This window comes from Pseudoalteromonas sp. HL-AS1, from assembly GCF_031198785.1.
GTDB classification, from domain to species: domain Bacteria; phylum Pseudomonadota; class Gammaproteobacteria; order Enterobacterales; family Alteromonadaceae; genus Pseudoalteromonas; species Pseudoalteromonas distincta.
Genome location: NZ_CP133569.1, coordinates 2,998,915 through 3,114,257, shown reverse-complemented (window position 1 = coordinate 3,114,257; position 115,343 = coordinate 2,998,915). Strand labels below are relative to the sequence as shown.

Here is a 115,343-nt window from a genome sequence, read left to right as displayed (position 1 = left end):
GCTATTCGTAACTTAATTCGTGAAGATAAAATTGCACAAATGTATTCATCTATTCAAACCGGCGCGTCTGTAGGCATGCAAACAATGGATCAGTGCTTAACTAATTTAGTTAATCGCGGGATCATCACTACTGCAGCAGCGAAAGAAAAAGCGCAAGACAAAACACAATTTGGTGGGTAAGAAACTATTATGGCTTTATCTTTAAACGACTTTTTACTCATCATGATTGAGAAAAAGGGTTCTGACCTATTTGTATCGAGTCAGTTACCTGTAAGTGCAAAAATAAACGGCGAGCTAATAGCTCTCAGTGACGATAGACTTACTGATGAACAATCGCTTGAGTTAGTAGAATCTGCAATGAGCGAAAAGCAAAAAGCAGAGTTTCATACAACGAAAGAATGTAACTTTGCGATTGCTACCGACGAAGGGCGTTTTCGTATTTCTGCATTTTGGCAGCGCGATAGAGCAGGCATGGTTATTCGCCGTATTGTGACGCAAATTCCTGATGTAAGTGATTTAGGTCTGCCATCTACGCTGACAGATGTAATTATGTCTAAACGCGGTCTTGTCTTGTTTGTAGGTGGTACAGGTACGGGTAAGTCGACCTCACTAGCTGCACTTATTGGTTATCGAAACCGTAACCAACGAGGTCATATACTGACCATTGAAGATCCGATTGAGTTTGTTCATGAGCATCGTAAAAGTATTATTACTCAGCGCGAAGTAGGGCTTGATACAGAAAGCTTTGAGTCGGCACTTAAAAGCTCATTACGCCAAGCGCCAGATGTTATTTTGATTGGTGAAATTCGCTCGCAAGAAACCATGGAATACGCACTAAGCTTTGCCGAAACCGGGCACCTATGTGTTGCAACACTACATGCTAATAACGCCAACCAAGCAATAGACCGTATCATGCATTTAGTTCCAAAAGAAAAACACGATAAGCTTAAATATGACTTAGCACTTAACTTACGCGCCATTGTTGCCCAGCAATTAGTACCGACTGCTGATGGTGAAAGCCGTGTTGCAGCTATTGAAATATTGCTTAACTCACCAATGGTCGCTGAACTGATAAAAAATGGTGATATTGGCGGAATTAAAGAGGCAATGGCTAAGTCGAAAGAAATGGGCATGCAAACCTTTGACCAAGCGTTATTTGAGTTGTACAGACAGCAGCGAATTAACTACGCTGATGCACTGCACCATGCTGACTCGCCAAATGATTTACGCTTAATGATAAAACTGCGCAATAACGAACAACAAGGTGCGGGCTTTTTACAGGGCGTTACTATTGATGGCCTTGATGATAAAAATAGGGATCAATAATTTAAAAGTAATCAATAAAAAAGCGCCAATTGGCTAATGCCAGTCAGTTAAGCTGACTGGCATTTTTCTTTTTATGGGGATACTTAGATGGTTTTGGCTTAACCCATCGGGGATATCTTCTATCCTCTCGTCTAGCTGGAAGCTTAAATAAGACCAGTGTATTGAGTAAGTGCTGCCAGTGTATTGGAATGTTTCCTGGACTCATTATAGATACTGACGAGAAATACTGAATGACAGCCATCGAACTGCTAGAGAAACTAAGCTGGTTAGGCCATATCCCTGTAACTGTCGCCGCCATCGTCATTATTCTTCGTATTAAATTATAGGCGAGTAACACGCCCCATAGCTCCTGACGCACCATGTCTGGACGCTTGCTTCTTAAATGGTATGCGCTATCAAGCATGGTTTGTTTGATTTCTCTAAACCCAAGTTCTATCTCCCAACGATGACAATATAATTCAACAATTTCATTACCTGGATAACGCAATCTATCCGTCATCGAGGTTAATATACGGTAGCTTTTGCCCTTTATTGTTTTGCTGATTAATCTCGCTTTAATCGTTTCAGGAACATCGGGAAAGTTTTTTTGTGCATGCTTTGTGGTTTTCAATTCAATGATATGGTCATTTTTACCCGCGCTGGAGATGATTTCATACTGTAAGTCGGGCCTTGCTGGTATCAGCCAGTGCCTCATCTCCCCAGTTTGGTGCCAACGGTTTAACAGGCCTAAAGAATAATATCCTTTATCAAACATAGTCAGTGAATTATCTGGTGTACGTTCAATTAAACGCTCAGCTAATTTCATCTCGTTGGTTTTATAGTTATCAAACTCGCTACTGAGAAGTTGATGGCTGGTCAATTCCATATGACAAACCATGCGTATTTGAGGAAAGGCTGTATCACCGTATTGGTTGCTACCTGAAGAGAAGGCTTTACGATTATCAGGCGTGTCGGCTGTTCGCCACACAACACCGTCAACAGCTAATAGGTTCAAACCATTCCATGTTTCGAATGACTGTTGCTTATACATTGATTGAGCAGATTTATTGAAAACGTGTTTAACGGAATCATCACCTAACCTTTGTCTCGCCTGTACCATCGCACTTGGAGCAACGAGTTGGTTCTTGCCAGGTAACATGATATCTAGCTTATTAGCGATATTCCAAACTGATTCTTTTCGAAACAATGCCATGCCAATAACTGACCACAAAACGGCTTCAAGCGGTAACCTTCGCTTACGAACGGTTGCAATCCCAGCTTGTTGAAAACCTTGTTCAATGATTTCAGGGTCAAGAATTTCTGATAATTTTTCAAAGGTATGGTATCGGCTGCTTTCTTCAAGTGTTGCTTGCAGTGCTTGTTCTATATTCACAAAAAAATCCGTAGTTAGTTTCCTAACTACGGATTTTGCATGATCGTTTGGATCGGTCAACCGGTCATTTTCTTAACTGATCGGCATTAGCCAATTGGCGCTTTTTTTATTTGTATAAAGGGTTATTTATATAGCCAGTTTATTCACCGTAACTAGATTCAAAAAAGCTTTCTAAAATAATAACCGCAGACATATTATCTACGTTACCTTTACCTAAGTTTTTATAGCCGCCACTTTCAAAAAGTCGCGCTTTAGCGTCCGCTGTCGTTAAGCGCTCATCCTGTGTTTGCACAGGAATGCCATAATGATTATGCAATCTGTTGGCAAACTTTTTTGCTTTAAAGGTAACCTCTTGTGATGTTCCATCCATATTTAGTGGTAAACCAACAACCATTAAGTCAGGCTGCCACTCGGCTACTTGTACGGCGATATGGTCCCAATTAGGAATACCATCTTGTGCTTTTACAGCCTTAAGGCTAGACGCACTGCCGGTTAACTCTTGCCCAATAGCAATACCAATACTTTTGGTGCCAAAGTCAAAGCCCATTACAGTGCGTTCGCCTTGCGGCTTAAGCGATTTTTTTGTCATGTGTATCTTGTTTAAGTTTGCTAAGGGTTAGTTACTATTATGCGTGACCAGCTTCAGGGCTGAGTTGGCTAATATCAAAGCCCAACATTGAAACTGCTTTTTCCCATCGTTTTTCAACGGGGGTATCAAAAATGATCTTCGGATCGGCTTCTATGATCAACCAGCTGTTATCAAGTAACTCTTGTTCGAGTTGTCCTTGCTCCCACCCTGAATAACCAAGTGTAATAATAAACTGCTCTGGTGCTTGTGCAGTGGTTAAGTTTGCTAGAACGTCTTTTGAGGTAGTGATCATAATATCGCTACTGAGTTTTTGACTTGCTGAATAACCCGATTGGGGAGAGTGCAGTACAAAACCACGGTCAGTTTTAACGGGTCCACCTGCAAACACAGTTACTTTTGCTGCGTTTTGCGTTTTGTCGTTATCAATTTCTATTTTATCTAAAAGTTCGCCAACAGTAACATCAATAGGTTGGTTTATTACCAAGCCCATAGCCCCATCTTCATTGTGCTCACAAATATAGGTAACAGCACGTTTAAAAAAAGGGTCTTGCATTGACGGCATCGCGATTAAAAAATGATTTTCTAATGACTGCATAGATTTCACCCTTTTTAGTTAATGAACTTTGAGTATGGCACATACCTTTGTTTTTAAAACTAAAAAAGCACTTTCATACGGTTTAAAAATTAATAATCAACAATTATATTAAGATTTATAACACGAAAGCGCTTTTTAATAACGACAGGTAGGTGCCTATTTAGCTAACTTTCTTTCAATGGCATCAAACAAAATACCTGTGATAGAAATGTCATAAGCCGCTTCAATTTCGCGTACGCACGTTGGTGCTGTTACGTTAATCTCCGTTAATTTATCGCCAATGATATCTAAACCTACAAATATTAAGCCTTTTTCTTTAAGTGTTGGTGCAACAGCTTGCGCTATTTTTAAATCTGATTCGCTAAGCGGACGCGCTTCGCCTCGACCGCCTGCAGCCAAATTACCGCGTGTTTCACCATTTTGTGGAATACGTGCTAAACAATACGGAATCACTTCGCCATCAATAACCAATACGCGCTTATCGCCTTGTTTGATCTCTGGGATGTAATTTTGCACCATAGCAAAGCGACTGCCATGCTCAGTTAGTGTTTCACAAATTACACCAATGTTGGCATCGTCTTCTCTAAGGCGAAAAATAGATGCGCCACCCATGCCATCAAGCGGCTTTAAAATAATGTCTTTATGCTGTGCTAAAAATTCACGAATTTGTTTTTGGCTACGTGTAACAAGTGTGTCTGGCGTATGCTCGCTAAACCATGCTGTAAACAGCTTTTCGTTAGCATCGCGAAGGCTTTGTGGCTTGTTAATTATTAACGTACCTTCTTGTTCAGCACGCTCTAAAATATACGTCGCGTAAATGTATTCAGTATCAAAAGGAGGGTCTTTACGCATTAAAATTACGTCAAGATCGGCAAGGGCTATAGTGGCTTTTTCTTCAAGCTCATACCATTTTTCTGCATTATTAAACACTTGCGCTTTAGACGCTGTAGCGTACGACTTGCCTTTACGAAGAGATAAATCGTCCATCTCCATATAATGAATTTCGTAGCCACGTTCTTGCGCTTGCATCATCATTGCAAAACCGGTGTCTTTTTTGATGTTAAATCCACTAATAGGATCTGAAATAATACCTAACTTAATTGCCATGCGCTGTGCCTTACTATAAATGTTACTGTTTATATGAGGGTGCTTTTAGTTATTTCAATTAGCTAAATCGCCAAATTGAAGTTGTAATGCACTTAAGACCGTTAAAGCGGCTGTTTCCGTTCGTAAAACGCGCGGGCCTAAGCGAATATCTACAAACTCTAGTTGTTTGGTTAGTGCCATTTCATCGTCGGTAAAGCCACCTTCGGGGCCTACTAAAAAGCGTACGCCATCTTTAGGTACCGTAATGGTTTTAATGCTGTGCTCAGCACGAGGGTGAAGAGTGAGCTTAATTGCATCGGTTTGTTGTGCAAGCCATTGTTTTAAATCTATAGGTGGGTGAATAATTGGCACAAAATTACGCCCTGACTGCTCAGCCGCAGCAATTGCAATTTTTTGCCATTGTTGGTGTTTTTTCTCAAGACGATCGCCCATTAGTTTCACACCACAGCGTTGACTAAAAATAGGGGTGATTTCGGTAATACCTAGTTCAACTGACTTTTGAATTGTAAAATCCATTTTATCACCACGGGATACACACTGACCTAAATGAATTTTAAGTGGAGATTCTACATCGTGAGGGTTAAGTTCTAATGGCATTACGACGACTGTTTTTTTTGTTACCTCAATTATTTCACTAAGGTATTCGCCACCTTCGCCATTAAAAATAGATACATGCTCGCTTACTTTCATGCGCAGCACTCTGCCAATATGCCCTGCAGCATCGTCATCTAAAGTTACAGGGGTGTTTAGGGCAATACTCGATGTTTGATAAATATGAGGAACTCGCATAGAGCGTCACTTACTACATAGCGTAAAATATATATTGCTATGGTAAGTAAGCTGGGGGCTGTGCGCAATTATTTTTTTTATTAAGTTGTTCGGCGAGATCTATTAAATCTTGTGGGGTATGCGCTATATCGTGATGATTTTGCGAAGGTTCCGTTAACGTCTCATCGGTAACCCGGCTTAGTGTATAGTCTGTATCATCAAGATTTATTAAAAAGCGTTCTTTATGCAATGAGTTATAAATAAAGCGTTGCTTATCACTTGCGAGTAAATAATCGGTGCTATTGAAAGGGACCCCGTGTAAATCGTGATGATCTTTTAAGTAATTAATTAACTCAGAAACGCTTATTTCGTTTTCAAGATCGCAATAACTATAGTCTTTAATAAGCTCGTCAAACATCATTTTTACTAATTGGCGGGTATTACTCCCTGCAGCAATAAGTGTACTCGCTTTTGTTATGCCATTACTATTTACATAGTATTCGGCAAATGCGCGGCTAAATTCGTTGTCTATGTCAATTAACAAATAGTTCGTTATTTCAGGCGGCATAGAGCTAGGACCTTGTTGCATCTAAGTAATTACCATTATTACTTAAATGCAGACGTTTTAATTGCTGTATTTTCAGTAAAAAAGATCTAAAGAGAAAACATACTAATAAGTAAATAACCTATAGCACAAAAAACAGCAAATTCTATGCATGCTACCCCAATATTATCTTGATGGTCTATTTCAAGAGCCGTATCAATATTTGGTAAAGAGATAACTTTTATCACATACGTTAAGCCGTAAAGTAGTATCCACATTACACCGCAATGCATTACAAGTGTAAATATGTTTTCAACCATTTTACCGTTTTGAAATGCTGCGCTAGATAAACCAGCATATACAGCCAACGCTAAGCCAATTGATTTTCCAGCATATCTTATACCAATAGATGTATTTTCTAGGTTAAAGTTACTTTGTAGTGACGCACCTTGGTTTGCTTTTGCAAAACGGTGTTCTCGTATTTTGCTATCAAGTGCAAACATCCCCTGAAGTGTAAAAAAGCTAACGCAAGCAATAAGTAAGTTGCTAAACCCTTGGGTGTGCGTCCACGTGTACAAGCCCAGAGCAATAATACAGTTAGCGATTAACATTCCTGAGTCTACCAATGCAGCACATACATTTTGTTTTAGTATGGCAGCTTCTTCATTAAATCTGTGGAGTATCCATTTTCTGTGAATTAAATGGCCCACTTTTATAAAAGTGAATAAGAGAACAATAATAATTAACACTTTTAACGGGTTTGACTGTGCAGTGCTTACGCTTATTTCGTCAAATAAAAAGGCTATAGTGGCTATAACAACCGATATTTCAGATGCAAAACTAATACCCATGGCAAAGTTGTCGTGTTGCGCTAACTCATCTTTAAGTGCTTGTTTTGCTTTGATTTGAGTGACAACTCGTAAACAAAAAATAGTTATGCAAATAACCGCAAAACTAATGGCAATCGCAATAAAACTAGTGTTAGATAAAGACAAATATGACATGGTGATCCTAATTAAGTTAACCTTTCTAGGTTTTAATCATTCTAGTACGGTTATTGATGATATAAAAGAGAGGATTGATGAGTAACGTAAAGCAACTTCCTATTCAATTACAAAAACTTGGCTTGATGCGCTTTGAACAGTTATACCCGCAGCAAAGTAAACAAAGTGAAGTTGTAAGGTTATTAGCATTAAGCGACTTTGCTTGGCGCAGTTTAGAGTCACAACCTGATTTAAATACCTGGCTATTATGCAAAGACGAAATACAAAATAGAGTAATAGATTCTCCTTTTAAAAACCTGAATTTAGCTGACCTTGATGAAGCACAGTGTCATAAAGTACTTCGTCAATATCGTGAAAAGTACTGGCTTAAAGTCGCCTTTTTAGATTTATGCTGTAATAACCCCATTGCCGATAGTATTAATTATATAAGCCAACTGGCTGACATGCTAATTAATAGCGCCAACCAATGGGCGCATGCACAGGTGGCAAAAGTAAATGGTGAACCGCTTGATGAGCAAAACCAAGCAATGCCGCTAATGGTATTGGGGATGGGGAAGCTTGGCGGACAGGAGCTAAATTATTCCTCTGATATTGATCTTATTTTTGCGTATCCGCGCAGCACAAAAACCCAAGGTGGCCGCAGAAGCCTTGAGGCCCAAGTGTTTTATACCAAAGTTGCACAAAAACTGATTGCAGCACTTAACCAAGCCACCGGTGATGGGCAAGTATTTAGAGTAGACATGCGGTTGCGTCCGTTTGGCGAAAGCGGCCCTTTGGTTATGAGCTTTAATGCCATTGAAGATTACTACCAAGAACAAGGGCGCGACTGGGAACGCTTCGCCATGTTAAAAGGGCGCTTAATTGGCACGCCTAATAAATATTGGGATGAATTTATTAAGCTTTTAAAGCCGTTTGTTTACCGCCGATATATTGATTTTTCGGTGATTGAATCCTTGCGTAAAATGAAGTTAATGATTGCACAAGAAGTGCGCCGTAAACGCTTAACTAATAATATAAAGCTCGGTGCAGGTGGTATTCGTGAAGTTGAATTTATAGTGCAAGCCCTGCAAATGGTTCGAGGTGGGCGAGAGGCTAATTTACAAACCCAATCTTTACTCAAAGCATTAAATGAGTTGGCACTTAACCAAGTTATAGATGAGCAAGAAGCAAGCGAGCTTAAGCGCAATTACCTTTATTTGCGAAAAGTTGAGCAGTACCTTCAAATATTTGACGATCAGCAAACGCAAACACTCCCTGATGATGAATTGAATCAGCAGCGCTTAAATTTATTATTAGAACAAGCTGATTTCTCTGCCACTTTAAACACTATAGAAAAGGTGATGAAGCAGGTTAACGGTGAGTTTGCACTTGTGATTGGCGAGGAAACTGCGCCACTTGATACCTGTGAAGGCGCATTTATTAGTGCTTGGGATCATGGTGATGTGAGCTTTTTAAAAGAGGCCAGAGATGAATGGCAAGCACCCCTTAACGATTTTAAATTAAGGCTGTCTAAGGTAAATATAGGTAACCGAGGGCGTGACACTCTTGATAAGTTAATGCCTGTTTTACTAAATCAATTAAATGACTTTAATGCCAGTGCAGCAGCTTTCACAATGGTTTGCCAAATTTTTAATAAGATAATTTCGCGTACTGCCTATTTAGAATTGCTTTACGAAAACCAAGGTGCATTAAAGCAACTTGTTTTACTGTGTTGTCATAGCAAATGGATAGGGGAGCATATTTCTCGCTACCCCATATTACTTGATGAACTAATAGACCCCGCAGTTCTTTATAAGCCGACCCCGCTCACAGCGTATAAAGATGAAATAAGACAGTATTTTTTACGAATAGAGCATGACGATTTAGAACTGCAAATGGAGTCGCTTAGGCAATTTAAGCAAACTCATCAATTACGAATTGCTGCCGCCGATGCAACCGGTGTTCTTGATGTAATGAAAGTAAGCGATCATTTAACCGTACTGGCAGAGGCGATTGTTGACCAAGCCGTTAATATTGCATGGCATAACACTGTTAAGCGCTTTGGGATGCCCCCTGGCACAGATGATGAGAATAAAGGTTTTGCTGTTATTGCATATGGTAAAACAGGTGGTTTAGAAGTCGGGTACGACTCAGATCTAGATTTGGTGTTTGTGCATAATCATGATGGCTCAAGCCTAACTAATGGTGAAAAACAGATAGATTCTCGTCAGTTTTATTTAAAGCTCGCTCAGCGCCTAATGCATTTATTTAATACTCGTACTGCTTCAGGTATTTTGTATGAGCTTGATACACGACTTCGCCCTGAAGGTGCATCGGGTTTACTGGCTATCAATTTAGAGAGCTTTAATCACTATCAGCAAACTCAAGCATGGACGTGGGAGCATCAAGCACTTGTTCGGGCTCGATTAATTTTAGGTCAAAACGATCTGATAGATCGTTTTTCACAAATTCGTAAAAATATACTTTGCCAGCAGCGCGATGATACCGTGCTAAAAGCTGATGTAATAAAAATGCGCGAAAAAATGCGCGACCATCTAGCGAAGGGAAATATTGATCAATTTGATTTAAAACAAGATGTTGGTGGCATGGCTGATATTGAGTTTATTACGCAATATTTAGTACTTAAACACGCAAACGAGTTTGAACAGCTTACAGTTTACTCAGACAACGTAAGAATATTAACGGATGCGGCAAATATAGGTTGTATTACTAAAGAGCAAAAGCAGCAGTTGATAAAAGCGTATATTGATTACCGCTCGTGTTATCACGTATTGAGCTTGGAGCAAAAAGGCAAATTGATCCCGCGAGAAACGTTTTTACAAGATATTACTAACGTAACTAATATTTGGAATAGTATTTTTGAATTGAATTGAATTGAATTGAATTGAATTGAATTGAATTGAAAAACCCAAGCGCTTGCTTGGGTTTTTGTATGTGTAAACCCTTAAACCTTTAGTTTTAAACAGTTTGTACGTACAAATTCTGATGGTAACTCGGTAATAACCGCTGCTCTTTGTTTATGGCAAAAGTAAGTATAAACCTCATGCTCAAAGTCATCATTTATAGCGCGTCCAATTTGGTACAGTGCTGAAGTAAAGTTACTGTCTACTCTAAAATGATCTTTAACTACGTAATCTTTACTTAAGTACCAGTAGAGCTCAATTCCCTCGTTTTTAGCATATTGATTAAGTACATCTTTAAGGGTTGTGCCATTTTCAAAGCGCCTAGGTTCAACCTCTCCAGTCCAAGTGGTCGGCATTGGATCTACTGTTCGCGCACGTTCAGCCAATACTCTATCCAAGGTTTGTTCTGGTGTTTTAAGTTTTAAAACAAATTGATCTCGTTCTTTATTACTTTTTACTTGGTTACGAATGGAGGAGTAAAAGCGTGATAGTCCTTCGGCGGCTGCATTTTTAGATTTTTTAATATCAAATACAGAACCATCACCCACTAAAAAGTATACGGCGAGTGCTATTAGCACGGCTGCAAATGATAAATGTCTAATCCAAAACCACATGATTATTACCCACCTTATTTGTTCCTATTATTGTTATACCATTACTTTTTGTAAAAAGAAGGGGTATTCTTATCCGGTCGAGTTTTAAAGCGACGGTGTAGCCACATGTATTGTTCAGGAGCTGCATTTATACATAGCTCTACGCGTTGATTAACGCGTGTTACATCAGCTTTATCATCACCACTTGGGAAGTTTTCAAGCTCAGGCACTACCTCTAAATGATACTTACCATTTTCGTCACGGCGCGAGATTAAGCTCATAGTTTCGCAGTTTTTACTGCCAGCAAACATAAGAGTACCTGTTGTCGTTGCTGTGTCAGGGACTGCGTAAAATGGCACAAACTCACAGCGGTTACGGCCGTAATCTTGGTCAGGTAAGTAATAGCATACTTTTTTATTTTTTAATGATTTTAGTAAGCCTTTTACATCTTTCCTGCCAATTAAGTATTCGTTAGAACGAAGGCGGCCATTAGTTGTAAAGTATTCCATTAGAGCGTTGTTATGAGGGCGATAAAAGCCTAAACCTTGGCATTTTAATCCCATTACACGACTTGCCATTTCAAGATGCAAAATGTGGGGAACAAGTAATAAAACACCTTTACCAGATGCCTGTACGCGCTCAAAATGCTCCAAACCTTTGATTGAGCCATATACACTTTTTACTCGCCACTGCGGCCACCACCAAGCCATGCCTGTTTCAACCATTGCAATGCCGGTGTTTTCCATATTTTTTAGTACAAGTTTTTTTTGATCTGCTTCGCTCATATCAGGAAAACACAGTTTAATGTTTACTTCTGCAATATGGCGGCGGCGTTTCATAAATTTATGGACTAAGCGGCCAAGTTGTTTACCCATTGCCAGCTGTAGTTTTTGTGGCAACCAAGAAATCAAATATAGAAATAAAACGCCAACCCACGTTAACCAGTATCGAGGGCCTAAAAAAGATGCTTTAAAAGGAGATGAAGTGACCACAAAAATCTCTCTGAGAATAAAAACGATAGTTTAACGCTAAGCGCTATAAAATACAAAAAGCCAGCTACATGCTGGCTTTGAATAAATCTATATTATGTTTAGCTGTAAAAGTTAAGCTGATTTTAAACCTTGGTTTATAGCAACTAAATCTTCACTTGTTAGTGTACCCGCAGCTTGTTTTAAGCGAAGGGTAGATAACACATAACGGTAGCGCACATCAGCAAGGTTACGTTTTGCATCGTATAAATTTTGCGTACTCACTAGTACGTCAACAATGGTACGAGTACCTACTTCAAAACCGGCTTCAGTTGCTTTAAGGGCACTTTGAGCTGAAACAACCGCTTGCTCTAGCGCTTTGTAAGTCGCAATATCTGAAACAACTTGGTTGTAAGAAGTAATGACAGTACGTGTAACTGCACGGTAGTTTGTTTCGTAATCTTGGCTAGCACCTACGTAAAACGCACGGGCCTGATTTGTTGCAGCAACTGTTGCACCACCTGAATACAAAGGCACGCTAAAGTTAAGCCCAACAGAGCTTGAGTCTGAACGTGGTTGATCATCAAAATTAGCGCCATTTATTTGAGTGTCTGTAAGAGAGTCACCATAATTTGCACTTAGAGTTAGTTTTGGATAATGGCCTGCTTTTGCTAATTCAATTTGATCTTTTGCAATATCAACCGTTACTTTAGACACCTGCAGGTTGATATTTTTATCTTCAGCTACTTTAACAAAGTCGCTTGAGCGCTTAGTTGGTTTAGTTGTTGAGAAAGTATCTGTATTTAAAAAATCTAATTTTTCGTGGTATTTACCTGTAATCTCACGAAGCTGCTCGCGTGCTGTTTCTACAGCATTACCTGCAATAATTTCTTGAGCTACCGAGTTATCAAACTGAGCTTGCGCTTCGTGTACGTCTGTAATAGCTGTTAAGCCTACCGCATAACGTTGTTTTGTTTGCTCAAGCTGACGTTCAATTGCACGTTTTTCAGCTTCGACAAATTCAAGGTTATCGCTGGCACTTAATACGTTAAAATAACCCTCAGCAACGCGTACAATTAAGTTTTGTTTAGCTGCATCGTATAGGCCGCTTGCTTGAAGTGCTTGCTTGTCGGCAATATCTAACGTATTCCAGGCACCTAAATCAAATAATGTTTGGCTTAAACTTACACCACGAGAGAATTGGTCTGTGTCACTTTCAACTTTTACTTGGTTAGATAAGTCGCCAACGCTTTGGTACGACGTTGCATCGCTTTTTGTATAACCCATGGTTAAACCAATTTGAGGTAGTAGTGCACTCATCGCCAAATCGCTTTGGTAAGACTGTGCATCAGCTTGGGCTTTGGCTTTTAAAACAGTAGGATCGTTAGCTGTCGCTATTTCAAAAACTTGTAGTAAATCTTCAGCTTTCACTGCTGTTGCACCTAGTGCGCATGATAAACTAACTAGCGCCGCAAGAATGTTCTTTTTCATGTGGGGTTCGGTCCTTAGACAATTTTTGTACTAAAAGCATGTTAACCTGTTTTACTCCATAACAAAAAAAATAATTAGTAAAACAGTATGTTCAAGTGTAACAGAATATATTAACGCATTTTAAAGCTTTAGATAAGTAGGAGGTAGGTACGTGGTTGATAAAAAGCTCGTTCAGTTTACACATAAAGATGTAAATCTAAAGCCAATAAAAAACCTTTATAAAGGTTTTTTTCAGGTTGATTTATACCAGTTTGAACATGCTCTTTTTGCGGGTGGAAAATCAGAGCTAATTAGCCGAGAAATATTAGAACGTGGCGATGCAATTGCAGTACTGCCTTACGACCCAATATCAGATACTGTTCTTTTAATTGAGCAAATACGTATTGGCGCTATTAAAAGTAAGCATTCGCCGTGGCTACTAGAATGTATAGCCGGAATGACTGACGGCAGTACGGATTACGAATCAGTTGTAAAAAAAGAAGCGTATGAAGAAGCAGGGCTTGAATTAACCGAGCTTGAATTTATGCTCTCATACCTATCAAGCCCAGGTGGAACAACTGAGCGCTTACACTTATATTTAGCACGTGCTGATTTAAGCCAAGTAGAATCAGGTGTATATGGTCTTGAAACTGAAGGCGAGGATATAAAAACTCATATTTTATCGGTTGATGATGCGCTAATGCGCCTCAATAACGGTGAAATGGATAATGCGGCAACGGTTATTTGTATGCAGTGGCTTGCGCTAAATCGCGAAAAAATGGCAAGCAAATGGGCATAAACTCTTACTAATATTATGGCGGAACTTTGACAGCACAATTAGCAACAAATCGATATATTCAAAGCCTCCCAAAGTATTTAACACTTTGTGAGCATAACTATGTGCGACTATTAAAGTTGTTACCGAGCGAGCGCAATATAGGAAGCATTCGTGAAGTAAAACTTGGCAACAGTGAATTTGCTACAAAAATTGATGGCAGCGCAAAATACACTATGGATATTTCAATTAAGCAGCTAACAGGAATGGTTAAAGGGATAGCGCCGCTGTATTTAACGGCTCGCTTGTATCACGATGCGAAAGTAGCTGAAATTATTCATCACGATTATCATCAACGCATAAAACCATCGTACGGATACCCCAACCCTAAAATGCATCAAAAAGATGAAAAGTATCAACTTAATGCTTTTTTATACGACTGGTTAGTGGCCTGTGTAGAGCACGGGCAAGCAACATTAAATTGGGATGTAAATAATGGCTTGGTTTGATGATGCATATACATTTGATAAATCATCTTTGTGCATTGCGCATATTACCGACAGCCATTTATTTGCAGATAAAAATGGTGAATATTTTAATGTAAATACTGCAGCCCATTTTGAACAAGCTTTGGCACACATCGCTGAGCAGCCTGTAGATTGCGTAATTTTTGGTGGTGATTTAACACAAGACCATAGTTTCGAATCGTACTTATTATTTAGTGAACTTGTAAATGCTAGTGACATCACTTGCCCTGTATTTTGGGTGCCAGGTAATCATGATGAACTAGCAATGCTTAGCCGAATAAGTGGCGGGCAAATAAATTCGGCTAAACATATTATTGCTAACGGGGTTGAGCTACTTCTTATTAATTCTAAAGGGCCTACACCCGCAGGATGGGTTACTGGCGCGCATTTAGATGAAATAACTGATGCTTTAGTCAACTCGAATAATAGTAAAGTTATCTTTTGTCATCATAATCCACTGCCAATAAATGGCTATCTTGATAAGCACTTATTAGAAAATGGTCCACAGCTTTTAAATATTTTAGTTAATAGTAATAATGTATCTGCGCTTTTTCATGGTCATGTACACTACGACTATGAACAAAATTTTAGAGGCTTGCCTATATATGCAAGTCCTGCCAGTTCAGTACAGTTTGTAAAATACACTCCAAAGTGGGAGCAAAAAAATGCGGGGCCTGCTTACAGAATGCTAAATCTAAAGAGTACAAAAGATAAAGTTGAAGTAAAAACGGAAGTGGTATGGCTAAGCGCGTAATTTATATTCACGGCTTTAATAGTTCACAAAAATCATATAAAGCTGTGCGCTTTGGTGAGCTTATGGCAAACTATGACGTTGATTATTGTGTACCGAACTTAAACCACGAGCCCCTACAAGCTATAATTGAGCTTGAGCAATTGCTAACGCCAGATACCGTTTTATTAGGTAGCTCGTTAGGTGGTTTTTTTGCCACGTATTTATCGCAGCGTTATCAAATTCCTGCAGTGGTTATTAATCCCGCGGTCGCACCCTATAATTTATTACAGTCGTTACTTGGGCCTAATTATAATCCGTATCAAGATTATCATTACGATTTAAATAACAGTCATATTGAGGCGCTGAAATTACTCACTGTAGATAAATTAGCACATCCTGAGTTACTGTATTTATTACAGCAAACAGGCGATGAAGTGTTGAACTTTCAACACGCAGTAAAATATTATTCGCAATGCAAGCAATTGATAGAGTTTGGTGGCGATCATAGCTACGTTAAATTTGAACGCACCTTTGCAAGTATTGTAGATTTTCTTAAAATCACGTAAAACTAGTTAGCCTGAACTGAGGTTAGTTACTATATTAACGCTTTAGCGCATATAACAATAAAACTAGTAAACGTATTAGAGCCTTAGCGGATATAAAGACAAAAACTATGAGTGATCAAAATTATAACGCCGAAGCCATTGAAGTACTTAATGGATTAGATCCGGTAAAACGACGCCCAGGGATGTACACCGATACCGTACGCCCAAACCATTTAGGCCAAGAGGTTATCGATAACAGTGTCGATGAAGCTATGGCGGGTCATGCCACTCGTATCGACGTAATACTCCACGAAGATAACTCGCTCGAAGTGAGCGATGACGGACGTGGTATGCCTATTGATATTCACCCAGAGGAAGGTATCCCAGGGGTTGAACTAATCTTCACTAAGTTACACGCCGGTGGTAAGTTTTCTAATAAAAACTACCAATTTTCGGGTGGTTTACACGGTGTAGGTATTTCTGTAGTAAATGCGTTATCTACACGTGTAGAAGTAACGGTAAGGCGCGACGCTCAACAATTTAGAATGGCCTTTGAAAACGGCGACAAGGTAGAAGACTTGAGCGTAATTGGTACTGTTGGTAAGCGCAATACAGGTACCACCGTTCGTTTTTGGGCTGACGTTAGCTATTTTGATTCTCCAAACTACTCAATTACCAAGCTTAATCATTTATTAAAAGCCAAAGCGGTTTTATGCCCAGGACTGCGTATTAAGTTTGTTAATAAGCAAACGAAAGAAACCAAAGAATGGTTTTACGAAACTGGCTTAAAAGATTACCTAATTGAAGCCGTTAAAGGGTTTGAAACATTACCGCAAGACCCATTTGTAGGTGAATTTAAAAGCTCAATTGAAGGCGCTGATTGGGCTGTTGTATGGCTACCTGAAGGTGGCGAATCAATAGCGGAAAGCTACGTAAACTTAATTCCTACCGCGCAAGGTGGTACACATGTAAATGGTCTGCGCCAAGGCTTGCTTGAAGCAATGCGAGAGTTTTGTGAGTTTAGAAATTTACTACCTCGTGGCGTAAAGCTAACACCAGATGATATTTGGGAGCGTTGTAGTTACGTATTGTCGGTTAAAATGCAAGACCCACAATTTGCAGGGCAAACCAAAGAAAAACTTTCATCGCGCTCATGTGCCGCATTTGTATCGGGAGTTGTAAAAGATTCGTTTAGTTTATGGCTAAATGAGCATACCGATACCGCAGAATTATTAGCTGAACTATGCATTTCAAACGCGCAAAGCCGGTTGCGCGCAGCTAAAAAAGTCGTACGTAAACGAGTTACTGCAGGTCCTGCATTACCAGGTAAATTGACCGATTGTAGTGCTGCCGATAATGACCGAACCGAGCTGTTCTTAGTGGAAGGTGATTCTGCTGGTGGTTCTGCTAAACAAGCGCGAGACCGTGAATTTCAGGCAATTATGCCGCTACGTGGTAAAATTTTAAATACTTGGGAAGTAGAGTCGGGGCAAATACTAGCATCACAAGAAGTACACGATATTTCAGTGGCACTGGGTATTGACCCAGAATCAACAGATATGTCGGGACTGCGTTACAATAAGATTTGTATACTGGCCGATGCTGACTCGGATGGATTACACATTGCAACATTGTTATGTGCACTGTTTGTTCGTCATTTTCCAGAGTTAGTAAAAACAGGGCATGTGTATGTTGCAATGCCGCCATTATTTAGAATAGATATTGGCAAAGAAGTTTATTATGCCCTAGATGAAGAAGAGAAAACCGCTATTTTAGCGCGCATAGAAGCCGAGAAAAAACGCGGAAAAGTAAACGTACAACGATTCAAAGGTCTGGGTGAAATGAATCCGTTACAGCTTCGTGAAACCACGATGGATCCTAATACACGACGCTTAGTGCAGCTTACGCTTGATGAAGAAGTAGAAACCATGGAAATGATGGATATGCTACTTGCTAAAAAACGATCGCCTGATCGTCGTCAATGGTTAGAAGATCATGGTAACAAGGCGCTCGTTTAATTGCTTGTGCCTAACACTAGGAGAGACGAATGAAAAAATTACTAGGAAGTTTGCTGTTACTTGGGCTGACTAGCGCTCCTGCAATGGCTAAAAATATACTTGATAAGCTCACCGTAGCACCTGGGTTTGAAATTAGTTTATTTGCAAATGATGTAGAAAATGCACGTCAAATAGCTGTTTCAAAAAAAGGTATTGTGTATGTTGGCTCTCGTAAAGCAGGCAACGTATATGCGCTTATTGATCACAATAGCGACGGCGTAGCAGATAAAAAAATTGTTGTGGCTAAAGGCTTAAACATGCCCTCTGGCATAGCAATTAAAGATGGCGATTTATATGTAGGCGAAGTGCATCGTATTATTCGCTTTAAAAATATTGATACCCAATTAAAAGATCCAAAGTTTGATGTGGTCTATAACAAACTACCGAGTAAGCGTCATCATGGTTGGAAATTTTTACGTTTTGCACCAACGGGAGAATTAATCATTCCGGTGGGTGTACCGTGTAATATTTGTGCTGAGGATGAACGTTTTGGTCGTATTTTTGCCCTTAATGTAGAAACAAAACAAATAAAAACAATAGCTAAAGGCGTTAGAAACACAGTGGGTTTTGATTTTCATCCTGCTACTCAAGCTTTATGGTTTAGTGATAACGGTCGCGACATGATGGGCGATGATATTCCGCCTGATGAGTTAAACCGTGCAACGCAAGAAGGTGAGCATTTTGGTTTTCCGTATGTTCATGCCGGCGCAATTATTGACCCTGAGTTTGGGGAAGGTAAAAACATTGCCGATTACACATCGCCAGCACTTGCACTTCCAGCGCACGTAGCGCCACTAGGTATTCATTTTTATAACGGTAAGCAATTTCCAGCAAGTTATAAGCAACAATTATTTGTTGCTGAACATGGCTCATGGAACCGTTCTAAAAAGTCAGGCTATAAAGTAGGCCTTGCAACAATCGAAGTAGGTCGCGTAACTAAATATACGCCATTTATTACTGGCTTTATGAAAGACGAAACAACATTTGGACGCCCTGTTGCATTTGCAGAATTAGGTGACGGCAGTCTGTTAGTAAGCGATGATTACGCCAATGTAATCTACCGTGTAAGCTATAAGAAAAACTAGGTAAGCTTTAATGAGTGATACAGATACCTTGCTAATGCAAGGAATTGAGCAACAAACAATGGGGCGTTTTACCGAAGACGCCTATTTAAATTATTCCATGTACGTAATCATGGATCGTGCCCTACCGCATGTAGGTGATGGCTTAAAACCAGTGCAGCGTCGTATTATTTATGCGATGAGCGAATTGGGCTTGTCGGCTAACGCTAAGTACAAAAAATCAGCCCGTACAGTGGGTGACGTACTCGGTAAGTACCATCCACACGGCGACAGTGCCTGTTACGAAGCGATGGTATTAATGGCGCAGCCGTTTTCTTATCGCTACCCTTTGGTAGATGGACAAGGAAACTGGGGTGCGGCAGATGACCCTAAATCGTTTGCAGCAATGCGTTATACTGAAGCGCGTTTATCTAAGTTTTCAGAAGTACTGCTCAAAGAGCTTGGCCAAGGCACTGTTGATTGGACACCAAACTTTGATGGCACCATGGATGAACCTGTAGTATTGCCTTCACGTTTACCGCATATTTTACTCAATGGTATAACGGGTATCGCCGTAGGTATGGCAACAGATATTCCGCCACATAACGTACGTGAAGTGGCTAGCGCATGTTGTTTATTACTTGATAAACCAAAAACAGAGCTTGAAGAATTACTTGAGCTTGTACATGCACCAGATTACCCAACAGATGCTGAAATAATTACCCCAAAAGCCGATATTCATAAAATATATAAAACCGGTCGTGGGTCTATCAAAATGCGTGCGGTTTACACCGAAGAGCATGGCGATATTGTTATTACAGCGCTGCCGCATCAATGTTCAGGTGGTAAAGTACTTGAGCAAATTGCAGCGCAAATGAACGCTAAAAAATTACCTATGATTGCTGATTTACGTGACGAGTCAGATCACGAAAATCCAACGCGTATTGTAATTATTCCGCGCTCAAACCGCATTAAAGCTGAGCCATTAATGGCGCACTTATTTGCTACCACCGATCTTGAAAAAAATTACCGCGTAAACTTAAACATGCTAGGCCTAGATGGTCGCCCGCAAGTTAAAGACTTGCGCTGTATTTTAAGTGAGTGGCTAACATTTAGACGCGAAACAGTGCGTCGTCGTTTGCAGTATCGTTTAGATAAAGTATTAGCACGTTTGCATATTTTAGAAGGTTTATTAGCCGCCTTTTTAAATATCGATGAAGTGATTGAAATCATCCGCAGCGAAGACAAACCAAAGCCTGTATTAATGGAGCGCTTTGATTTAACTGATACGCAAGCAGAAGCTATTTTAGAATTAAAACTTCGTCATTTAGCAAAACTTGAAGAGTTTAAAATTCGCGGTGAGCAAGATGAACTAGCCAAAGAGCGTGATAAATTAGCGCAAATTTTGGGCTCAGAACGTCGTATGTCGACACTGCTTAAAAAAGAAATTCAAGAAGCCGCTGAAATGTACGGTGACGATCGTCGCTCGCCAGTGATTGAGCGCTCAGAAGCGAAAGCACTTAACGAAAAAGATTTAATTCCATCAGAGTCAGTCACTGTTGTGCTATCTGATAAAGGCTGGGCACGCGTTGGTAAAGGCCATGATTTAGATGTACAAGGCTTAAATTACCGTTCAGGTGATGGCTTTAGAGCCTCGGCTCGGGGTAAGAGCAATCAACCTGCTGTATTTTTAGATTCAGCAGGGCGGGCATTTGCAACCGATGCGCACAGTCTGCCTTCGGCGCGTAGCCAAGGTGAACCAATGACAGGTCGTTTTAACTTAACACCAGGTGCTAATTTTGAGCACGTGGTAATGAGTGAAGACGAGCAAGTATTGCTTATGGCGTCAGATGCAGGTTACGGCTTTATTACTGACTTTAAAGACTTAGTGAGTAAAAATAAAAATGGTAAAGCGCTGGTAAGTGTCCCTAAGGGTGGAATATTACTTTCTCCTATTAGGGTGAACGATGTTGCTAGTGATTACTGTATGGCTATTTCTAACGAAGGTCGCATGCTTTTATTCCCGCTACGTGACTTACCAAAACTTAGCAAAGGTAAAGGGAATAAGATTATCTCTATTCCTGGAGCTAAAGTACAAGCCCGTGAAGAGTTTGTAAAAGTGCTTGCTGTTGTGCCACAAGGAAGCAGTGTTACGCTTCATGCTGGTAAGCGTAAACTAACGCTTAAACCATCTGATTTAGAGCATTATCATGGTGAGCGAGGGCGTAGGGGTAATAAACTACCGCGCGGCTTACAGCGTGTTGACGAAGCCGTTGTTGAGCTAACCCCACAAGATGATGAACCAATAGAAGCCATTAACGAAGAGTAACCAATTACTTTTTTGTATAAATAAAAACGGTCTGCATTTGCAGGCCGTTTTTGTTTTAAAGTAAAGAGCTGCACATTTCAGCGTACACTTGTGCGCTATTGACTCGTCTGTGTCACAAAATAACGCTATAATAATCATAATTGATCTTTGGAGAAACTCATTTGCTAGCTGTTATACGCGTTTTTATTATGCTGATGTTTATATTATTCAGTTGTATTTTTGGTTTATTACTTTCGATTGTAAGACCATTTCATCCCAATAATGTACATATAATAGCGGGCTGGTTTGGCTCAATGGCTAAAATGATTGGCGTTAAATTAGTTTTAATACGTCATAAAGATGCAATTGATGCAGGCCCTGCAGTTTATGTTGCTAATCATCAAAATAGCTACGACTTATTTACAGTGCCTGCAATGGTGCCTAAAAACTGCGTAAGTTTGGGGAAAAAGAGCTTAAAGTGGATCCCATTTTTCGGTCAGCTTTATTGGTTGTCGGGTAATATATTAATAGACAGATCGAATCGCTCCAAAGCAGCGGGAACTATCTCCAAAGCAGCCGAAAAAATTAAAAATAATGGCTTATCTGTATGGATGTTTCCAGAAGGCACACGAAGCTATGGAAGAGGGTTGCTACCGTTCAAAACAGGTGCTTTTCACACCGCAATGAGCGCAGATGTACCCATAATTCCGGTATGTATGAATACAACACATAAAACCATTAAGCTAAATCGTTGGGATAATGGTACAATTTACATCGAAATGTTAGCGCCTATACCGCTTGATAAAGAAATTAGCGCGCGTGAGCATGCTAAAAGCGTGCATAGCATTATGGCTGCTAAAATAACTGAATTAGATGCTCAAGTGAGAGAAAAATAATGGAAAACTGGCGTGAAATAAGTGAAGACATCGTAAGTTCACTACTAGAAGATGGATCAGATCCTGAAATACTTTATGAAGTAGAACACCATTTTGTGTGTGAAGACTTCCCTAAACTAGAGCAAGCTGCATTGGCTGCTTTTAAATTAGGCTACGATGTTGAAGAGCCAGCAGAGCTTGAGCTTGAAGATGGCAGTAAAATTTGGAGCTTTGACATTGTAGTTGAAGCTGAGCTAGACGTAGACGTTATTATGGAAGACGTTGATAAGCTAGCGCAACTAGCCGTTGAGTGCGATGTTGAATACGACGGTTGGGGTACTTACTTTCAAGAGTAATTAATTATCCAGCATTAGAAAAATAGTAAAGGCGAGCATTTAACAATGCTCGCCTTTTTTAGTTTTACCCCCTGTTTAAGCTTTAAATACACTCACTAGCCTTTATATAAATCAAAAATGTACATTACCAATTTAAATCTGGTTGTTACCAATTTAAGATTGGCCTTTAATTTATCTCTATTTTTATTTTTTATTCATACTAAATTAATATTGTCCATAATTATTGGTAAGCAGTGTTATTTATTTTTTAATACTTATGTCTGAAATTAAAATTTATTTTTAAAAATTAATTCGTTACTTAATAAAATATAATGTGTTGATTAAATTGAAAATTAAATTTGTTTTTAAGTAGTAATAAAGGTGTAAGTAATACTTATTTGCTGTACCACACTGTGTTGACATATTGGTAACAATAAATATAACCTTTATCCGCCTTCTGGTATGCTTTTTTGGTAATGTTAGTTGGTAAGTTTTATTTGCCATTTAAATTACCATTACTATTCATACACAATTAAAAACCTGTATAGCGGTAAGATCTAAGTGTTAGTGAATTTCACTAACCTAAGTAGTTAGGTTGTTTTTATGTTCAGGTTTAAAGGAATAAAGATAATGATTAACCACGAGAAATTGTTTATTTGCACTGCAATTACTGCAACCTCAGCGTTATCTCACGCTGCAACTATTAATAACCCTGGCTTTGAAAGCGGTTTTAGTAGTTGGAACGAAACTGAGCCAGCGGCTATTTCATCTGATGCATATAGCGGATCTAAATCGTTAAAAATTCAGGGAAGTCCTGCACGTGTTTATCAATTAGTAAATATTCAGCCAAACACTGAATATACGTTAAGTGCTTATGTACTTGGTAAAGGGCAGATTGGGGTTAACGACTTAAACGGTTTATTTAAAAACAAAACCTTTGATGTATCGTCTTGGACTAAGGTAACTAAAACGTTTACTTCAGCGAATACCAATTCACTGCAAGTATTTGCTAAGCATTACAATAGCTCAAGTGATGTACGCTTTGATAATTTTACATTAGTTGAGGGCAGTAATAATGGTGGTGGCACTGATGATGGTGAAGGATCTGGAGACGGTACAACGATTCCAAGCAGCATTACAAGTGGTAGTGTTTTTGATTTAGAAGGGGATAGCCCTAACCCGTTAGTTAACGATAGTACGTTAGTGTTTGTACCTTTGGAGGCACAGCATATTACGCCTAATGGGAATGGCTGGCGTCATGAGTACAAGGTAAAAGAAAGCTTGCGTGTTGCCATGACACAGTCTTACGAAGTATTTGAAGCAACTGTAAAAGTTGAAATGTCTGATGGCGGTAAAACAATTATTTCACAGCACCACGCCAGCGATACTGGGACTATTTCTAAAGTGTATGTTTCAGATACTGATGAATCAGGTTTTAACGACAGCGTAGCGGGTAATGGCATTTTTGATGTCTATGTTCGTTTGCGTAATACCAGTGGCAATGAAGAAAAATTTGCGCTAGGTACTATTACAAGCGGTGAGTCATTTAACTTGCGAGTGATAAATAATTACGGCGATGTAGATGTAAGTGCACTAGGTAATTCGTTTGGTATTCCTGTAGAAGATGATTCTGAATCTTACTTTAAGTTTGGTAACTACTTACAGTCTCAAGATCCAAATACTCTAGATAAATGCGGTGAAGCAGGTAACTCTAATTCATTCAAAAATTGCTTTGAAGATTTAGGTATTACTCAATCAAAAGTAACAATGACTAATGTTACTTATACCCGTCAAACAAACTAAGTAGTCACTTAATTATGGCCACTCAATTGAGTGGCCATAATAAATATGCGTTTTAATTTACAGCCATTTTTTATTTTTAAAATACACACCAATACTGCCAGTGAGCACAATTAAAAATATGACAAAAGCACTAAACGCATAAGGGCTCTCTGTACCAGGAATGCCTCCTACGTTTACACCTAAAAGCCCCGTTAAAAAGCCCAGTGGTAAAAAAAGTGCTGCCACTACAGACATAACATACATTCGCTGGTTTAACTGCTCAGAAACTTGGTTAGTGATTGTTTGCTGAATAATTTGCGCACGCTCAATCGAACTATCTAGCTCTTCAAGATAACGAATTAATAAGTTGGTGGTTTCATTAAGTTTTGCTTTATCGTCATCTAATAACCATAGGTAGTGGTTATTTACCATTGAGCTAAGGGCTTCTTTTTGCGGTTTTAAATAACGTTTTAAGGCAATAGTTTGGCGTCGCAATTGTGATAAGCCTTGGTTGTCAAACTTTTTACTTGGTTCATCTATTTCTTCTTCAAACTCGTCGAGTGTTTCATCTAGTGAGTCAATAACGCTTTGCATACGTGAGGTTAATTTTTGTGTAATAGAGCACACTAATTCAGAAATGTTGCATGGGCCTTTATTTTCATTTAAACAGGCGAGCGTATCTTGCACCGATAATAAACGGCGCTTACGGGTAGTAATAAGAATGTCTTCGCTAATAAATAAACGAATTGAAACCATGTCTTCAGGGCTTTGTGCTGGATTTAAATTTACACCACGTAAAAATAACATATGTCCGTTAGTCGTTGATGTAATACGCGGGCGTGTTTCATCAGCAATTAAGGACTCTAATTCGTAGTCGTTTAAATGAGGTTGTGCCTTGAGCCATTCAACAGCCTCGCTTTGGCTATAGTCCATGTGCACCCAAAGTTTTCCGTGGCTTGGTTGCCAGCTATTTAGCTCATTAGTGCTTTCAATAGGGCGAGCGCCGCCTTGTCCATCAAGTACAAGTGCATGTAGTAAACCATTAATCATAATTATTTCTCATAATAGTGTATTTTTAATACCGTTAACTATAGTGTATCTACTTAAGTATTTTAAACTTACCTTTATTTTTAATAAGTTAAGCTTAAATAGCAAAATATATGCAGAGCCTTTGGGCTGAGTAAAGTGGCATAAAGTACTATTCAGCAAGGCGTGCATTGTGTGACCAGTTGTTTAAAAAGATCAATTTAATTTACTAATCGACTAGATAAATTTATTTCGTTGGTGTTTTTTTACCTGTAGCGTATAAGTCACTTTTTTATTAAGGGCACATTTATGACAGCAAAGATCACAGTTGGTTGGCGTGAGTGGTTAAGTTTACCTGGGCTTGGTATTAACGAGATAAAAGCAAAAATTGATACTGGCGCTCGCACTTCATGTATTCATGCAATTAACATTGAAGAATACGAAGTTGACTCAGAAAAATGGGTTAAATTTACGGCCCAGCCACTGCAAGATGATGAGCAAACGCAAGTCACTTGCAATGCAAAAGTTAAAAAAATGAAGTACGTAACCAGCTCAAGTGGGCAAAAAGAACTACGTTACTTTATAGAAACTACATTGCATGCAGGCGAGCATAGCTGGCCTATCGAGCTTACTTTAACAAGCCGTGCAACAATGAAGTTTAGAATGTTATTAGGGCGTACAGCCATGGAAAATCGTATAGTCGTTGACCCGGCTTTATCTCAACTATTAGGTCGTAAGGTTTAACTATGAAAATCGGTATTTTATCTCGCAACAGAAAATTATATTCAACGCGTCGCTTAATTGAGGCGGCAGAGGCACGCGGTCACGAAGTTAAAGTGATTGATGCATTGCGCTGTTATATGAATATAAACTCTGAGCAACCAGAAATTCACTATCGCGGTGAAAACTTAAAAGAATTTGACGCAATCGTCCCGCGTATTGGTGCATCGGTTACATTTTATGGCTGTTCGGTACTTCGTCAGTTTGAAATGATGGGTGTTTACCCTGTAAATGAATCAGTCGCTATTTCTCGTTCGCGCGATAAATTACGCTCTCTTCAGTTACTTTCGCGCAAAGGCGTTGGTATGCCAGTAACAGGTTTTGCTAGCAAACCAGATGATGTAAAAGACTTACTAGAAATGGTAGGCGGTGCACCTGTTGTAATTAAATTACTTGAAGGCACACAAGGCATTGGTGTTGTACTTGCTGAAACACGCAAAGCGGCAGAAAGCGTTATTGAAGCATTTATGGGCTTAAAAGCTAATATTATGGTTCAGGAATACATTAAAGAAGCGGGTGGTGCCGATATACGTTGTTTCGTATTAGGCGATAAAGTAATAGCAGCAATGAAGCGCCAAGCACAAGAAGGTGAGTTCCGCTCTAATCTTCACCGTGGCGGTAGTGCTACATTAGTTCGTATTACTCCAGAAGAACGTAAAACGGCAGTAGCGGCGGCTAAATCAATGGGCTTGAACGTAGCGGGAGTTGATTTACTTCGCTCATCTCGTGGACCACTTGTGATGGAAGTGAACTCATCACCAGGTTTAGAGGGCATTGAAATAGCAACAGGTAAAGACATTGCAGGCATGGTGATTGATTTCATCGAAAAAAATGCTTCAAGTAAAGGAACAGCAACACGTGGCAAAGGTTAAAATTAACCGTCCTTTTTCCTTATTAGGAGAGAGTGTAGGCGTAGGCGAGCGTAAAACGCTTGCCTTAGAAGCAGCTAAGCTTTACACCCATTCACCACTTAATATTCCTATTGAAGTGGTTAATGGTGTAATGGAAGGCCCTGTGCTTATGGTGTGTGCGGCTATTCATGGTGATGAGCTAAATGGTGTAGAAGTTGTGCGTCAGTTACTTGCTAAAATAGATCCAAGCCAACTGCGTGGAACAATAATCGCTGTGCCTATTGTGAATGTGTTTGGCTTTATTCACAAATCGCGTTATTTACCAGATAGACGCGATATGAATCGCAGCTTCCCAGGTTCTGAACGTGGTTCATTAGCTGGGCGTATGGCTTATATGTTTTTTAATCAAGTGGCAGTACATTGTACTCACATTATTGATTTGCATACTGGCGCTATTCATCGTACTAATTTGCCGCAAATTCGCGCTAATTTAGAAGATGAAGCAACCGCTGAAATGGCTAAAGCATTTGGTACGCCGGCGGTTATAAATGCATCCCTTCGTAATGGTTCATTACGCAGTGAAGCCGCAAATTTAGGTATACCTGTTATTACTTATGAAGCAGGCGAAGCGCTACGCTTTGACCCTATCGCTATTGCGGCAGGTGTGCAGGGCGTTGATTATGTTATGCGCCATTTAAAAATGATCCGTGGCAAGCGCCCTAAAAAGTTACCAGATCCTATTATTGCAGGTTCGACTAGTTGGATACGTGCAGAGGTTGATGGCATTGTGCGTGCACAAGTATCACTAGGGGAGCATGTAACTAAAGGGCAAGTGCTTGCATATATAAGTAGCCCTCTAGGGGATTCTGAGCTTGAGCTTTTAGCGCCTAAAGGCGGTATTGTTATTGGTCAGCAAACGATGCCATTGGTAAATGAAGGTGATGCGGTATTCCACCTTGCTTACTTTGCAAATGACAATAGTTTAGTAGAGCAGCAACTAGAGAACTTTATTGATGAGATAAATGATTTAGATGACGAGCTTAAAACAGCTGAACTAAATAACTAATAGCTAAACTAAATTGTGGTTAGTTAAGCATTAAAAAGCCGCAGTAGGTATTTTGACTACTGCGGCTTTTTTGTGAATATGATTTTTTAAACTATGTTTTTTTAGGACCAATAATACGCTTTATAACAGGGGGTTTAGTTGGCTTTGGTTCTTTATTTAAAACCATGACAGGACGGGTCACAAATAAATTGTTAGGGTAAATTACACGGTGCCCATCAATATGTTCAAGTACTACATTCATTAAGCCCATTTCAACAATGCGCCCTTCAACATGATTTGCACCATCAATAATTCGTACCCAATAACCAACGCGGCAATCGTTTTGAATAAACATCAGTAAAAATGCGGTGAGGTTACTCAATAATGACCAGGCGGCAAAAAGTGCTACCCCTAACATGGCAAATAAAGAAGAGCCTAAAACCAATAAGCCACGCAGCTCTATACCCCAAAATACTAAAACTAAACACAGCACGACAAAGGCGAGTATAATTTTTAGTAAGAGCTCTGCACGATATTTTCGGTGTAAATCTACTTTGCCTTTAATTGCTTTTTCGAGTAATTTTTTGGTTATTTTTAATAGAAGAGGGAAAACCAAAATAGCGATTATAGTTACAACTAACTTATATTGTGATGCAAACAATTCTAAAACTTCTATTATTTCCACATTAGGTCCTGAACTTTCATAACAATTTAATGCAATTGGTATTAGTTTAACGTGTTTGTATTATTTAAAAAGTGTTTTTAACGCTTACTAGCCACTGGACTGAGTCTACATCGTCGTAGCTATCAACAGGGGCGGCAATATCAATGTGGATCATGGTTCCTGAGTTTGCGCGACTCGGTGCCAAACGCAGACCAACGCCTACATTTTTCAATACATGTGCATTTTCACCGTTATCTTCATCGTTAAACCATGCTCTGCCTACATCTACAAAAGCTGCGCCACCCACTTTAAATAGTTGTAGTAAATCGTACTCCCAGTAATAGCGCTTTTCTAGATTAACTAAAAAGCTGCGATCGCCATGTTGATAATCCATCGGGTAACCACGCAGGCCTGTTTCGCCACCTAAAGTAAGCTGTTGATCAGCAGTCAGGTTTTTGGCGTATTGCACGCGGGCTTTAACATACCAAGATTGGTCTTCACTGGTATTTAAATAGTATTGTACTTGGCTGGTGGCCATAAAGTTTTCGAGTTTTTTCTGTTCTTTATTCCAATAGCCATCAATATCAGCACTAAAACGCCATAAGGTATTATCGTTAGTAAAGTGGGCTTTTTTAAAGTTAAAAGAATACACCGCGCGGCTGTCGTCATTACTTAATGACTCATCTGAATAGCCAATTAAGCTTTTAATATTCCAACCTAAATTTAAATCCTCAGTGCGAGATATACTGTCAAAATTGCGTACTTTTATGTAGTTATCTTCAAACCAATGGCCGCTTATAAAGGGGTAACTTAAACTTCTGTCATCGGCAAGTGGTGCAAATGTGGTGTCTATAGCTTCAAAGGTATGCTGCTCGTCGGTATAGCCTAACGTTAGTCGCTGGGTCCAATTATTATTAAGCGCTTTAGAGTGTCCTATAAATACACGGTTTAAATCGGTAGTTTGATCAAATTCGCTAAACTCTTCGCCGCGTTTATATAGTGACTCTTCGCGCTGCTCAGAATAGCTTAAAATACCGTAACTAAAGGGGGTGTCAATTGCGTAAAATGGATAGGTTAGCTCAAGCAAATGGCGCTTGCCGTCGCTGTTATCGGCGTACTCTAAACGGCCTCGGTAGCGAGTAGATAAAATATTAGGATCGTCGTAAACAAATAAGTAACCGCTGCGATCGCTGTCAGTGGTGCGCGAAAAAGAAAGGCGCTTACCCCACCCAAGCAGGTTTGATTCTCTAAAACCTATACTCGATTTGTTTTCTCCACCGCTCCGACTAAAGTTCACTTCAGGTAAAAGTGTCCATAAATCACGGGTAACCACTTCTACATTAACGTCGCCGTCGCAGTTTTCGGTAGCACTAATTTGTGCATCATATAAGTAGCTCTCTTTACGAAGTAAACGCTCAGATTCTGCGAGCTTTTTAGCGTCGTACTTGTCACCTGGGGAGAATAATAAAAGGTTATTAATGACATCAGGCTCTGTTTGGATGTGAGCGCGATTAGCAAAACGGAATAGGGCAATATTTTCCTCTTCAAGCTCAGTATTAAATACATTAAGTTGCTTGAGCTTTATTGAGGCTATTTTAGCGTTACTATTACTGTGCGTGAGGGTTGTTTTGTCTTGAACTTCTCGGCGTAGGTTTTTATTTGTGCTTAAATCTGTCTGTTCTACAAGGCAGTTATCAGTTTTCATTGAAGATTGTTGTGCGAACGTATTAGGCACATAAAAGCTTAAAACCGTTAAACTAATACAACATTGTGCTATCCATTTCTTGCTCACCATTAAACCTCTTACTGCTACGTAGCAAATGACTATCGTAATATCAGCTTACATCATTGTTATTATAATGTAAGTAAAAGGTATGGATTTTGAAATTAATTAATTATTACCCATATTCACTTTTGTTAATAGCCAGCTGGTTTGCAGCGACCTATGCGCTAGGCATTAAAAGCTAGCTTAAATAAAATGCTAAAGCGGCGAGTAAGTGTTCAGCTTCATGACCTTCGGCATTAATCCAGATGCTTTGGCTGTAATGCTCATAGTTTAAATTAAAGGTTTGATGATTATAGGTAAAGCGAACTTGATGGCGATCGGCGCCTGCAGAATATTCGTTGAGTGTTACTTCGTCTGAGTGTAAAAATAATGTACTCCACAGCTCAAAGTCTTCATCGTTTGGTAGCTCAATGGGATTAATCAAAATACATTTGTGTGTATGGTCATATTCTATTTGGGTCATAATGCTCTTAATTAGTAGCTAGGTAATGTCGAATTGCCGTTAAAAATTCGCCGCCATACTTATTTAACTTAGTAAAACCAACACCTGAGACCTTTAAAAATTCACTGTCGTTTGTTGGCATAAGCTGCGCCATTTCGGCTAACGTTTTATCATTAAATACTACATAAGGTGGCACATCGTCGGCATCAGCAAGTTCTTTACGAAGTGCGCGCAGGCGAGCAAAGAGTTTTTTGTCGTAATTAAATTGCGCTAACTTATCTTGATAAACGTGTTTGGCTTGCAGGCGTGGCTCGGCTAATTGCAGTGCGTATTCACCTTTTAAAATTACACGCGCGGCTTCTGTTAATCTAAGTGACGCACCTTGTGTTATATCTTGGCTAAGTAAGCCTTGATGAATAAGTTGGCGTAAAATACTGAGCCAAAACTCACTGCTTTTATCTTTACCTATGCCGTAGGTACTTAACTCATGATGATTATTATCGCGGATGCGGCTCGTGTTTGCACCGCGAAGTAATTCAACAATATAACCAAGTCCAAAACGTTGTCCCGCTCTGTACACACACGAAAGTGCTTGCTGAGCGACTAACGTACCATCAAAGCTTTTTGGCGGATTTAAGCAAATATCGCAGTTGCCACAAGGTTCGCGTTGATATTCACTAAAGTAGTTAAGTAATATTTGACGACGACATGTTTGCGCTTCGGCAAAGCTTGCCATTGCGTTAAAGCGTTGTTCTTCTACGCGGCGGCGTTGCTCGTCGTCTATGTCTTCAAAAAAGCGCCTTACGCGACCAATATCTGCTGGGTCAAAATACATTATAGCTTCTGCGGCAAGTCCATCTCGCCCAGCTCGACCTGTTTCTTGATAGTACGACTCTATACTTTTTGGAATATCGTAATGCAGCACAAAACGCACATTAGGCTTGTTTATGCCCATGCCAAAAGCAACGGTTGCGACCACTATTTGTATATCGTCACGGGCAAACCCGGTTTGTACAAATTGACGTTGCTCGTTACTCATACCAGCATGATAAGCGGCAGCGTTTAGTCCTGCATCTGCAAGCTTTTCAGCAATGTCGTCTACGCGTTTACGGCTGGTGCAATAAATAATACCGCTTTGGCTTTTTTGCTCCTTTAGGTAGCGAAGCAATTGCACCATAGGTTTAAATTTTTCTTCTATGGTGTAACGAATATTAGGGCGATCAAAGCTGCCAGTATGAATATAAGGCTGTTGTAGTTTTAATTGCTCAACTATATCAAACCGTGTGGCTTTATCGGCGGTGGCGGTTAATGCCATCATTGGGACATGTGCAAAACGTTGCTTTAATTCGTTTAAGCGAAAGTAATGAGGTCTAAAGTCATGACCCCAATGCGACACACAGTGCGCTTCGTCAATGGCAAATAAACTCACATTTAAATGCGATAAACGCTCTAAAAATTCGTGTTGTAATACTTTTTCAGGCGCCACATATAAGAGCTTAATTTGCCCCTGATGAAGCTGTTGATACACCAATTGCTGTTCTTCTCGTGCTAAGCTGTTATTAACGTAAGCGGCTTTTACCCCAAGAGCTTGCAGTTGCGTTACCTGATCTTGCATTAGCGATATAAGCGGAGATATAACAATAGTTACGCCTTCGAGTACTAAAGCAGGGATTTGGTAGCACACCGATTTTCCGCCGCCAGTAGGAAGTAATACAAGCGAATCTTGGCCGTTAATAGCGGCATCAATAACTGCTTTTTGACCGTCGCGAAATTCACTGTAGCCAAACACTTGTTTGAGGACAGTTTCGGGTTTACGCACAAGGGTGCTAGAAGGTGGAGTTGATGTATTCATTGGCGGGTATTTTAGTGGTTTTTTAGTGAGATGTCTTTAGCTGAGTTACTTGATAAATTATTTAAGTGGAGTCTCGTAGTTTTACACTATGTATGTTTTACTCATCTTACCTGTTTTGACATAGAGAATAATAATGAATAAAGAAATGTTAATTGAACAAGTGGGCGCGTTATTTGTAAATGGCATGCCGTTTAACCAGTTTTTACAAATATCGGTTGAGTCGTTAAGCCCTGAACAGGCCAAAATTACGTTCCCGTGGCAGGATGTACTAATTGGTAACCCTGCGCAAAAAATACTCCATGGTGGTGTTATTTCAGCCGTACTTGATAATGTAGGCGGTATGCTCGCTGCAGCAAGTGTAATTGATAAACTCACCGATTTAGATATTACAAGCGTGCAAACAAAATTAGCCACGCTTGGGACTATCGACTTACGTACTGATTATTTGCGCCCTGGTAAAGGAGAGAGCTTTACTGCCAGCGCAACACTTATTCGTTCAGGTAATAAAGTATGTGTATGCAGAATGGAATTACATAACGAACAGTCTGTTCAAATTGCTTTTGGAACCGGCACGTATTTAGTTGGATAAAACGCGTATGGCAAGTAAACTAGCGGCCTTTTAAATCACTAAGTGTTTATTATGTCGATTGATACTGAGCAGCGTAAAGGTGCTATTTTTGCTTGTCTTGCTTTTTTAATGTGGGGCCTTGCGCCAATATACTTTAAGTTAATTCAGCATGTTTCTGCTTTTGAAATTTTAATGCATCGGGTTATTTGGTCGGTTGTGTTTTTAGTATTGGTAGTAAGTGTTTTACGGTATTGGGGTAAAATTAAACGCATTATCGTTCAACCTAAGCTTTTGCTTATGCTTGTTATAACCTCTGCACTGCTTGGGTTTAATTGGGGTTTATTTATATGGGCTATAAATAATAACCACATGCTTGATGCAAGCTTGGGCTATTACATAAATCCTCTTTTAAATGTATTACTGGGTATGCTTTTTTTAGGCGAACGCCTGCGTAAATTCCAAGGCGTAGCAGTAGCCCTTGCCTTTAGCGGTGTAGTGCTGCAGCTAATTAGTTTTGGCTCGTTTCCGGTAGTTGCCTTTTCACTGGCTATATCATTTGCACTTTATGGTTTATTACGTAAAAAGTTACCGGTTGAAGCCTTGCCTGGCATTTTACTCGAAGCACTTATATTACTGCCTGTCGCACTTATTTACTGGTGGTTAATGGTGCCTACAGCAACATCAAGCCTGCCAGCTAATGATTGGCATACTAATGTACTACTGATTAGTGCAGGTATTGTAACTACATTACCACTGCTGTGTTTTACCGGTGCAGCTAAGCGTTTGCAATATACTACACTTGGCTTTTTTCAATACATTGGGCCAAGCTTAATGTTTATACTAGCTGTGGTGTTTTATGGTGAAGTGTTTGATGCAGAGCGTGTAGTAACATTTGCATGTATTTGGAGTGCACTGGCTATTTTTAGTTGGGACTCTTACCATCAATCACGCAAACGTAAAAAAGCGGCTATTACGGCCGCAGAAGTATAATTAACTAATAAAATGGTTAACTAACTACTTTATTACGACCAGATTCTTTAGCGTCGTAAAGCTTTAAGTCGGCCTGTTTTAAAAGTTCATCAATTTGATAAACAGGCCCGTTTGCAAAGCCAATAGAAATGGTGAATTTTATTTTAGCTTTACTAAACTCTTGGCTATTCATTTCTATAAAATACCTAAAGCCTTCAAGGCGTTTAAGGGCTTCTTGTTTATCTACATCTATAAAATAAACTGCAAACTCTTCACCACCTAAGCGCGCTACTAAGTGCTTTTTAAAGTATTTACTGAAGCAAATAGAGAGCCCTTTTAATACTTCGTCGCCAACATCGTGTCCGTATGTATCGTTAATTGATTTAAAGTGATCAATATCAAGCATCGCTAAAGCACCATCACCTTTAGCATGTTTTATTTGCTTTAATGACTTTTCAGCTTCTTCAAAAAAGTAGCGACGATTTGGTAAATTAGTCAAATAATCCGTGTTAGCTTGTCGCCTTATCGTGGCTATAAGTTCTAACATATCGACGTTTTGGCTAAGCCTGCAGTAAAACTCTTCGCTATTAAAAGGTTTGTGCAAATAATCGTTTGCGCCATTTTTTAAAAATAAGCTAGAAAGCCCTACAGAGTCAGAACCCGAAATGCCAATAATAGCTTTTTCATCATTGCTATATAAGCGGCGGATCTCGCTACATAGTTCATCGCCATTCATGTTGGGCATTTCATTATCAGTAATAATAACTGAAATATCAGGTGAAGCTTCAAGTAGGTTTAACGCTTCTTGTCCGTCTTGCGCTTCAATAATTTGATACTTATGGCGCACTAATAAACTACAAATGTATCGTCGGGTCGATTTAGAGTCGTAAACAACGAGTACTTTTACATTTTCGTTGCGAGGCAGGCGATGTAACTGTTTTTCGAGGTACTGATAAGCTTGTTTATTTTCTTTAATGATGTAATCGATGATTGGGTATTTTTCTACAGTGTCGCGAGTTTTTTTATCAATATTGCCCGTCATTACAATAGTTGGAATGTCTGCATTAATAGTACAAGGTACAGCCTCACCAGATGGGGCATCAGGTAATATGAAGTCAACTACAGCGCAAAAATAGCTATTTTTACTTATAAGCTCTTTTGTTTGCGCTAATGACTCAGCTATATCAACTTCATAACCAGCCTTAAGCGCGATGTGCTTTTGCACTCGCGCCATGGCAGGTGTATCTTCAACTATTAGTATTTTTCGCGTCACGGAACAACCCTATATATATTTTGCAAAAATATTTGCTTATACAAGTTGTAACTGTTAAAACGCAAAAAAGCAAATAACTTAAGTACTTACAGATTATCCGCTTCTGAATAATACTCTTGGCTAATCGGTGCCGGGCTCGACATTTTTGAACGGCCAAATAAAGTATGAAACTTAGTTTTGCAGGTCGTTAGTTTTAAGTATTTTACCCAAGCTCGTTCGATTGGGTTGGTAGGTTCTTGTGAGCCAGTTACGACTGCTACAAACTGTTCCTGGTGTTCGTTTTGCGGCTCAATTGTTTTACTGTATAAGCCTTTTAAAACAACTCCGTGTTGTTCAAGTATGCTGGCTTCTAATAAGGTGAAGTTTCCGCTGCGGCTAAAGCCTCGTGGAAAGTTTTGATCATCATAAAATTGACGTTGGCTAACAAATGCTTGGCGTAGTAATGAAATGTTATTGCTCATAGCTTTATCCTCATACCTTAGTAATTAGCTGGAGTATGATGCAAGTTTGGCAATTTATTAAACAAATTATTTTTATCGTGAGGATAAAAAATTGGATATCGATTTATTAAAAACATTCGTTGAGGTAGTACGTACGCGTCACTTTGGTAAAGCGGCCGAAAACCTTTATATTACGCAGTCTGCAGTGAGCTTTAGAATTCGCCAATTAGAGCAAGGGCTTGGTGTTAATTTGTTTATTCGCCAGCGTAATAACATTCAACTTACAGCACCTGGCGAGCGCTTATTACCCCATGCACAAATGATTATTACGGGCATGCAACGCGCCAAAGTGGATGTTGCGCTTGCCGATAATATGCATAAGCAAATTAGCTTAGCAGGAACGCCTAATATTTGGGATGCTTTTTTACAGTTTGGTATAACAAATATTGTATCGGCGATGCCGGGCGTGTCATTAGTCGCAGAAGTTAAAGCACAACAAGAAAGCACTCGGCTGTTATTAGAACGCACGCTTGATTTGGCAATATTGTTTGATCCACCAAAAGTAGACGAGCTAGTGGTAGAGCGAATCTGTGAGTTGCCAATCATTCCCGTAAGCGGATACGACACTGCAACGAACGAAAACTTTTTTGATAATCAGTATGTATATGTTGATTGGGGAACTACTTTCTCACTTTGGCATGCGCGTCAGTTTACCGGTAAAACACCGCCTTATTTTAGAACCAGCACAGGACGTATTGCACTTGATTTAATACTGCAATGTGGCGGCAGTGCATTTATACCTCAAGTATTGGTAGAAGGGCATTTAGAAAAAGGTGAACTGTTTCATGTTAAAGATGTAGAAAATACCTCGCGAGACGTGTTTATAGCGTATCACAGAGACAACGAGCAAAAAGAGTTAATAGAAACCTTAGTTAATTTACTATCGCAAATGACCCCAAGCTTGTCATTAAAGAAAAGTAAGTAAGTTCGGCCGTTTATTAGGCTTTCATGTTATTTTGATTTCAAATTTAATGCATTTTTATTAATAAAAAAAGACATTAATATTTCCATTGTAATATTACTGTCATTTAGCGGTGACAAAATGCAGCAGTTTTAAAAATTAGTCTTTTGTGATTATCCAAGGAAATAACATGAAATTTGTAAAATCGAGCTTATGCTTAGCACTATTAAGTGGTTTATCTTTTAATGCACTTGCCGATGTAGACATTTACGGTAAAGCGAATGTAACAGTGCAATCATCTGATGACGGCGAAGGATCTTTTACTGAGATAAAAAGTAATGCATCTCGTCTTGGTGTTAAAGGTTCTGAAAAAATAAATGATAGTTTAGAAGCGGTATATAAGTTTGAGTTTCAAGTTGATGTGTCTGATGCTGATTCAAAAGGCGATAACGACGACAATATTTCTGCGCGTAACCAATACGTTGGTTTAAAAGGTGCGTTTGGCCAAGTGGTTATTGGTCGTAACGATACTGCGCTTAAACAATCTCAAGGTAAGTTAGACTTGTTTAACGACCTTGAAGGCGATATTAAAAATGTATTTAAAGGTGAAAACCGTTTAGGGAATACTGTTAGTTATTCATCAAACTCATACGAAGGTTTTAAAGTACTTGCTACTTTTGTAGCTGAAGATGATGTAGACGCTGATAACGGTTACTCAATGGCGGTTACTTACGGTGACGTGGCACTTAAAAAGAGCGCAGTATATGCCTCTATCGCAGCCGATAGTGAAGTAAATGGCTACGATGTAGTACGCGCGTCAATCCAAGGTAAAGTTGAAAACTTTAAGTTAGGTGCAATGTACCAAACACAAGAAAAAGTTGACGGCAGCGCAGAAGCGGATGGTTATCTATTAAATGCAGCTTACAGCATGGGTAACAACACATTTAAAGTACAATACCAAGACATGGACTTTGACGACAGCGACGATAAGTCAGCAATATCAGTTGGTCTTGATCACAAATTAAATAAAAACATTAAAGTATTTGGCTTTTACTCAAGCTTCGACATGGACAACAACGTTGACCAAGACTACGTAGGCTTAGGTATGGAATACAAGTTTTAACTATTCGCTAAATTAGTTAAAACACTCCCTTTTAATCGCGCTCTTTTGAGTGCGGTTTTTTTTGCTTTAAATTATTTACTTAGCCGCCCATAATAGAGCTTCATTTGGAATGAGGTGCGAGTCCTCGACTGTTCCCGCAACTGTAATTAGCGCAAAGCTTTAAGTCAGATACAAATGGTATAATACCAATTTTATTAAAAACATGATCTTTCTAGCGAATTATATAACTTACTAACTTCGTTAAAAATTATTTATATAGAAAAAGTATATGTCATAATTTCCGCCTTGTTATTAAGCTATTTATTTGTCGCTATAATAAATCACTAATTTAATACAATTGGTATGAATTCTTTTAACGAGCGGGTTTACTCATTTTTTCTTGTAGTGCATTAGTATTTTTATCGCATTTTTAGTGAGTTTAACCTAGGGTCTGTTGAACTTTGCGGATTAAAATTTGTTCAAACTAGGGGCTATTTAATCGCGGCGCGAGGTTTGTAACCTAGTGGGCTCGATAACTGCTCCTGCGTTATTCTAATGGCTTACATCCATGTAAGAATAAGTAAAAACCGAGCAACAAAGAGTAAATAGCCCCTAGGAAGAACCCTTTGGGCAGCGCCTGTTTGGCATTAATGCTACGTTATCGCCCATTTATGGGGAATAACCACACTACATAGGCTCTGCCTTGCCTAAATACCAAACAGACTGTTGCAAATTTAACCTTGAAAGATCAACAGACCCTATCTAGGACTGACTATTGTACACTCAAACGCCATTAAATATACCATTACTAAACGTTAAAAACGTATCGTGGGGTATTGGCAATAAAACGATCCTCAAAAAAATAAACCTTAAAATAACCACAGGTAAATTTGTTGGCTTAATTGGACCTAATGGCGCAGGTAAATCGAGCTTATTGCGTTGTTTATATCGTTTTAATAAACCCAGTAATGGCGTTGTAGAGTTTAACAACACCGATATTTGGCAGCTAAAAAGCGATGAGTACGCAAAAAAAGTAGCGGTTGTTTTACAAGAAACCCCGTCGCAATTTAACTTAAGCGTATTTGATGTTATTGCACTTGGGCTAACGCCTCATAAATCGCTATTTAGCTCAGTAACTAACATTGATAAACACAAAATTACCCAAGCTATCAACACTGTAGGGTTGGCAGATCATAGCGATCAAAGCTTTGAGTCACTTTCGGGTGGAGAAAAGCAACGTGCCTTGATAGCCCGCGCCATAGTTCAGCAACCTCAGTTGTTAATAATGGACGAACCAACTAGCCATTTAGATGTTAAATACCAAATACAGGTAATGGAGCTTGCTAAATCGTTGGGTGTAACGGTGTTTGCATCGTTTCACGATTTAAACTTAGCTTCTGCAATGTGCGATGAACTAGTGGTTATTAAAAATGGTGAAATTACACATACAGGCACGCCAAGTGAGGTATTAACCGAAAACATGCTAGGCGACGTTTTTGGTGTCTGCGCTCAAGTAAATAACCACCCGCAAATATCGGAGTCGGGAAATAGCATCCCTCATATCACTTACTTTTATGGTTACGAATAATATGAGCGCAGTTAATACTCGCCAATCACTTGCGCTATTTATCAGTGCTGCAGCTGCTTTATTTAGCTTATTTGCAGCACTTAGTTTTGGCGCAGCAGAGACCTCACTTCAAGATGTATTTAATAGCTTTTTACTCTCAAATGATGCGTCTTTTAATTCGCGTATTATTTTTGAACTAAGAATGCCACGCACATTACTCGCCTTTTTAGCCGGCTCTGGCTTAGCAATTGCGGGGCTTATTTTACAAACGGTAACGCGCAACCCTTTAGCCGATCCTTACTTATTTGGTATATCGTCGGGTGCTTCATTTGGGGTGGTGTTACTTATGGCATTAGCAGGTATTAGCGCAGGTTTTATGTTATCGGCAGCAGCATTGCTGGGTAGCTTACTCGCCATGAGTTTATTAATACTTATTGCAGGTAGGCAGCAAAGTGCACAGGTAGAATCAATGTTATTAGCTGGTGTTGCTCTGTCGTTTTTATTTAGTGCATTTACCAGCTTGCTGCTTTATTGGAGCGACCCTCAGGCGGTAGCCGCTATTTTATTTTGGACACTGGGCAGCTTTTCGCGTGCGCAGTGGGTTACGCTTTGGTTGCCTTTATTGGTAATTACATTGTGTACGTTTGTAATGCTGAGCTTTAGAAGGCAGCTAAATGCTATGTTACTGGGCGATGAAAGCGCAATTACATTAGGTGTGAGGGTTCAGCGCTTTAGAATACTTATGCTGGTTTTAAGCTCATTAATTACCGCTGTGCTGGTGGCTATGTGTGGTGGTATTGGGTTTGTAGGATTAATGGTGCCGCATATTGTGCGCTTTTTTATATCCCAAGGCACCATCGCTGGCTTACTGGTAACCAGCTTGGTGGGCGGTACATTTATGGTGTGGGTTGATGTACTTTCGCGCTCATTGCTGAAAAACCAAGAACTGCCCGTAGGTGTTATTACTGCAGCTATTGGTAGCGTGTTCTTTTTGAGTTTATTGTTTTTTAGAAAGCGAGGGGTGTAATTCCATGAAAACCTTAATGGTGCAAGGCACTACATCAGATGCTGGTAAAAGCACTTTAGTTGCTGCCCTTTGCAGGGTGTTTGCTAAGCGAGGGGTAAAGGTTGCGCCTTTTAAACCACAAAATATGGCACTTAATAGCGCAGTAACAAAAGATGGCGGCGAAATTGGTCGTGCGCAAGCTTTGCAAGCAATAGCAGCTAAAGTAGAGTCCGAAATAGACTTTAATCCTATTTTACTTAAACCTAATAGCGATACTGGCGCACAAGTGATTATTCACGGAAGAGCCATTAGTAATATGGAAGCGGGCAAATATCACGACTATAAAAAAGTGGCGATGGATGCAGTAATTACCTCACATAACCGCTTAGCTAAACGCTTTGATTTACTCCTCGTTGAAGGGGCAGGTAGCCCTGCTGAAATAAACCTGCGTGAAAACGATATTGCCAATATGGGTTACGCCGAAGAGGTAGATTGCCCAGTAATTATAATTGCTGATATTGATAAAGGTGGTGTGTTTGCACATTTGGTAGGTACGCTTGCGTTGTTAAGCGAGTCAGAACAGGCGCGCGTAAAAGGCTTTGTTATAAACCGCTTTAGAGGCGATATAGGTTTGCTGCAAGGCGGGCTTGATTGGCTTGAAGAATACACAAACAAACCCGTACTTGGCGTATTACCTTATTTACACGACCTTGCGCTTGATGCTGAAGACGCCGTCGCAATTGATAATAACGTAACCAACGCCTCAATTAATATTGCAGTGCTACTTGTTCCCCACATTAGTAACCACACCGATTTTGATGCACTGCGTTTGCACCCAAACATTAATATAAATTACGTGCGCCATACGCAAACGATCCCAGACGTTGATCTGATAATTCTCCCAGGCAGTAAAAACGTGCTGGGCGATTTAACCTTTTTGAAAAATGAAGGCTGGGACACTCAAATTAAACGCCACTTACGCTATGGTGGTAAAGTACTTGGCATTTGTGGCGGCATGCAAATGCTGGGCAATACGCTCAACGATCCCGAGGGTATTGAGTCATCATTAAAGCAAGTAAATGGGCTTGCTCTGTGCGATTTTGAAACCACGCTAACAACACAAAAAGTATTAACTAAAATAACCGCTACACTGCTTTTAAATAACCAATCAACACCCTGTAGTGGTTACGAAATACATGCAGGGATTAGCCAAGGTGCAGCGCTTAATAAGCCATTTTTAACCTTTGATAAAAGCCACCCACATGGTTTTATTTTCGATGGCTTTATTAGCGATGATAACGCCATTGCGGGCACTTATTTACATGGCTTATTTGATGAAGCCGATGCTACATCGCAAATTTTAAAATGGGTAAAACCAAGCGCCTCAATTAACCCAATTAGTATTGCCACTCATCGCGAGCAGCAGTTAGAACGATTAGCAACCATGTGCGAAACGCATTTAAACATACAGCAAATTATCTCGATTTATGAAGGGCACAATAATGACTGAACAAAACAACGATAAGCACAAGCAGCGCCAACAAAAAGTAAAAGAACAAGTGGATGCACGTGTTGCCGCCGCACAAGATGTAAAAGGTATTTTTCAGGTAATTACCGGTAACGGTAAAGGTAAATCAACCTCAGGCTTTGGCGTTGTAGCACGCTGCGTAGGGCATGGTAAAAAAGCAGCCGTTTGCCAATATATTAAAGGTACGTGGGAGTGTGGCGAGCGTAATTTATTACAAAGTGCAGGCGTTGAGTTTGTTGTAATGAACACCGGTTTTACCTGGGATACACAAAATAAAGAAGCCGATACCGCAGCCGCCCAAGCAACATGGCAAGAGTCAAAACGCATGCTTGCTGATAGCAGTATTGATTTAGTATTACTCGATGAGCTTACGTATATGGTGACATACGGCTATGTTGATTTAGATGAAGTAGTAACAGCCCTTAATAACCGCCCGCCAATGCAGTCAGTTATTATCACAGGGCGTGCAGCACATCGTACTTTAACCGACCTTGCCGACACGGTAAGCGAAGTGCGTAATGTAAAACATGCATTCGACTCAGGCATAAAAGCGCTAGAAGGATTTGATTACTAATGTTTAAAGCGTTTTTTATTGGGGGGCTGCTTTTTTGTGTATCGGGCAGTGCACTTGCAGAGCAGGCTAATGATTCTAAAAAACTGCGAATAATCGCGCTTGCACCACATATAGTCGAAAACCTATTTGCCATAGGGGCGGGCGATAATATTGTGGGCACGGTTGATTACGCCGACTACCCAAGTGAAGCCCAAAGTATTGAGCGCATAGGGGGTTATTACGGTATCTCACTTGAAAAAGTGTTAGCGCTTAAACCTGATTTAGTAATTGCGTGGAAAAGCGGAAACCAAAGCGAAGATTTAGCCCAAATAGAGCGTTTAGGTATAAAAGTATATTTGAGTAATCCCACCACAATCGCTGGTGTAGCCGACGAGTTACTTACTTTTGGTGAATTTACAGGGAATATTGAGCAAAGCCAGCAAGCGGCAAATGCATTTATACAAAAACTAAACGCGATTGTTAAAAGCCAGCAAGATAAAAAAAATATTACCGGATTTTATCAGTTATGGGCTGAGCCCATGATGACAGTAAGTAAAAATACGTGGATAAGCCAACTGATTGAAACATGCCATGTAAGCAATGTATTTGCACAGAGCGTTACAGATTACCCGCAAATTAGTATCGAAAATGTCATTGTTACTAAGCCACAAGTTATTATTATCCCTGATGAAAAATCAAAAACACCACAGCCGGTTGTTAATTGGCAAAAGTGGCCAGAAGTGCCCGCTGTTAAAAATGATCAATTTATTAGCGTAAATGCCGATTTATTACATCGTTTTACCCCGCGCATGCTAGATGGACTCGCGGATATGTGTGATAAAATAGACGCATCACGTAAACAGATTAAGAGTACACAATGAGCAATTGGGCTACATTTTTAGAAAGTGAATTACAGCAACCTTACATGCAGCAAACGTTAGAGTATGTGGCTAATCGCCGCAATGAAGGTGTTGCTGTTTACCCGCCTGAAGCTCAAGTATTTAGTGCTTTTGATGCCACCACACTTAATGACATCCGCGTTGTAATTTTAGGACAAGACCCATACCACGGGGAAGGGCAAGCGCATGGCTTGTGTTTTTCGGTATTACCTGATGTAAAAAAGCTGCCGCCGTCGCTTAAAAATATGTACAAAGAGTTAGCTGTCGACATCAGCGGGTTTATTATTCCTGAGCATGGTTACCTGCAAAGCTGGGCAGATCAGGGCGTGTTTTTACTCAATACAGTATTGACCGTGGAGCAAGGACAAGCGCATTCACATAAGTATTTAGGATGGGAGCAATTTACCGATAATGTAATTGCCCATATTAATAAGCACTGCGAAGGTGTGGTATTTATTTTATGGGGTGCACATGCACAAAAAAAGGGTAAAGGCATAGATAGCGCTCGCCATCATGTTTTAAAAGGGCCGCACCCATCGCCGCTTTCGGCGCATAGAGGCTTTTTTGGTTGTAAGCATTTTTCACAAACGAATGAGTTATTGCAAGCCCAAAAAGATAAGCCAATTAACTGGCAAATCTAATTTATTCTAAAGAACTCAAATTGTTTAAACCATTAAAAAAGGCTTCCAGGTTCTGGAAGCCTTTTTGTTTAGTTGGGGCGTATTGAATTAAAAATCGAGCTCATCAATTGCAATACTGTCTGTAAAGTAGTCTAGTTCTTGTAGTTCTTTACGTAGGCGCTGTTTGTCTTTTATTGCTTCTATTTCACGCCATTTTCTTTTTTTATTTTTTTGAGAGGTTTTTCTTGTTGTATCTGGTCCTTCTAATATCTCTAATATATCGTTTAGGCTATCCATGAACTTCTCCTATTGATTTTATTGACATCAAGAATACCTATACCACAGGCCTAGTTAAAATAGAATAAAAAAGTGACAGTTATGTTACATAAGTGTGATTGATTGATGAAGGTTTATACGAAGATTATATGAAGGTTAAATAGAGAAGTAGCCTATTTTAGGCATAAAAAAACGCCGCTATTGCGACGTTTTCTAAAACACGATTATAACAAATTACATTGCTTTAAAACGCGCTTCTAGTTGTTCTTGTGCATCAGCAAAAGAGCGAATACCTTCAGCTAGTTTTTCAGTAGCCATAGCATCTTGGTTATGTAACCAACGGAACTGCGCTTCTGTAAGTGGCTCTGGTTTTGGCTCTTTAGGAATATCTGTTTCTAGCAAGTATTCCTGTGCGCCTTCAAGGTTACCTAAATCTTCTAAAAGATTAGGGCTAATTGTTAGCTTGTCGCAACCAGTAAGAGCAATAATTTCGCCTGTATTACGGAAACTTGCACCCATCACAACTGTTTTGTAGTCATGGCGTTTGTAAAATTCAAAAATGCTGCGTACAGACTGAACACCTGGATCTTGTAGCGGATCGGTTGGTTTTTCCATACCGTTAGCAACGTGCCAATCTAAAATACGCCCTACAAATGGCGAAATTAGAAATACGTTTGCATCGGCACATGCGCGAGCTTGGGCATCGCTAAATAATAAAGTAAGGTTACATTTAGTACCTTCTTTTTCTAGTTGCTCAGCGGCTTTAATACCTTCCCACGTAGACGCTACTTTGATTAAAATTTTGTCTTTGCTTACACCTTCTTTTTCGTAAAGGCTAAGTAGAGTATGTGCTTTATCAATAGTCGCTTGCGTATTAAACGAAAGGCGTGCATCTACTTCAGTAGAAATATAACCAGGTACAATCTCACTAATTTCTTTACCAAGTAACACTGCAAAGTAATCACATGCTAGTTCAAGTTGTTTAGCTGGCTCTTGCTCGGTTTCTTTTGCATAGCTCCAAGCTTTATCTAGGTAAGGCTTATATGCTTCAATCTCGCTCGCTTTTAATAAAAGCGACGGGTTTGTAGTTGCATCTTCTGGTTGATGCTTTTTAATAGCTTCAATATCACCAGTGTCGGCTACGATAGATGAATGTTGTTTTAGCCTTTGTAGAGCTGAAGTCATTTGCTTTCCTCATTCCAAGCAAGTTAAAAGAAAAATCTAATCACTCTTAATATATACAATCCATACTGCAACAGTGTGACAATGCTTGATAGGTCTTATGTCCTTATCAATAGAAAAACGGCAATGCATGGGTTATTAAGAGAGGATTTATTTAAACAAAACGTGCTTTTCGTTTCATTTAATGTTGAAATTGACACTAAATAAATTACAAGTCAATAGCTAACTATGATCACTGTTATTTCACCTGCAAAAAATCTTGATTACGAAACGCCACCCGCAACAGACAAGTTCACTCAACCTGAATTACTAGAGCACAGCGAAGAGCTCATGAAAGTATGCCGTGAACTAACACCAGCGCAAATTGGCAGTTTAATGAAAATTAGCGATAAGCTATCTGGGCTTAACGCTGCACGCTTTAGCGAGTGGGCGCAGCCGTTTACACAAAGTAATGCTAAACAAGCAGTGCTTGCCTTTAATGGCGATGTATACGGCGGTTTAGATGCAAGTACGCTTAAAGCTAGCGAGCTTGATTACGCACAAAATCATTTGCGTATCCTTTCTGGCTTATACGGCTTATTAAAACCACTTGATTTAATGCAAGCTTACCGTCTTGAAATGGGCACCAAGCTTGAAAACTCGCGTGGCAAAAACTTATACGAGTTTTGGGGCAGCGTAATAGCGAACAAACTAAACGAAGTATTAAAAGCACAAGACGCGCAATACTTAGTTAACCTTGCTTCAAACGAATACTTTAAAGCGGTAGATAAAAAAGCATTAAATGCACAAATTATTACCCCACACTTTAAAGACTGTAAAAACGGTCAATACAAGGTAATTAGCTTTTACGCTAAAAAAGCACGAGGCATGATGGCGCGCTACATTATCGAAAATAAAGTAACGCAATTAAGTCAGCTTAAAGAGTTTACTGTGGCGGGTTATTACTTTAGCCCTGAGGCAACAGTTAAAGAGCTTGAGCCGGTATTTATGCGCGACGAACAAAATTAGGTCATAAGCTTAAATAAACAATTGAAAAGCCATGCATTGCATGGCTTTTTTGATACTGGCGTTATATTTGCAACTATATCTAATATTAATGAGATTATTAATTAAATAGGTGCAAACAAAATGATCAGTATTCCATCAGTTGGCGAAGCCGAAAAGCTAATAGAGGAAAAGCTCGGAGGGTGGTTTGATGTTGTTATCAGCCATATCCCTAATTTTATAGTGGCAATTGTAATTGCCATAGTATTTTCAATACTGGCGCGCTTTGCTGGCAAGCTGATGAAAAACGTATTACGCCGCTCACTCGACTCAACGCAAATTGCCGATTTAATGGCGTCAATATTTAAAGTTATTGTGTTGTGCATAGGTTTATTTATAGCGCTCGATTTTGTTGGCTTAAAAGGCACAGTTACTTCGCTACTTGCTGGTGCGGGTATTGTGGGTTTAGCCATTGGTTTTGCGTTTCAAGACATGACCGAAAACCTAATTGCAGGTATAGCAATGGGTGTACGTAAGCCATTTAAAACAGGTGATGTCATAGAAACCGATGATGTGTTTGGTTCGGTGCATTCTATAAACCTACGTAACACGCTAATAGAGAGCTTTTACGGGCAACTAATACTTGTACCAAACAAAGTCTTATTTAGAAATGTACTAAAAAATTACACCACGCTAGGTATAAGACGTATAGAAGTACCCGTAGGTATTTCGTACGGTGACGACATAGAAAAAGCAAAAGACGTCATAGTCGAAAAAATTAACGAATTTGACTTTGTAATACGCAAAGACGAAACCGCCGTATACGCTGAAGGCTTTGGTGACAGCAGCATTAACTTACTGGTGTGGTTTTGGATTAAATACCCAGGCGAGCCTGACTTTATGACGGTACGCCACAAAGGTGTTGTTGCCGTTAAGCAAGCATTAGACGAAGCTGATATTAGTATTCCTTTCCCAATGCGTACGCTCGATTTTGGCATTAAAGGGGGTGAAAAACTCGATGCCATGATAAGCGATAAAATAAGCCAGCAATCATCAAATAAAGACAGTAGCGACGGTGCTGACTCTAGCCAAAGTGAGTAATTTAGTTAAAGCTCATTAGGCAAAAGCATTGGGAAATAGTTACTTACCAACAGCGCATTTTTACAGAGTAAAAATGCGCTTTTTTTATAAACGGATTATTAGCTAGAAGTTTAAATACCTAGTTTTGTGTTTATTGAATATCAATTCTAATTAGTTGCGTTTGGCCATGGGAGTATTAACAAGTAAAAGTAGTGTTTACCCAACGATTTTCTCACTGCCTTTGCTGCACACTCTGAAATAACGCCCTCATCTATTTTAATAACTAAATCATCCTTTTTAAGCCCGTTAGGTCGGCTAAAGAATCTGTGTAAGCTTTTTCAGTATCAATTGGGTTAACTTAAGGGTTAAAAGAGCGAAGACAAACACGCTAGCATCAATTCTAAATTTATCTTCATAAGTATAAGTATTAGTGTGAGCTATCGTTTTAAGGGGAGGAATAATAGTATTGCTTAGGCTTTATTTTATCTTTTTCACAGCAGCAAAACTTGCCTTAAACTGAATATAAAAAAGCGCAGCTTGTGTTGTAGTAACAAGCCGCGCTTATGAATTAGTCATACAAATAGGTTTTTGTGGTGCGTATTAAATAACGCTAATTTTGTTACGAATGATTTTAACCCCATCTATATTTTCTAGAAATTTTTGAGCCAGTGCGCGCTGAAAACCAGTTTGTGCTTCACCGTATAAATCTACTTCACCATTTTTTACCTGCACACGAATATCACTTAACGCTAGGTTAGGGTTAGTTCGTAGGGTGTTGGTGATAGTTTGTTGTAGGTTAGGTTGAGTGGCTACACTGCTTACTACGGCCATGTTGGTTGCTGCACTTACCTTTGTAGCGCAAGCTAATAAAAATAAACAACAAAATGATACTAAAGCGATAGTTAACTTGAAGCGGTTCATAACTTAATCCTTACATTACGGTGAATAGTGCAGCCACAAAATGGAAATTCCATCGGCTAGGTTATCTTTGTAGTTACAATTTCGGTGCCAATTTTAACGCTATGAAATATAAAGTGATTTTATTAAGTGGGAATTAAGGTGGGCAAAAATTACATTTAAATGAGTATGAGTTACATGCTTGGGTTACATATTTAACAGGTACAAACACCAGAGCCTGTAAGGCTTGCATTAAAAAAGCCGACAAAAGTCGGCTTAGAATAAAAGTATGTTAGGTTACTTTTTCTTTTTAACCTTGGCCTTTTTCTTGGCTTTCATTTTTACTGGATCTTTACGCTTTTTAGCCGGCGGCTTAGCTTCTTTATGCTGTGGCTCAACACCTTTAATTACACGGCGTTTTAGTTTTTGTTCAACGTAGCGCTCTACTTTATACAAAATACCAATGTCGTGTGCTTCAACTAATGATATTGCAATCCCTTTTTTACCAGCACGGCCAGTACGACCAATACGGTGTACGTATACGTCGGCAGTGCGCGGCATATCAAAGTTAATAACGTGGCTGATGTCAGATACGTCAATACCACGTGCAGCTACGTCGGTAGCAATTAAGATACGTGTTTTGCCACTGTGGAAGTTTTCCATGGCTTTCATACGTTTGTCTTGTGGCATTTCGCCGCGTAACCAAGCTGCTTTAACGCCGTTATTGGTTAGCTCGCCAATCAGTGTTTCTAAACGCTCACGGGTTTTAACAAACACAATTGCTTTAGTCACGTCTGGACCATTTAAGGTATTTACTAAAAGCTCTAGTTTATGATGATAGTCATCGGCTAAATGTACCCACTGGTGAATTTTAGCTTTTTCTTTACGTGACGATTCAGCTTCTAATAGAGCTGGGTCGTTTAATGTTTTTTCAGCAAACCTTTCTACGCTGTCACCTTCGAGTGTTGCTGAGAATAAAAAACATTGGCGACGATTTTTAGCTTCGTCACAAATACGGCTCATTTCTTTTTTGAAACCCATATCTAACATGCGATCTGCTTCATCGATAATAAGCATTTCTACGTGTTCAGCATGAAAGTTTTCGGTTTCTAGGTATTCCATTAATCGACCTGGTGTGGCGATTAAAATATCGTTATTTTTTTCAAAAATTTCTTTATGCGTGCCGTAGTTAATACCGCCTGTTACTACACCAATTTTTAGGTGTGTGCGTTTAGCTAGCAGTTCACATTGTTCATGAATTTGATAAGCCAACTCACGAGTCGGGGTCATAACGAGGACGCGCGCAAAACCAGGATCACGACGTGGGAAATCCAGTAAGTACTGAATAGCCGGAATTAAAAATGCCGCTGTTTTACCTGTACCAGTAGGCGCAGATGCTAAAATATCGCGCCCCTGTAGTGCTTCAGGAATAGCTTGTTGTTGAATGCTGGTTGGCGTCTCGTAGCCCATTTTATTAATGGCATCGAGTAGCTTGTTATCAAGATCAAATTCAGAAAATTGCATAGAGTGTCTAAAATAAGGGACAATTACCCTGATTATACGCGCTATGCTGCGCTTGGTGAATGAAAAGGTGAAAAAATGTCTGGTTTTGTATTTAAACAATTTAAAGTTGAACACGACGACTGTGCAATGAAAGTTTCTACCGATGGCATTTTGCTTGGCGCATGGGCTAATTTAAGCGGTGCAAAGTCATTACTTGATATAGGCACAGGGACCGGCTTACTAGCATTAATGTGTAAGCAGCGCAGTAATGAGCTTGATATAACTGCGGTAGAAATTGACGAAAGCGCCTATACCCAAGCATTACAAAATGTAGCTAATAGTCCGTGGCCAACAATAAGTATTAAGCACCAAACTATTCAAAGCTTTAGTAGTGAAGTTAAATTTGATGTTGTTATCTCTAATCCACCGTATTTTAATCACAGTTTAAAAGGCGATAATGCTGCGCGTAATACCGCACGCCATACCGACGGCTTAAGTTTTGAAGAGTTAATAAATGCCTTTAAACGCTTAAGCCATAGTGGTTCTCGCTTTAGCTTAATACTCCCAAGCGTTGAAGGCGCATTATTTATTGAGCTTGCTACTCAAAATGGGCTTTATTTAAATGCTCATTGCCAAGTAAAAGCCACGCCTAATAAAGATATTAGCCGCAGTTTAATGGCATTTAGCTACGTAAAAAGCGATATAGAAACATCAATTCTGTGTATTAGAAACTTAGATAATACCTACACCGCTGATTATATAGCTCTGTGCAAAGCATTTTATTTGAAAATGTAAAGCAATTGTAAAATAGGAACGAATAACGCAAACTGACTAAAACCTATTGTTGAGAACAGATATGGATAGTCAGTTACCAAAATCTTTTATAATTATACTTGCCGTATTACAGGCTATTGCTCTTACCCTTTTGTATAGCAGTATAGAAAATAATGTGTGGCCAGCAACAAGCCCTACATGGTTAGTCTCACTTATTACATTTTCTATGAGCTTTCCTTTATTAATGCTAATGACCGTTAATAAAAATAATATAAAAACGTCGTTGCTTTTAATCCTTCCTTTTTCCTTGTTGTTATCTTTATTGGGGGCGTATGTTGGCTTTCAGCAAGAGCCTCAAGAGTACGTAAGTAATAACACTTTAATGTCAGTTTTTATTTTTACTAGTTTAATAGCTGGCTTTAAAGGCCTTATGTACATACAACAATTTGGTAGCTCAGAAAATGTTAGTTACAGTCGTTTATTTAAGCTCTCTTGGCGTAATTTTATAATATTTGGAGAATGCTGGCTGTTTGTACTTATTTTTTGGGGAATTCTAAATTTAGGTGCGGCTTTATTTGATATTTTAGATATAGAATTTTTCTCTGAGCTACTAAGAAATGAATGGTTTTGGATCCCAACCTTAACGCTCGCATTTGCCTTTGCGAGTGTCATATTTAGAAAGCTTTTGAACATTGAAGATAATATCGCTTTTTTACTACAAACTTTAATTAAGTTTTTATTGCCTGTTTTATCAGTTATTTCTCTCGGTTTTTTAGCAACACTTCCTTTTACCGGACTCAATAAATTATGGGAGACCGGAAGCGGCAGTTTATTAGTAATGTGGCTGCAGGTGCTCACGTTGTTTTTTGTTAACACTGTTTATAAAGATGACTCATCAGTTCGCCCTTATCACATGCTCTTGCACCGACTCGTTTTTATAAGCGTTGCGTTACTTCCAGTTTATAGTGTTATTTCTGCCTATGGAATTTACTTACGGGTAGAGCAGCATGGGCTAACAGTAGATCGTTGTTGGGGCATTTTTATTTGGTTTTTATTGGCGTGTTTTTCGTTTAGTTATCTTGTTGGAATTATAACAAAGCGAGACAATTGGCTAGAGCCGCTTAGCAAAATAAATATTGTGATGGGGTGGGTGGTGCTCGTTAGTATGCTTGCTGTTAACTCCCCTTTATTAAATTTTCAAAGCTTATCTACAAACAGCCAAATAGCGCGTTTAGATGCAGATAAAGTAACAATAGAAAAGTTTGACTATTACTATTTTGAGTACAGCTTAGGACGCCAAGGTTATTTAGCTATGCAGTTATTAAAACAGAAAATTGAAACGAGTCACCCAGAGCAATACGCTATCATCGATAGGATGTATGTAAATAATGAGTTTGCTTTAACGCTTGAACACACAGTCGGTGATTTTATTGAGCGCAGTGTATTTTGGCCATCACAAGCGCTAATACCTCAAGGTTTAATAGAGGCAGTATTTTCTGAACAACATTTTTACGATCGTAACTCTTTAAAAGAACATACTTACTATTTCATTGGCATGGATTTGAACAAGGATGATGAACTCGATTTTATAGTGATTGACGAAAGTAATGAAAATATAGCCGCATATTTCTGGTTATTCGACATGGGTAAGTGGCGATCAAGGTATATGAATGTCGAAAATCCTGAAGAGATTAGATACCTTAAAAGCATGATTGATAATAACGAATTATCTTTAGTTGAGCCTGAATATTCAAATCTAAAAATAGGGGATGTTGTTTTTAAAGTGAGGTAATGCGTAACTTTTTTTATGCGACTGCCCCTTAAACCTAAACTAATGATTATTAGTTTAGGTTTTTTGCTTTTGGTTTTTTATTTTATGTACAGCGCTTTAATAGTGTGTTTATAAATCACCTGATATGATTTAGCTATTAGCCACTTAATTTAAAAGGCAACACAATGAAAAAGTTAAATAAATTAGCAGTACTTAGCACGTTAGCAGCCACCATTTTTGCAAGCCAAGGTGTGTTTGCTACTATTACGCCAGTAGGCCTTTGGAAAACGATTGATGAGGATACAAACCAAGCTAAGTCGTATGTACGTATTACCCAAACCAACGGTGTATTAAGCGGCAAAGTTGAAACCATTCTTAACCCTGCAAAACAAAATGATATATGTAGTAAATGCGATGATGAGTTAAAAGATCAGCCTATTTTAGGAATGACTATAATCACCGATGTAAAAGCACAAGATGATGGCGTTTGGGGAGACGGAGAAATACTCGACCCAACAAATGGTAAAACCTACACTTTACAACTAACCCCGCAAGATGAAGGTAAAAAGCTCGAAGTACGCGGCTACATTGGGTTTTTTTACCGTAATCAATATTGGTTAAAAGTAGAGTAAGTTTTACTACTTATTTAATCACTAAACGTTAAATAATTAAGTATTAACTGAAATCATTTTTGCGCTTTGCCTTTCTTACTCACTAAGCCAGCTATATTTAATTGGCATTCAATTTTGAGTAAATAATAAAGGAAAAAAGATGATTAAGTACATAGTTGCTTTAATAATGCTGAGCACACTGTTAATAAGCGGTGGAGCAAGCGCAAAGGATGATGCTGTAAATGCGGGTTGGTTTAATAACACGGCTATTAAAGGGTACGACAGCGTTGCATATTTTACGCAAAATAAAGCCGTTAAAGGTAGCGACAAATATACGTTTAGTTATTTAGGTGCTGACTGGCATTTTTCGAGTGAAGAAAACAAAACGACATTTGCAGAAAACCCAAAGCGTTATGCACCGCAATACGGTGGCTGGTGCGCTTATGCAATGGCTGATGAGGGTAATGCCGTAGGGATAGACCCTGAAGCATTTTATATTCACGAAGATAAGCTTTACTTAAATTATAGCCAAAGCGTACAGCAAAAATGGTTAAGTAATTTACTACCGTACATTGTTATGGCTGATGGGTACTACCCACAAACAACCAATGTGATGACGTTTCAATAAATTGATTTATATTAATTAAAAAGCCCGCAGCTAAACTAGTTGTGGGCTTTTTACTTTTTATTTGTCGGTATTGATAAGTGAATTAAAGCGTTTCGCCGTATTCAGTCATTACCTGTTCAACCCATGTTGCAATGCGGTCGTCGCTTAGCTCGTATTGGCTGTCTTCGTCGAGCGCGAGTCCTACAAACTGTTTACCATCAGGCGTCAATGCTTTTGAAGCTTCAAACTCGTAGCTACTGTCGTTTGGCCAAAAACCAAGTTGAGTAAATGTTTGCGTATTTATTTCGTCGTGTAGCATGCCTAGCGCATCTTGAAACCACTGCCCGTAACCTTGTTGATCGCCCATGCCAAATAAAGCAATGGTTTTACCTTTTAGGTTTACGTCGGCTATGTCGTCCCACTTTGACTCCCAGTCTTCTTGTATTTCACCAAAATCCCATGTTGAAATACCAAAGATGATAAAGTCGTACTGCTCTGCATTTTTTAGTGGCTCGTCTTTAATATTGTGCAGGGTAACTATATCGGCACCAATAATGTCGCGAATCTTTTCTGCTGCCATTTCGGTGTAGCACGTAGTAGAACCAAAAAATAAACCAATTTGCATCGTATTTATCACTGTGTAATTGCCTGATATGATAGGCTCAAGTTTACCGTAAGGTATTTTTAATTGATACCTTAGCAAAGCATGAGAGCATAATGTGACAACGCTATCTGACGATTCTTTTGAAAATAACAGCAGTATGAGCAGTAATAGCGACTACCTAGAAACCTTTTTAGATAGCCTGTACTTAGAACAAGGCGTAAGCGAAAATACATTAAGCGCTTATCGCAGTGATTTAGATAAGTTTTGCCTATTTTTAAAGGGCGAAAATTTAATGACGGTAACGGGGCTCGACATAGAAAGCTATTTAGCGCATCGAGTTGATTTAGGTTTAAAACCACGCAGTACAGCACGTAGCATTAGTGCGCTAAAGCGTTTTTATCAGTATTTTGTGCGCGAAAAAATAATTAGTGATTCGCCCATGCTAAACATAGCTCAACCAAAAGCCGGACAGTCGTTACCTAAAACACTCTCAGAAGCTGAAGTTGAGGCATTATTAAATGCGCCTAACACCGAAGAAGCGATGGGACTGCGCGATAAGGCCATGCTAGAGCTACTTTATGCAACGGGGTTGCGTGTAAGTGAGCTTGTTGGGCTTCGTATGGAGCAAATTAATTTGCGCCAAGCGGTTGTGTTTGTAAAAGGCAAGGGTAACAAAGAGCGCTTAGTGCCATTGGGTGAAGAAGCCATGTATTGGCTGGAGCAATTTTTAAAGGGTGGGCGTGCACAAATGATAAAACACGCCACCGATTTTGTGTTCCCATCTAAGCGCGGAGTAGGCATGACGCGACAAACCTTTTGGCATAGAATTAAACACTATGCTATTTTGGCATCAGTTGAGTCTCCATTATCGCCCCATACCATGCGCCATGCTTTTGCTACGCACTTATTAAATCATGGGGCAGATTTACGTGTGGTACAAATGATGTTGGGCCATAGCGATTTATCAACGACGCAAATTTATACCCATGTTGCCAATGAACGGTTAAAGTCGGTACACGCAGAGCATCATCCGCGCGCGTAAATTTGAAAGTAAATGTTATTAAGCCGGTCAATATATTAAGCATTTTTAGGATAGAGAGAAGTTATGAAAAAATTAATGTTAGCAGGTGCCATGTTGTGCACAAGTATTAGTGCATTTGCAAATGGCGTTGCTGTAACACCAGATGCTAATGATCCTATTATTACTAAATTTGCCGAGCTTGGTGTAACTGTAAAGCAAATCAACCCAAGCCCAGTAGCGGGTTTAAAAGAGTTGATCACTAATAAAGGCGTACTTTACGCAAGTCCAGATGGTCAATTTTTAATGCAAGGTACGTTAATCGATTTAAATAATCGTAACAACTTAACAGAGCAAGCATTAAACGGCGTGCGTGTTGAGGGCATTAAAGAATACGAAGATTCGATGATTGTGTACAAAGCACCAAACGAAAAACACAGTATTACCGTATTTACCGACATTAGTTGTGGTTACTGTCGTAAATTACATCGCGAGTTAGACGATTTACTTGATGCGGGTATTACCGTTAAGTACCTTGCGTTTCCACGTGGAGGCTTACAAGGTTCAGGTTACGCCGATTTAATGAACGTATGGTGTGCACGCGATCAGCAAGAAGCACTAACAGAAGCTAAGTCGGGCACAAGCACTAAAGTAGTTGCAGGTTGTAGCGCACCGGTTGCAGAGCATTATCAGCTTGGCCAAAGCTTTGGTATTAGCGGCACACCAGCCATTATTTTAGAAGATGGTACGATGATCCCAGGTTACCAGCCAGCAGCAGCACTAAAAGCAGCATTAGATGCTAACAAAGCGTCGTAATACGTTTTATAGCTAATAAAAAGGCCTTGATGGCCTTTTTTTGTCTTTTTAATACGACCCAAAAAGTTAAAACTCTGCATGAAAAAACTAATCATTGCGCGTGAAAACGTTGACGACTCGCATCTACCGAGTAATTTACACCCTGTAATTAAACAAATTTATGCTAACCGCAATGTATTTAATGCCGACGAGCTAAATAACAGCGTAGCTACGCTTCACGACTTTAAATTGTTTAAAGATATCGACAAAGCCAGCGATTTATTAATTGAAGCATTAAAGACGCAAAGCCAAATATTAATAGTCGGCGATTTTGATGCTGATGGCGCAACAAGCACTGCAACATTAATGCAAGGCCTTGAGATGTTTGGCTTTAAGCATTTAGATTACTTAATTCCTGACCGGTTTAGCTTAGGCTATGGTTTAAGCCCCGCACTTGCAGAGCAAATAGTACAAATAAAGCCTGATTTAGTGATCACCGTAGATAACGGCATATCGTGTATTGCTGGTATTGATATTTTAAAAGCGGTTGGTATAAAAGTGCTGGTAACAGATCATCACTTACAAGGTGAGCAGCTGCCAAATGCCGATGCTATAGTAAATCCAAATAGGCACGAATGTAACTTCCCGTCTAAATCTATAGCAGGCGTTGGCGTTGCTTTTTACTTACTGATAGCACTGAGAAGCGTAATGCGAGACCTTGGTTATTTTGAGCAGCAACCGCCGCCTAATTTAGCTAACTTGCTCGACATTGTAGCGCTTGGTACGGTTGCTGACGTGGTCGCACTTGATGCAAATAATCGTACCTTAGTACATCAAGGTTTAGCACGTATTCGCAGTGGTAAAACACGCCCAGGCATTACCGCGCTTATTGAGGTGGCTAACCGCAATGCTGCGCGCTTAAGCGCAAGCGACTTTGGCTTTTCACTTGCCCCGCGTTTAAATGCAGCAGGGCGATTAGACGACATGAGTTTGGGTATAGCATGCTTACTTAGCACCGATATAAACCAAGCACGTAGTATTGCCAGCGAGCTCGATAGCTTAAACTTTGCAAGGCGCGAAATAGAACAAGGCATGCAAGCCGAGGCGCAAGCCGTGCTTGATAGACTCGCATTTAGCGACGATAACGTCCCTGATGCAATTTGCTTGTTTCAAGACGATTGGCACCAAGGTGTTATTGGTATTTTGGCTGGTCGCTTAAAAGAAAAGTACCACCGACCAACCGTTATATTTGCTGGTGGCGAAAATGGTGAAATAAAAGGCTCGTGCCGCTCTATAGAAGGGTTGCACATGCGCGACTTACTCGAAGGGCTTAATATTGCTGAGCCACACTTAATTAATAAATTTGGTGGCCACGCAATGGCCGCTGGTTTAAGTATTAATGAGCAACACTTTAACGACTTTAAAAAGGCATTTGATGCTGCAGTGAGTGCGCAACTGAGTGAAGAAAGTAAGCGCTGTATTGTATTTACCGACGGTGAGCTGCCAAACGACTGCTTTACGATGGAGTTTACTCAGCTATTAAAGCAATCGGGCCCGTGGGGGCAGCAATTTCCTGAGCCGGTGTTTGAGCACACATTTGAAGTAATACAGCAGCGCATAGTCGGCGAAAAGCACTTAAAACTTGTATTAAAGCATCAATCAGGGCGATTAGTTGACGCCATTGCCTTTGGTATTGATGTAAAAGAATGGCCCGACACAGAAGCGAAGTTTGTAAAAGTAGCCTATCAACTCGATATAAATGAGTTTAGAGGTAAATTTACGCTGCAATTAATAGTTAGAGAGCTTGAAAAAGTGCACTAAAAAATATGCACAAATCATGCATAAAAGGCTAATAAAGCGCGCGGTTTTTTGTTAAAATCGGGCGTTTTTATCATTTGACGATAATTTGTTGCGAAAATCCCATGTAAAGGGGCGCAATTACCTAGCCATTTTGGAGTGATGTACATGTTTGAAGTGAATCCTGTGATTAACCAAATCAAGGCAATTCGCGAACGTACTGAATTGCTTCGGGGGTACCTTTGACTACGCTCTTAAACAAGAACGCCTAGAAGAAGTTAACGCCGAACTTGAAGATTCAGCCGTATGGAATGAGCCTGAACGCGCACAAGCGCTTGGCCGTGAAAAATCAGCATTAGAGGCTGTTGTTGAAACAATCGACAACCTTGTAGCCGGTACTGACGACGTTGAAGGTCTACTTGAACTTGCTGTAGAAGCCGAAGATCAAGATACCTTTGATGAAGCACAAAGCGAACTTAGCGATCTAAACGAGCAGTTAGAAGGTTTAGAGTTTCGTCGTATGTTTTCAGGTCCTCATGACTCAAACGATGCGTACCTTGATTTACAATCGGGTTCTGGCGGCACTGAAGCACAAGACTGGTGTAACATTCTACTTCGTATGTATTTACGTTGGGGCGAGGCTAAAGGCTTTAAAGTTGAGCTAGTTGAAGCAACCGACGGTGATGTTGCCGGTATTAAAGGCGCAACAGTTCGCTTTGTTGGCGAATACGCTTACGGTTGGTTACGTACAGAAACAGGCGTTCACCGTTTAGTGCGTAAAAGCCCGTTTGACTCAAGTGGTCGTCGTCATACCTCATTTGCTTCTGCGTTTGTATACCCAGAGATTGACGATAATATTGAAATTGATATTAATCCGTCAGACCTACGTATAGACGTTTACCGTGCATCAGGCGCTGGTGGTCAGCACGTTAACACCACCGAATCGGCAGTTCGTATTACTCACGTACCAACAAATACCGTAGTGCAGTGTCAAAACGAGCGTTCACAGCATAAAAATAAAGCCCAAGCGATGAAGCAATTAAAAGCTAAATTATTTGAGCTTGAGCTACAGCAGCAAAATGCTGAAAAACAAACGCAAGAAGACGCTAAATCTGATATAGGTTGGGGTAGCCAAATACGTTCATACGTACTTGATGACGCACGTATTAAAGATTTACGCACAGGCGTTGAAAACCGCAATACCCAATCGGTACTTGACGGTAACTTAGATAAATTTATTGAAGCCAGCCTTAAATCTGGCCTATAACCACCAAGCTAATAAAGAGCTAAAAAATGACTGATAAAATCCAAGACGAAAACAAGTTAATCGCTGAGCGTCGTGGCAAGTTAGACGCGATACGCGAAAATTGCCCAGCCAACGGTCATCCAAACCAATTCCGTCGTGAGCATTACACGGCTGATTTGCAAGCCCAGTTTGGTGATAAGAGCAAAGAAGAATTAGTTGAACTACAAGAAGTTGTGTCTATTGCTGGACGTATTTTAGCAAAGCGTGGACCGTTTTTTGTAATTCAAGACATGAAAGGTCGCGTACAAGCGTATGCATCTAAAGATGTTCAAAAAGACCTTAAAGAAAAATATGGTCAGCTAGACACTGGCGATATTATAGGTGTTAAAGGCGCGTTAAATAAATCGGGTAAAGGCGATTTATACGTAGAAATGACTGAGTATCAATTACTAACTAAGTCACTTCGCCCGTTACCTGAAAAATTCCATGGCTTATCAGATCAAGAAACAAAGTACCGCCAACGTTATGTTGACTTAATTACTAACGAAGCAACGCGCGAAACATTCCGCATTCGCTCACAAGTAGTTGAAGGTATTCGTCGCTTTTTAGCAGACCGTGACTTTATGGAAGTAGAAACACCTATGCTACAGGTTATACCTGGTGGTGCATCTGCGCGTCCGTTTGTGACTCACCATAACGCGCTTGATATCGACATGTACCTACGTATAGCGCCAGAGCTTTACTTAAAGCGCTTAGTGGTAGGTGGTTTTGATCGTGTATTTGAAATTAACCGTAACTTCCGTAACGAAGGGTTATCTACACGCCACAACCCAGAATTTACAATGATTGAATTTTACCAAGCATACGCTGATTACATCGACCTGATGAACATTACCGAAGACATGCTACGTACTGTTGCAGAAAACGTACTAGGTAGTGCAATTGTAGTTAATACAACTAAGGACGAAAACGGCGAAGTTATCGATTCAGTTGAATACGACTTTGGCCAACCGTTTACACGTTTAAGTATGGCGGATGCTATCTTAAAATATAACCCTGAGTTTGATGCTGCGGTATTTAACGACCCAGAAAACCATTTTGAAGAGTTAAAAGCGTACGCTAAACAAGTGCACGTTAAAATTCCTGAAAACTGTGTTTGGGGTCCAGGTAAGTTTCTTTGTGAAATATTTGAAGAAACAGCAGAGCACATGCTTATTCAACCTACGTTTATTACTGGTTACCCGTGGGAAGTATCACCACTTGCACGCCGTAACGACGAAAACCCATTTGTTACCGACCGTTTTGAGTTTTTTGTTGGCGGTCGTGAACTTGCAAATGGTTTCTCTGAGCTTAACGATGCACAGGACCAAGCTGAGCGCTTTACTCGTCAAGTTGAAGAGAAAGACGCAGGCGATGATGAAGCAATGCACTACGACGAAGACTACATACGCGCACTAGAGTACGGCTTACCGCCAACGGCTGGTGAAGGTATTGGTATTGACCGTTTAGTTATGTTGTTTACTGATTCATCAACAATTAAAGACGTTATTTTGTTCCCGCATATGCGTCCACAAGCTGACTAATCTTTAGTAGAACAAAGTAAGTTAATAAACGCCGCTTAATAGCGGCGTTTTTTTTACTTATAATTAGTGTTTTAATTAATAAGTACTACACTAAAAATTAAAGGTAATTATTAGTGCTGATTAATGTGCAATTCAGCTTTACTAACTTATTGTTACTGGAAGTTTTTAATATTAAAACTAACAGTGCTATAACTTTTTAGTATGATTGTTTTTTAAACATATGTTGTGTTTGTACAAAGGTTTTAGCTAGAATACGCACGAAATTTACACTGCTGGTATTTAGCAGTTAAATATAGATTCTTAAAGGACTTAGAATAATAGTATGAAAGACAAACGAGTAGATGATTTATCAGAAGAATGCACATCAGAGCAAGAACGAAACGCTTACTACCGTGCTTGTATCGCTGAATTTCAACAATTAGGTTACCAAGAACAGTATTTGGCTCAGTTAACTGATGACTTAGTTCCCGTGCTAGGTGTTAATCCTTCAAATAAAAATACGTAACCCGCTTAAATTTCAAACTAATTACACTTTTAAACCAAGCATATGTGCAATCTATAACCATATAGTCGTTTTTGGTAGAAAAGTGTTTGACATATTTTCTGAAATCTTTATTATACGCCCCACAAGACGGAGAGGTGTCCGAGTGGCCGAAGGAGCTCCCCTGCTAAGGGAGTATAGAGTTTGTAGCTCTATCGAGGGTTCGAATCCCTCCCTCTCCACCATTTCTTTTAATGGCGTGTTTTGTAAAATTTTAAAGTATGGGTGCATAGCTCAGCTGGATAGAGTACTCGGCTACGAACCGAGCGGTCGGAGGTTCGAATCCTCCTGCGCCCACCATACTTTAATAACTCGCTTAGAGTCTAAATAAGCAAACTATAAAGTGGGTGCATAGCTCAGCTGGATAGAGTACTCGGCTACGAACCGAGCGGTCGGAGGTTCGAATCCTCCTGCGCCCACCACTTTATAAACTCTACTTAGAGTATAAATAAGTAAAACTCTCACTTAGAGTAAAAACAAGTAATAGTAAAAATGAAAGTGGGTGCATAGCTCAGCTGGATAGAGTACTCGGCTACGAACCGAGCGGTCGGAGGTTCGAATCCTCCTGCGCCCACCACTTTCATGTTTTCATACACTTTTAAGTGTAAGAAAAATAAGCCGATGGAAATCGGTTTTTTTTATGCCTGAATTAATACGCTCTGCTTAGAGTTTAAATAAGCAATCTATGAAAGTGGGTGCATAGCTCAGCTGGATAGAGTACTCGGCTACGAACCGAGCGGTCGGAGGTTCGAATCCTCCTGCGCCCACCACTTTCATAAACAAGCCGACATTAAGTCGGTTTTTTTGTGCCTAAAATAAAGTGAAGTGAAGTGTAGGTTTAGGTGAATTGAGAACCAAGCAGTCGGAGGTTCACTCTTACAAGATACGTCCTGCGCCGACCACTTTCATACATAAGCCGACACTAAGTCGTTTTTTTTGTGCCTGAAATAAATTAAAGCGTGGATGTGGATAGAGTAACCTACTGCGAACAAAGCAGTCGGAGGTTCACTCTTGCAAGATACGTCCTGCACCCACCACTTTCTATTACTAATAAAGTTAATAGAAAAGAAACCGATGAAAGTCGGTTTTTTTGTGCCTGAAGTTTGAGAAAGTCTTCAGCTATCAGTTAAACCGAACTAAACACCACAGTTAAAATTCCAAGTAGACGTAGAGCTTGCTTACGTTAAAAGCGTCGCTTTTGATTTATAATGTTTTAATCACTTCTCTAAAAGCGCAGCGCCTCTTAACCTCTTTGTGAATAACGCCCTTAAAAACTAAAATGCACAAAGAAAAGTGAAAGAGGGGTAAATGAGAAGTTCAAAATCACCATTTAAAAGCCTGTAAGCTACGGTCTATAAATAATATCACCGCAACTTTTTATGTAGACGTAGGGCTTGCTTACGTTAGAAGCGCAGCTTCTGATTTATAATGTTTTAATCACTTCTCTAAAAGCGCAGCGCCTCTTAACCTCTTTGTGAATAACGCCCTTAAAAACTAAAATGCACAAAGAAAAGTGAAAGAGGAGTAAATGAGAAGTCCAAAATCACCATGAGTATTTAAACGCCTTTAAGCTACGATCTACAAATAATACCACCGCCAACTTTTCAATGTAGACGAAGAGCTTACTCACGTAGAAGTGCCGCTTCTTCTAGCTACGAATCAGACGGTCATAGGTTCACTCTTACAAGATACGTCCTGCGCTTAGCATTTCTATTACTAATTAGGTTAATAGAAAATAAACCGATGAAAGTCGGTTTTTTATTCAAAGTAAACTGTAAAATAAGGCGTAAGTTCGCTTTGAGTTCATAAAATTGAAGGTCTACTGTTTAAAAACTCTAATCCAATACGTTCTAATATCGGCTTGTATTATATCTAACTCGCTTTGGCGTATTTGACTAGTATTCAAAAAAGACCCTATGGATACTGTGAAGCTGTTACATAAAAGTTACAAAATTAACGTTCACACACATCAAAAGGTCGAACATGCACACAATAAATAAAACAGCATTATCAATAGCCGTTGCATTGGCTTGCTCAATGCCACTTCATGCTCAAGAGGCTTCCACTGAAGAAATACAAACACCAGAGAAAAAAGCTAGCTCGTTAGAAATTATTTCTGTAACAGCAACTAAACGTAAAACTAGACTTATGGAAACCCCAGTTGCCATTACGGCATTGACTGAAGCAGAGCTAAGACAAAATGGGGTTAACAGCGTTAAAGATATAGCTAACCTAGTGCCAGGGTTAGATATCTCCACAGCGACGGATCAATCAGCACCAGTTATCTCGATGCGTGGCGTACGTTCTACTAATATTACCGAGCTTGGCGACCCTGCTGTTGGTGTGCACCTTGATAGTGTTTATTCACCAAGAATGCAAGGAGCACTAGCTCTGATGTATGACATTGAACGAGTTGAGGCATTAAGGGGCCCACAAGGAACGTTATTTGGCCGAAATTCAACAGTTGGTAGCATAAATGTTATTTCAGCAAAGCCTGAATTCACTCATTTATATGGCAATGTGAATGTTGAAGCAGGTAAATACAACAGCAAAAATATTGGTGGTGTAATCAATATTCCAATTAATGACGAATTTGCAGTACGGTTTTCTGGCAAAGGTCTAAAACGCGACTCTTATCTCGAAGGTTACTACGATCCCAACCAATATGACTCAAGACGATTAAGCGACGATATACTCAATGCTCCAGTTATATCCGAGGATTCTTATCAAGGTATTGGTCAAACTGTCACGCAGCGAGAAAACTGGTGGATAGATGGCGCAGGAACTGATCCAGAGGCGCAAAAAGTTCGCCAATTAACACCCGCTGAAAAAGATGACTTTTATAACAATGCTAATGAATACTCTTTTAGAATTAGTACACTTTGGGAGCCGTTAGATGGCAGCTTTTCAAATCATACCGTTTTTCAAAAGTATGTTAATAACAGTAATAACAATCTCGATTTAGTTAACTGCGATAAAATTCGTGGTAGAAGTGCTGAGTTGGGTGGCGATTGCACAAACTTTTTACCCAGTGATAATACATATCAAGCTGTTGTGAATGTGCCTGGTAAGCTTAATTTAGATATCACCTATCTTAGAAATACCCTTAACTACGATATAAATGATGAATATTCGCTTGTGTGGCTACTTGGCTATGAGGATATGGAACGCTCTTCAGCACAAGATAGCGAAGTCGGCCTCGATCCTTGGGATGGGGCAACGTACTTTTTAGATGGCACTGGCGCTAAATCATTTTCTACAGAAGTGCAATTACAATCTGACGAATACGGCGATTTTATTTGGATTGTCGGTGCTAACTATTTCCACGAAAAAACCACGACCTTAGGTTATTACGATAACCCGATGGATGATAAAGCCTTTTGGGATCAACCTGATCGCTCCACAGATGCATTCGCTTTGTTTGGTCAAGGTACATACAATCTAACTGAAAAATTACATCTAACACTTGGTTATCGTTTTAGTGATGAAACGAAAGAAGATAAAGGGGGTAAAACATATCGCTGTTCTAATGCCGATGGCTGCGCCGTAGGTTGGTTAAATAGAACTGATCTAAATAATTTGCCAGTTGATTACTACGAAGATCCTTCAATTTATGCATCATATTTTGCAAACGATAATAAAGGAAGTTGGCAGCATCATGATTTTCGTGTTGGTTTAGACTACGACATCTCACCTGAAACTATGATTTATACCTACCTTGCCAGTGGTTTTAAAGCCGGCGGAATTGGTGATGTATATGAGGTCGTAAATGACAGAACCGGTGACGTTACACGCTTTGAAACTAAGTTTGATCCAGAAGAAGTACTTACATGGGAGCTTGGCGCTAAATCGAGCTTTTTTGATAATTCATTAAACCTAAAAGCCGCATTTTTCTACACAGATTACACCGACATGCAATACGCATCAGTGGGCTCAATCGGTAACGTAGAGCGTTTATCTGTGGTAGAAGATGAAGATGGTTCTCCCGTTTTAGATGGAAATGGCGAGCCAGTACTCGATTTTCAAAACAAGCCAGTTATAGCTTATTACACACAAAATGTTCCTAGTTCAACAATCAAAGGTATTGAGCTTGAGTTTGATTGGAAGCCTTACCCAAGCGGGCGTATCACCGGTTATGTAACCTGGACTGATGCTAAAGTGACGGACGATTGGAATACTAAATGGGATTACGATGCTGAGTATCTTTTTGATATTTCTTATGAGGAATCAAAAAACCCTGAAAATACACTGCTATCAACCAACCTTAAAGGTAATAACCTAGCGATGACGCCTAAGTTCACGGCGAACATCAGCTACACACATACGTTTGATTTAGGTGAATATGGTTTTATTCATAGCTGGCTTAATGCGAGCTGGAAAGATGAGTCGTACTCAACAGTATGGAATGTTGATAAACACTTAGATGATATGGACTTTAGCGTATCGGACGAGGCGACAAAATACATTGACGATAGCCGCGATGCGTTTGCCGTATTCAATGCCTCAATCAAGTATGAACCGCAAGGACAAAATTGGTTCGCAGAAGCATTTGTAAATAATGCCTCTGATGAAACGATTCAGTATTGGAACAACACCAGTAAAGGCATTCCTAAAGGCAGCTTTGGCATGCCAAGGTATTACGGTGTAAGAGCTGGTTTTTCATTTTAGATAACCTCACCAAATTACGTCTGTCACAGTAATTATACACTGTGGTAGGCGTGCAATTTAAATAAGGATCAATAATGAAAACTAAGCTTATTAGCACCTTGGTGAGTGGTATTTTATTTATCTCGCCGTGTACATATGCCAATTATTTTAAAGATAATTTTTCGTGGGGTTATGACACATCGATTTGGAATGCGCGAAGTGGCGATAATGGCTCGCCCTTTGGCTGTGAATTTGCCCCTGGAATGATTAACCCAAGTCAACAGGGGATCACGCTTTCATTATCACAAGGCGCATGTGCTGAGCTGCAAAGTAATAATTTTTATGGCTTTGGTAAGGTACAAGGCAGTGTTAAGTCAGGAAATACGCAAGGCACTGTGTCTTCTATTTTTACTTACACATCGTGGTGGGACTCCCCCGGCAGAGCATGGCAAGAGATAGATATTGAGCTTTTACCCTCTCTTGGAAACGTTGTTCATACCAATGTGATTTACCAGCCGCAAGGTGGTACTTATCAAAGCTGGGAAAAGGACATCGACCTAAGTCAGTTTGGGCTTGATTACAGAGAAAATTTATTAACCATCGGTTTTGATTGGTCTAGCAACTCGATTCGTTGGTACCTCTACGACGCTCAAGGAAATGAGCAAACAATTAGGGTGGTATACAAAGACAATGGAGACAAAGTGCTAGCTAGCAACGAGATCCCTGCTTATGCATGGCCTATAGATAATACAAAAATAATGATCAACCAATGGAATGGTGATAACTCAACCGAAGGCAATTACTTTCCTGGTCAATACTATGGCAGTCCGTCGTGGGCCTATTATGATTTTATTGAATATATTCCAAATTAAATCAATCGCTTCATGTTTTTTAAAACGATATTTTTACTCGAAGGTTTTTAATGTTTCAGATCAAAAATTCTAAATTATTACGTTGCCTATTTTCGTTAGTTGCCGCGTTAACATGTCAGTATTCATATAGTGCTGAAAATGTGCAGGTAAAATGGCCGAATGTGAACACTAAGCTCAAACGCGATCCCGCTGTAGAAGCGCAAATTGAACAGCTGCTCGCAAAGATGACCATAGAGCAAAAAGTAGCACAAATGATTCAGCCCGAAATTGGTTACTTAAGTGTTGAGCAAATGCGTAAATATGGGTTTGGTTCATACCTCAATGGTGGTAATACAGCGCCCTATGGCGACAAACGCGCTGTTCAGGCCACATGGTTAAAATATGCGGATGAAATGTACCTAGCATCAATGGACTCAACGAAAGACGGTATTGCAATACCGACTATTTGGGGAACCGATGCCATGCATGGGCATAGCAATGTTTATGGCGCTACGTTATTTCCGCACAATATTGGCTTAGGAGCTGCGCATGATGCCGATTTAATTAAACGCATAGGCCAAGCAACAGCGAAAGAAGTGTCAGCCACTGGGATTGAATGGAGTTTTGCTCCTACTGTCGCTGTAGTCAGAGATGATCGCTGGGGCAGAACCTATGAAAGTTACTCAGAAGACCCTGAATTAGTTAGGCTGTATGCAGGTAGTATGGTGACAGGTATTCAAGGTGATATAGGCGCTGACTTTTTAAAAGGCAGTAACCGTATTGCCACCGCAAAACATTTTGTGGGCGATGGTGGCACTGAGCGAGGCGTTGATCGCGGAAATACGCTTATCGATGAAAAAGGATTAAGAGATATTCATAGCGCAGGTTACTTTTCGGCTATTAATGAAGGTGTGCAATCAGTGATGGCATCCTTTAATAGTTGGAATGGCAAACGTGTGCATGGCGATAAACACTTATTAACGGATGTACTTAAAAACCAACTTGGTTTTGATGGGTTTGTAGTCAGTGATTGGAATGCTCACAAGTTTGTAGAAGGCTGCGATTTAGAGCAATGTGCGCAAGCAATTAACGCCGGCGTTGATGTGATTATGGTACCAGAGCATTTTGAAGCGTTTTATCATAATACTGTTAAGCAAGTGAAAGACGGTGTAATAGCCGAATCAAGAATTAACGATGCCGTTAGACGTTTTTTAAGGGCTAAAATCCGCTGGGGTGTTTTTGTTAAAGGAAAGCCATCTTCACGACCTGAATCACAACACTCACAGTGGTTAGGTGCCTCCCAGCATCGTACGTTAGCAAGAGAAGCGGTTCGTAAGTCACTCGTTCTATTAAAAAACAACGAAAACGTGCTGCCAATCAAAGCGAGTAGCCGCATCTTAGTTGCCGGCAAAGGCGCGAATGCAATTAATATGCAAGCGGGTGGCTGGAGTGTTTCTTGGCAGGGCACAGACAATACCAATAGTGACTTTCCTAATGCGACCTCTATTTATGCAGGTTTAAAGTCGCAAGTATTAAAAGCAGGCGGTGAAATAAGCTTAAGTGAGTCTGGTGAATATAAAACCAAGCCAGATGTAGCCATTGTTGTTATTGGTGAAGAGCCTTATGCTGAGTGGTTTGGTGATATAGAAATGCTAGAGTTTCAGGATGAAAGCAAACATGCCCTTGCACTGCTGAAAAAACTTAAGGCAGACAATATTCCGGTAGTTACCGTATTTTTAAGTGGTCGCCCGCTTTGGGTCAGTAAAGAGCTCAATGCATCGGATGCCTTTGTTGCTGCATGGTTACCAGGCTCTGAGGGTGAGGGGGTTGCAGACGTATTATTAACAGATAAAAACGGTAACAGCCAGTTTGATTTTACCGGTAAGTTGAGTTTTTCGTGGCCTAAATACGACAATCAATTCAGCCTTAACTTAGGGGATGTAGATTACGACCCGCTCTTTGCCTACGGCTACGGGCTAACTTATCATGACGCAATAAATATGCCTATTGTGAGTGAAGCAACGAGCCCTAAAAAAATCGTTAAAAGCGATGCACATCCACTGTTTGTAAAAAGTTTAGCTAAAAATGTCACATGGGCGTTGGCCGATACAACAGCAAAGGTTTTAACTAGTGGTTCATCGGCCACCAGTGGCGATAAAAAAAGTTTGTTAATGCAATCGGTTAATTTATCGTATCAAGAGGATGCAAGGCAGTTTAAGTGGCAATCTCAATCCTCAGATGCAACGCTTAGCCTAAGTTACTTAAAACCTACGCTACTCGAACGCAAATTTAAATCAGGTTACCTTGAGCTAAAAATGCGATTAGATAAAGCTCCAGAGCAAGGTGCACAGTTACAAGTAATGTGTAATTTAGATAACTGTTTAAGAAGTATTGATTTTTCATCGTTTGAAAAAACAATGGCAGATAAGCGCTGGCATACTTTATCAATCGCACTCAATTGCGCCGATAGCGAACTGATTGAACAAACCATGTCAGATGTAATTCGTATTTCAGCTCAGCGTTTAAGTTTAGCAGTTGCAGATATCGCGTTGACTGCAAAACCTAATAATGACGCATTATCAATCACGTGCTCAAAATAAATAAGGCAAAGGCAGTTGATAATAAGTAAGCTATTCAACTGCCTTTAAAGTTGGACGTATTAATTTGAATTCCAAAAATCCCAGAAGTCATCTTTTCTGGTTGTTTCAGAGCTGCGGTTGGATTGTGTATGCAATGTTGACCGAGCTAATGATAAAAATACCAAGCGACGAGCCATGGTCGATACACATTCCGCATTTAATTATTGATGTAGCGTGTGGCTTTTTAATCACCTTACTTTTAAGAAGGGCTTATAACTGCTCAAATAGGCAAGGGATTAAAGTTAAAATAGCACTGCATCTGGTGCTGCTGTTAACTGCCACATTCATTTGGACACAAATTAAATGGGCGTCTTTGCAGTGGTTATATGGCAATTGGTGGCTTTCAATGACATGGTTTGACTTTGGTACATGGACGTCTGCATCGTTAACTATGCTCTCAACGTGGACTGCTTTTTATTACGGGATCAAAATATATCTCGACAATTTAGAGCAAACTCAAAAAGCCGCTGAAGCGACACACCTAGCGAAAGAGTCACAGCTAAAAATGCTTCGATATCAGCTTAATCCGCATTTTATGTTTAACAGCATTAATGCTATTTGCACCTTAATCTTAAAAAAAGAAAGTTTGCAGGCAGTTAATATGCTCGAAAAGCTTTGTGATCTACTGCGCCATAGCTTATATACCGATCCACTTGAAAAAGTAGCGATTAAAGAAGAAATTACCATATTAAAAACCTACTTAGATATAGAGCAATGTCGATTTGCCGACCGGTTAGAGGTTAATATTAGCGTTGATGAACCATGCAACGATTTATTAATACCTTCTTTATTAATTCAACCATTGGTAGAAAACGCGTTAAAACATGGTATGCGAGCAGATCAAAAAATGGTGATCACAATTAATGTTGAAAAAACAAAATCCGCATTGCTCATTAAAGTTGCAGATACTGGTAAAGGGTTTGACGACAATAAAAAATCTAAAAGGGGCATTGGCTTGGCTAATTGCGAGCAACGCTTAAAATTAATGTATGGAAATAGTCATCGCATTGAAAAAGGCAATGCCAAATCAGGCGGCGCATGGCTTTGTATTTCTCTTCCTATTAATGGTTTGCAATAATGATTCAATTAAAAACATTACTTGTTGATGATGAATACAGCGCTATTGAAGGCTTGCGTATTCGTTTAGAAGCCTTTGCTGAAATTGAAGTGATTGGCAGTGCACAAAGTGTTGATGAAGCTATTAACGTACTTAACAAACATGACTTTGATTTAGTTTTTCTAGATATAGAAATGCCAACAAAATCAGGCTTTTAACTAATTAAACATTTTCAACCAGAAAGCTGCCCAGCGGTTATTTTTGTTACTGCGTTTCACCAGCATGCCGTTAAAGCATTTGAGGTAAGAGCCCTTGACTACTTACTCAAGCCCGTTAAATTAGCTCGCCTATCAGAAGCCATAGAAAGAGTAGTAAAAACAGAGCAACTCCACAGAAAAAACACATTGATTGAAGTACACCAATCGCTGATAGAAAACGAGCATCAAGAATTAGAAAGCTCAAAAAACTCAGAGTATAAATTTGAAGCCGAAAACTTGGTCATCCAAGATGCTAAAAACCCAATTCAAATAATTCCGTTTAAAGATATTTTATGGATTGATGCCGCAGGCGATTATATGTGTGTTCATACACTGGCTGAAACCCATGTAATGCGAGCGCGTTTAAAAGATCTTGAAAAAAATACCCTGCCAGAAGACTTCTTACGCATACATAAATCAACGATTGTTAATTTAAGCCACATTAAACAGCTCAACCCATTACGTAATTCTGAATATATGGCGGTGTTAGATAACGAAAAAACACTCAAGGTAAGTAGAACGTACAGTAAAAACTTAAAGAGCTTAATAAAACAATAACGGTGGTTTTTTAGTTACACCATCGTCAACATTATCAATGTGGACGTAGTGCTTACTCACGTTAGAAACACAGTTTCTCATTGCTAAAACCTAAAACCTAAAACCTAAAACCTAAAACCTAAAACCTAAAACCTGCGCGAGGTAAACTCCCGCCAACAATATAAAAATTGCGCTTGCAAAAGGCTCGGTGTTTTATTTTTATTACCTGACCGCTGACCGCTGACCGCTGACCGCTGACCGCTGACCGCTGACCGCTGACCGCTGACCGCTGACCGCTGACCGCTGACCGCTGACCGCTGACCGCTGACCGCTGACCGCTGACCGCTGACCGCTGACCGCTGACCGCTGACCGCTAATTCTTAAAACCTGAGCTGCTCTTTAAACTTAGCTATGTTATTTTAAACGCCTTGTTTAAAAGGATATTGCAGTATGTTTAAAACCCTATTTATTACTTTATTTTTTATTTTTAGCGCCATTTTTATTGCAAGCGTGCACGCCCACGAAGTTAATAACTCACTTGTAGTAGGTGCGCAACAATATGCTAAATATTTACCGCAGTTAAAAAATAAACGTGTAGGGCTAGTCGTTAATCAAACATCAATGGTGGGGCAAACTCACTTAGTAGATGCGCTGCTGACTAAAAATATTAATATAACTAAAATTTTTGCACCTGAGCATGGCTTTCGTGGCGATCACGATGCGGGCGCCCATGTGAAAAATGCCGTTGATGGTAAAACAGGTATTCCACTTATTTCTATTTACGGTAAAAATAAAAAACCAAGCCAAGCTGCTTTAGCCGATGTTGATGTGATTATTTTTGACATTCAAGATGTGGGAGTGCGTTTTTATACCTACATAAGCTCTATGCACTACATGATGGAAGCCGCTGCAGAGCAGGGGATAGAATTTTTAGTGCTCGACAGGCCCAACCCAAATATTGCCTACGTTGATGGGCCAATATTAGAGCCAGAATTTAAATCGTTTGTAGGAATGCACCCAATTCCTGTTTTACACGGCATGACCGTTGGCGAACTTGCCAAAATGATCAAGGGCGAGGGCTGGATCAATAAAGCGCCCGATTTAAAATTAACAGTGATCCCTGTTGATCATTACACTCGCAAAAGTACATACAGCTTGCCTGTAAAACCCAGCCCTAACTTACCTAACGATCAAGTCATTGCGCTTTACCCATCACTTTGCTTTTTTGAGGCAACGCCTATTAGCATTGGTAGAGGCACCGACTTTGCATTTCAAGTAATTGGCTATTCGCCAGTAGCATTAGGTGATTTTAATTTTACACCGCGCGCAATTAAAGGCGCTGCTTTAAACCCTAAATTTAAAAACCAAACCGTGCAAGGGCTCGATTTAAGACAAGCAAATATTACAGGTTTAAATTTAACTTACTTAATAAATGCGTACACGGAGCTTAGTAAAAATAACATCTCGTTTTTTGAGCGTGCTGACTTTATGGATAAGCTAGCGGGTACTAATAAATTGCGCTTAGCTATTGAAGCAGGGCAATCAGAAGCGCAAATAAAACAAAGCTGGCAGGCGGGACTTGCACAATTTAAAGCGCAAAGAGCGCCTTACTTGTTATATAAATAAGGGCTAAGCATGTTTATTGCTTTAAAAAATCAAAGGTATGGTTATATCAAACAAGCATTTATAGTGGCATTGAGCTTTATTATTGTGGGTTGTAGTACACCACCTGAGCCTATTAGCTCGGTGCTACCACTTACAAAAAGCCAGCTTGTAGAGCTGCCTAATGCACAAGTGGTTGTAACGTTTCCTGAGGTAAATCCAAGTAGCCGGTTTTATGTAAATAACCGAGGAACGTTTAAAGCTTACAAAGGGCGCGGGCAATTATTAATACAAAACCATAACGCACAAAGCGCCGATATTTACATTAATAATCAAAAGCTCGACGTTAGCCAACTGAGCGCCAACACTCTATACAATTACAGTTTGGCAAAAAATACTCACAACGGTGTTAATACCTTTAAAGTTGAAAATATTCTCCCTGTTGGCGCAAGTTTAACGCTGCGTTTTGCATTTCCTACTTTAGGCGACGAGCCAATAAAGCTCGTAGATTTTAGTGAAGTAGATACATTAATTGAACGCGATGTAAAAGCGGGTTTTCCTGGGGCTGTGTTGGCCGTTGTTAAAAACGGCGAGCTAATAAAATTAACCGCCTATGGCGATGCAAAACAATATCAGCAAAGTGACTTAATGCTACTTCGTCCAGAGCCAATGCAAACTAATACCTTGTTTGATTTGGCCTCAAACACCAAAATATTTGCCACCAACTTTGCACTTATGAAATTAGTAAGCGAAGGGCTATTAAATATTAATAAACCCGTGCAAAGCTACCTAAGCGAGTATAAAGGCGAAGGGCGAGTACAACGTACAGTAAAAGAGTTACTCACTCACAGCGCCGGATACCCGCCAGTATTTGACTTCCATCGCAAAGATGGCAGCTATGGCGACGCGTTTTATTCGCAAAACAGTAAAACCACTAAGCAGCTATTACTTACCAGCGTGCCTTTTAGCAGTAAATCATCTGGGCAGCATGTTTACTCAGATATTGATTACATGATTTTAGGCGTACTCATTGAGCGCATTACAGGGCAGCCTCTTGACGAATACCTAGAGCAGCAAGTGTATGCGCCACTAAAATTAACTAACACGTTATTTAATCCACTTAAAAAAGGCTTTAAGCCGCAGCAATTTGCAGCCACTGAGCTTAGCGGCAACACACGAGACGGGCGTATTAAGTTTGATAATGTTCGCACCACTGTTTTACAAGGCCAAGTGCATGACGAGCGCGCTTATTACTCACTTGATGGCGTAGCAGGGCATGCGGGGCTATTTAGTAACGCCCACGACTTAGCTGTGCTTTGCCAGCTATTATTAAATAATGGTGGCTACGGCGACCAACAATTATTTAGTGCAAGCGCTTTAGCCCAGTTTTTAACGCCGCAATCAAGCGATGAAACCTACGGGCTTGGCTTTAGGCTTGCCGGTAATAACCAAGCAAGGCGTTGGCACTTTGGTCCTTATGCAAGCGCGCAGGCTTATGGCCACACCGGTTGGACAGGCACAGTAACCGTAATAGACCCCGCTTACGACTTGGCTATTGTTTTACTTACTAATGCTCGCCATAGCGCAATTAAAGGCTCGCAAAAACGTTACGAATTTACAGGTAAACAATTTGAAACCGCGCAGTACGGATCGGTGGTGTCGCTTATTTATGAAGCGCTACTAAATCAATAAGCTATCGTATAGGTTAAAACGTACTAACAGCATTACTCTAAGTGATTTATTTACAGGTGACTTGAGTAAGGCAATCCATTAAGCTAAGCGGTTTACAAATCTAAGCCAGTTTATGCTGCTAGGCTTAAAAAATAAGCGATAAAACGCGTACAAAGCGAGAGTGGCTCGCTAATAATTAAGGTTAACTTTTTATGCATTGGTATTCTATTTTACCGCCGCTAATTGCGATTGCTATCGTGTTTTGGCGAAAAGAAGTGATTATGGCGCTACTTGTTGCTGTTGCTTCTTCTGAGTTTTTACTCGCCTTTCAGGGCGAAGGTAATAGCTTGTTTGACACTTTTTTAAATACCATTGAACGTATTATTTCGGTTGCCAGCTCGCCAGGTAATACACGCATATTAATATTTAGTATTTTAATAGGTGCCTTGCTTGCCTACATTCGCGAATCTGGCGGCGTTGCAGCAACTGTTAATATGTTAATGAACAAAGGTATTGCAAAAAGTAAGCGCCAAGTGGGCTTTTTAACCATGTTTACCGGCATTGCGGTGTTTATAGAATCTAACTTGAGCGTACTTACCTCAGGGATTTTATCGCGTGGCTTATTCGACAAATTTAAAATGAGCCGAGCGCGTCTAGCGTACATTATTGACAGCACCAGTGCGCCAGTGTGTATTTTAATACTACTTAACGGCTGGGGCGCATTTGTACTTGGTTTGTTAGGTAACTATGAGCTAGGTGAGTCGGCTGTATCAGTGTTATGGGGCAGCGTAGGGTATAACTTTTACGCAATAATTACCCTTGCCATTGTTTTTTATACCATCGCGTTTGATAAAGTGCACGGCCCAATGAAAGAAGCCGAAGAAAAACTAGAGCTTCAAACAACCGACGTAAAAGATGAAATAAAAGCCTCTAAAGCGCGTTACATGTTAATCCCGCTTATTACGCTAATTACCAGCATGGTTGGTTTTATGTATTACACCGGTAATGGTGTACTTGCCGAGGGTAGCGGTTCTAAATCAGTATTGTACGCAACGGTTTTAGCTATTGTTGTGGCTTACTTTTTAATGATTGGTTCGCGTAAATTTACCCATCATCAGTTAGTTGATACCGGTTTTAAAGGTATGGGCGAATTAGTGCCGCTAGTCGCCATTGTACTGCTTTCGCTTACACTTGGCGCAAGCTTAAAAGAGCTGGGTACTGGCGTATTTGTAGCGTCACTTGTTGGCGACTACTTACCTATTTACTTAATAGTACCGGTGCTGTTTTTAACTGGCGCAGTAATGTCGTTTACTACAGGTACATCGTGGGGCACGTTTGCTATATTAATCCCAATTGGTGTGCCACTTATTCAAGCGCTAGGTTTACCGCCATCGCTTGTTGTAGGTGCTATTTTGGGTGGTGGTATATTTGGCGATCATTGCTCGCCTATATCCGACACTAGCGCTGTATCGGCTATTGCATCGGGGTGTGACTTACTCACCCACGTTAAAACGCAGCTACCGTACGCCTTATTTGGTGGTGGCCTTACATTTTTAGCGTACTTAGTAACAAGCATTATTGTTTTGTAAAATTTGATTATTTAAATACTCAAAAGCCTGCTTATTGCATAACACCGATCAGTTAAGGTATTTTTGATCGGTTGACCGATCTTTTGGTTGCTTCACAATACCCTTATCATCTTTTGATTATGAGGGTATTTTTATGCTTAGTCATTGGTTACTTGATACAGATATATTCGCCACTCCTGACTCTTTATCTACATTTCAGAAACATATCCCTCTTGAGTGGATTTCTAATGTGCTCGAGCAGACCGATAAAGCAAGTATTCGCAAACGTAAGTTACCTGCTGAGCTTGTCGTCTGGCTTATCATTGCAATGGGTCTTTTTCGCGACCGCTCTATTAGTGACGTTGTTGAGAAGTTAGATTTAACACTCACTGATACCCTGGGCGATACGGTTGCTCCAAGTGCTATTCCTCAAGCGAGACAGCGCCTGAGTAGCGACCCCCTCCAAGCCTTATTTCACCTATGTGCGGCCCATTGGACACAAGAAGAAGATGCTGATGATACGTGGTATGGACTCCGGTTATTTTCTGTCGATGGAACGCAATTTCGTGCACCCGATACACCTGCTCTTGCTGAGCACTTTCACTATATTAAGCACAGTAAAAACCGTCATACAGAATATCCTATTGTACGCCTATGCGCCTTAAGCTCCTTGCGTAGCCGGTTGATACACCACGTTGCCTTCGGGCCCAGTTATCAAGGTGAGGTGAACTACGCAAAGCAGTTATTTAGTCATGTAAGTGATAACAGTCTAACTATTTTTGACCGATGTTATCTCAGCGCTGAGTTACTGATTAATTGGCGTAAGCAACACCCACAGTCGCACTGGATGGTCCCGATTAAAAGCAACACGCAATACACCGTCATTGAATCTTACTCTGAGCATGACTTCAAAGTAGAGATGAGTGTATCTGCGCATGCCAGAAAACAAGACCCTTCGCTTCCTGAGTGCTGGCAGGCCAGACTGGTTCTTTATCCTGAGCCAATGGGGCCTGGAAAAATAAAAGGTCTGCTGTGCTCTTTGGATGATAAACAGGCCTTTGGTGCACAGGCCATTCTTGATGTCTATTTCGAGCGCTGGGAAATTGAAAATAGCTATGGAGAAATAAAACACCAGATGCTTGAGGATAGTATTCTTTTGCGTAGTCAGACTGTGGATGGAGTCAATCAAGAGCTATGGGGTATATTGCTAGCCTACAATTTAATTCGAGTAGAGATAAGTCGAATAGCCAAAGAGGCTAAAGTCTCCCCGCTGAGAATTAATTTTGTCATGGCTTTGCGGGATATACAGGATGAGATACTCTGGTGTGCCATCGCTTCGCCAGGTTCAATTCCAAAGAAATTAAGGGCAATGCGAGAACGAGTGAAACGTTATATTCTTCCAGAAAAAAGAAAACGGCCCAAAAGTAGGACCGTTCGAATTTCAAAAACTCGGTACACCATTAAGTCAAAGCATGCTTAACTGAATGGTGTTAGCTTATTGCAGGCTTTTTTGTTTTTAAATTAAGACCGAGCCGAGTAATACCAAGCTTAACGACGCTCTAGATATTAAATAAACTATTTAAATATAGACTTAAGTACCCGTATTTATATTTTTTAGGTTATTGTATAGCATGAGCTTTAAGCTTTTTAATAGCTATAAATTCTTACTTTTTAATACCAATTCGCTTAATTAAGTGATCTATTTTGAGGCTGGAAAAACGTGTTGATAGCTAGGCAAAAAATTTGCTATTTAGTTGTTCTAAATGAGAATTTTTTAACGCCGGTAGCGACACGTTTAGCCCCGTAAAATGATTAAGTATTATTGCGGATTGGTATAACTCATATAAGGCTGTAAATCCACACTATGTTTGCAATTGATAATATCATTCTCGTTAGTGCCATTTTAATTTTACTAGGAGTGATCTCGAGCAAGTTATCTGCACGCGTTGGCTTACCGGTGCTGGTGCTATTTTTACTTGTAGGCATGCTCGCAGGTGAAGACGGTATTGCAGGTATTTCATTCGACAACGCAGAGGCTGCACATGCTCTGGGTACTCTAGCGCTTGCCATTATTCTATTTGATGGCGGCTTACAAACGCCTACCAGTTCAATAAAACAAGTGTGGAAACCCGCGTCTGCTTTAGCAACCGTAGGGGTGTTATTTACCGCTGTAATTACAGGCCTTGTGGCCACTTATATTTTAGACCTGCCCATATTACAAGGTGTATTACTGGGCGCTATTGTTGGCTCTACAGATGCCGCAGCAGTATTTGCGCTTTTACGAAGTGCGGGCATTCACTTAAACAAAAAGCTTAAATCGACCCTTGAAATAGAAAGTGCCTCGAACGATCCAATGGCTATTTTTCTAACGGTTGGATTGCTCGAAATGCTCGTTAACGACATGCCAATAGGGCTGGATCTACTACAGCTATTTGCCCAACAAATGGGTGTTGGCGCTATTTGTGGTCTTTTAATTGGTAAGGTATCGGTTTGGTTTATTAATCGAATTAAACTAAATGCATCGGGTTTGTATTTAGTGATGGTAACCGCATTTGGACTGCTTTCTTTTGGCCTTTCAGCAACGCTCGGCGGTAGTGGATTTTTAGCTGTATTTATAACGGGTGTTATTTTAGGTAACAGTAAATTTGTATATAAACGCGGTATTTTTCTGTTTCATGACGGCTTAGCCTGGCTTGGGCAAATAACCATGTTTGTTGTATTAGGACTCCTTATTAACCCGTCGTCGTTGGTTGACGTATGGTTAGAAGGGTTGCTTATTGCACTGGCACTTATTTTTGTTGCTCGGCCATTAGCGGTAGCGCCTATTTTAAAACTGTTTGGTTTTAACAATCGCGAAACCTTGTTTGTATCTTGGGTTGGGCTTAGAGGCTCAGTGCCCATTATTTTAGCTATATTCCCATTACTATTTGGTCTTTCAGGGGCTGAGCTTATTTTTAATGTTGTTTTTTTCGTGGTGTTAATTTCAGCCACGTTACAGGGCTCAACAATGCCGTGGATGGCTAAAAAACTAAATTTAGTAGAGCCGCCACCTGATTTGGCTGCTGCAACGCTCGAAATCACAGCACTAAACGATATTGATATAGAAATTGTAGAATACACTTTAAGTGACGTTTCTCGGGTTTCTGGGCGTAGCTTGTCACATGCTGCACTTCCTGAGAGTGTGGTTGTTGCTATGATCACACGGGGCCCGTCAATCATACCGCCACGAGGCTCAACTAAGTTAAAACCAAACGATCATTTATTTGTTGTTTTAAAACCAGATAACAGACCTTTTGTTGATTTAGTTTTTACAGCAACCGATAAAACAAACCATCAAGATAGCCACTTAGCCCACAACGAACTTAAAGTGAAAGGGGTAACGTTGGTAGGTGATATATTTTACTCTTACCATATGCACATAGACGCCCCAGAGGGCATAAGCTTGGAAGAAGTGATTAATCAAAAGCTTTCAGGAGAAGTCAGTAAAGGGGCTATTGTTGTTATTGGTAATGTGCAAATACGCGTTATAACAATGGTACATACACGCATAGTCACCATTGGCTTAAAGTATTTAAACAATCCAGAAAAGCGACTTTTAAAGCAGTAATCATTAACAGTGATTTGTTTAGCTGTACTAGTGTGATTACCAAGGGATTGTGTCGGTCTAATTACCGAGCGACTTTGTCGTAAATAGCATATCAGCCAGTTGTTAAACTGGCTATGATTTATGCCTATTTTTACAACGCTTGCGACCTTGCAACTCTCAGTGCAGTGGTATTCAAATTGTTTCTTAACCACATGCTACGCACACCGCCTGCGCTAATATCAATACCGAGGGCTTCAGTCAGCTTGATGGCCACTTTCTGTTGACCAAGGTGGGGATGCTCAACGGAGAATTTTACGACTGCATCTTCGATGGCTTTATCTACACAGTTTTTATGTCTTATATCGGGAGTTTCTTGGCGTTTTAAGGCATCAGGACCGCCTTGCTTAACCAGTCTTAAGTGTCGGTGAATAGTGTCTCGTGAGACGCCACTTTGTCGTGAAGCTGCACTGATACTTCCAAGCTTTTCGATTAATGCCAACACCTCTAGTTTCTTTTGTACTGCTAAGTCTTCTGATTCAAGCTTACTTGGCTCATTTACTTCAGATACCTTGAGTTGCCGCCCTGCGAAGTGTGCGGTGAAGCCTTTCTTGCTGGTGTTTCGGATCTCAATTTTCTGATTAGCTATGGAATGTTTTAGCGGTGAATCAATCAAATAGAACTTGTTACCGTAGCTGAAGGTGTGGTCATTGCGGATCTTACGATGGTCTTTAATGACGCAGATATCATCAAGGTTGGTGTGTTTCGATAATGGTGTAAATTCAGGCGCTTGCTTTGATTTCACTTGAATTCTAGACTGCCAGAATTGTGGGATGAATACATGTTTCAGGTATGCATTAGCACTGGCTATATCTTTAATATTGTTAAGCCTTAGCTCAGGTACAAGGCGGTCTTGAAATGTATCAAAGGCACGTTCAACACGGCCTTTACCTTGAGGCGAATTGGCGAAGATAATCTCAATACCCAATTCTTCACATGCACGCTGCATTTGTGAGAAGTTGCAACGCTTAGGGCCGCCGAAGATACCCGCTCTATCCACGTACAGCGTTTTAAACACGCCCTTAGTTTCGATGCAATCTCGCATGACTTTCATACAACCAGCGGTGGTTTCAGATGGGAAGAACTCTGCATGTACTTCACTGGTGGCATCATCAATCATCGCAATCAAACAATGCTTCTTATCGCCAAACCAACGATGGGGACTACCATCCATCTGCATCATTAAGCCCGGCGCTGCCATACGCTCTCTGCGCTTTCGAACATTGCTACGTCTTCGTTTGGCTCGTTTAACGTGATGAATATCATGTGCCCAACCGCGAAGGGTTTCACGCTTAATAACAATGTTCTCATTCGTAGCTAATTGTTCAGCCAAGTGCAACAGATTCAAATCGTAATATTTTTCCTGAATCAATTTTTGAACCGCTTTTTTTATTGATACCGGCGTTTTGTTGGATGGGGCTTTGCCACTGTTACCATGCACAACAAACTGAATACCGACTTTCTGATATCTCTTCACATAGCGTTCTATTGAACGTCTAGACTTACTGAGTAACTTAGCAGCATTGGCAATTGTTATTCTGCCTTCAACCACTTTGGCAATTATATCAACGGTTAGTTGAGCTTTAGAATCCATCACAATCATCCTCAACATGCCTTCTAGTATTCAAAAACAAGAACACTAACAAACATGTAAAAAAGAGACCGACAGTTTCCCTTGGTAATTAGCAATTACGACAGAATTGCTTGGTAATTAAGATACGACAAAGTCGCTTGGTGTTAACATTGTTTAGCTGTACTAGCTCAGACTTGATCTGACAGTTACCCATTTTTCTAATGGTGACTGTTAGTTTAGATTTGAGCTAATACAATCTACATCAAAGATGAATACAACAAAATTACTAAAGAGCAATATCGTGATTTTATAGAGCTTTCCTCACTATTAGATTACATGGGCGATAGTTAACTATCTCTGTGCAGCGCGTAGCGCCTCTGTGTTCTCGGTGGTAATATTTATCTAAATTACCACCAACCTTAACTGAGCCAAACCAACCTAAGCCCCACATTGCCTAACCCCAGCACCCGCATGTTTAAGCGCAATAATTTGCCCTTTGCCGTTATGCGCCATGGCGAGCATATCACCGGTATTTATATTACTTTCAACCGCGTGTTTACCCTTTAAATCACTCAACAGTGAATGCTTAATTTGCACTAGCACCTCGTCATTACAGCTGGCTATGTACCAGTCGTTATCTACCTTCACTAGAGTGCCGTATTCTATGTGGCGTTGTTGGTGGCGACGTAAATCGTTAGCTAATTGATTATCAAGCGCGTGTTTTTGCTCGTTTATGGAGCTTGCGTAGGTGCCTGCTTGGTTTATTTCGTGTGTTTTTATAATTGAATAGTCGTGAATGTCTATGGTGTTAAATTCGCTGTTAAGTACAGTTTTAGGCGCGTGGTTAATGCCATCGTTATTATCAAACACAATAAAAGCAAATACACCCAGTGCGCAGGCAAGGCTGGTTAGCTGTAGCGTAAAGCCGAGCTTTTTAGGCTTTGTGTTAGTGGCCTTTTTAAGTAGCGCTTTTTGCTGAACACTTGTAAGTGTAGTGCGCGCTTTTCGCTCTTTGTAGTGTTGTGTGAGCTTTTGATCAAGCGGCTCATCAGGCTTGTTCATTGTTTGCTCCTAATAAACGTTTAAGGTTTTGCTTGGCATAGCGCAGCCTTGTTTTAATGGTCTCAAGGCTGCTTTGCGTTATAAGTTCTATGTCGGCGAGCGAAAAGCCTTCTTGTTGCAATGTTATGGCTTCACGCTGTACAAAGCTGAGTTGTTTTAGGGCGGCGTCGAACGCTTCGTAACTTATGTTTGAGCTTCCTATATGCGAGTCTTTGCTAGTTAAGTCACCACTATTTAAGTTGTTTTCGCTTTTATCATTTTGTGCTGCTAAATGCGTGTTTTCGTCAAGCTCTACAAAGTGCTGTTGCCTGCGGTATTCGTCAATGAGTGTGTTGCGGGCAAGTTTAAACAACCATGCTTTGGGTGTGGTTTGGGCTTGGTAAAGGTGGCGTTTTTCGATTACTTTTAGCCATGTTTGTTGGCTTACGTCGTATGCTAAATGCGTATTAGATTGCGTAACAAGGTAGTGGTATAAGTCGTTACTGTAGAGGGCAATAAGCTGCTCTAAGTAACGATTGTCGCCACTTTTTGCGTAACTTGCCAAGCAGTCCTTGCTTGGCGTTTCAAATAACCATGACTTAATACTTAGTAGCATAGGCTCATCGCTTTTATTGTTGTAATTTAAAATCGAGCTGTACAGTTTGACCTGTTTGTAATTGTGCCACACCTTCAATTACTTTGGGGCGATATTTCCAGCGTTTAATAGCTCTTATTGCTTCGCGGTCAAAGGTGCGTTTTGGCTCGGCGTTAATAACTAATGGGTCGATTACTTCACCGGTGGGCGAAATACTAAAGCTTAGTTGCACCCAACCTTCAATACCATCGCGCGCGGCTGTAGTTGGGTATTTAGGGTTTATGCGCACTATGGGTGTTGCATCCCCTGTAGGGCGATTAATGGTATTGTTAATGTCGCCACCAAAATCGTCAATTGTAACTGGCGTAAGGTCGCTAATTGCCAACACAGGATCGGCTGATGCATCAAGCGGTGGAGCTTTTTGCGGCACTTTAGGCATTGGCGGTGGCGGCTGTATTTTTTGTATATGCCTGACTTTTGAATCCTCAGGCGCCTGAAAAATCTCTACTATAATATCGCCCCCTGGTTTAATTGGTGCGCGTTGCTCGCCACTTATTAAATATTGCATAAACGCAAAAGCTGCAAAGGTCATTGCGGCGCCGCCAATAACGGCGGTCGATGTTTTAATAAATACTGGGTTGTTAGGTACTTCAAGTGTGTGCATAAGCCGCTCCAAATTTTATTGACCACTACAATTAGGGTGTTTTCAAAGCTATAACGGGTGGCAAATCAAAAAGGGGTGAAATAATTTTATAAAAAATGTGGGGTTTAGTTACAATAGCCATTCGCATTCTTTTACTTATTAACTTTTTAGGCTGTTATGCAACTCATTGAAATAAATAAAGCGCGTTACCGTAAACATTTAAACCGTGTTATTGCAGGATGCGGTATTGGTTTGGCTGTAGGCAGTTTGGCTATATCGCAAACGCTGATTGCTTTATTTCCTGATGAAAGTGGTAGCCACTTTCATTGGAACTTAATAGGCGTTGCTATTACAAGCGTTGGGCTTGCGTGGTTACTTAATAAATACCGTACACATAGCTTTATGACAGAAGTTGTTTATGTGTGGGAGCTTAAAAAAGCACTTAATAAAATAACCCGTAAAATGGCTAAGTTAAAAGCCGCTGGCCGTGAAGGTAATGCCGATGCGTTATTGGCGATTCATTATAGCTACGCGGGCTCTCGGTTATTGTGGCAGCTAGACGATAATCTAATCACCATGGACGATTTAGCCATTAAACAAGCTGAGCTTGAATCTGTTGCAGCGCAACATAACGTAACGCTTAATGTTGAAGATTACGATGAAAGCATTTTAAAACAGTTTTAAAACTTAGGTTTTTAAATTAGTTGGAGGAGCCTTAATGAAAAAAGTACTCATAGTGTGTTTAGGTAATATTTGCCGCTCGCCAACCGCAGAGGCGGTATTAAAAGCCCGCGCTAAAAAGCTAGGTATTAACGTTGATTCGGCGGGCACTATTGGCTATCACGAAGGTAAAACGCCTGATAGTCGCTCAATGGCAGCCGGGAAGAAGCGCGGTTACAGCTTTAAAGGTATTTATTCACGTAAAGTGCGTACAAGCGACTTTACTGAGTTCGATTTAATTTTAGCGGCCGATACGCAAAATTTAGCAGATTTAAAAGCCCAGTGCCCTGAGCATCTACAGTACAAATTAGCGCTGTTTTTAGAATATGGCGAGCAAGCCCAAAGCGCTATTCCCGATCCCTATTACGGCGGCGATGATGGCTTTGAAAATGTGCTCGATTTAATAGAAGCGGCTAGCGATAAAATACTCGCTAAAATTTAAGGCATAAGCTTTAACGAGTTTTTGGTGGCGATTAATTTTAAAGTGGAGCTGCACTTGAGTTATAACCATTTTGACGGGTGTCGCTTCGCTCGATGGCGTTGAGTTGGTAGCTTAAATTAACGTTATAAAGCGCGAGGTAAACTCCACTATAAAACCTGCGCGAGATAAACTCCCGCCTACAAGACGGTGTTATATTTGTAGGCGGGGCTTTATGCCGCGCTTTTATGTTTGAGTTTATGTTTTATTTGCGCGAGGTAAACTCCCGCCTACAAGGCGGTGTTGTATTTGTAGGCGGGGCTTTATGCCGCGCTTTTATGTTTGAGTTTATGTTTTATTTGCGCGAGGTAAACTCCCGCCTACATTAGACGTTAGAGGCTACAACAATTCTTTCACTTCTCTTGAAAATAACGCCTGTCGTCGCCATATAATTGCCATAAACAGTCTTGTACTACGGTGTATTTATCCTATTTTGTGATATTATCACTTTATTGTCGTGTCGTAGTTATTTAAATATTTGGATTTGTCGTGGCGCAAGTAAGAGCAAGAGTCCAGCTTAATGTTGGCAGAAATAGTGATATCCCTGCAGAAATAATCTCATTTACTGATTTAAAAGATGGTAAAGAACATATTGCTATGGTGTTTAACAACGCTGATACAGAGCAAGATGTACCGCTTATTCGTATGCATTCAGAGTGTTTAACAGGCGATGTATTTTACTCATCGCGTTGCGATTGCGGCGAGCAGCTAAATGAATGTATTGAAATGATGCACGAAAAAGGCGGTATTTTATTGTATTTACGCCAAGAAGGTCGTGGCATTGGTTTATACAACAAAATTGATGCTTACGTATTGCAATCGCAAGGTATGAACACCTACGAAGCTAATAATCATTTAGGCTTTGCTGATGATTTACGTGATTTTTCGGATGCGGTATTAATGCTCAATGCGCTTAATTTAAGCCACGTTAAATTAATGACCAATAATCCTAAAAAGCTTAACGCATTAAAAGACGCCGGTATTAATGTTGACTCGGTTGTGGGCACGCATGCGCACATTAAAGCGGGTGTTGCGGGTAATAAATCGTACCTAGAAACAAAAATTAAGCATGGCGCGCATATGTTAGATATTAAGAAAATTAAAAAACCTTAATCATTTAATTACGTTTCGTCTATTAATACCCCCTCACGCCAAGTTATACTTGGCGTGTTTCGTTTTAAATTAAGAGCAAGTATGTCTACACAATTACGAATTTTTAAAGCCGATGCAGGGCTAAAGTGGTTAAAAGCCGGATGGCTTATTTTTAAAACCCAGCCAGCAACCTTTATTTTTATGCATTTATTTATTGGCATTGTAGGGCTGCTGTCTTTATTTTTACCTTTACTGCAAGTGGTAGCAGCGCTAGCTACGCCATTTTTAACCGCAGGGTTTTATCAAGCGGTGCTTAGTAAGCAGCAGGGCGGAAAAATTATGCTGGCCGATATTCTCAAGCCATTTACGGCAAAAGGGAATCGCTTAGGGTTATTGCGTTTAGCACTTTACCAAATGGGTGCGGGCATTTTAATGGCATTACTTGCTAATGGCTTATTTGCCGATGCAGTGGCTGTTATGAGCCAACCAGGGCTTGATCCAAACGTAGCACTTGAACAAATGCTTGATAGTATTTCGGGCGCAAATGTAATTTTATTTTTTATGGCAATGCTAATTTATTTAACGGCATTTGCGTACGCTGTACCGCTTGTTTATTTTAGTAAAGAAACACGTATTTTAACGGCACTTAAAAAATCGTTAATGGTGTTTTATCATAACATTTTGCCACTTGGCGTTTTTGGCCTTATTTGCGCATTATTTATGGCGCTTTCGATGTTCTTATCGTTCTTACCACTGTTGATTTTAATGCCGATTTGCTACATTAGCTTTTTTGTATCTTATCAAGCCATTTTTATGCCTGTTGTACCACCAAGTGACGACATTAATGTTAAGCCACTTAGCAGTGAAACAAGCGGGCGTTTTGACGCTTAATGGATGATAAATTAAAGCAAAAACTAAAAAATTATGTACTTTGGTTACTTGGGCGCCAAGAATATTCGCGTCGTGAGTTAACGCTCAAATTACAGCAAAAAGAAGCGACAGAAGAGTTTATTGAAACGCTGCTTGATTGGTGCGAAAAGCACAATTTTATTAACGAGCAGCGATACTGTGAAGGCTTTGTAAGAAAACACATATTTAAATGCCACGGGCTTAAGCGAATACAAAGCGAAGCTATGGGCAAAGGGATTGACCGTTCGCTACTTGAAATGGTAGTTGAAGAGCTTGAAGTAGATTGGTTTGAGCTTGCGCAGGATGCGTACAATAAAAAATATTCGAATACACCGGCCGATCTCGATTACAAAGATAAAGCTAAGCGCGTGCGCTACTTAATGTATCGGGGTTTTAGCTACGATGAAATTAATTTTGCAATGCAAGCACAGTAAATACAGGTGAGACTTTCAAATGCAGCACATGACTACCGCACAAATTAGGCAACAGTTTTTAGACTTTTTTGCCAGCAAGCAACATCAAATAGTACCTTCTAGCTCGCTTATACCGGGTAACGATGCCACGTTGTTATTTAATAATGCCGGCATGGTGCAATTTAAAGATGTATTTTTAGGCGCAGAAAGCCGCCCTTGTACACGTGCGACAAGTTCGCAGCGCTGTGTACGTGCTGGCGGTAAGCATAACGATTTAGAAAACGTAGGCTACACTGCTCGCCACCATACATTTTTTGAAATGTTAGGTAACTTCAGCTTTGGTGATTACTTTAAGCAAGATGCAATTAAATTTGCGTGGGAGTTTTTAACTGAGGTTGTAAAACTACCAAAAGAAAAGCTGTTAGTAACTATTTACCATGATGACGAAGAAGCCTTTGGCTACTGGGCTAACGATATAGGCTTACCTGAAGATCGTATTATTCGTATTGCAACTAGCGATAACTTTTGGTCTATGGGTGATACCGGTCCTTGTGGTCCATGTTCTGAAATATTTTATGATCACGGCGAGCATATTTGGGGCGGTCCTCCGGGCACACCTGAAGAAGATGGTGACCGTTTCATTGAAATTTGGAACTTAGTATTTATGCAATACAACCGTCAAAGCGACGGGACTATGGAGCCACTTCCTAAGCAATCTGTTGATACAGGTATGGGCCTTGAGCGTATTTCAGCTATTTTACAAGGTGTGCATTCAAACTACGAAATCGACTTATTCCAAGGCTTAATTGCGGCCGCTGCAAGCGTTACTAATGCACAAGATATGGATGATAAATCACTTCGCGTGGTAGCCGATCATATTCGTTCGTGTGCATTTTTAATTTCAGATGGGGTTATGCCTTCAAATGAAGGCCGTGGTTATGTATTGCGTCGTATTATTCGTCGTGCAGTACGTCACGGTAATAAGTTAGGTGCTAAAGGCGCGTTTTTCTATAAATTGGTTGCTGCACTTATTGAGCAAATGGGTCAAGCGTACCCAGAACTTGCTAAGCAACAAGAAATTATTGAAAAAGTACTGCGTATTGAAGAAGAGCAGTTTGGTAAAACGCTTGAGCGTGGTTTAGCTATTTTAGAAGAAAGCTTGAGTGATTTAACCGGGGATGTGATCCCAGGTGACTTAGTATTTAAACTTTACGATACCTATGGTTTCCCTGCCGATTTAACAGCCGATGTAGCGCGTGAGCGCCAAATGACCATTGACCATCAAGGTTTTGAAGCATGTATGGCAGTGCAACGTAAAACAGCACAGCAAGCAGGCAAATTTGGTGCAGATTATAATGAGCAATTAAAATCAGATAAGCACACTGATTTTAAAGGCTATGATAGTAATCATTACCGTGGCACTGTGGTAGAAATTTTTGCCGGTGGCGAATCGGTATCGTTACTTGAAGATGGTCAACAAGGTATTATTGTTTTAAACCGTACTCCGTTTTACGCTGAATCAGGCGGCCAAATTGGTGATAGCGGAACAATTACTGTTGCCGGTGGTGAGTTTAATGTAACGAATACCACTAAATTGGGTAATGCTTTTGCTCATCATGGAACAGTTCAAGGACGTATTGGTGTTAACGATAAAGTGGATGCGACTATTGACGATGCACGCCGCGATAGCATTAAGAAAAACCACACCGCTACGCATATTTTGCATGAAGCACTGCGTCAGCTTTTAGGCGAGCACGTATCGCAAAAAGGCTCACTTGTGCAGCCAGATCGTCTGCGTTTTGACTTCTCACATTTTGAAGCGGTGACCAAACAAGAACTGCGCGAAATTGAACGCGTAGTGAATGACGAAATTCGTCGTAACTTTGCTCTTAACACTGAGCTAATGGCAATTGATGATGCTAAAGCCAAAGGTGCAATGGCACTGTTTGGCGAAAAGTACGATGACGAAGTACGCGTTGTGACTATTGGTGATTACTCAATCGAGCTTTGTGGTGGTACACACGTAGAGCGTACGGGTGACATTGGTTTATTCAAAATTGTATCTGAAAGCGGTATTGCTGCTGGTGTTCGTCGAATTGAAGCGGTAACAGGTGCAGAGGCAATTGCTTATGTAAGCGAGCAAGAGCAACAATTAGCTGATGTTGCAGCGCTTGTAAAAGGTGACAATGCGTCAGTGCTTGAAAAAGTAACTGCCTTACTTGAAAAGTCGAAAGGGCTTGAAAAACAAGTTGCCCAGCTTAACGATAAGTTAGCAAGTGCGGCGGGTGCATCTTTACTTGATTCGATTGTTGAAATTAACGGCGTTAAGCTACTTGTAGCAAATGTTGAAGGTACTGAATCTAAAGCACTGCGCGGTATGGTTGATGACCTTAAAAACAAAATTGGCTCAGGTGTTATTGCACTGGGTGTTGCCAGTGGCGACAAAGTAAGCCTAATTGCTGGTGTTACTAAAGACTTAACAGGCAAAGTAAAAGCCGGTGAGTTAGTTAACCACATGGCAGGCCAAGTAGGTGGTAAAGGTGGCGGTCGTCCAGATATGGCACAAGCTGGTGGTAGTGAGCCACAAAACCTTGCTGCTGCACTAGATAGCGTTACAGCTTGGTTAACTGAGCGTACTTAAGCCTAAGTGGCGCTTATTGTTCAAAAATTCGGTGGCACTTCGGTCGGCTCAATAGAGCGAATTGAAGCAGTCGCCGACCTTGTTGTAAAAACCAGACAACAAGGACATCAAGTGGTTGTGGTGCTCTCGGCTATGTCGGGAGAAACCAACCGCTTAATTAATCTCGCCAAACAAATTGATACTCGCCCGAGTAGCCGTGAACTAGATGTACTAATTAGCACCGGAGAGCAGGTTTCTGTATCACTACTTGCTATGGCTATTATAAAACGTGGCCACTCTGCTGTGAGCCTATTAGCCGATCAAGTCAATATTTTAACCGATAACATGTTTGGTAAAGCTCGTATTGCAGAGGTTGCTGCTACGCGTTTAAAGCATGAGCTTGAGCATAATCGTATTGCTATTATTGCTGGGTTTCAGGGGCGTGATGTTGAGGGCAACATTACAACGCTTGGGCGCGGCGGCACCGATACATCGGCTGTAGAAATAGCAGCGGCTATAAAAGCTGACGAATGCCAGATCTATACAGACGTTGACGGCGTATATACTACAGATCCTCGTGTTGAACCTAACGCGCGCAGAATGAGCCAAGTTACCTTTGCCGAAATGCTAGAGCTGGCAAGTTTAGGGGCGAAAGTTTTGCATATTCGCTCAGTAGAAGCCGCAGGAAAACATAATGTGCCACTTAGGGTGCTTTCGAGCTTTAATCCCGATGAAGGTACATTAATAAGTTTTGAGGAGAACGATATGCCAAGCAAGGTGGTATCGGGGATTGCGTTTAATCGTGACGAATGTTTAATTAAGGTACAAGGTGTGCCAACGGGCACGCAATATCTTTCAAAAATATTGAAACTTTTTGCCGAAAATGGCATCGAAATAGATATGATTAATCAAGTTAATCATAACTTTGAAAAAATAGACTATGCTTTTACTGTGCACTCGAATGATTATCTGCAAGCACTTGAATTATTGAGTGAAGATCAAGCTCAGCTCAGTGCTCAAAATATAAGCGGATTGCAAGCAGTAGCTAAAGTTTCTGCTGTTGGCATGGGTATGAAATCACATTCTGGTGTCGCTAGTTTATTTTTTGATGCATTAGCGCAGGAAAATATTAATGTGGTTTTAGTCTCGACTTCAGAGATTAAAATTTCAGTTTTAATAGATGAAAAGTATTTAGAGTTAGCTGTTCGTGCATTACACAAGGCATTTTTAACAGAAAATGGATAGATTGCGAGTTTTTACTTACTTTTCAGTCTAATTTTCATTAGTATGTTTAAGCGGAATCTTATAATTTTTATTGGAACATGGGAGCAAGAGAATGCTAATACTAACTCGTAGAGTAGGTGAAACCCTAATGATTGGTGACGAAGTAACAGTTACTGTTCTAGGTGTTAAAGGAAATCAAGTTCGAATCGGTGTTAATGCACCAAAAGACGTATCAGTGCATCGTGAAGAGATTTACATGCGCATACAAGCTGAAAAGTCGAACCCTAATCCGGGCAATGCTTAATCAACACGTATACGTAGTTGAGTAATTAACTCAACTAGACTAAAAGCCACTCACTGAGTGGCTTTTTTGTTTATAAAAGCGAGTGTTTCAGGACTAAGTATTTGTTTTGATATGTACTGCATGCCGCTTTTGTTTTTAATAATAATACCTTGCTGGGTGTCAATTACTTCGCTTATATTTTGCCATTCTAATTGATAGCTTTTGTAATGATTAGCAGATTTAATACCTTCTTCATCAAAGGTAAGTGTTACCTCAGAGCCTGATGCTCTGCTGAGCATTTGTCTGGTTACCCACCATGGTCTGCGATAGTAAAAAGCGACGCACTCGAGTACCGCTAACATGATCATAAACGATCCTAAGTAATGATCGTCTAAAACATAAATGCCAAATAAACCAAGCGCAACTAACAACACAAGTAAAAAGTATTTAGGTTTTGCACGCTTACTATAAGGGAGTGACTCATCAAAACACTCGTAAAAGTAGGGTTTATCTAATGTGTAGGTGGTTGTGAATGCCATTTTTCCTTGCTTTAAATATCGTTTTTTTTATTTTAACAAGCTAACTGCTAAATGAGCAGCTTTATAGTCAGTGATTTTATTACTGGCACAAAAAAACGGCTCGAAAGCCGTTTTTTTTAGCGGTACAAGAAGAATTAACAGTTAGTTTCTTCAGCGTTCACGCCTTCTTTAACATTTTCACATGCATCTTCAACAGAGTTTTGCACATCAGTTACTGCTTCGTCGATACGTTCGCCAGCATCTTCTGCATGGTTGTCTTCACAACCCATCATGAAAAAACCTGCAAATACTGCGATTAGTGCTGCTTTTAAAGTTGTAGAGTTCATAGTGTAATTCCTTGTAAGTATTAATTAAATTTTAGTGTTTGTTAGTTGAATGCTTTATCTACCTGGGTGATTTACCACGTAGTGCACCTGAAACTAATGAAATCACTAAAAGTACTAAAAAGATAAAAAATATAATTTTTGCTATACCAGCTGCGGCACCTGCGATGCCACCAAAACCTAACACTGCAGCGATTAAAGCAATAACTAAAAATGTAATTGTCCAGCGTAACATTGTTTTCTCCTTGGTTATCAAATTTGCTCATAATAACTAATGCCAGTTATATGCCAAAGTTTATTTGTTATAAATATCAATTGGTTATGGTTTTTTGCTGTTACTCTAGTTATTAGTTGCTTAGTAACTTTTACGCTTTGTTATGTAAGTTATTCACACTGTTGCAAATAACTGGTAAATATTCACTAAACAGACTTTATTTGGTAAGACCAATTAACAAGTGGTTATGGCTTTGCATTTTATATTAAAAATTGGTGTTTATTTTTACTTGGCTTGATAGTTAATTAACAACTTCCATATAACTATTAGCTATAGTCGTTATTTCTTGTATGTATTGTAGAGCGCGTGATTGCTGAGTTATAGCATGTAAATTAATTGAGTGTTATGTTGTTTATTGTTTAATTGGTTTTACCAATTTACAAGATGTAGACAAAGCGATTAGTTTTGTTATTATCCAGTGAATAAATATTTAATTAAATCGATTTTTTATTTTCGATATGGGTTTCAAGGGGAGAAAAATGGATATAGGTGCTCTACTCACAACGGCTGGTAACTTAATGCTTACTGGCATGGTTGGGGTGTTTGTATTTCTGTCGATATTAATTGGTGCAGTAACGCTTATGTCTAATTTGGTGACGCGCTTTAGCGAACCTGACGTGGCGCCACCAGTTAAATCACCATCTTTTAAATCTCAAGGTGTGCCTAATGAGCACATCGCTGCTATTAGTGCTGCCATTGCTCAGTACAAATCAAATAATAAATAAGGGGCACACACATGGCTAAATTAAAATTAACAGAATTGGTATTACGCGATGCTCACCAATCATTATTAGCAACGCGTATGCGCCTAGACGATATGCTACCGATTGCTAGCAAATTAGACGATGCGGGTTATTGGTCTATTGAATCGTGGGGCGGTGCTACATTTGACTCGTGTATTCGTTATCTAGGCGAAGATCCTTGGGAGCGTATTCGTGCACTTAAAAAAGCGATGCCTAATACTAAACAGCAAATGCTATTACGCGGTCAAAACTTATTAGGTTACCGCCATTACGCTGATGACGTAGTTGAAAAATTTGTAGAACGTGCACATAAAAATGGCGTTGACGTATTTCGTATATTTGATGCAATGAACGATGTTCGCAATCTAGAAACAGCTATTAAAGCGGCTGTAAAAGTAGGCGCTCACGCTCAAGGTACTATTTCGTACACAGTTAGCCCAGTTCATACACTTGATATGTGGCTAACTCTTGCAAAGCAGCTTGAAGATATGGGTTGTCACTCAATTTGTATTAAAGATATGGCGGGTTTATTAAAGCCGTACGATGCTGAAAAACTAATTAAAGCACTTAAAGAAACTGTATCTATTCCAATTGCTATGCAGTGCCACGCTACAACAGGTTTAAGTACTGCTACTTACCAAAAAGCAATTGATGCTGGTATTGATATGCTCGATACCGCTATTTCATCAATGAGTATGACTTATGGACATTCTGCAACTGAAACTATTGTATCGATAGTTGAAGGGACTGAGCGTGATACTGGGCTTGATTTAAACCACCTAGAAGAAATTGCTGCTTACTTTAGAGATGTACGTAAAAAATATGCGGCATTTGAAGGTAGCTTAAAAGGGGTTGATGGGCGTATTTTATTAGCTCAAGTACCTGGTGGCATGCTTACAAACATGGAAAACCAACTTAAAGAGCAAGGCGCAGCCGATAAGCTTAATGAGGTTTTACTTGAGATCCCACGTGTACGTGAAGATCTTGGCTTTTTACCTTTAGTAACACCAACGTCGCAAATTGTTGGCACTCAAGCGGTACTTAATGTGCTAACGGGTGAGCGTTATAAAACCATTACTAAAGAAACTGCTGGCGTATTAAAAGGTGAATATGGCTTAACACCAGCACCAATGAATAAAGAGCTACAAGAGCGCGTGCTTGATGGAGCGGAAGTTATTACTTGTCGCCCTGCTGATAACATTGCACCTGAGCTTGCAACGCTTGAAGCTGAGTTATTAAAAGAAGCACAAGAGCAAGGTTTAACACTTGCTGATGATCAAATTGATGACGTATTAACTTATGCATTATTCCCACAAGTTGGTTTGAAGTTTATTAAAAACCGCAACAACCCAGATGCATTTGAGCCAGTACCTTCTGTTGAAGATAAAAGCAGTAAAGCGCCTTCTAAATCAGCTTCAAATAGTAACAAAGTGAAGGCTGAGCAGTACAGCGTAAAAGTAGATGGTAAAGTTTATGACGTGGTAGTAGCGCAAGGTGGTGAACTTAAAGAAGTAACATTAAAAGACTCTGAGCACATTCCTCAGTCTGCTTCGGTTGCATCAGGTGAAACACTTAACGCGCCTCTAGCCGGTAATATTTTTAAGATTAAGGTAAAAGCTGGGCAAGTTGTTAACGAAGGCGATGTAGTGATTATTATGGAAGCCATGAAAATGGAAACTGAAATACGCGCTACGCATACCGGAACAATTGCTGAAGTGTTAGTTAGTGAAGGCGATGCTGTAACTACCGGCGACGCTATGATTGCATTAGCTTAGGAGTAAATAGAGGATGGAAGGTATTTTAAACCTCTGGAATGCGACAGGCATTGCTAACTTTACAATCCCATCGTTAATAATGATTGCGGTAGGGTGTTTATTACTGTTTTTAGCGATAGCTAAAGGCTTTGAACCACTATTATTACTACCTATTGGTTTTGGTGCAATTTTAACAAATGTACCAGTGGCAGGTTTGTCAGACCCAGGTGGGCTTTTGTACTACGTTTATTATGTGGGTATTGATACGGGGATTTTTCCGCTGTTGATATTTATGGGAGTAGGGGCGCTGACCGACTTTAGCGCACTTATTGCAAACCCACGTATGTTGTTATTAGGTGCGGCTGCACAGTTTGGTATTTTTGCTACATTGTTTGGCGCTATATTACTTAACTATGTGCCAGGTTTTGAATTTACTCTACAGGACGCATCGGCTATTGCCATTATAGGTGGTGCCGATGGGCCAACAGCAATATTTTTAGCATCAAAACTGGCACCTGATTTACTAGGCGCAATAGCAGTAGCTGCATATTCATACATGGCACTTGTGCCAATTATTCAGCCGCCAATTATGCGTGCGCTAACCACACCAGAAGAGCGCCAAATTAAGATGCCTGAATTACGTAAGGTATCTAAAAAGGAAAAGATCATTTTTCCTCTTATGGTACTTAGTTTAACGGCAATGTTTTTACCGGCTGCTATACCGCTTGTAGGTATGTTTTGTTTAGGTAATTTAATGCGAGAGTCGGGTGTTGTTGATAGATTAAGTAACAGTGCTCAAAACGAAATCATCAATGTTACAACTATATTTTTAGGCTTAGCTGTTGGTTCAAAGCTTGCTGCAGATAAGTTTTTAACTGTTGAGACGATTGGTATTTTAGTGCTTGGCGCACTGGCTTTTGCAATTGGTACGGCATCTGGCGTATTTATGGCAAAAGGACTTAACCGAATATCTAAAACGCCTATAAATCCATTAATTGGGGCGGCAGGTGTATCGGCTGTGCCAATGGCGGCACGAGTAGTTAATAAAGTTGGCCTTGAAAGTAACCCACATAACTTTTTACTTATGCATGCAATGGGACCCAACGTAGCGGGTGTACTTGGTAGTGCAGTTGCTGCGGGTATTTTATTAGCACTTGTTGGCTAAAAATGTAATTTAAAATAGATTAACCATTAAGCGCAGTTTACTGCGCTTTTTTTTTGTTCTTAATTTGTTCACCGCTAAATGGTTTCTTGTTCAGCACTTTTTGTTTACAGTAACAGCTCTTCAACATTTTAAGGATAGTTATCATGCTTCACACGCCTTTAGCAAAGCACTTGCCTCACGTTAGTAAACTTGTATTTGGATGTATGGGTCTGGGAGGCGGTTGGAATAAAGACGCAATCACTGATGCACATGTTAAGCAAGCTCATGAATGTATAGATAACGCCATTGAAGGTGGTATTAATTTTTTTGACCATGCTGATATTTATACTTTTGGTAAAGCAGAGCAGGTTTTTGGTAAAGCATTAAGTGAGCGGCCAGAGCTTAGAGAGCACATGTATATTCAATCTAAGTGTGGGATTCGATTTGAAGATGACTTAGGGCCAAAGCGTTATGATTTTTCCCAAAAGTGGATTGAGCAGTCAGTTGAAGCATCATTAAAACGATTAAACACAGATTATTTAGACGTACTTATGCTGCATCGCCCTGATCCACTCATGGAAGTTAACGAAATTGCTCGCATATTTAGTTGCTTAAAAGAAAGCGGTAAAGTGCGCAATTTTGCAGTGTCTAATATGCAGCAGCACCAAATGAACTTTTTACAACATGCGCTTGATATGCCAATTGTTGCTAATCAAATTGAGGCTAGTTTGCAAAAACATCAGTTTGTTGATGAAGGTGTATATGCCGGTAACAGTGACGGTAAAGATCTTAATTTTACGCCAGGTAGTATTGAGTACTGTCGTCATTTTGAAATCCAAATTCAAAGCTGGGGTAGTTTATGCCAAGGCTTGTACAGCGGTAGTGATTTATCAAACGCATCTCAGGCAGATATCAACACCAGTCTTTTAGTTAATAAGCTGGCTGCACTTTATGAAACCTCTGCTGAGGCAATTGTACTTGCATGGTTGCTTCGCCACCCCGCATCTATTCAGCCAATTATTGGAACAACTAGTGCTAAACGGATTAAAGCCTCTTGTGATGCTGTAAACGTAGAGTTAACTCGGGAGCATTGGTATGCACTTTATGTAAGCGCTAAAGGCCACGAATTACCATAAGTAGGGCATTAATATGGACATATTCGTTATTTTAATTGGTTTGTTTGTTGCGCTGGCGATACTTATACCCTTGCTTGAAAAGTATCAAAGTAAAATAGGGCTCAACAGCGCAACCAAATACAGTAAATATATTTGGCCATTAGTGATGATGTCTTTAGTTATTCAGCTCATTTATGTACTAATGTACTAATGGTTTATAGCGTATACAAAAAAGCCTTTGCAGGTTAAACCTGCAAAGGCTTTTTTAATGTTTATTGATAAACTTTATTTAAGTGCTAACTGTAGCTCGCGATTGCGCTCAAGCTGGGCAATAAAGTTATCAGCAATAGGTTTAAACTTGGCAAGTTCTGAGCGAGGTAATGGCTCTGACTTAGGAAGTTTTACAGTTTTAGGATTACGGTGAACGCCATTTACTAAAAATTCATAGTGTAAATGTGCACCAGTAACACGACCTGTAGAACCTACAGTACCAATTTGTTGGCCCTGTTTAACTTTTTGGCCCGTTTTAACTAGCTTCTTATTTAGGTGTAAGTACTTAGTTACATATTGCGTGCCATGGCTAATAAATACGTAGTTACCGTTGTACTTGCTGTAACCGGCTTTAATTACTTTACCGTTACCAGATGCAACAACAGGTGTGCCAGTGCGTGCAGCAAAGTCGATACCACGGTGGGCTCTAACTTGCCCAGTAACAGGGTGTAAGCGGCGAGGATTAAAGCTCGAACTAATATATTTAAAGCTTACAGGCGCACGTAAAAATGCTTTTTTCATGCTACGCCCTTCAGGCGTATAAAAATTGCCGTCGGTATGGCGAATAGCTGCAAAGCGCTGACCTTGGTTTACAAATTCAGCTGCAATAATTTTACCAGTACCAATAAACTCGCCATCAACATAGTGAGACTCGTAAATTAAGCCAAATACATCGCCTTTACGAATGTCGTTTGCAAAATCAACATCCCAACCAAATATGTCAGCAAAGTTCATTATTTGGCGTTCGCTTAAACCTGCTGCAATTGCTGAAGTCCAAAAATTGTTAGATATTTCGCCGCCAGCGGTTTTGGTTAGCGTTTCAATTTCTTTGCTATCAATAGATGTATCGTAGTTACCTTCTTCGTTTAAGGTAACAAATAAAGTATCGGTTTTTGAAATCACATAGCGCAGTTGAGCTAAGGAGCCATCTTCAGCTGTCGCAAAACTAAGTATTTCACCTGGGTGAATTTTGGTCAGTTTGCGAGTCTCCGCATTAGTGTTAATTAGTTTATGAAGCGTTTGAGCCGAAAAACCAGCACGCTTAAAGATAATTGCTAAATTGTCGCCATTTTTAACTTTATGATCGACAAAGTCGTATTCTGGTAACTTTTCTGCTGCTTGCTCTGAATTTAGCTCAGTTAATTTTTCGTTGTTATCAACTTTAACTTGTAACTCATAGCGCTTACCAATTTCTAGTGCATTTGCACTATTGTCTTTGGATGCAGTGGCTTTTTCAGAAGGAAGAAAGGCTAAGCCAACAATAGCAGAAACCAAACCTAGAATAAGCAATTTGTGTTTTTTGGGGAGCGTGTGAACCACGTGAACCATAACGTGCCTTTTTCTGCTGTCAAGATAATAAATACATAATATTGCAGGATATACTTAATAATGTACGAATACTAGTGTTTTGTAGATTTAAACTGACCTTAAACTACGCTAAAATCGGGCTTAGAAAGCCTTTTTTAACGCTCTACCTAGCTAAGACTCAATTGATTTAGTTTAGTTGCATGAATCACTTAAAAAGTTGTTTTAATTAGGTAGAAATTTGTTATGTTAGCTACATCTATTTATTCGGTTTAAACCTTTATTAAACCGTGACTACGCAAGTAACTAGTCGCCCCTTCGTCGGCAGAATTTTGGAGTAATACACAGTGGATTTACAAACCGCTCTAGCAGAGATAAAACGCGGTGCAGAAGAAATATTAATTGAAGACGAACTAGTTGAAAAACTAAAGTCGGGCAAGAAGCTAAAAATAAAAGCAGGCTTTGATCCTACAGCGCCTGATTTACACTTAGGACACACTGTACTAATTAATAAAATGAAAACCTTTCAGGATTTAGGTCATGAGGTTATTTTCTTAATTGGTGACTTTACTGGCATGATTGGTGACCCAACGGGGAAAAACGTAACGCGTAAACCACTTACTCGTGAAGATGTACTAGCCAATGCCGAAACATATAAAGAACAAGTATTCAAAATTCTAGATCCTGCTAAAACCACTGTTGCATTTAACTCCACTTGGATGGAAAAGTTAGGCGCTGCAGGCATGATTAAACTTGCTGCAAACCAAACCGTAGCACGTATGCTTGAACGTGATGACTTTAAAAAGCGTTATGGAAGCGGCCAACCAATTGCAATTCATGAGTTTTTATATCCACTGGTACAAGGTTGGGATTCGGTTGCACTAGAGTCAGATGTTGAACTAGGTGGTACTGATCAGCGCTTTAACTTGTTAATGGGCCGTGAGCTACAAAAAGTAGAAGGTCAAAAGCCGCAAACAGTATTAATGATGCCATTACTTGAGGGTACTGACGGCGTTCAAAAAATGTCTAAGTCGCTTGGTAACTACATTGGTATTACTGATGCACCTAACGATATGTTTGGTAAAATAATGTCAATTAGTGATGTGCTAATGTGGCGTTACTACGACTTATTAAGTGCGCTTTCTATTGAAGAAATTGCAGCTCAAAAAGAACGTGTTGAGCAAGGTACGAATCCGCGCGATATTAAAATTGAACTAGCTAAAGAGCTAATTGCTCGTTTTCATAGTGAAGCTGATGCACAAGGTGCACATGATGATTTTATTCAGCGTTTTCAGAAAAAAGCGTTACCAGATGAAATCCCAGAGCTAACAATCACTATTGCAGAAGATACTATTTTAATTGCTAACTTGCTTAAAGAAGCAAATTTAGTAGTAAGTACATCAGAAGCAATGCGTATGATTAAGCAAGGTGCAGTTAAACTTAACGGTGAAGATAAAATCACTGATACCAAACTTGAAATAGCAAAAGGCACAACGGCTATTTACCAAGTAGGTAAACGTAAGTTTGCAAACATTACTGTAGCTTAAGCACAGTTTAAAAACTAAAAAACCAGCCGCGGCTGGTTTTTTTGTGCTCGTATTTTGAGCCCTTTAAATCAATTTTAATATTTCAATGCTGGCTATTACTAACAACCAAAATACACGGGCCTGATTTAACCTATTAATTATTACAGGTACATCCTCGGGTGTAGGTAGTCTATCAGTACCAATACGCATTTTATTAAAGCGAGTTCCAAAATAAACAGCTGGTCCGCCCAGCTGCACGCCAAGCGATGCAGAACATGTGCTTAAGAGCCAGCCTGTATTTGTTTGATAAAAATGCCTGCCATAATGCTTTATATAATGCATGCTTTGTTTGCTTGCTCGACTTGCTGCAATAGTTAAAGCGAGTAAGCGCATGGGAATATATTCAATAATAAACAAGAGTGTTTTAAGCGGTTTTAAAAAGTAACTATTTGGGGGGATATCACTACGCCAGGCTTGTTGTATTAAGGTAAGTAACCGATAGGCAAGGGCAGCAATAGGACCAAATGCTAAAAATATAAATATGACTACGAAATAGTATCGAGCGGTGCGCAGTATTAAGCTCTCAATTAATGCTTTGATAATACCAGCAGATGAAAGTCTATTAACTTCACGGGCAAGCAGTGGTTTTAGTAATTCGCGTGCTGTGGATTTTTGATTTTGTTTAGTTAGCTTTGCAATGCGAAGTGCTTTTTTATCAATGCTATTACTTTCTAAGCATAAATATAAAATAAGGCCAGCGAGTAATTCAGGATAAAAAGCAAACTCGAGTAGTAACACTACAATAATGAGAATAACACTTAAAATAAGTGAGCTTGCGAGGATAGCTGCCAAATATTGATAGCTTTTAGGTTCTTTGCTTTTGTATATACGTTTGCCAATAGCACTAAAAACAGCATTTAACGCCGTATTAGGATGATACCAGCTAATAAGGGGAATAAAGCGCTCAGCAAGGAGCGCTAGTATAAAGGCAATAAAGTCCAAGTGATTTTGAACAATATTGCTAAGCATTTACAGAGATACTGCTGTAAGCTTTTCTAAAAGTGCAACAACCATTTTAGATGAGTTGATTGATGCTGTTTCTAGGTATTCTTCAAATGATTGTGGTGACTCTTTACCAGCAATATCAGACATTGAGCGAATTACAACAAATGGTGTGTTTAGCGTAAAACACGTTTGTGCAATTGAAGCGCCTTCCATTTCAACAGCAAGCATTGTAGGAAAATCACGACGTGCTTTATCAATGCGTATAGGGTCACACATAAATGTGTCACCAGTACAAATTAAGCCAACGAGTGTTTTAACATCACTGATTTGTTCGATAGTTTGCTGTGCTGCTTCAACTAATTTAGGGTGTGCTGCAAAGCCTGCCGGCATTTGTGGTACTTGGCCAATTTCGTAGCCAAAAGCAGTTACGTCTACATCGTGGTGACGTACTTCTGACGAAATTACTACATCGCCTACACTAAGAGAAGGATCGAATCCACCGGCTGAGCCTGTGTTAATTATGCAATCAGGTTTGAAGTTATCGATCAGTAAGGTAGTTGCAATAGTTGATGCGACTTTACCAATACCAGATTGAACAAGTGTCACCGTGTTACCAGCCAACTCGCCAGTATAAAAAGTGAAACCTGCTTTAGTTAAAATTTGTGGGTTTTGCATAGCTTCACGTAAAATTTTAACTTCTGGCTCCATTGCGCCAATAATACCAACATTCATAAAGTTTAATTCCTGAGTTTGAATCACTTGATTATACGTGAAGTTAGCAATAAAAAACAAAAAAGCGAGCTTGTTTATGAGCTCGCTTTAAATACTTTTTAGGAGAGTATTTAATTCGTTTTTTAAATTTCAGCTAACGCCGTGGTTTGCGCTTTAGCCTGAGAAGGTGAAAGTACCGCTGGCTTATGTGAGCGATTACGAACAGGGCGCTGAGTTTGTGTTGCTGCAGGCTTACCAAGTTTAAACATAATTGCATCGCGTACTTCAGAAGGGCGGTAGCCCGATTTAACTTTCATACGAATATGTGGAATGCCCGCAGACTCTAGTGCACCGTTTACAAACCAGTCGCGTTGAGCTTTGTGGCCATCTTTGTTGGCATTGTTAACTAGGTCAACAGCAGCAATGATTGTTAGTTTTTCTTTATCGATTAATACAAAGTCGAGTTGCTTATTTTTAGCTTTAGCTAAAGCAGCACGTTTAGACTTTACTGAAAGGCCTTGCTTACAGTCAATAACGTCGATTAACTTAACGCGACTAACAATTTTATATTGATCGCCAACAGCACGCTCTAGAAGATTTAAAAAAGCGCCTTCAACCTGCGTAAAAACAGTTTGCTTGCGAGTAAAAGGATACGGGTTTCCGCCATCGTCATTAAATTTTGACGCAACAACAGAGGCCCCGACAACTAATACTAGGATTAATAATAAAGCGAATTCCATACGGTAACTCCATAACAACAAATTGACACTGCTCAAACAAAGCAATTTACGTGCCTAAAAAGTATGGGTTATAAAATAATTACCGGCTGGTTTACAAGCAATAGCTACACAGCGATTAAGCTTTGTAGCCTCCTTTAATACCTTTTACTGCAATAGCTACAGCATCGTGTGCATGCAGTGACTCATAGTGGTTTATTTGCAGCCAATAATCACTGTAATGGTTTGCCTCTAGCAATGCTTTAATTTTACGCGCTGCATCTTCACAAAACATAAGGTTTTGACCATTCAAACGGGCAAATTCTTGCTCATCTTCACGTTTTACTGCTGCTTGTACTGGTGTTTTAAGCTCAGCTTCAAGAGTGTTAATTAGCGTAACTACGTCAAATTCTTGAATGTTGCTATCAAGCTTTACTTTTACGTTGGCAATAGAGCGCTGCGAGTGGGGAGTCGCTACAATACCTTGTGTAGTGCCTAGCCATTCGTGCACATCTTTTTGGCTCAACGTTTCTTGGTTAAACTTTTCGTTAAACGCGTTTTGTATAAGCTGGCGCGCAAGTGCAGCAGAGCATGGGCACGTTGAAGAATAAGTAACATCTACGGTTAGCTCGTAGCTAATAACGTTATTTTCAATTGTACTGGTAAGTACAACTGGGTAGCTTTTCCAGCCCGCTTTGCCACTTAATAGTGACTTACGGCGTAGCGGTAATTCAAATTTAAATTCAATTTGTGCTTTATCGCTCAACCCTTCGTGGCTAGTTATAAAGGTATCGAGTGCCTGCGCTATTGTTTGCGGATTGACTTGCTGCTCGGTTGAAAGCAGGTCAAGTGCCAAAAATAGACGTGACATATGAATGCCTTTGGCATCTTCTTTATGTAAATTTACAAATGCACGAGCTTTGGTGTTTACTGTAACTGGAGATAAGTCTCGGGATTCAAAAATAAATGGCAGTTCTATTTCGCCCATGCCAACCCAGTCTAATTTACCTGTTTGTAAAGCGGGTGCAGTGTCTGCTATATCTGGCATATTGGTTTGCATGTGCGCTACTCGTATTTTGGGGATAATAAAGCGGGGCATTTTACACTAAATAATTTATTGCTGAAATGATGAGTTTAATAGATGAGCTAAATCAAACATGAAAAATTCTGTTTTTATCGCACAACGTGAGTAGTGGTAGGAGAAAAATGCTAAAATCTGGGAAAATGGTATGTTTATACATACGCATTGCCTTCTTTATATTAAGTACACAGCTAAGAGATAAAATTACGTATGACCGATTATTCTTTGAGCCCTTGGGCTCGGGTACTTTCCAGCTCAATAACGCGATTTGGTGAATTTAAAACCGCTGCTATTTGTTACACTTTATTTTTAACTGTATCTCTTATTTTATCGAGCATGTTTTATTATGTGGCGATAGGCGAATTACACCTGGTTGATATTTTAGCCGTGGTGTTTTTTACGGCTGTGGTTTCTCCTTTAATTATAAGTGTGTTGCTTAATTCAATTCGACAACTAGATGCCTCATATGCTTATTTAGATAGCGCCACCAAACAAGAAAAGCTTTTAAATCAAACCCTAAAAGATAACATTAACCGTCTAAATATCGAAATTGATGAGCGTAAAATGGCATTTCATGCCAAGCACCGCGCTATCGAAGAACTACGACGAGAAATTGCTGAGCGTAAAAAAACACAACAAGAACTTGCTCAACAAAGCATGCTGCAGCGCTCAATAGTTGATTCATCTCCTGATTTATTTTATTACCGCGATAACAATGGCGTGTTTGCTGGTTGTAATAAAATGTTTGAAGAAGTAATGGGCAAATCAAGTAGCGAACTAATTGGCAAAACGGTTGAGCAGATATTCCCGAGTCACTTTTTATCTGAAGTTTTGAAAACCGATAAAGAAGTAGAGCAAAGCCATAAAGCACTGACCATTGATGTCGGTTATGAAGTAAATGGCGAAACGCGTTGGTTTGAGCTGCGTAAATTACCTTTTATAAATGATGAAGGTGATTACATTGGTCTACTGGGTTTTGGTCGTGATATCACAAGTCGTAAGGAGGCCGCTCAAGCGCTCGAAACGGCCTATAAAGACAAAGGTAAGTTTATTGCCACATTAAGCCATGAACTACGTACACCGCTCAATGGTATTGTTGGTTTAACACGAATGCTGCTTGATACTGACTTAAACAAACAGCAGCGTAGTTGGGGTAATACTATATTTTCGAGCGCTGAAACGCTCGGCAATATTTTTAACGATATTATTGATTTAGATAAAATAGATAGAGATCAGCTCGATATAGCGACCAACTCTATTAATGTGTCAGACTTTATAAACGATGTAGTTAACTTTGCGGGTTTAATAGCAGAGCAAAAAGAACTTGAGTTTGATATTAAGCGCAATGGCATGCTTGATATTTATGCACAGCTCGATCCGACTCGTTTACGCCAAGTTGTTTGGAACTTAATTAATAACGCTGTTAAGTTTACTCAACAGGGTAAAGTAACACTCGAATGTAGCCGAGAAAATCGTGTAGAAGGCCCATGGTTAGTTATTAAAGTGTCGGATACAGGTCAAGGTATTCCGCCTGAGCAGCTTGCTCATATATTTGATATGTATTACAAAGCGCCGGATTTAAAAGGTACTAATGCCATAGGCTCTGGTATTGGTTTAGCTGTAACTAAGGCACTTGTAAGTGCAATGAAAGGGATAATTACAGTAAATAGTACTGAAGGCGAAGGAAGCTGCTTTACAGTGCAAATACCACTTAGTTTATGCGTAGCACCTACCGAGCAAAGTTATGTTGGCCGAGGTTTGTATATTCTACTAGTAGAAGATGTGCCTCTTAATGCTGAGATTGCTACAAACTTATTAGAGCAACGCGGGCATGAGGTGTTATGGGCTGAAACCGGTGAAGATGCACTCTCGTTTGTCGAAACCGAAGATGACTTAGATTTAGTACTACTTGATATGCAATTGCCAGATATAAACGGTGACGAGGTTGCTAAACAAATACGCTCAGATAGCCACTTTGATAAGCTCCCAATAGTTGCTTTAACTGCCAATGTACGCAGTGCTGAAAAAGAGCTTGAAGGTATTTCAATACAAGGTGCGTTGGCTAAACCAATTAACACAGTGAAGCTTGATAAAATGCTGGCTGATTTATTTGGTATTAAGCAAAGTGAATGCACAGAGCCACAGTTAAAAGTCAGTGAAGAAGCGCTTGAGAGTATTGATGCACACTTATTAGATATTGAAACAATAGAAGACTTTGTAAATTCGATGGGCTTAGTTGTGTTTAGACGCAGTAGTCAGCTATTCGAAAAGCTAAGTCCGCAGTATCAGCAAGAGTTACTTACTTCATTAACTGCCGGCGATAGAGAAGAATATGAATCAGTAGCGCATAAGCTTAAAGGTGCGGCTGGCTCCGTCGGTCTTAATGATGTGCAGCTTCATGCCAAAATAATGGAACATGGTGCGATTGATGAATCTGATGAAGTGTTAAAGCAGTGGTTAGATGTTCTAGCAGATAAAATAAATGAAGGACAAAAAGCCCTTCATTTATTTTTACAACAATTAGAGTAAAGCTAATTTACTCTAATTAAGCGTCAATTTTACCGATAAAGCGGTAACCTTCACCATGGATGGTGCTGATTAACTCAGACGTTGAGTTATCACTTTCAAAATGCTTACGAATGCGACGAATAGTAACGTCAACAGTACGGTCATTAGCACGAAGCTCACGGCCCGTCATATGCTTAATTAATTGCTCACGGCTGAAAATACGACCTGGAGAATCAAGCATTAAACGAAGTGCTCTGTACTCACCTTTTGGTAAACGTTTAGCGTCGCCATTTGGAGAAGTAAGACAGCGGCTGTTTTCATCAAGTTCCCAACCATTAAATGTAATAACACCATTTGTTTCTAGTGCTGACTCTTCACCGCCTAAAGCAGTACGAGTAATTAGGTTGCGAGCTCTAATAGTTAATTCACGCGGGTTGAATGGCTTAGTAACATAGTCATCTGCACCAATTTCAAGACCTAAAATACGGTCAACATCGTTGTCGCGACCAGTTAGGAATATAAGGCCTACTTTACGTTTTTGGCGTAATTCACGGGCTAAAATAAGACCGTTTTTACCAGGAAGGTTGATATCCATAACTACAAGATTAACGTCATCGTTATTTGTAAGCTTGTCATGCATATCATCGCCATCAATGGCTTCAATAACTTTGTACCCTTCAGCTTCAAATAAACTAACTAGGTTCAGTCGAGTTACGTCTTCATCTTCTACGATTAGAATGACTGGCGTTTGCATTATTAATTAACCTTTTGGAATATTTTATTTATAAAAAACCGGTGATGAACTTATAACCGATTACTAGAGATTATAGGATTATACCCATTTGTTAACAAGGAAAAAACAAATTGGATAAAAATAAAACAGCAGGGTGTCCAAAGTCTAATAAAAAGGGCCGTGCAAAAACTACTGTTTAATTGATATATACGTAGATGTAGTCATTTGAATCATAAAGTCGAAGCCATTTTCCTTTAATAATTGAAACATCATTCAATCAAACAAGGAACTTAAAATAATCAGACAAATTCAAAGCAAAACTATATCACTTTCTAACCTTTCATCAATGTATGTGATACAGCAAAGATAAAAAAGTTCATAAATCGCTTGGTAATACTTATTTAATGCAATTAAATAACGTTACACGCTTATCACATGCCTCATTAATGAGGTCATTAAATGCTAATTCAAGGATAAATTTTAAATATATGCACTTTTTAATGATCTTTATTTAAGGAATAGTAATTATAAAGCGAGCACCGTGTTTTTCTTCAAGATCAAACATAATTCTTCCACCAAGTGCCTGTGTTACTAGGTTGTATACCAAGTGCATCCCTAAGCCGCTTGCGCCTTGTCCACGCTTTGAAGTTACAAAGGGGTCAAAAATTCTATTTTTAATGTTTTTATCAACGCCTTGGCCATTGTCAGAATAAACGATTGTTAATTTCTTCCCTACCAGCTCTACGTCAAAGCGAATTTCGTTGTTTTCTTTACCTATAAATCCATGAATTACAGAGTTCATAAGTAACTGTTGAAACACCTGCTGTAGAGGTTCTGACTTACTATGAATAGCTAAATCGGTTGGGCAGTTAATAGTAACAATAGGCTTTTTAGACAGTAACTCAGATTGAATTGATGTTAAAACGTCAGTTATTAATGTATGTACATTAATATAGGTATTAACACCGTCGTCTTGGATTACGGCTACTTTTTTAAAGTTGGATATAAGGTCTGCGGCGCGATTTAGATTACGATAGATTAAGTCTAAGTTTTCTATGCCTTCATCTATAAAGCGTTTTAGGTGGCTTGAAGTCAGTTTTTTATCATTAAAGCTTTGTTGTATATCTGCTAATTTATCGCGAAGTAAGGTTGAGCCTGTAATCCCAAGCCCTATTGGTGTATTAACTTCATGTGCAACACCTGCCACCATTTGCCCTAAAGACGCCATTTTTTCGTTTTCAACAATTTGTGTTTGATACTGGTGCATTCGCTCAAGAGTTGACAAAAGCTCTTGATTTGCTTCTCTGAGAGCGATTGTTCTGTGGTTTACTTTTTCTTCAAGGTTTTGGTTTAGCTGTTTTATTTCCTGTTTATCTTTTTCGTGGCGCTCAAGTTGCCTTTTTGTGCGTGCAAGCATGATATTTAAGCTATTTGAAAGAGCGGTTATTTCTTTTACATCAGTTACTGGCGCTCGCGCATCGTAGTTATGATTTTTAGATACATCTTGCAATAACATACTTAATTGTTCTATCGGTTTGGCTATTCGTCGTTGAACTTTTGTTGCGATAAAGTACACAACCATTAATATTAATAGAGTGAGTAATACATCAATAAATATTTTTTGTTCTATATATGCTTCTAAGCTCTCTAGGCTGCCACGCATATAAACATAGCCAATGAGTTTTTCATTATTATAAATAGGGCGAGTTAGCTCTATATGTGCACTCGTAATACGTGGTGTGGCTAGCTCATCGACACTGTCTGTTTTTAGTGGAACTGGAGGCGTTTTTTTTGCATTAAAGCTAATAAAAAAAGCAGGTTTTTGAGATGTTTTTTCTATTGAGTAAATATGTATGTTTTTTACAAGAGGGATATTTTCAAAGGACTTGAGGCGTTTCTCTTCTGTTTTTCTATCATCTTCAGCTACTGATTTACCCGCATCAAAAGCTACAATTTCAGAAAGTATAACGAGTTTATTAATAATTAATTGCTTTTGCTCTTTAACACTCAAGTACGTTGAAATAGAAATAGATAGCGATAAACAAATAGCTGTAATAAGCATAATTAAATTTATGAGTGCTTTACGAATGCTACTTTGATGAACTTTTTTAGGCATTATTTCATTATCGCCTGAATTAATTTTAATTATTTAGAATTTTAGTTTAGCAAATAAGAAGGAAAGTGAAGGGTAAAAACTAAATTAATTCTTATATTTATTCGAATGTTAGATTAAGCACGTTTGTGCTCAATCATTGTATAGAGTTAAATTAGCTACTGTACACAGCAAATTTATTGTTTTTAAAAACGGTTTGATAGCTTTCAAATTGCGTTTCTAAAATAGGTGGGTATTTTAAAAAGCTGTTAGCGACGATATTTAGCTTTCCAACTTTAGTTAAATGCTGTTTTGCATTTGCTAAAAATGTTTCTGCTACTGTGTAGTCGGTTGCAATACCAGTATGAAAAGGTGGATTACTAATAATTAAATCAAATTTACCGGTGATACTTTTAAGGCCGTCGCTTAATATAGCTTCGCCTTTGATGTTGTTAAGCTTTAAAGTTTGCTCTGTTGCATAAGTTGCCAGTGCACTTACATCACTACACACAAACTCAAGAGATGGGTTGTGTAGCCCTAAAAAGGTCGCGATTAAGCCAGCACCACAACCAAAGTCGAGAACCCTACCTTGCTTAATTTTTGGTGCGTTTTCGAGTAGAACTTTCGTTCCTATATCTAAACTACCGTGATTAAACACTCCAGGAATACTGATCGCTGTAAACTCGGTGTCGGCAACATTAACGACAAACTTTTTATGATAAGTCGTAATATCAAAGTGAGGGTGTTTAGAAATTTCAGCAAATGAATAAAGCACGCAATGCTTAGCCGAATCAATCTTGTTACTAAACTCAGCTTTACCCGCTAATTGCTTTTCAATTGATTTAACACCACTTTTGTTTTCACCAACAACTAATAGCTCGGCATCATCAGTAATAGCAGAACGGATATTATCAAGTGCCATTAGTAATTCTGGTTTAGATTTAGGGTAGTAAAGAATAACTAAATCGTAGCCGCTACCAGGTATTGTGTGATTTACATGGATATCAACGTCTTTGGTGTTTTTAGCAAACTCGCCGTTAGCATGGTTATAGCTAAACGCAGTTACCTTGCTTTGCGGGTTAAGTTTTTTAAGCTCTGCTAAAAAGCCATCTTGAACAAAGTTGACCACCAAGATAGATTTGCCCGTTAGTGCCTCGCTATTACGAAGTAACAGTAAACTTGGGTTGGTTAGTACGCTCATAAATGGCTTTGCCTTACAGTATGTTTAGTTTTATAAAAGTAAAAATGAGTGCTTAAAGTTACTAATTACTCAGTACGTTCAAACATTAGATCCCACACGCCATGACCTAGGCGATGTCCGCGCTGCTCAAACTTAGTAAGCGGGCGCAAATCTGGACGTGGAACATAATCGTTTGTTTGAGATTGGTTTTTAAAACCAGGGGCTACGTTCATAACTTCGAGCATATGCTCTGCGTAGTTTTCCCAATCTGTTGCCATATGAAAAACGCCACCCATTTTAAGTTGGGTTCTTAGTTTTTCAACAAACTCAGTTTGTACAATACGGCGTTTATGATGACGCTTTTTATGCCAAGGATCAGGGAAAAACAACTGTAGTGTTGTTAAGCTTTCGTCAGGTATACAGTCTGCAAGTACTTCAATTGCATCGTGTTCAAAAATACGTAAGTTTGTAATGCCCGCTTCATCAGCATCCATTAAACACGCACCAACGCCTGGGCGGTGCACTTCAATACCAATAAAGTTTAGGTGAGGGGCATTTGTTGCCATTTCGACAAGCGATTTACCCATACCAAAACCAATTTCTACTACTACATCGTTGTTGTTGCCAAAAACTTCGCTTAAATCAAGCATCCCGTTTTTATGCTCTAGGCCCATTGTTGGCCAGCATTTTTCGATTGCAGCGGCTTGGCCTTTGGTTAATCGACCTTCGCGTTTTACAAAACTGCGAATGGTGCGGATGTATTTACCTTCTTGCTTAGCTTGCTCAAGGTTAGTGTTGCTTGATTCACTCATATTATTGGCCTGACAAAAACAATGTGTTTAAAAATGGTTGCATATTATCCCTGACGAAGCCGGCAATCACAAGTATTAGCTGGTTTTACAGCGCCTATAGCTTGATCTTTTTATTAACTACAATAGACTGAGCCGCCATTGAGCATCAGTAAAAGTAAAATATGTTGGATTTAAATAAAGAACAGTCAAATTGGTTTTCTAACCAAGTTGTTGATTGGTATCACCTTCATGGGCGTAAAACACTTCCGTGGCAGCTAGGTAAAACTCCTTATAAAGTGTGGGTATCTGAGGTGATGCTGCAGCAAACTCAAGTTATTACTGTTATCCCATATTTTGAAAAATTTATGCAAAGCTTTCCAGATATTATTGCTTTAGCTGATGCGGATGAAGATTTGGTACTGCACCACTGGACTGGCTTAGGGTATTACGCCCGTGCACGTAACTTACACAAAACAGCTAAAATAGTGCGTGATAAATACCAAGGTGAGTTTCCTCAAACACTTGATGAAGTAATGGATTTACCTGGAATAGGGCGCTCTACTGCCGGGGCTGTTTTGTCATTATCGCTTGGGCAGCATCATCCAATTTTAGATGGAAATGTTAAGCGAGTATTAGCACGCTACTTTATGATTGAAGGTTGGTACGGCGTTAAAAAGGTAGAAAACCAACTTTGGCATTTATCAGAGCAATTAACGCCTAATAATAATGTTACCGAATTTAATCAAGCGATGATGGATTTAGGTGCGAGTGTTTGCTCACGCAGTCGTTTTGATTGTGGGGCTTGCCCATTAAACTCAGGCTGTGGTGCTTTTAATACAGGTAAAGTAAAAGAGTTTCCACATTCTAAACCTAAAAAAGCAGTTCCTAAAAAGAGTTGTCATCAGTTAATTATTCAGTGTGGTGATAAAGTGCTTATGGAAAAACGTCCTAACAGCGGTATTTGGGGCGGATTGTTTGGCTTTTTTGAATTTAATGAGTACGAAGAGCTTCAAATGTTTTTAGCTCAGCAAGGCCTAGAGGCTAGTTTAGTAGAGCTTGAAGCGTTTATTCATGTGTTTTCACATTTTGAGCTGAGGATTAACCCGCATGTGCTCAATGTTAAGAAAACTCCTGATGTGGTAAACGATAAGCAATTAATCTGGTATCCGCTCGATCAATCAATAGAGGTTGGCCTAGCAGCACCAACTAAAAAGTTGGTTAAACAAATTACAGCAATAGTATAGAATAGCCCCATATTTAGCGTTAGAGAGAATCAATCATGGCACGTACAGTATTTTGTCAAAAGTTACAAAAAGAAGCCGAAGGGCTTGGCTTTCAGTTATACCCTGGTGAAATTGGTGAAAAGATTTTTAATAACATCTCTAAAGAAGCGTGGGCTCAGTGGCAACATAAACAAACAATGCTTATTAACGAAAAGCATTTAAATATGATGGACCCAGAACACCGCACATTTTTAGAAGAGCAAATGGTTGGTTTTTTGTTTGAAAATAAAGATGTAGAAATTGAAGGTTATCGACCGCCTGAAAAGTAATGTTTTAAATAAAAAAAGGGCTATTAAGCCCTAATGCCGTTCACTTAAGGTGAGCGGCTTTTTTATTTCTAGCGTACCGCTGTGGTCTTGGCTTGACTGCACGAGGAAAACCTCGATCCCTTCGAGGCTCTAGAATTAGGCTTTCTGCCATCGCATAAAAGTATTTTAATTGACGTGGTATGGCTCCAGGTGTTGAATAAGGTAATCCAACAAGCAACCTCATTATTTGAGCTAAACTACCATTGAAACTCAGTTGGTACGGTAAATAATCACCTTTTAATGTGTGGCACATTTTTACCATCTGATATCGCACCATATTATAAGTAAGCAACACTCCCCACAGCTCTTGCTTTACAAGCGCTGGTAAGCGACTTCTTAATGTTAATCGATTGCCCAGCATATATTGCTTTTGTTCCCGATAACCAAGCTCTATCTCCCAGCGGTGACTGTACAAATCACCTATATCGGCTGATAGATATCGCATCGGATCTGTCATAGATGTCATCACACTATATGATTTCCCCTTTATTTTTCGAGTCACTAACCTCGCGATTAAGGTGTTAGGCAGCGTTGGCCACATCTTTCTTGCTCTTGGGTTGCTGCTAAGTTGGACTAATTTATCATTACGCCCTAATGTTTGAATAACTTCATATTGCACATTTTTTTTCAGGGGGATTAGCCAATGGCGTTCACTGCCAGTTGTTTGCCATTTATGTAAAAGCCCTAAAGAATAGAAACCTTTGTCGAATAAAGTGAGACTGTTATCGGGTGTGGTTTCTATAAGCTTTTCAGCCAGCACCATTTCATTGACCTTGTAATCATCAAAAGCACTCCCCGTGATTAGGTGGCTGCTTAGCTCCATTTGACACACCATTCTGACCTGTGGGTATTGTGTATTAGTCGGTTTTGTAAAGGCTTCATTGTTTTGGGGTGAGTCATCCGTACGCCAAACGACACCATCGACACCAAGCAAGGTAAGCCCATTCCAATGAGGATGATTAGCGTCATTATTCCAATGCCTTTGGGTGCATTCAAATAAGGCTTTCATGGCGGCTTCACCTAGGTTTTTACGACGCTGAGTTAAAGCACTTGGCGCAACAAATGGCTTACCATCGCGGTCAACAATGTCGAGCATATTAACGACATCGGCCATCGATTTGTCATTATAAATAACCATCCCGATCAACAACCAAGCCATCGATTCTAGGGTTAGTTTTCTTTTTCGTAGTGTAACGGTTTCGGTCAGTGCATAGGCTTCTTCGATAAGAGATAAAGGGAGTAAGTCTGCGAGTGTTTCAACGTCATTAGGTTTGATGTTGTTAATAATATCGAGAGCATTAGAAAGTTGCATAAAAAAATCCGAATTCTACAAAAGAATTCGGATTCTTACATACCTAGAAGATCGTTCAAGTGCTATTAACTAATTCTTAAATGATCGGCATTAGCTATTAAGCCCTTTTTTATGTTTATTTATTCATTTAACTCATCTTCTTGCTCAGATATTTTAATTTGTTCCTTTAAAAATTGAGCAGCTTTAGAGTATTCAATTTCCAGCTTATCTCTTAACTCTATTAATTCATCGGTTGTGAGTTCACCTTCTTTACATTTATCTTCAAATGCACTTGAAAGTTCTGCCACCGTTTGGGCACCAATTGTCTTGGAGATCGATTTTAATTGATGACACCCTTCAATAATCTCATTTAAATCGTTAACCATAACGCCGGAATTAATACTCTTAATTAAGCCTTGGCTTTGTTCTAAATACATTTTGAAAAAACGAATTTGCTTAGCGTCATCACCGTTTACATATTTAGCAACAGCTTCCATATCAATAGGTAGTGCCATAGTTTGATGGATAACTACATTTGGGTTTTGGCTTTGTTTATCGCTCCAACGTTTTAGAGTTTCTTCTAACGCGTTCAGCTCTATAGGTTTGGTAATGAAGTCGTTAATACCTACTGCTAAACAGCGCTCTTTTTCGCCTTTAAGTGCGTTTGCTGTTACAGCAATAATGTAAGGTTGTGCATCAATCGATTCTAATAGCTCTGCTTCATTACGGATTTTTTCGACCATATCGTAACCCGACATTTTAGGCATGTGTAAGTCGGTTAAAATAAGTGAGTAATCACCTTTTCTCCACATATCTAGGCCTTCTTCACCGTTGTTCGCTATTTCAACGCCAAAGCCCAGTATATGTAGTTGATTGGTGAGGACTTGTTGGTTTAGAAGGTTATCTTCAACAAGTAAAACCAATTTGTTTGAATTACGTGCCTGCTCAACATTTAAATAGTTATTAAGTGTTTTGGTTTTTTTAATTTGCTTAGGTGTATGTAACCCTGCAGCCACCAATATAGAAAGCATAAAGTTAGATTTACATAGAGGAGAAGCATTAATATAAAAAATGTTTTTATGATTTATAGCTGCTTCATCAAGCTTACTTAGTACTACAACTTGTTGGTTATAATCCTCTAATGAATAAA

General features: G+C 39.7%; 106 protein-coding genes, 5 tRNA genes, 2 pseudogenes and 1 riboswitch (2 of these 114 only partly in view). Of the genes and pseudogenes, 71 read left to right on the top strand and 42 right to left on the bottom strand.

The features are described from left to right. Together RB214_RS14450 and RB214_RS14445 are read left to right on the top strand one after the other, a co-directional pair. Positions 1-180, top strand: partial view of a type IV pilus twitching motility protein PilT gene (locus RB214_RS14450; protein WP_309167648.1) — the 3' end only. The gene continues 861 nt to the left of window position 1, outside the view; only the last 180 of its 1,041 coding nucleotides appear in the window; its start codon lies off the left edge, out of view; its stop codon occupies positions 178-180. 9 nt (positions 181-189) lie between these two features. Next, on the top strand, positions 190-1,326 hold the full coding sequence (locus tag RB214_RS14445) for a PilT/PilU family type 4a pilus ATPase (RefSeq protein ID WP_309167647.1): 1,137 nt from the start codon (positions 190-192) through the stop codon (positions 1,324-1,326). A 43-nt stretch (positions 1,327-1,369) separates the two neighbouring features. Here RB214_RS14445 and RB214_RS14440 read toward each other — a convergent pair whose 3' ends face one another. From RB214_RS14440 to RB214_RS14410, 7 genes are all read right to left on the bottom strand, one after another. Beyond that, positions 1,370-2,698, bottom strand: coding sequence for an IS4 family transposase (locus tag RB214_RS14440; RefSeq protein ID WP_375144327.1), 1,329 nt, complete (start codon positions 2,696-2,698; stop codon positions 1,370-1,372). A 139-nt stretch (positions 2,699-2,837) separates the two neighbouring features. Further along, positions 2,838-3,287: a Holliday junction resolvase RuvX gene (gene ruvX, locus RB214_RS14435; RefSeq protein ID WP_002961947.1), complete on the bottom strand. Its 450-nt coding sequence runs from the start codon at positions 3,285-3,287 to the stop codon at positions 2,838-2,840. Between the two features lie 37 nt (positions 3,288-3,324). Next, positions 3,325-3,882, bottom strand: coding sequence for a YqgE/AlgH family protein (locus tag RB214_RS14430; protein ID WP_309167646.1), 558 nt, complete (start codon positions 3,880-3,882; stop codon positions 3,325-3,327). A 156-nt stretch (positions 3,883-4,038) separates the two neighbouring features. After that, positions 4,039-4,989 (bottom strand): glutathione synthase, encoded by a 951-nt coding sequence (gene gshB / locus RB214_RS14425; protein WP_309167645.1) that lies wholly within the window; start codon positions 4,987-4,989, stop codon positions 4,039-4,041. Between the two features lie 54 nt (positions 4,990-5,043). After that, entirely contained in the window at positions 5,044-5,778 is a 735-nt protein-coding gene (gene rsmE / locus RB214_RS14420) for a 16S rRNA (uracil(1498)-N(3))-methyltransferase (protein WP_309167644.1), read from the bottom strand. Between the two features lie 37 nt (positions 5,779-5,815). Then, positions 5,816-6,346 (bottom strand): hypothetical protein, encoded by a 531-nt coding sequence (locus RB214_RS14415; RefSeq protein WP_309167643.1) that lies wholly within the window; start codon positions 6,344-6,346, stop codon positions 5,816-5,818. A 65-nt stretch (positions 6,347-6,411) separates the two neighbouring features. Further along, on the bottom strand, positions 6,412-7,305 hold the full coding sequence (locus tag RB214_RS14410; RefSeq protein WP_002961952.1) for a hypothetical protein: 894 nt from the start codon (positions 7,303-7,305) through the stop codon (positions 6,412-6,414). A gap of 77 nt (positions 7,306-7,382) precedes the next feature. Here RB214_RS14410 and glnE point away from each other — a divergent pair, with 77 nt between their 5' ends. Further along, entirely contained in the window at positions 7,383-10,178 is a 2,796-nt protein-coding gene (gene glnE, locus RB214_RS14405; RefSeq protein WP_309167642.1) for a bifunctional [glutamate--ammonia ligase]-adenylyl-L-tyrosine phosphorylase/[glutamate--ammonia-ligase] adenylyltransferase, read from the top strand. A 71-nt stretch (positions 10,179-10,249) separates the two neighbouring features. On the opposite strand, the gene RB214_RS14400 is transcribed toward glnE, so the two are convergent. The 3 genes from RB214_RS14400 to tolC all read right to left on the bottom strand — a co-directional run bounded on the left by RB214_RS14400 (position 10,250) and on the right by tolC (position 13,260). Continuing rightward, positions 10,250-10,822, bottom strand: coding sequence for a toxin co-regulated pilus biosynthesis Q family protein (locus RB214_RS14400; protein ID WP_024596226.1), 573 nt, complete (start codon positions 10,820-10,822; stop codon positions 10,250-10,252). A gap of 41 nt (positions 10,823-10,863) precedes the next feature. After that, entirely contained in the window at positions 10,864-11,793 is a 930-nt protein-coding gene (gene lpxL / locus RB214_RS14395) for an LpxL/LpxP family Kdo(2)-lipid IV(A) lauroyl/palmitoleoyl acyltransferase (protein ID WP_149593920.1), read from the bottom strand. 111 nt (positions 11,794-11,904) lie between these two features. Then, the gene (gene tolC, locus RB214_RS14390) at positions 11,905-13,260 is read right to left on the bottom strand and encodes an outer membrane channel protein TolC (RefSeq protein ID WP_309167641.1); all 1,356 of its coding nucleotides are present in this window, start codon (positions 13,258-13,260) and stop codon (positions 11,905-11,907) included. A 151-nt stretch (positions 13,261-13,411) separates the two neighbouring features. Between tolC and RB214_RS14385 the strand changes: the two genes are divergently transcribed. The 10 genes from RB214_RS14385 to RB214_RS14340 all read left to right on the top strand — a co-directional run bounded on the left by RB214_RS14385 (position 13,412) and on the right by RB214_RS14340 (position 24,258). Further along, positions 13,412-14,038, top strand: a complete 627-nt coding sequence (locus RB214_RS14385; RefSeq protein ID WP_165743891.1) for an NUDIX domain-containing protein — start codon at positions 13,412-13,414, stop codon at positions 14,036-14,038. 26 nt (positions 14,039-14,064) lie between these two features. Beyond that, positions 14,065-14,523, top strand: a complete 459-nt coding sequence (locus RB214_RS14380) for a DUF1249 domain-containing protein (RefSeq protein WP_002961958.1) — start codon at positions 14,065-14,067, stop codon at positions 14,521-14,523. Continuing rightward, positions 14,510-15,295, top strand: coding sequence for a metallophosphoesterase (locus tag RB214_RS14375; RefSeq protein ID WP_309167640.1), 786 nt, complete (start codon positions 14,510-14,512; stop codon positions 15,293-15,295). Before RB214_RS14380 ends, RB214_RS14375 begins: the two co-directional genes overlap by 14 nt. Continuing rightward, on the top strand, positions 15,280-15,840 hold the full coding sequence (locus tag RB214_RS14370; RefSeq protein WP_165743893.1) for a YqiA/YcfP family alpha/beta fold hydrolase: 561 nt from the start codon (positions 15,280-15,282) through the stop codon (positions 15,838-15,840). Before RB214_RS14375 ends, RB214_RS14370 begins: the two co-directional genes overlap by 16 nt. A gap of 107 nt (positions 15,841-15,947) precedes the next feature. After that, positions 15,948-17,837 (top strand): DNA topoisomerase IV subunit B, encoded by a 1,890-nt coding sequence (gene parE / locus RB214_RS14365; RefSeq protein WP_165743894.1) that lies wholly within the window; start codon positions 15,948-15,950, stop codon positions 17,835-17,837. Positions 17,838-17,866: 29 nt separating this feature from the next. Next, positions 17,867-18,961 (top strand): PQQ-dependent sugar dehydrogenase, encoded by a 1,095-nt coding sequence (locus tag RB214_RS14360; protein ID WP_309167639.1) that lies wholly within the window; start codon positions 17,867-17,869, stop codon positions 18,959-18,961. 10 nt (positions 18,962-18,971) lie between these two features. Further along, entirely contained in the window at positions 18,972-21,266 is a 2,295-nt protein-coding gene (gene parC, locus RB214_RS14355; protein ID WP_002961963.1) for a DNA topoisomerase IV subunit A, read from the top strand. Between the two features lie 161 nt (positions 21,267-21,427). Beyond that, a complete protein-coding gene (locus tag RB214_RS14350) occupies positions 21,428-22,141 on the top strand; it encodes a 1-acylglycerol-3-phosphate O-acyltransferase (protein ID WP_002961966.1) in 714 nt (237 codons plus the stop codon). Beyond that, positions 22,141-22,476, top strand: a complete 336-nt coding sequence (gene rraB / locus RB214_RS14345; RefSeq protein WP_002961968.1) for a ribonuclease E inhibitor RraB — start codon at positions 22,141-22,143, stop codon at positions 22,474-22,476. The genes RB214_RS14350 and rraB overlap by 1 nt, the downstream gene beginning before the upstream one ends. 609 nt (positions 22,477-23,085) lie before the next feature. Continuing rightward, positions 23,086-24,258 carry a polysaccharide lyase family 7 protein gene (locus RB214_RS14340; RefSeq protein WP_309167638.1) on the top strand — a complete coding sequence of 391 codons (1,173 nt, stop codon included), beginning with the start codon at positions 23,086-23,088 and terminating at the stop codon, positions 24,256-24,258. Positions 24,259-24,315: 57 nt separating this feature from the next. Here RB214_RS14340 and RB214_RS14335 read toward each other — a convergent pair whose 3' ends face one another. Beyond that, entirely contained in the window at positions 24,316-25,287 is a 972-nt protein-coding gene (locus tag RB214_RS14335) for a zinc transporter ZntB (RefSeq protein ID WP_309167637.1), read from the bottom strand. A 285-nt stretch (positions 25,288-25,572) separates the two neighbouring features. Between RB214_RS14335 and RB214_RS14330 the strand changes: the two genes are divergently transcribed. Genes RB214_RS14330 through RB214_RS14320 form a run of 3 tightly spaced genes read left to right on the top strand, consistent with a single transcriptional unit; the run spans position 25,573 to position 27,960 of the window. Continuing rightward, positions 25,573-26,007, top strand: a complete 435-nt coding sequence (locus RB214_RS14330; protein WP_007585784.1) for an ATP-dependent zinc protease — start codon at positions 25,573-25,575, stop codon at positions 26,005-26,007. Positions 26,008-26,009: 2 nt separating this feature from the next. Continuing rightward, on the top strand, positions 26,010-26,915 hold the full coding sequence (rimK, locus tag RB214_RS14325) for a 30S ribosomal protein S6--L-glutamate ligase (protein ID WP_002961977.1): 906 nt from the start codon (positions 26,010-26,012) through the stop codon (positions 26,913-26,915). Beyond that, positions 26,902-27,960: a succinylglutamate desuccinylase/aspartoacylase family protein gene (locus RB214_RS14320; RefSeq protein ID WP_309167636.1), complete on the top strand. Its 1,059-nt coding sequence runs from the start codon at positions 26,902-26,904 to the stop codon at positions 27,958-27,960. Before rimK ends, RB214_RS14320 begins: the two co-directional genes overlap by 14 nt. A gap of 91 nt (positions 27,961-28,051) precedes the next feature. Here RB214_RS14320 and RB214_RS14315 read toward each other — a convergent pair whose 3' ends face one another. From RB214_RS14315 to recQ, 4 genes are all read right to left on the bottom strand, one after another. Then, positions 28,052-28,624 carry a mechanosensitive ion channel domain-containing protein gene (locus tag RB214_RS14315; protein ID WP_024605061.1) on the bottom strand — a complete coding sequence of 191 codons (573 nt, stop codon included), beginning with the start codon at positions 28,622-28,624 and terminating at the stop codon, positions 28,052-28,054. A 64-nt stretch (positions 28,625-28,688) separates the two neighbouring features. Further along, the gene (locus RB214_RS14310; protein ID WP_033021578.1) at positions 28,689-30,398 is read right to left on the bottom strand and encodes a BamA/TamA family outer membrane protein; all 1,710 of its coding nucleotides are present in this window, start codon (positions 30,396-30,398) and stop codon (positions 28,689-28,691) included. A 169-nt stretch (positions 30,399-30,567) separates the two neighbouring features. After that, complete coding sequence (locus RB214_RS14305; RefSeq protein ID WP_002961372.1) at positions 30,568-30,852, bottom strand: DUF3630 family protein; 285 nt, start codon at positions 30,850-30,852, stop codon at positions 30,568-30,570. A gap of 7 nt (positions 30,853-30,859) precedes the next feature. Then, entirely contained in the window at positions 30,860-32,683 is a 1,824-nt protein-coding gene (gene recQ, locus RB214_RS14300) for a DNA helicase RecQ (RefSeq protein WP_024605058.1), read from the bottom strand. A gap of 133 nt (positions 32,684-32,816) precedes the next feature. On the opposite strand from recQ, the gene RB214_RS14295 reads away from it, so the two are divergent. Further along, positions 32,817-33,272: a thioesterase family protein gene (locus RB214_RS14295; protein ID WP_024596241.1), complete on the top strand. Its 456-nt coding sequence runs from the start codon at positions 32,817-32,819 to the stop codon at positions 33,270-33,272. 51 nt (positions 33,273-33,323) lie between these two features. Then, a complete protein-coding gene (gene rarD, locus RB214_RS14290) occupies positions 33,324-34,241 on the top strand; it encodes an EamA family transporter RarD (protein ID WP_039488332.1) in 918 nt (305 codons plus the stop codon). A 16-nt stretch (positions 34,242-34,257) separates the two neighbouring features. Here rarD and RB214_RS14285 read toward each other — a convergent pair whose 3' ends face one another. Beyond that, entirely contained in the window at positions 34,258-35,493 is a 1,236-nt protein-coding gene (locus RB214_RS14285) for a diguanylate cyclase (RefSeq protein ID WP_309167635.1), read from the bottom strand. 86 nt (positions 35,494-35,579) lie between these two features. Next, on the bottom strand, positions 35,580-35,954 hold the full coding sequence (locus RB214_RS14280) for a DUF413 domain-containing protein (protein WP_024596244.1): 375 nt from the start codon (positions 35,952-35,954) through the stop codon (positions 35,580-35,582). A gap of 91 nt (positions 35,955-36,045) precedes the next feature. Here RB214_RS14280 and RB214_RS14275 point away from each other — a divergent pair, with 91 nt between their 5' ends. The 8 genes from RB214_RS14275 (at position 36,046) to ung (ending at position 44,190) form a co-directional block, all read left to right on the top strand. Continuing rightward, entirely contained in the window at positions 36,046-36,918 is an 873-nt protein-coding gene (locus RB214_RS14275) for a LysR family transcriptional regulator (RefSeq protein WP_024596245.1), read from the top strand. Between the two features lie 166 nt (positions 36,919-37,084). Further along, entirely contained in the window at positions 37,085-38,017 is a 933-nt protein-coding gene (locus tag RB214_RS14270; protein ID WP_002961381.1) for a porin, read from the top strand. Between the two features lie 60 nt (positions 38,018-38,077). Beyond that, positions 38,078-38,212, top strand: a riboswitch (cobalamin riboswitch). A 559-nt stretch (positions 38,213-38,771) separates the two neighbouring features. Beyond that, complete coding sequence (locus RB214_RS14265) at positions 38,772-39,584, top strand: ABC transporter ATP-binding protein (protein WP_024604205.1); 813 nt, start codon at positions 38,772-38,774, stop codon at positions 39,582-39,584. 1 nt (position 39,585) lies between these two features. Further along, positions 39,586-40,590 (top strand): iron ABC transporter permease, encoded by a 1,005-nt coding sequence (locus RB214_RS14260; RefSeq protein WP_309167634.1) that lies wholly within the window; start codon positions 39,586-39,588, stop codon positions 40,588-40,590. Positions 40,591-40,594: 4 nt separating this feature from the next. Then, entirely contained in the window at positions 40,595-42,079 is a 1,485-nt protein-coding gene (locus RB214_RS14255; RefSeq protein ID WP_309167633.1) for a cobyric acid synthase, read from the top strand. Next, on the top strand, positions 42,072-42,671 hold the full coding sequence (cobO, locus tag RB214_RS14250) for a cob(I)yrinic acid a,c-diamide adenosyltransferase (protein ID WP_024604202.1): 600 nt from the start codon (positions 42,072-42,074) through the stop codon (positions 42,669-42,671). The genes RB214_RS14255 and cobO overlap by 8 nt, the downstream gene beginning before the upstream one ends. Beyond that, positions 42,671-43,531, top strand: coding sequence for a cobalamin-binding protein (locus tag RB214_RS14245; protein ID WP_309167632.1), 861 nt, complete (start codon positions 42,671-42,673; stop codon positions 43,529-43,531). The genes cobO and RB214_RS14245 overlap by 1 nt, the downstream gene beginning before the upstream one ends. Continuing rightward, positions 43,528-44,190 (top strand): uracil-DNA glycosylase, encoded by a 663-nt coding sequence (gene ung / locus RB214_RS14240; RefSeq protein ID WP_309167631.1) that lies wholly within the window; start codon positions 43,528-43,530, stop codon positions 44,188-44,190. Before RB214_RS14245 ends, ung begins: the two co-directional genes overlap by 4 nt. An 87-nt stretch (positions 44,191-44,277) precedes the next feature. Here the strand turns inward: ung and RB214_RS14235 are convergent, their stop codons facing one another. Further along, positions 44,278-44,466, bottom strand: a complete 189-nt coding sequence (locus RB214_RS14235; protein WP_002961395.1) for a DUF3545 family protein — start codon at positions 44,464-44,466, stop codon at positions 44,278-44,280. 213 nt (positions 44,467-44,679) lie between these two features. Continuing rightward, positions 44,680-45,630, bottom strand: coding sequence for a transaldolase (gene tal / locus RB214_RS14230; RefSeq protein WP_002961397.1), 951 nt, complete (start codon positions 45,628-45,630; stop codon positions 44,680-44,682). A 225-nt stretch (positions 45,631-45,855) separates the two neighbouring features. On the opposite strand from tal, the gene yaaA reads away from it, so the two are divergent. Then, positions 45,856-46,635 (top strand): peroxide stress protein YaaA, encoded by a 780-nt coding sequence (yaaA, locus tag RB214_RS14225; protein ID WP_039488339.1) that lies wholly within the window; start codon positions 45,856-45,858, stop codon positions 46,633-46,635. A gap of 120 nt (positions 46,636-46,755) precedes the next feature. After that, positions 46,756-47,712, top strand: coding sequence for a mechanosensitive ion channel family protein (locus RB214_RS14220; RefSeq protein ID WP_309167630.1), 957 nt, complete (start codon positions 46,756-46,758; stop codon positions 47,710-47,712). Between the two features lie 579 nt (positions 47,713-48,291). Here the strand turns inward: RB214_RS14220 and RB214_RS14215 are convergent. After that, positions 48,292-48,612: a BON domain-containing protein gene (locus RB214_RS14215; protein WP_002961403.1), complete on the bottom strand. Its 321-nt coding sequence runs from the start codon at positions 48,610-48,612 to the stop codon at positions 48,292-48,294. 273 nt (positions 48,613-48,885) lie between these two features. Then, a complete protein-coding gene (gene srmB / locus RB214_RS14210; protein WP_002961405.1) occupies positions 48,886-50,112 on the bottom strand; it encodes an ATP-dependent RNA helicase SrmB in 1,227 nt (408 codons plus the stop codon). A gap of 75 nt (positions 50,113-50,187) precedes the next feature. On the opposite strand from srmB, the gene RB214_RS14205 reads away from it, so the two are divergent. The 4 genes from RB214_RS14205 to RB214_RS14190 all read left to right on the top strand — a co-directional run bounded on the left by RB214_RS14205 (position 50,188) and on the right by RB214_RS14190 (position 53,875). Beyond that, a complete protein-coding gene (locus tag RB214_RS14205) occupies positions 50,188-50,886 on the top strand; it encodes a tRNA1(Val) (adenine(37)-N6)-methyltransferase (RefSeq protein ID WP_024604197.1) in 699 nt (232 codons plus the stop codon). A 61-nt stretch (positions 50,887-50,947) separates the two neighbouring features. After that, positions 50,948-52,657 (top strand): DUF4153 domain-containing protein, encoded by a 1,710-nt coding sequence (locus RB214_RS14200; RefSeq protein WP_309167629.1) that lies wholly within the window; start codon positions 50,948-50,950, stop codon positions 52,655-52,657. 164 nt (positions 52,658-52,821) lie between these two features. Continuing rightward, on the top strand, positions 52,822-53,268 hold the full coding sequence (locus RB214_RS14195) for a DUF2147 domain-containing protein (protein ID WP_197185481.1): 447 nt from the start codon (positions 52,822-52,824) through the stop codon (positions 53,266-53,268). Positions 53,269-53,407: 139 nt separating this feature from the next. Further along, positions 53,408-53,875 (top strand): YHS domain-containing (seleno)protein, encoded by a 468-nt coding sequence (locus RB214_RS14190; protein ID WP_309167628.1) that lies wholly within the window; start codon positions 53,408-53,410, stop codon positions 53,873-53,875. Positions 53,876-53,957: 82 nt separating this feature from the next. Here the strand turns inward: RB214_RS14190 and fldB are convergent, their stop codons facing one another. After that, complete coding sequence (gene fldB / locus RB214_RS14185) at positions 53,958-54,479, bottom strand: flavodoxin FldB (RefSeq protein WP_182195295.1); 522 nt, start codon at positions 54,477-54,479, stop codon at positions 53,958-53,960. Positions 54,480-54,573: 94 nt separating this feature from the next. On the opposite strand from fldB, the gene xerD reads away from it, so the two are divergent. From xerD to RB214_RS14100, 17 genes are all read left to right on the top strand, one after another. Next, positions 54,574-55,500 carry a site-specific tyrosine recombinase XerD gene (gene xerD, locus RB214_RS14180; RefSeq protein WP_002961416.1) on the top strand — a complete coding sequence of 309 codons (927 nt, stop codon included), beginning with the start codon at positions 54,574-54,576 and terminating at the stop codon, positions 55,498-55,500. A 63-nt stretch (positions 55,501-55,563) separates the two neighbouring features. Next, positions 55,564-56,292: a bifunctional protein-disulfide isomerase/oxidoreductase DsbC gene (dsbC, locus tag RB214_RS14175; protein ID WP_002961417.1), complete on the top strand. Its 729-nt coding sequence runs from the start codon at positions 55,564-55,566 to the stop codon at positions 56,290-56,292. Between the two features lie 78 nt (positions 56,293-56,370). Then, on the top strand, positions 56,371-58,092 hold the full coding sequence (gene recJ, locus RB214_RS14170; protein WP_309167627.1) for a single-stranded-DNA-specific exonuclease RecJ: 1,722 nt from the start codon (positions 56,371-56,373) through the stop codon (positions 58,090-58,092). 144 nt (positions 58,093-58,236) lie between these two features. Beyond that, positions 58,237-59,335 (top strand): peptide chain release factor 2 gene (gene prfB, locus RB214_RS14165; RefSeq protein ID WP_309167626.1). Its coding sequence is split into 2 segments (ribosomal slippage): positions 58,237-58,311 and positions 58,313-59,335, totalling 1,098 coding nucleotides; the frame shifts between segments, so codons are not numbered across the junction. Between the two features lie 26 nt (positions 59,336-59,361). Then, positions 59,362-60,897 carry a lysine--tRNA ligase gene (gene lysS / locus RB214_RS14160; protein ID WP_002961420.1) on the top strand — a complete coding sequence of 512 codons (1,536 nt, stop codon included), beginning with the start codon at positions 59,362-59,364 and terminating at the stop codon, positions 60,895-60,897. A gap of 322 nt (positions 60,898-61,219) precedes the next feature. Further along, complete coding sequence (locus RB214_RS14155) at positions 61,220-61,402, top strand: hypothetical protein (protein WP_010553261.1); 183 nt, start codon at positions 61,220-61,222, stop codon at positions 61,400-61,402. 128 nt (positions 61,403-61,530) lie between these two features. Next, positions 61,531-61,623 (top strand) — tRNA-Ser (locus RB214_RS14150). A gap of 38 nt (positions 61,624-61,661) precedes the next feature. Then, a tRNA-Arg gene (locus RB214_RS14145) sits at positions 61,662-61,738 on the top strand. A gap of 45 nt (positions 61,739-61,783) precedes the next feature. Further along, positions 61,784-61,860 (top strand) — tRNA-Arg (locus RB214_RS14140). A gap of 78 nt (positions 61,861-61,938) precedes the next feature. Then, positions 61,939-62,015 (top strand) — tRNA-Arg (locus tag RB214_RS14135). A 116-nt stretch (positions 62,016-62,131) separates the two neighbouring features. Further along, positions 62,132-62,208: transfer RNA gene (locus RB214_RS14130), tRNA-Arg, on the top strand. 1,213 nt (positions 62,209-63,421) lie between these two features. Further along, positions 63,422-66,106, top strand: a complete 2,685-nt coding sequence (locus RB214_RS14125; protein WP_024606266.1) for a TonB-dependent receptor — start codon at positions 63,422-63,424, stop codon at positions 66,104-66,106. A 74-nt stretch (positions 66,107-66,180) separates the two neighbouring features. Further along, positions 66,181-66,957, top strand: a complete 777-nt coding sequence (locus RB214_RS14120) for a family 16 glycosylhydrolase (protein ID WP_290193187.1) — start codon at positions 66,181-66,183, stop codon at positions 66,955-66,957. 161 nt (positions 66,958-67,118) lie between these two features. Continuing rightward, entirely contained in the window at positions 67,119-69,536 is a 2,418-nt protein-coding gene (locus tag RB214_RS14115) for a glycoside hydrolase family 3 N-terminal domain-containing protein (RefSeq protein WP_375144326.1), read from the top strand. Positions 69,537-69,684: 148 nt separating this feature from the next. Then, entirely contained in the window at positions 69,685-70,653 is a 969-nt protein-coding gene (locus RB214_RS14110; protein WP_309167624.1) for a histidine kinase, read from the top strand. Continuing rightward, a complete protein-coding gene (locus tag RB214_RS14105; RefSeq protein ID WP_309167623.1) occupies positions 70,653-70,850 on the top strand; it encodes a response regulator in 198 nt (65 codons plus the stop codon). Before RB214_RS14110 ends, RB214_RS14105 begins: the two co-directional genes overlap by 1 nt. A gap of 186 nt (positions 70,851-71,036) precedes the next feature. Further along, entirely contained in the window at positions 71,037-71,447 is a 411-nt protein-coding gene (locus tag RB214_RS14100; protein WP_309167622.1) for a LytTR family DNA-binding domain-containing protein, read from the top strand. 118 nt (positions 71,448-71,565) lie between these two features. Here the strand turns inward: RB214_RS14100 and RB214_RS20475 are convergent. After that, a pseudogene (locus RB214_RS20475) lies at positions 71,566-71,733 on the bottom strand (hypothetical protein); the annotation flags it as partial. Then, a pseudogene (locus tag RB214_RS20470) lies at positions 71,718-71,804 on the bottom strand (hypothetical protein); the annotation flags it as partial. The pseudogenes RB214_RS20470 and RB214_RS20475, both read right to left, overlap by 16 nt. A gap of 72 nt (positions 71,805-71,876) precedes the next feature. On the opposite strand from RB214_RS20470, the gene RB214_RS14095 reads away from it, so the two are divergent. From RB214_RS14095 to RB214_RS14075, 5 genes are all read left to right on the top strand, one after another. Further along, entirely contained in the window at positions 71,877-73,052 is a 1,176-nt protein-coding gene (locus tag RB214_RS14095) for a DUF1343 domain-containing protein (protein ID WP_309167621.1), read from the top strand. Between the two features lie 9 nt (positions 73,053-73,061). Continuing rightward, positions 73,062-74,720 (top strand): penicillin binding protein PBP4B, encoded by a 1,659-nt coding sequence (gene pbp4b / locus RB214_RS14090; protein ID WP_309167620.1) that lies wholly within the window; start codon positions 73,062-73,064, stop codon positions 74,718-74,720. A gap of 191 nt (positions 74,721-74,911) precedes the next feature. Then, positions 74,912-76,288: a Na+/H+ antiporter NhaC family protein gene (locus RB214_RS14085; protein WP_309167619.1), complete on the top strand. Its 1,377-nt coding sequence runs from the start codon at positions 74,912-74,914 to the stop codon at positions 76,286-76,288. Positions 76,289-76,421: 133 nt separating this feature from the next. After that, positions 76,422-77,747, top strand: coding sequence for an IS4 family transposase (locus tag RB214_RS14080; RefSeq protein ID WP_309167618.1), 1,326 nt, complete (start codon positions 76,422-76,424; stop codon positions 77,745-77,747). 384 nt (positions 77,748-78,131) lie between these two features. Continuing rightward, positions 78,132-79,874, top strand: a complete 1,743-nt coding sequence (locus RB214_RS14075) for a potassium/proton antiporter (RefSeq protein ID WP_309167617.1) — start codon at positions 78,132-78,134, stop codon at positions 79,872-79,874. Between the two features lie 130 nt (positions 79,875-80,004). Here RB214_RS14075 and RB214_RS14070 read toward each other — a convergent pair whose 3' ends face one another. The 4 genes from RB214_RS14070 to RB214_RS14055 form a co-directional block, all read right to left on the bottom strand. Further along, positions 80,005-81,513, bottom strand: coding sequence for an ISNCY family transposase (locus RB214_RS14070; RefSeq protein ID WP_273604792.1), 1,509 nt, complete (start codon positions 81,511-81,513; stop codon positions 80,005-80,007). A 408-nt stretch (positions 81,514-81,921) separates the two neighbouring features. Then, positions 81,922-82,545: a hypothetical protein gene (locus RB214_RS14065; protein ID WP_309167616.1), complete on the bottom strand. Its 624-nt coding sequence runs from the start codon at positions 82,543-82,545 to the stop codon at positions 81,922-81,924. Continuing rightward, positions 82,532-83,140 carry a sigma-70 family RNA polymerase sigma factor gene (locus tag RB214_RS14060; protein ID WP_309167615.1) on the bottom strand — a complete coding sequence of 203 codons (609 nt, stop codon included), beginning with the start codon at positions 83,138-83,140 and terminating at the stop codon, positions 82,532-82,534. The genes RB214_RS14065 and RB214_RS14060 overlap by 14 nt, the downstream gene beginning before the upstream one ends. A 13-nt stretch (positions 83,141-83,153) precedes the next feature. Next, positions 83,154-83,783, bottom strand: a complete 630-nt coding sequence (locus tag RB214_RS14055; protein WP_309167614.1) for an energy transducer TonB — start codon at positions 83,781-83,783, stop codon at positions 83,154-83,156. Positions 83,784-83,939: 156 nt separating this feature from the next. Between RB214_RS14055 and RB214_RS14050 the strand changes: the two genes are divergently transcribed. From RB214_RS14050 to csrA, 8 genes are all read left to right on the top strand, one after another. Continuing rightward, positions 83,940-84,446: a DUF3087 domain-containing protein gene (locus tag RB214_RS14050; protein WP_024606258.1), complete on the top strand. Its 507-nt coding sequence runs from the start codon at positions 83,940-83,942 to the stop codon at positions 84,444-84,446. Positions 84,447-84,480: 34 nt separating this feature from the next. After that, positions 84,481-84,924, top strand: a complete 444-nt coding sequence (locus RB214_RS14045; protein ID WP_309167613.1) for a low molecular weight protein-tyrosine-phosphatase — start codon at positions 84,481-84,483, stop codon at positions 84,922-84,924. 525 nt (positions 84,925-85,449) lie between these two features. Then, a complete protein-coding gene (gene ribA / locus RB214_RS14040) occupies positions 85,450-86,073 on the top strand; it encodes a GTP cyclohydrolase II (protein ID WP_165735833.1) in 624 nt (207 codons plus the stop codon). A gap of 81 nt (positions 86,074-86,154) precedes the next feature. Then, entirely contained in the window at positions 86,155-86,943 is a 789-nt protein-coding gene (locus tag RB214_RS14035) for a BPSS1780 family membrane protein (protein ID WP_024600767.1), read from the top strand. Continuing rightward, positions 86,943-87,395, top strand: a complete 453-nt coding sequence (locus RB214_RS14030) for a regulatory protein RecX (protein ID WP_182195286.1) — start codon at positions 86,943-86,945, stop codon at positions 87,393-87,395. Before RB214_RS14035 ends, RB214_RS14030 begins: the two co-directional genes overlap by 1 nt. 19 nt (positions 87,396-87,414) lie before the next feature. Beyond that, positions 87,415-90,015: an alanine--tRNA ligase gene (alaS, locus tag RB214_RS14025; protein WP_309167609.1), complete on the top strand. Its 2,601-nt coding sequence runs from the start codon at positions 87,415-87,417 to the stop codon at positions 90,013-90,015. Between the two features lie 6 nt (positions 90,016-90,021). Next, the gene (locus RB214_RS14020; RefSeq protein ID WP_024597680.1) at positions 90,022-91,239 is read left to right on the top strand and encodes an aspartate kinase; all 1,218 of its coding nucleotides are present in this window, start codon (positions 90,022-90,024) and stop codon (positions 91,237-91,239) included. A 91-nt stretch (positions 91,240-91,330) separates the two neighbouring features. Next, positions 91,331-91,522, top strand: coding sequence for a carbon storage regulator CsrA (gene csrA, locus RB214_RS14015; RefSeq protein WP_004587515.1), 192 nt, complete (start codon positions 91,331-91,333; stop codon positions 91,520-91,522). Between the two features lie 50 nt (positions 91,523-91,572). On the opposite strand, the gene RB214_RS14010 is transcribed toward csrA, so the two are convergent. From RB214_RS14010 to RB214_RS14000, 3 genes are all read right to left on the bottom strand, one after another. Continuing rightward, entirely contained in the window at positions 91,573-92,040 is a 468-nt protein-coding gene (locus RB214_RS14010; RefSeq protein WP_165744115.1) for a YcxB family protein, read from the bottom strand. Between the two features lie 134 nt (positions 92,041-92,174). After that, complete coding sequence (locus RB214_RS14005) at positions 92,175-92,366, bottom strand: hypothetical protein (protein ID WP_002961938.1); 192 nt, start codon at positions 92,364-92,366, stop codon at positions 92,175-92,177. 58 nt (positions 92,367-92,424) lie between these two features. After that, the gene (locus tag RB214_RS14000; RefSeq protein ID WP_002961939.1) at positions 92,425-92,598 is read right to left on the bottom strand and encodes a DUF1328 domain-containing protein; all 174 of its coding nucleotides are present in this window, start codon (positions 92,596-92,598) and stop codon (positions 92,425-92,427) included. A 518-nt stretch (positions 92,599-93,116) separates the two neighbouring features. Between RB214_RS14000 and RB214_RS13995 the strand changes: the two genes are divergently transcribed. The 5 genes from RB214_RS13995 (at position 93,117) to RB214_RS13975 (ending at position 97,604) form a co-directional block, all read left to right on the top strand. Further along, positions 93,117-93,362 carry an OadG family transporter subunit gene (locus tag RB214_RS13995; RefSeq protein ID WP_309167602.1) on the top strand — a complete coding sequence of 82 codons (246 nt, stop codon included), beginning with the start codon at positions 93,117-93,119 and terminating at the stop codon, positions 93,360-93,362. A gap of 11 nt (positions 93,363-93,373) precedes the next feature. After that, entirely contained in the window at positions 93,374-95,155 is a 1,782-nt protein-coding gene (gene oadA / locus RB214_RS13990) for a sodium-extruding oxaloacetate decarboxylase subunit alpha (RefSeq protein WP_024604019.1), read from the top strand. A gap of 13 nt (positions 95,156-95,168) precedes the next feature. Next, the gene (locus RB214_RS13985; protein ID WP_008134608.1) at positions 95,169-96,299 is read left to right on the top strand and encodes a sodium ion-translocating decarboxylase subunit beta; all 1,131 of its coding nucleotides are present in this window, start codon (positions 95,169-95,171) and stop codon (positions 96,297-96,299) included. A gap of 143 nt (positions 96,300-96,442) precedes the next feature. Beyond that, positions 96,443-97,414 (top strand): aldo/keto reductase, encoded by a 972-nt coding sequence (locus RB214_RS13980; protein WP_309167599.1) that lies wholly within the window; start codon positions 96,443-96,445, stop codon positions 97,412-97,414. Positions 97,415-97,427: 13 nt separating this feature from the next. Then, a complete protein-coding gene (locus tag RB214_RS13975; RefSeq protein WP_309167598.1) occupies positions 97,428-97,604 on the top strand; it encodes a hypothetical protein in 177 nt (58 codons plus the stop codon). A gap of 74 nt (positions 97,605-97,678) precedes the next feature. Here the strand turns inward: RB214_RS13975 and RB214_RS13970 are convergent, their stop codons facing one another. Next, entirely contained in the window at positions 97,679-98,992 is a 1,314-nt protein-coding gene (locus tag RB214_RS13970) for a peptidoglycan DD-metalloendopeptidase family protein (RefSeq protein ID WP_309167596.1), read from the bottom strand. 323 nt (positions 98,993-99,315) lie between these two features. On the opposite strand from RB214_RS13970, the gene tyrS reads away from it, so the two are divergent. Further along, positions 99,316-100,515 carry a tyrosine--tRNA ligase gene (gene tyrS / locus RB214_RS13965; protein WP_007585427.1) on the top strand — a complete coding sequence of 400 codons (1,200 nt, stop codon included), beginning with the start codon at positions 99,316-99,318 and terminating at the stop codon, positions 100,513-100,515. A 63-nt stretch (positions 100,516-100,578) separates the two neighbouring features. Here the strand turns inward: tyrS and RB214_RS13960 are convergent, their stop codons facing one another. The 4 genes from RB214_RS13960 to folE2 form a co-directional block, all read right to left on the bottom strand. Further along, positions 100,579-101,523, bottom strand: a complete 945-nt coding sequence (locus tag RB214_RS13960; RefSeq protein ID WP_309167594.1) for a regulatory signaling modulator protein AmpE — start codon at positions 101,521-101,523, stop codon at positions 100,579-100,581. Further along, a complete protein-coding gene (gene mtnN / locus RB214_RS13955) occupies positions 101,524-102,231 on the bottom strand; it encodes a 5'-methylthioadenosine/S-adenosylhomocysteine nucleosidase (RefSeq protein WP_309167593.1) in 708 nt (235 codons plus the stop codon). 122 nt (positions 102,232-102,353) lie between these two features. Then, a complete protein-coding gene (locus RB214_RS13950) occupies positions 102,354-102,950 on the bottom strand; it encodes a DUF2726 domain-containing protein (protein ID WP_002962552.1) in 597 nt (198 codons plus the stop codon). 115 nt (positions 102,951-103,065) lie between these two features. After that, a complete protein-coding gene (gene folE2, locus RB214_RS13945; protein WP_309167592.1) occupies positions 103,066-103,986 on the bottom strand; it encodes a GTP cyclohydrolase FolE2 in 921 nt (306 codons plus the stop codon). 231 nt (positions 103,987-104,217) lie between these two features. On the opposite strand from folE2, the gene arcB reads away from it, so the two are divergent. Continuing rightward, a complete protein-coding gene (gene arcB, locus RB214_RS13940; protein ID WP_309167590.1) occupies positions 104,218-106,536 on the top strand; it encodes an aerobic respiration two-component sensor histidine kinase ArcB in 2,319 nt (772 codons plus the stop codon). 16 nt (positions 106,537-106,552) lie between these two features. Here arcB and arcA read toward each other — a convergent pair whose 3' ends face one another. The 4 genes from arcA to trmB all read right to left on the bottom strand — a co-directional run bounded on the left by arcA (position 106,553) and on the right by trmB (position 111,332). Next, positions 106,553-107,269 carry a two-component system response regulator ArcA gene (gene arcA, locus RB214_RS13935; protein WP_002962549.1) on the bottom strand — a complete coding sequence of 239 codons (717 nt, stop codon included), beginning with the start codon at positions 107,267-107,269 and terminating at the stop codon, positions 106,553-106,555. Positions 107,270-107,759: 490 nt separating this feature from the next. Beyond that, complete coding sequence (locus RB214_RS13930; protein ID WP_309167587.1) at positions 107,760-109,364, bottom strand: ATP-binding protein; 1,605 nt, start codon at positions 109,362-109,364, stop codon at positions 107,760-107,762. A 151-nt stretch (positions 109,365-109,515) separates the two neighbouring features. After that, positions 109,516-110,541: a methyltransferase gene (locus tag RB214_RS13925; RefSeq protein ID WP_309167585.1), complete on the bottom strand. Its 1,026-nt coding sequence runs from the start codon at positions 110,539-110,541 to the stop codon at positions 109,516-109,518. A gap of 65 nt (positions 110,542-110,606) precedes the next feature. Then, the gene (trmB, locus tag RB214_RS13920; protein WP_309167584.1) at positions 110,607-111,332 is read right to left on the bottom strand and encodes a tRNA (guanosine(46)-N7)-methyltransferase TrmB; all 726 of its coding nucleotides are present in this window, start codon (positions 111,330-111,332) and stop codon (positions 110,607-110,609) included. 161 nt (positions 111,333-111,493) lie between these two features. Here trmB and mutY point away from each other — a divergent pair, with 161 nt between their 5' ends. Continuing rightward, on the top strand, positions 111,494-112,555 hold the full coding sequence (mutY, locus tag RB214_RS13915; RefSeq protein ID WP_309167583.1) for an A/G-specific adenine glycosylase: 1,062 nt from the start codon (positions 111,494-111,496) through the stop codon (positions 112,553-112,555). 35 nt (positions 112,556-112,590) lie between these two features. Then, complete coding sequence (locus tag RB214_RS13910; protein WP_002962543.1) at positions 112,591-112,863, top strand: oxidative damage protection protein; 273 nt, start codon at positions 112,591-112,593, stop codon at positions 112,861-112,863. A 40-nt stretch (positions 112,864-112,903) separates the two neighbouring features. On the opposite strand, the gene RB214_RS13905 is transcribed toward RB214_RS13910, so the two are convergent. Together RB214_RS13905 and RB214_RS13900 are read right to left on the bottom strand one after the other, a co-directional pair. Further along, positions 112,904-114,214 (bottom strand): IS4 family transposase, encoded by a 1,311-nt coding sequence (locus RB214_RS13905; protein ID WP_309167426.1) that lies wholly within the window; start codon positions 114,212-114,214, stop codon positions 112,904-112,906. Between the two features lie 119 nt (positions 114,215-114,333). After that, positions 114,334-115,343, bottom strand: partial view of an ATP-binding protein gene (locus RB214_RS13900; RefSeq protein ID WP_309167582.1) — the 3' end only. It continues 1,768 nt past the right edge of the window; the window shows 1,010 of its 2,778 coding nt (coding positions 1,769-2,778); its start codon lies off the right edge, out of view; its stop codon occupies positions 114,334-114,336.

Coding starts and splice junctions, on each gene's coding strand:
- RB214_RS14045 (WP_309167613.1), top strand. CDS start 84,481: ATGAAAAAAGTACTCATAGTGTGTTTAGGTAATATTTGCCGCTCGCCA.
- RB214_RS14030 (WP_182195286.1), top strand. CDS start 86,943: ATGGATGATAAATTAAAGCAAAAACTAAAAAATTATGTACTTTGGTTA.
- RB214_RS14255 (WP_309167633.1), top strand. CDS start 40,595: ATGAAAACCTTAATGGTGCAAGGCACTACATCAGATGCTGGTAAAAGC.
- RB214_RS13960 (WP_309167594.1), bottom strand. CDS start 101,523: ATGCTTAGCAATATTGTTCAAAATCACTTGGACTTTATTGCCTTTATA.
- RB214_RS13980 (WP_309167599.1), top strand. CDS start 96,443: ATGCTTCACACGCCTTTAGCAAAGCACTTGCCTCACGTTAGTAAACTT.
- RB214_RS14005 (WP_002961938.1), bottom strand. CDS start 92,366: ATGAACTCTACAACTTTAAAAGCAGCACTAATCGCAGTATTTGCAGGT.
- oadA (WP_024604019.1), top strand. CDS start 93,374: ATGGCTAAATTAAAATTAACAGAATTGGTATTACGCGATGCTCACCAA.
- RB214_RS14235 (WP_002961395.1), bottom strand. CDS start 44,466: ATGGATAGCCTAAACGATATATTAGAGATATTAGAAGGACCAGATACA.
- parC (WP_002961963.1), top strand. CDS start 18,972: ATGAGTGATACAGATACCTTGCTAATGCAAGGAATTGAGCAACAAACA.
- RB214_RS14330 (WP_007585784.1), top strand. CDS start 25,573: ATGACAGCAAAGATCACAGTTGGTTGGCGTGAGTGGTTAAGTTTACCT.
- rarD (WP_039488332.1), top strand. CDS start 33,324: ATGTCGATTGATACTGAGCAGCGTAAAGGTGCTATTTTTGCTTGTCTT.
- rsmE (WP_309167644.1), bottom strand. CDS start 5,778: ATGCGAGTTCCTCATATTTATCAAACATCGAGTATTGCCCTAAACACC.
- RB214_RS14120 (WP_290193187.1), top strand. CDS start 66,181: ATGAAAACTAAGCTTATTAGCACCTTGGTGAGTGGTATTTTATTTATC.
- RB214_RS14295 (WP_024596241.1), top strand. CDS start 32,817: ATGAATAAAGAAATGTTAATTGAACAAGTGGGCGCGTTATTTGTAAAT.
- arcA (WP_002962549.1), bottom strand. CDS start 107,269: ATGCAAACGCCAGTCATTCTAATCGTAGAAGATGAAGACGTAACTCGA.
- parE (WP_165743894.1), top strand. CDS start 15,948: ATGAGTGATCAAAATTATAACGCCGAAGCCATTGAAGTACTTAATGGA.
- RB214_RS14310 (WP_033021578.1), bottom strand. CDS start 30,398: ATGGTGAGCAAGAAATGGATAGCACAATGTTGTATTAGTTTAACGGTT.
- RB214_RS14260 (WP_309167634.1), top strand. CDS start 39,586: ATGAGCGCAGTTAATACTCGCCAATCACTTGCGCTATTTATCAGTGCT.
- trmB (WP_309167584.1), bottom strand. CDS start 111,332: ATGAGTGAATCAAGCAACACTAACCTTGAGCAAGCTAAGCAAGAAGGT.
- ruvX (WP_002961947.1), bottom strand. CDS start 3,287: ATGACAAAAAAATCGCTTAAGCCGCAAGGCGAACGCACTGTAATGGGC.
- RB214_RS14195 (WP_197185481.1), top strand. CDS start 52,822: ATGAAAAAGTTAAATAAATTAGCAGTACTTAGCACGTTAGCAGCCACC.
- RB214_RS14055 (WP_309167614.1), bottom strand. CDS start 83,783: ATGCACACACTTGAAGTACCTAACAACCCAGTATTTATTAAAACATCG.
- tal (WP_002961397.1), bottom strand. CDS start 45,630: ATGACTTCAGCTCTACAAAGGCTAAAACAACATTCATCTATCGTAGCC.
- recJ (WP_309167627.1), top strand. CDS start 56,371: ATGAAAAAACTAATCATTGCGCGTGAAAACGTTGACGACTCGCATCTA.
- folE2 (WP_309167592.1), bottom strand. CDS start 103,986: ATGCAAACCAATATGCCAGATATAGCAGACACTGCACCCGCTTTACAA.
- RB214_RS14000 (WP_002961939.1), bottom strand. CDS start 92,598: ATGTTACGCTGGACAATTACATTTTTAGTTATTGCTTTAATCGCTGCA.
- RB214_RS14335 (WP_309167637.1), bottom strand. CDS start 25,287: ATGATTAATGGTTTACTACATGCACTTGTACTTGATGGACAAGGCGGC.
- RB214_RS14065 (WP_309167616.1), bottom strand. CDS start 82,545: ATGAACAAGCCTGATGAGCCGCTTGATCAAAAGCTCACACAACACTAC.
- RB214_RS14415 (WP_309167643.1), bottom strand. CDS start 6,346: ATGCAACAAGGTCCTAGCTCTATGCCGCCTGAAATAACGAACTATTTG.
- RB214_RS14305 (WP_002961372.1), bottom strand. CDS start 30,852: ATGACCCAAATAGAATATGACCATACACACAAATGTATTTTGATTAAT.
- RB214_RS14075 (WP_309167617.1), top strand. CDS start 78,132: ATGTTTGCAATTGATAATATCATTCTCGTTAGTGCCATTTTAATTTTA.
- RB214_RS14110 (WP_309167624.1), top strand. CDS start 69,685: ATGATAAAAATACCAAGCGACGAGCCATGGTCGATACACATTCCGCAT.
- srmB (WP_002961405.1), bottom strand. CDS start 50,112: ATGCAATTTTCTGAATTTGATCTTGATAACAAGCTACTCGATGCCATT.
- RB214_RS14360 (WP_309167639.1), top strand. CDS start 17,867: ATGAAAAAATTACTAGGAAGTTTGCTGTTACTTGGGCTGACTAGCGCT.
- RB214_RS13970 (WP_309167596.1), bottom strand. CDS start 98,992: ATGGTTCACGTGGTTCACACGCTCCCCAAAAAACACAAATTGCTTATT.
- RB214_RS13950 (WP_002962552.1), bottom strand. CDS start 102,950: ATGGAATTCGCTTTATTATTAATCCTAGTATTAGTTGTCGGGGCCTCT.
- RB214_RS14205 (WP_024604197.1), top strand. CDS start 50,188: ATGTCTGGTTTTGTATTTAAACAATTTAAAGTTGAACACGACGACTGT.
- RB214_RS13995 (WP_309167602.1), top strand. CDS start 93,117: ATGGATATAGGTGCTCTACTCACAACGGCTGGTAACTTAATGCTTACT.
- RB214_RS14280 (WP_024596244.1), bottom strand. CDS start 35,954: ATGAGCAATAACATTTCATTACTACGCCAAGCATTTGTTAGCCAACGT.
- RB214_RS14080 (WP_309167618.1), top strand. CDS start 76,422: ATGCTTAGTCATTGGTTACTTGATACAGATATATTCGCCACTCCTGAC.
- RB214_RS14190 (WP_309167628.1), top strand. CDS start 53,408: ATGATTAAGTACATAGTTGCTTTAATAATGCTGAGCACACTGTTAATA.
- RB214_RS14050 (WP_024606258.1), top strand. CDS start 83,940: ATGCAACTCATTGAAATAAATAAAGCGCGTTACCGTAAACATTTAAAC.
- arcB (WP_309167590.1), top strand. CDS start 104,218: ATGACCGATTATTCTTTGAGCCCTTGGGCTCGGGTACTTTCCAGCTCA.
- RB214_RS14010 (WP_165744115.1), bottom strand. CDS start 92,040: ATGGCATTCACAACCACCTACACATTAGATAAACCCTACTTTTACGAG.
- RB214_RS13985 (WP_008134608.1), top strand. CDS start 95,169: ATGGAAGGTATTTTAAACCTCTGGAATGCGACAGGCATTGCTAACTTT.
- RB214_RS14410 (WP_002961952.1), bottom strand. CDS start 7,305: ATGTCATATTTGTCTTTATCTAACACTAGTTTTATTGCGATTGCCATT.
- RB214_RS14375 (WP_309167640.1), top strand. CDS start 14,510: ATGGCTTGGTTTGATGATGCATATACATTTGATAAATCATCTTTGTGC.
- RB214_RS14445 (WP_309167647.1), top strand. CDS start 190: ATGGCTTTATCTTTAAACGACTTTTTACTCATCATGATTGAGAAAAAG.
- RB214_RS14370 (WP_165743893.1), top strand. CDS start 15,280: ATGGCTAAGCGCGTAATTTATATTCACGGCTTTAATAGTTCACAAAAA.
- lysS (WP_002961420.1), top strand. CDS start 59,362: ATGACTGATAAAATCCAAGACGAAAACAAGTTAATCGCTGAGCGTCGT.
- gshB (WP_309167645.1), bottom strand. CDS start 4,989: ATGGCAATTAAGTTAGGTATTATTTCAGATCCTATTAGTGGATTTAAC.
- RB214_RS14430 (WP_309167646.1), bottom strand. CDS start 3,882: ATGCAGTCATTAGAAAATCATTTTTTAATCGCGATGCCGTCAATGCAA.
- RB214_RS14245 (WP_309167632.1), top strand. CDS start 42,671: ATGTTTAAAGCGTTTTTTATTGGGGGGCTGCTTTTTTGTGTATCGGGC.
- RB214_RS13925 (WP_309167585.1), bottom strand. CDS start 110,541: ATGAGCGTACTAACCAACCCAAGTTTACTGTTACTTCGTAATAGCGAG.
- rimK (WP_002961977.1), top strand. CDS start 26,010: ATGAAAATCGGTATTTTATCTCGCAACAGAAAATTATATTCAACGCGT.
- RB214_RS13910 (WP_002962543.1), top strand. CDS start 112,591: ATGGCACGTACAGTATTTTGTCAAAAGTTACAAAAAGAAGCCGAAGGG.
- glnE (WP_309167642.1), top strand. CDS start 7,383: ATGAGTAACGTAAAGCAACTTCCTATTCAATTACAAAAACTTGGCTTG.
- RB214_RS14400 (WP_024596226.1), bottom strand. CDS start 10,822: ATGTGGTTTTGGATTAGACATTTATCATTTGCAGCCGTGCTAATAGCA.
- RB214_RS14125 (WP_024606266.1), top strand. CDS start 63,422: ATGCACACAATAAATAAAACAGCATTATCAATAGCCGTTGCATTGGCT.
- rraB (WP_002961968.1), top strand. CDS start 22,141: ATGGAAAACTGGCGTGAAATAAGTGAAGACATCGTAAGTTCACTACTA.
- RB214_RS14155 (WP_010553261.1), top strand. CDS start 61,220: ATGAAAGACAAACGAGTAGATGATTTATCAGAAGAATGCACATCAGAG.
- RB214_RS14085 (WP_309167619.1), top strand. CDS start 74,912: ATGCATTGGTATTCTATTTTACCGCCGCTAATTGCGATTGCTATCGTG.
- ung (WP_309167631.1), top strand. CDS start 43,528: ATGAGCAATTGGGCTACATTTTTAGAAAGTGAATTACAGCAACCTTAC.
- RB214_RS14215 (WP_002961403.1), bottom strand. CDS start 48,612: ATGAACCGCTTCAAGTTAACTATCGCTTTAGTATCATTTTGTTGTTTA.
- RB214_RS14220 (WP_309167630.1), top strand. CDS start 46,756: ATGATCAGTATTCCATCAGTTGGCGAAGCCGAAAAGCTAATAGAGGAA.
- mutY (WP_309167583.1), top strand. CDS start 111,494: ATGTTGGATTTAAATAAAGAACAGTCAAATTGGTTTTCTAACCAAGTT.
- mtnN (WP_309167593.1), bottom strand. CDS start 102,231: ATGAATGTTGGTATTATTGGCGCAATGGAGCCAGAAGTTAAAATTTTA.
- RB214_RS13975 (WP_309167598.1), top strand. CDS start 97,428: ATGGACATATTCGTTATTTTAATTGGTTTGTTTGTTGCGCTGGCGATA.
- cobO (WP_024604202.1), top strand. CDS start 42,072: ATGACTGAACAAAACAACGATAAGCACAAGCAGCGCCAACAAAAAGTA.
- RB214_RS14070 (WP_273604792.1), bottom strand. CDS start 81,513: ATGATTGTGATGGATTCTAAAGCTCAACTAACCGTTGATATAATTGCC.
- RB214_RS14270 (WP_002961381.1), top strand. CDS start 37,085: ATGAAATTTGTAAAATCGAGCTTATGCTTAGCACTATTAAGTGGTTTA.
- recQ (WP_024605058.1), bottom strand. CDS start 32,683: ATGAATACATCAACTCCACCTTCTAGCACCCTTGTGCGTAAACCCGAA.
- tolC (WP_309167641.1), bottom strand. CDS start 13,260: ATGAAAAAGAACATTCTTGCGGCGCTAGTTAGTTTATCATGCGCACTA.
- RB214_RS14105 (WP_309167623.1), top strand. CDS start 70,653: ATGATTCAATTAAAAACATTACTTGTTGATGATGAATACAGCGCTATT.
- alaS (WP_309167609.1), top strand. CDS start 87,415: ATGCAGCACATGACTACCGCACAAATTAGGCAACAGTTTTTAGACTTT.
- RB214_RS14095 (WP_309167621.1), top strand. CDS start 71,877: ATGTTTAAAACCCTATTTATTACTTTATTTTTTATTTTTAGCGCCATT.
- RB214_RS13930 (WP_309167587.1), bottom strand. CDS start 109,364: ATGCCTAAAAAAGTTCATCAAAGTAGCATTCGTAAAGCACTCATAAAT.
- RB214_RS13905 (WP_309167426.1), bottom strand. CDS start 114,214: ATGCAACTTTCTAATGCTCTCGATATTATTAACAACATCAAACCTAAT.
- pbp4b (WP_309167620.1), top strand. CDS start 73,062: ATGTTTATTGCTTTAAAAAATCAAAGGTATGGTTATATCAAACAAGCA.
- dsbC (WP_002961417.1), top strand. CDS start 55,564: ATGAAAAAATTAATGTTAGCAGGTGCCATGTTGTGCACAAGTATTAGT.
- RB214_RS14200 (WP_309167629.1), top strand. CDS start 50,948: ATGGATAGTCAGTTACCAAAATCTTTTATAATTATACTTGCCGTATTA.
- fldB (WP_182195295.1), bottom strand. CDS start 54,479: ATGCAAATTGGTTTATTTTTTGGTTCTACTACGTGCTACACCGAAATG.
- RB214_RS14035 (WP_024600767.1), top strand. CDS start 86,155: ATGTCTACACAATTACGAATTTTTAAAGCCGATGCAGGGCTAAAGTGG.
- RB214_RS14340 (WP_309167638.1), top strand. CDS start 23,086: ATGATTAACCACGAGAAATTGTTTATTTGCACTGCAATTACTGCAACC.
- yaaA (WP_039488339.1), top strand. CDS start 45,856: ATGATCACTGTTATTTCACCTGCAAAAAATCTTGATTACGAAACGCCA.
- csrA (WP_004587515.1), top strand. CDS start 91,331: ATGCTAATACTAACTCGTAGAGTAGGTGAAACCCTAATGATTGGTGAC.
- RB214_RS14060 (WP_309167615.1), bottom strand. CDS start 83,140: ATGCTACTAAGTATTAAGTCATGGTTATTTGAAACGCCAAGCAAGGAC.